Genomic DNA, 104,452 nt, shown 5'->3' with positions numbered 1-104,452 from the left:
AAAAGTGGGCTGACGAATCATAATTGATTCATCAGTCCACTTTATTATAGAGCCTCTTTTTTTTGTTTTTGAAATAGCGTATAACGTACTCACAAAGCATACATCTGAGTCAGTTCTTAGATGTGTGCTTTTTTTGACTTTTCGAAAACAAATGAATATATAAAGCTAAATAAAACACTTAGGTAAAAAGATTTTTTTGTTTTTCTATCAGAATGTTTCAATAAACAAAGTCATAGCATGCTGAAGTTCCGTTCCTATCATATTTTTTCAAGCAGGGAATTTTTTATTTTGTTTTTATATAGAATCTCTTTCCCTTATTTCTCTACTGTAAATTTTTACTATCCCTATTTTTAATGTTATAAATGAGTAATTTTTTCGTGATTTCAAAATAAATGGGTAAGTTTTATGTTAGTAATCACTATACTAGAAATAGACGTTTTGACCGAGCGTAGCCCGGAAAAGCTAACAATCATCTTTCCAATATAGGAGTTAGATCATATACATATGTGGCTTTGAGAACAGTAAAAATATTGATTATAGGAGAAAAATAATGGAGATAGAAGAAACGCTGAAAGATAATAATAAAAATGAATTTAACCAAAAACTGGAGATATTAACTTTAGCACTCTCGCTAAAAGAAAATAATCAACGAATTGCTTCACCAGAGTTTTATAAGGCATTATACTCAACCTATATAAAAATGTTTGAGAATGATAAAGACCAGTTCTTTATTGACAAAGAAAAGCAAGGAAAAGTGATTGAGTCGTTGAAACGATCGATGGCTTTTTATAACACCAATGATTCAAGCTTTCTACAAAAAGCTTTTGATAAAATGACAAATAATGACCCAACAGATTTCATGCTTATCCCAAATTTGAACAGGTTAGATGAACAGGGGGGGATTCCCCCTTATTATAGTGGATTGCTTCTTTATAAAAAAGAGAATGATTTATTTGTCGTCTACGTAGATCGTAAAGATCAGTTTGAGAGAGGGCAGGTATCTTATACTAGGATTCCAGCATCGAAAGTAACAGATTTAAGCAAAGTGATTTCTCATGAGTGGAATGTATTAAATCCGGGCGCATTCTCTCTATTCAAAGATATCGAATTGATGTCAAGTGGATTTAAAGGAATTCCTCCGTTGAATATGCCGAGGCAAGGAATAGATAGTAAAATCAGTGCAGTAGAGGATGCTTTAAAGGTGGCATTATTCCACTGTGGTTCAGATATGTTTTCGTTAGATACTACTGAAAAGATCATACCTCTATGGAACAATAAAGTTACCGACGCATTTATAGAAATGCGTAAGAGGTTTCTTGAAGCAGTAAAAAGTGAGAATAAAGTGTGGAATGAACCGTTTGATTACGTTTTTGACTTCTATTTATATCGTACAGGAAAGAGTAAAATCAATGAATTTTTACCTGATCTTAGTAATCATGAATGGTGGGACAGGACGATTCAGCATGCTTTCGAAAATGATCCTTACATTCATGTATTGGAGAGTAGTAATGGGCAAATCAATACGTTGGATGAAGAGCAACTCCAAAAAACGGTTGAGTTGGCTGTCAAGCCAATGGAAGTACTGTATGGTAAAAAGCTTAAAGACGTGGACACTACTGATTTGATAGATAGTCTTTATCTTGATGGGGTACTGATCACAATGTATGAAGATCGCTTGGCAATGATCAAGAATCCTCAAGTAAAAGAAATGAATCAACGGAGCCTCTTAAGATTAGAAGAACGATACCAAGAGGTAAATAGAGAAATAAAGCAGCGTATCTTACGTGAAAGAAAAAAATTTAATCTAGAAAATAATAGACACTGGCTAATGAAGCGGGTATCGAATATTGCGCCAACAAGTATCAGTAAACTTTTCAAAAAAGAGAGTATAAATCAAAGTGAAATATATGATTTTAAACAAAGGCTGGATATGTTGGCTTTAGTTTTGTCGCTTAAATCAAATAATAATAGTCATTTTTTTCCGGGAATGTATAAATTATTAATTCCGACCTATATTAAAATGCTAGAAAATGATCAAGATAGTTTTTTTATTGATAAAAAAAGACAATCAAATATTGTCCAATCATTAAGACGAACGACAGAGGTTTATGAACTAAAGAAGGTAAAATATTTACAAAACATGTTTGAAAAACTACGAAATAATGATCCTACAGACTTTGTGCTTTTACCAACTAGATTTCAACTATTAGACCCAAAAGAAAGTGGTCATGCGATTGGTTTGGTAGTTTATAAAAGAGACAATGAGTTTGTTGTTTTACAAGTCGATAAACAGCAATTTTTTGGTCGTGGTGCGGTCTCTTATGTGAAGGTTCCAGAGAAAAAAATCAAGGATCTGAGTCAAATACTGCTCTCTACGAAAAATTATTTTGATTTAAAGCCATATGGCATATTAAAAAAAATCGAAGCAATTTCTCATAAATTCAAAGCAATTCCCTCAATAAAACTAGCGCGTCAAACAACTGGTAATTGTACGATTATTGAAATCGAAAGTACTTTGAAGATGATCCTATTCAATTGTAAGCAAGATATTTTTCGTTTGGACCCCTCTGAAATAGTTACGCCTAAATGGAATATGAGGGTACAGGAAATAGCAGCGTTAGAGATGAAGAAACGATTCGTTACTGCAATGAAAGGGCCAAACCAAGACTGGAATAAAAATTATGATCATGTGTTTGCTTATTATCTTCTTCGAAAACAAAAATCGAGGCAATGGGGAGAAGCAGAGGCCCTTACACAGAAAAATACTTGGTATGCAAACATTCGTCATTTATTTCGGAATGATCTTTACATATTAGAAATATTCAATAATGGTGGAAAGATTCCAACTGAATTTGATCAGCGTTTAAAAGAAAAAATCAACAAACTAATAGGACCAACAGGCATCTTGTTGAACAGAGAAATCAGAACTTTCGAGTTATCTGAATTGTATCGAGCATTGCATGCCAATACACTTGAAGTGGAATTGTTACAAGCGAGGCATCCGTATCTCAAAATTCCTATTGCAATCGCAATCGGAGATTATTATATGGCTTGCATAAAAGCAAAGAATGTTGAAATAGAAAGTGAGATCCGCCGACGTATAAGCCTCGAACAAAAGAGATCTAGTCAACAACTACACAATCAATCACTAGCTAAAAAGTCAGTTAATCCTAACACACATAACCCAGCAAGAGAGGGTGCGAAAAGTAACTTTTCTTTAGCGTGTGAGCGAGTGAAACGACTAGCTGTATCTGAAAGGCGAGATGTAGAAAGTAATGTAAGATTAAATAATAAGAATTGTCTTATCAAATAAGGTCACTAGAAAGTTCATTTATGATTACAAAATAGCTATTTTGGAGGGAACATGATTAACGAGGAAAATGCAGAAGTAAGCACCGCACCGGAGAATGATTTCAAACCAAGACTAGACATACTTTCGATGATCCTATCCTTAAAAGCAAATGATCGTGAAATCAAGCATACAGATTTTGAATTGATTTTTTCGCTGTTCAAAAAAATGATCCAAAATGATCAAGATGATTTTTTCATTGATAATAAACGGCAACCGGATATTGTTGCATCATTAGAGCGCTCGGAGCAGCTTTATCAAATGGATAAAGCTGAGGAGATACAAGAATTATTCATCGATTTGAAGACGGACGATCCAACAGATTTTCTTCTATTCCCCGTTTGTTTTTGTGTGAATGAAGAGGAACGACCGCCTCGTCATTTAACTGCTTTGACGTTCTACAAAAAAAATGATCATTTGCTTATGATTCATGTCGATAAGGAAAAATACTTTAAAGAATCGACTGTTTCTTATGTAGAGATACCTATGACGAACATGGAGCTATTAAGTGAACTCCTCTTTTTTTCCCGGGATCGTATCGAATCTGGCGCCTTTAGTGTACTGAAAAAAATCGAAACGATTGCTGGAGAATTCCAACGTCTTCCGATGATCGAAATGAAAGGACAAATGATAGGCAACTGTGTGGTTAGCGAAATCGAAGCAGCTTTGAAAGTCGCCTTGTTCAACTGTAAAGTAGGCTTATTCTCGTTTGAGGCGGATGAAGTAGTGATACCAAAATGGAACTTGTTCCATGACGATTCGACGTTAGAAATGCGTCTAAGATTTTTGGAAGCACTCAAAGTAGCGAATCCAGAATGGAATGCCCAGTTTGACTATATCTTCGATTATTATTTATACCGAAAAGGGCACACTACAGAAACCTCACTCTTACATATCAATCGTTCGACCTATCAGTGGTATAACCTCATTCAGACAGTTTTTGAAATGGATCCGTATATCCATGAAATGAAGAATGGTAATGGAAATCCACCGGTTTTGGATGAAACAAAATTAGTAAAAAGACTCGAAAAAGTAGTTGAACCATTAAGTGAATTGTATCAGGTGGCGCTTAAAGACGTGAATGAGGAGGAACTGACACGAATGCTTAAATTTGATGGCTGTTTGCTTTCGATTGTCGAAGATAGATCAGCCATCATGGAGATCCCAGTGGCAAAAGAAATGAATCAATGGTTACTTTCAGGGCTTGCAGACCGTTTTGAAGAAAACCTTGAAGAATTAAAAAGACGTGCTGAAGTAAGAAAGAATGAATGGCAAATCTCACATGAAGAGAAAGGATTCGCTCAATTTGCCGAGCCGTGGTTACCGACAAGCAACACTCATTTTTCACAACCAGAGCAACTCGAAGTGAAGGAAATAGATGAGTTTGCAAGAAGAATCGACATGTTGGCTTTGACTTTATCACTAAAATCATCTAACAATTTTTGTGTATCACCAGAAAATTACGAGTTGTTGTTTTCAACTTATATCAAAATGATCGAAAATGACCAAGACGATTTTTTTATCGATAAAAAAAGACAACCAAAAATCATTCGTTCGTTGGAGCGAACAATTGATTTGTATCATTTGGCTCAGCCCAATGATCTAAAGATTGTTTTAGAGAATCTGAGAAATAATGATCCAACAGATTTTCTACTTTTTCCGACGAGTTATTTTTTTCCAGATCCTGATGAACTTGGGTACGTCTGTGGTCTGACGGTCTATAAAAGAGGCGGGCAATTTGTTGTGATACAAGTGGATAAAGAAAAAGTGATTGGTGCTGGTTCTGTGTCTTATGTCCAGCTCTCAGCAGCTAAAGTAGAAGAGTTAAGTAAGGTTCTCTTTTCGACACGAGATTTACTAAATTTTCGTCCCTATGAGACACTCATAAAAATCGAAGCTCTTTCTCATCCGTTCCAAAAGATCCCTGCGATTCAATTAGCACGCCCAATGTCTGATAATCATGCGGTGAGTCAAATCGAAACGACTTTAAGAATCATTCTGTTCAATTGCAATCATTCGCTGTTTGATTTGCCTCATCGACCTAAAATCACACCAAAATGGAATCGTCAGCTCCCGTATCCAACGTTAGAGATGAAGAGAAGGTTTGTTCATGCGCTCAAAGGCGATAATCCAGACTGGAACCAACAGTATGAGTATGTTTTTGGCTTTTATCTATATAGGAAATATTCCTATAGCCAAATCAAATATGGGGTTCTCGCTAACCAAAAAGATGAATGGTACCAAAATGTCTATCTATTATATGCAAATGACCCGTATATCAAGGTGATCCTGAACAATGGGGGATATATTCCGAGTGTGTTAAATTCGCATATCAAAGAAGTGATTTTAGAAGTAGTTGATCCAATCGGGCAGTTATATCAAAGTAAGCTAAGGCAAGTTGAGTTAATAGATTTACATGATGCGGATGAGAGAATCAGAAAAGAAATACAATTGACAAGAGAGCGAAAAGCATATATCCAGATACCGATAGCTGAAAAGATCACAAGTTCTTTGATTATAGGTCTCCAGGAAAAAAGAAAGGACATCCAGGAGGAAATCAAGTACCGCGATAAAAAGAAACAGCTTGATATATTTTCTGAGAAATCAACTCAGATCAATCAACAATGGTTTCCATTTTCTTATCATCACAGGAGTACGCAAACCGCGCACCCACTTCCAGCTAATTCTGAACAACTAGCGGTTTGTTCATCACAAAAAAATAAACTCTCTTCGGTGCTTGCTCATGTCAAACAGCATGCACAAGTAATCAGCAAAGATTTAGCGAGAAAGCCAGCAGTCTATGAACTGAAAAGACAATAGAAAATCAAAGGTAAGCACTTCTTATGCTTCCTGTTGCTGAAGTAGGCAATCGCTTATTTTTTACATATACAAAACTTTCTCTTTTTTCTAAAAAGTAACAAAAAAACGAGCGTAAAATCGGTTTATCTGCTATACTTGACTCGTTGCAAGTTCCCGAGAGGATCCGTACGAACGGAGATGCCTTGTAACCGAATTTAACTAGGGGGAATCATATTATGGTAGAAAGACATTTATTTACATCAGAATCTGTTTCAGAAGGACATCCGGATAAGGTCGCTGATCAAATCAGTGATGCGATTTTAGATGCGATTTTAGAACAAGATCCAAATGCAAGAGTAGCTTGCGAGACTTCTGTAACGACAGGACTTGTCTTAGTATTTGGAGAAATCTCTACGACAGCTTACGTAGATATCCAAAAAGTAGTACGTGAAACAGTAAAAGAAATCGGCTATACTCGTGCAAAATTTGGCTTTGACGGTGATACTGTGGCAGTATTGGCAGCAATTGACGAGCAGTCACCAGATATCGCTCAAGGAGTCGATGAAGCACTTGAGATTCGTGACGAAAAAGAAAGAGATTTACTCGATGAGATCGGTGCGGGTGACCAAGGTTTGATGTTTGGTTTTGCGGTAGACGAAACGCCGGAATTAATGCCTTTACCAATTGCATTAAGTCATCGTTTAGTACGTCGTTTAGCTGAACTGCGTAAATCAAAAGAGTTAACTTATTTACGCCCAGATGCGAAGTCACAAGTAACAGTTGAATACAACGATCAAGGGGAACCAGAACGAGTTGATACGATCGTCATTTCGACACAGCATGATGATGCGGTTGATAACGATACGATTCGTCAGGACGTCATTGAAAAAGTGATCAAAGAAGTCATTCCTTCAGAGCTTCTTGATGAGCAAACAAAATATTATATCAATCCTACTGGACGTTTTGTGATCGGCGGACCTCAAGGGGATGCTGGATTGACTGGACGAAAAATCATCGTTGACACATATGGCGGCTATGCTCGTCATGGTGGCGGTGCGTTTTCTGGTAAGGATGCAACAAAAGTGGACCGTTCAGCAAGTTATGCGGCACGCTACATTGCAAAAAATATCGTAGCAGCAGGACTTGCTCGCAAAGTAGAAGTCCAATTAGCCTATGCTATCGGTGTGGCGCAACCCGTTTCCATCTCGATCAATACATTTGGAACTTCAGAAGTGCCGGAAGAAGCATTGATTGCTGCGGTAAGAGAAAACTTCGATCTACGTCCTGCGGGCATCATCGAAATGCTCGATTTGCGTCGTCCAATCTACAAACAAACAGCTGCATATGGACACTTTGGTCGTACAGATGTTGACTTACCATGGGAAAAAACAGATAAAGTAGATGCACTAAAAGCTAGTTTAGCTAAATAATTTATATTTGAATTGAACGCACTCGCTGAGTGTGAGAAGCATCAAATGTAGACCAGTAAGCCGGGATATTCGAAAGTAGCTGATGCTACTTTCAGGATATGTTGGCTTTTTTATTCGAGTCGAAGCTTTCGAGGCAGATGCTACGTTTTGAATGATTTTAGGTACTAAAAGGGAGTGAGCGTAAAAATGGAGAGAAAAACAAACGTGACAGTCGTAACGATTTGCGTATTTATCGCTACGTTTATGACCGCCATTGAAGGAACGATCGTGACAACTGCGATGCCAACGATCGTTGGATCACTGCACGGAATGGAAATGATGAACTGGGTATTCTCGATTTATCTATTAACGAATGCGATGTTGACACCGATCTATGGGAAACTTGCAGATAAAGTTGGTAGAAAACCAATTTTTATTTTTGGTACGCTATTATTTATTATTGGTTCGCTCTTTTGTGGACTTTCCCAATCGATGATCGGTTTGATCATTTCCCGTGCAATCCAAGGAATGGGCGCAGGCGCAATGATGCCAGTCGCATTGACGATCATTGGCGATCTTTATACGATTGAAAAAAGGGCAAAAGTATTAGGGCTAAATAGTTCAGCATGGGGCATTGCCAGCGTGTTTGGTCCTTTAGCTGGTGGCTTTATTGTTGAAGCGTTGAGCTGGCATTGGATTTTCTTTATCAATGTGCCGATCGGTTTGTTACTAATGGCGTTGATCTGGTTCTACCTCAATGAACCAAAAACAACGCGTGAAGCAAAACCAATGGATCTGAAAGGCAGCTTTAGCTTGATGTTCATGTTGGTGTTACTTTTATTAGGGTTTCAATTACTCGGTGATCAGGGGCTGACTCCATTTGTGTTGGCGTTATTAGTTGGTAGTGTTCTTTGCTTTTTCCTATTCTTATCTGTGGAGAAAAAGGCAAAAGATCCGGTCATTATGCTTGATCTATTCCGAAATCCGCTATTTGTCGTCGTGAATGCAGCGGCTGCTTTAGCTAGTGGCTTTTTAATGGGAATCGATGTTTACATCCCCATGTGGATGCAAGGGGTATTAGGACTAAATGCGGCAATCGGTGGGTTAGTCTTAGCACCGCTTTCGCTTGTGTGGATGGTCGGTTCATTCTTAGCAAGTAAGTGGATGACACAGATGACGACTTACAAAGTATTACGCATCGGGTTGCTCATTACGATCATCGGCGGCGCAGGACTTTGGTTGATGCCTTTTCAAAGTAACTTCTTATGGTTTTTCTTGATTTCAACCGTTATTGGTGTTGGATTAGGGATTACGATGACGACATCTACTGTCAGTGCGCAAAACAGTGTGCCTTCAGAACAACTAGGAGTCGCTACCTCATTCAATACGCTAGTGCGTACGATCGGTCAAACAGTGATGGTTGCTGTTTTTGGGTTGTTGATCAATCGAGTCACACAAGCTGAACTAGCTGCCAGCCAATTGACCGACGATCAAGATATCATGAACAAACTAGTCAATCCGCAAACAGCAAAATTGATCGATACAGAAATATTAACGCCGTTACGAGAGATTTTGTATCATGGGCTACATCAAGTCTATCTAGTGGGCTTATTGTTAGTCGTTCTTGCGCTAGGCTTGACATTTTTAATCCGGCAAAAAAATGCTACAATAAGAGAATACAAGTAAATTGACAGATCGTAATCAGAAAAATGATCTGAATAAAGTAAAGAAGGCGACATTCATATGGCATTTATCCAAGCAAATGTTTATTCAAATGTGTTAGAAATGGAAGTAAATCTAAATGTGATCTTACCTCAGACAACGAAAAAAGTGATTGGAAAAAGCTCGTTAGCAAATACGACAGACGTTCCTGTGCTTTATTTGTTACATGGGATGGGGGGCAACCATAGCGTATGGCAACGCCGAACTTCGATTGAGCGATATGCGGCAGATTATGGATTGGCTGTCATCATGCCATCGACTGATTTAGGCTGGTACACGGACACGACTTACGACATGAACTACTGGACCTTCATTTCAGAAGAACTACCAGAGATCTGTCATGAGTTATTCCCACAGTTAACGACGAAGCGCGAAAAAACATATGCAGCTGGGCTTTCTATGGGTGGCTACGGCGCATTGAAACTCGGTTTAGCGAAAGCGGAACAGTTTGCAGCGATCATTTCTCTATCTGGTGCTGTGTCGGTAGGCAATCGAATGGAAGATCTACTAATGATCCGTCAAGCGAAATTCTGGGAAGGGATCTTTGGACCATTAGATCGTATTCAAGGTTCAGTCAATGATCCAGCCTATCTTGTCGAAGCATTAGCAAGTAGTGGCAAAGAAGCGCCACGCATCTATCTCGCTTGTGGAGAATCAGATTTTCTTTATCAAGCGAATCAAGAGATGGCCGAGACATTAAAAGAAAACAACATCGATGTGACATTCGAACATGGGCCCGGTGACCACGATTGGATTTTTTGGGATCAATGGATTCAACGAGCACTCGCATGGTTGTTCAACAAAGAATAGGAAAAAGATTACCGAAGTGACCAAAAATGGTCACTTCTTTTTTTGTGGATTCGAGCAAAATAGGTGCTAAATTTATTGGACATATGGATAATAAAGAGAAATTCGATAACGTACCTTTTATGGTGTCAGAGAGAAAAATCAGGAAGGGAGTAAAGGAGATTTAAAAACAGGTGCTTCAAACTTTCTGTCTATCATAAAAGTAGTTCCAGCGTTTTAAAATTACAGGTTGATTTCTTTTTTTAAACATGGTAAATTGTTAGTCGGTCTAATTTTTACTCATTATAAAATAGGTCGGTTTATTCTAATAAAAGAGAGGTGTAAGTCACAAATATGAAGCTTATTTTAAAACATGCAAAAAACTATCGATTGGCTGTTTTTGTTTCTTTGCTTTCTGTCGCACTGATGGTGACAGCCGCATTATGGCAACCTAAGTTGTTACAACAAGTACTAGAAGCAATCATCACCGAAGACAGCGACGAAATGCGATCAATCGGCATTTCTTTGATTAGTTTAGCACTCCTAGGTTTAGCAGCTGGGGTCACGAATACGATATTTTCTGCTAAGGTCGCTCAAGGTGTCAGTGCAGATATCAGAGAGGAAGCATTCCGTAAGATCCAAACATTTTCGTTTGGGAATATCGAACAGTTTTCTGCTGGAAATCTAGTAGTACGTTTGACGAATGATATTACTCAGATCCAAAACTTAGTCATGATTTCCTTACAATCGTTGTTCCGTATCCCATTTCTGTTTATTGGCGCATTTATTCTTGCGATGACAACGATGCCTCAATTGTGGTGGATCATCGTTCTTTTGATCGTTGCGGTCTTGTTGATCACAGCGCTATCCTTTACACGTATGGGCAAGCATTTTATGATCATCCAAAAGTTGATCGATAAAGTAAATAGTATCGCAAAAGAAAACTTAATGGGTATTCGTGTCGTCAAATCGTTTGTCCAAGAAGAAAATCAACTAAAAGAATTTAGCAAAGTCAGTGAAGATTTAACGAAGCATAACATCATTGTTGGTACATTATTTTCAGTAATGATCCCATCTTTCATGTTAGCCGCGAACTTAGCGGTAGTAGGGGCAATCTTTTTTGTGAGTGATCTTGCAAAAGATGATCCGACTTTGATTGGCGGTATTGCCTCATTTATGAACTATTTGATGCAGATCATGATGGCGATCATCATTGGTGGAATGATGATGATGATGACTTCCAGAGCTGCGGTTTCATTAAAACGGATCAAAGAGATCTTAGATACTGAACCCGACTTAACTTATTTAGATGTACCTGAACAAGAATTAACTGGTTCTGTTCGTTTTGAAAATGTATCTTTCCGTTACCCTGGAGATGATGCAGATACACTCAAAAATATCACTTTTTCGATCGAACCTGGTGAAATGGTTGGTATCGTTGGTGCCACAGGTGCTGGAAAATCAACCTTAGCACAATTGATCCCACGATTGTTCGATCCAACGGAAGGGAAAGTAGAAGTTGGTGGTGTTGATCTACGACAAGTGAATGAACATAGTTTAAGAAAAACCGTCTCGTTTGTTTTACAAAAAGCGATTCTTTTTTCAGGCACGATTGCCCAGAATCTACGTCAAGGGAACAAGAATGCAACAGAAAAGGATATGGAAAATGCTTCTTCTATCGCTCAAGCCAAAGAATTTATCGAGAAATTAGCTGATCGTTATGAAGCACCAGTCGAAGAACGTAGTAGTAACTTTTCTGGTGGACAAAAGCAACGTTTATCTATCACACGTGGTGTGATCGGTCAGCCAAAAATCCTGATTCTAGATGACAGTACCAGTGCATTAGATGCCCGTTCAGAAAAACTGGTTCGCGAAGCCCTTGATCGTGAGTTAAAAGACACGACAACGATCGTTATCGCTCAAAAGATTGCTTCTGTTGTCAAAGCAGACCGCATCTTGGTACTAGATGAAGGAAAACTAGTGGGTGAAGGAACGCATGAAGAACTCGTTGCAAACAATCAGGTATATCAAGAGATTTTTGAAACTCAAAAAGGAACGGAGGAGTAGCCATGACTGATTTGATTAAAGCAAGTAAGTTTTTCTATCATTATTTAAAGCGGTACAAGGTTTCCTTCTTCTTTATCTTTATTACTGTGATTGCAGCAACTTACTTACAAGTAAAAGCACCTCAATATATCGGGGAAGCTTTCCAAGAATTAGCAAATTATATTACTGCTTTGATGCAAGGTGTCGATGATAAAAGCAATTTCCTTTCGATTATTTGGAAGCTTTTGATGTTTTATGTTTTAGCCAGTGCGACAAATTTTATTTACAGTATTTTATTTACACAAGTGGTTGGGAAATCAACGAACCGGATGCGTATTGGTCTATTCAATAAATTAGAAAAATTAACGATCCGCTTTTTTGATTCCCATCAAGATGGGGAGATTCTTAGTCGCTTCACTAGTGATTTGGATAATATCCAAAATAGTTTGAACCAAGCACTTCTTCAAGTGATCACGAATGCGGTTCTATTAGTTGGTATCTTGATCATGATGTTCCGCCAAAATGTCCAACTTGCTTGGGCGACGATTGCTTCTACACCGGTCGCGATTTTGATTGCTGTCCTAGTCATTCAAAAAGCCCGCAAATATGTCGATATCCAACAAGATGAAGTCGGTAAATTGAATGGTTATATGGATGAAAAGATCAGTGGGCAACGCGTGATCATCACGAATGGTCTGCAAGAAGAAACGATCGAAGGTTTCTTAGCTCATAATCAAACTGTTCGTGAAGCAACATTTAAAGGACAAGCATACTCAGGGTTACTTTTCCCAATGATGCAAGGTATGTCTTTAGTCAACACAGCGATCGTGATCTTCTTTGGTGGCTGGTTAGCGTTGAATGGTGATTTGGAACGTTCAGTAGCGCTAGGATTAGTAGTTACTTTCGTCCAATATTCCCAACAATATTATCAACCATTGATGCAAATTTCTTCTGGCTACAGTATGATCCAGTTAGCGATCACTGGAGCGCGAAGACTGAATGAAATGTTTGCTGAAAAAGATGAAGTGAAACCACAAAACGGCAAACCGTTTGCGGGGATCGAAAAGGGCTTATCATTGACGAATGTTGATTTTGGCTATAGTCCAGAGAAATTAGTCTTAAATGATGTTTCCATTGATGTGAATAAAGGCGAGATGGTTGCTTTAGTAGGCCCAACTGGTTCAGGTAAGACAACGATCATGAACTTGTTGAATCGCTTCTATGATGTGAACGGTGGCTCTGTGAGCATTGACGGAACAGATATCCGCGAGTATGATTTAGACGAATTGCGTCGACATGTCGGCATCGTTCTACAAGAATCCGTTCTATTTTCTGGCACGATCCGAGACAATATTGTCTTTGGTAAACCAGATGCAACGGATGAAGAAGTAGTTAGCGCAGCGAAACAAGCAAATATCCATGACTTTATCCAGACGCTCGAACATGGCTATGATACCCACGTCTCTGAAGAAAATAATTTGTTCAGTACGGGGCAAAAGCAATTGATCAGTATCGCGCGAACAATCATCACGAATCCAGACCTATTGATTTTAGATGAAGCAACAAGTAACGTGGATACAGTAACTGAAGCAAGAATCCAAAAAGCAATGGATGAAGCGATTAAAGGTCGAACAAGTTTCGTGATCGCCCATCGCTTGAAAACGATCTTGAACGCTGATCGCATCGTTGTTTTACGTGATGGTAAAGTGATCGAAGAAGGAAACCATCATCAATTATTAGCAGAAGATGGCTTTTATGCAGAGTTGTATCATAATCAGTTTGTGTTTGAATAGGTGGTGGGAGAGAACGAATGTCTCACTCCCGTCATTGTGTAACGAATGTTCAAATGGAAGTCGAAAAACACCAAATCAAGAAGCCCTTGGTTTGGTGTTTTTCATGTCATGCAGTCTGATTGGCGTGTTTGGATGAATCCAAACATGAACCTTGAAAAATTAGCAAGGCTCCCGTACTTATGTAACAAAAGTTATGGCAAATAGTTTTCAGTTATTAGAAAGTGAATCTGTGATTTCTTATTAAGTCAGGTCAATGATTTTAGAAATCATCACTATGCAAAATAAAAAGAACTTAGTCAAGTATTCCTCATGATAATCGTTTGATCAATAGAAGTGACGATGAATTTCTATTCTAAATACACAGACACACTGGAATATTAATTGTATTATAGTATAATTTATTCAACAAAGAACAGGTTCATATTACGACCAAAACCCACTAGCTGGCGGGCTAGTGGGTTTCTTTTACGTTTCAATAGGAATTAACGGGTAGGCTTACTGTCTTTTTTTGGCAATTCTACAATCAAACCATTTGCAGATGTAATGAGCGGTTACTTCTGCCGTGATTACAAAGATAAAATCAAAGAATAGATTCATGAGTACATCTTACTTCCCTTGTCCGAAACAGACCGAAATAATTTTATAGCACATTTGAAATCTCCAATTTTAGATGAGGTGGCTATTCGTTTATTGAGGTGAGGTAGTTTTTTTATAAAAATAAATCAGAGAATATATAGTATGAAATTTTTTTTTAAAGAAAAAAGAAAAATTTCCCGATATTCTAAAGTTGATATAATTAATTATAGAAGAATAACTATTAATACATCATTTAGTTGTATGCCCATGCATAATGAACTCATCCTAACTTCACTTGCATATAAATATGAAGACTGCATGTCATACTTATATAAATATAAAAATGAGGAGGAGGAAACTAAATCTAGTTTGAGCGTTAGTAGGAGTAGTTGGAAATGTTCCATGCAGTAAAAATGAAAAATGTGATAAAGAAAGAAGGGAACTTAAGATGTGGAGAGAAAAGCAATTTAGTAAAGTGATCGATTTGATTAGTGTTATAGCAATCACTCTGATATTGATATTTTTCATGCCAACTAAAATTGTAGAAGCGCAACCGCTAGTAGAAGCAGATGATTCTACCGTTCTTGTAAAAGAAGAAGGAGGTAGTGTAGTAGAATTTGACTTATCAAAAAACATGGTACAGACTAAAGAGATGCATTTGGCAAGTGGTACAATAGCGAAAATTGTTGCTGAACCAGTGTTTGATAACCATTTACGTTTAGGTAATGGAGTATGGAACATCTATTATTATTCAGTAATTTTTAATTGCGGATTTAATATTAGAGTAAGTAGCAATAGTATTAGTAGTGCTTATGATCCTTGGTACTATCATTTGGGGGTTAGTGTAAAATCTAGTTCATTGAAAAGAGATAGCACAAAACAAGCAACTTATTATTTCGAGTTTGGAACTCCGATATGGGATTTTGGCGGATGGAGTGGCTGGTTAAGAGCATCAATTAATAGCTCAAATAATTTGGTCGTAACTGTTAAATAGGATGGGGACTTTAGGAATAATAATGGCCATCATCAGTTTTATTTTGGCAGTAGGCATAACAATATTGATCATTCGTGTGCTAAAACAGTATTTCACCAAATCATAGGTCAAACGTGATTAAGTGAGGGTCATTAAGAAGATAGGATTCTAATTGATAGTTAGGGGCCTGCTAAAAAATGAAAAACCTCTTTATCTTCTCAGTTGTAACATACTGGGAGATAAGGAGGTTTTTATTCGTAGTATAAAGTTAGTTACGTACTTTCTTTTTCTCGATACAATACAAGATCGGTGGATTGTTTTTTTGGTTGATAAATTGATAATTCAAAACGTTGAATTGTTCTTGGGGTAATGCTTGGCAAAAACTTTGGACCATATCTAGTTCTGCTTCGCCACCTTCATGTCCATAATAAACGACAATGATCATGCGACCTTGTGGGACGAGTCGTTTTAAGATCTCATTCATCGCTGTTTTTGTTGTGTCAGGTAGTGTGATGATCGATTTATCACTTTTAGGCAAATAGCCTAAGTTGAAGATGCCGGCTTTGATTAGCTGTTGTTCAGGAATGACCTCAGCGATCGTTTCATGTCCTTGTAAAAACAAGGTTGCTCGTTCCGTCAGATCATTTTCTATCAATTTTTGCTGGGTGGCTTCGAGTGCTTGTTTTTGGATATCAAAACTATACACTTGACCAGTTCGTCCAACTTTTTCCGCAAGAAATACAGTATCGTGTCCATTGCCCATCGTGGCATCAATTACATGATCACCCGGTTGAATGATCTCTTCCAATAGCGTATGACTAAAATGCAGTGCCGTTTTCAACATCCGCTTTTGACTCCTTTTCGAATATCATATTTCCCTTGGTAGCTATTGCGCCGAATCATTTCCTCATCGATCGCATTCAAGACTTCCCACTTCTTCAAACTCCACATTGGACCGACTAATGAATCCCACGGAGCATCACCAGTCAAACGGTGAATGATGATCTCTTGAGGAATCATTTCGAGCTGGTCACAAATGACCGATACATAATCGGCTCGACTCATCAATTGCAGTCTTCCCTCATGATAGTCACGTAACATTTTTGTTTTACGCATCAAGTGCATCAAGTGTAGTTTGATTCCTTGGATATCAGAATCTAAGATCGTTCGTCGGACATTTTCCCGCATCATATCCAATGATTCTCCCGGTAAACCGTTGATTAAATGCGTACATACGCGTATGTTGTGTTTCCGTAGTTTCGCTACACCGTCAAGGTACGTTTGATAATCATGTGCCCGATTGATCAAGACGGAGGTTTCTTCATAAGTCGTTTGTAAGCCCAATTCTACCCATAAGTATAAACGTTGATTCAATTCAGCTAAGTAATCCACGACTTCATCAGGCAAGCAATCTGGTCGGGTACCAATCGATAGCCCAACAACACCAGGCAAGTTGATGACTTGTTCAAAGCGTTCACGGATAACTTCAACAGGTGCATGTGTGTTCGTGAAATTTTGAAAGTAAACGATGTATTGGTCCACTTGTGGCCATTTTTTGTGCATCATATCGATTTCTTTTTGAAATTGGATAGGCAAGGGATCTTCTGGGGCAACGATCATATCACCAGATCCCGAAACACTACAAAACGTACATCCGCCATGAGCCACTGTACCGTCACGATTGGGACAATCAAAACCACCGTCGATCGGTACTTTAAAAATTTTTCCACCAAACTCATGACGTAACGCATAATTCCACGAATGGTATCGTTTATTTCCTTCTGCATAAGGAAAATCCATTAGTAATCCCTCTTTCTGTTTGAATGTAAAAACGGTAAACGTTGTTGGACATACCAAGGATAAGACAAGCATAACCAGAAAAGACTCAAGCTATATCCACCAAGGATATCACTCGGATAATGGACCCCTAGATACACACGACTAGCGCCAATGCTTAAAATCAGTACGCCTAATAATACTTGGATCATCCAAACCCATTCTTTCGTCTTGATCAACGAAGACATCAAAAAAATCAAGGTGCCATATAAGATCATACTTGTGGCGGCATGTCCACTTGGATAACTGTAGGTCGTTTCGACAACTAAATGTTGCAGACTTGGGCGATCACGCATCACCAATAGTTTGATCAGTGGGTTGAAGATCCCGGCAACTAGTACAAAATTGAAGACGAACCAATAGAGTTCTTTTCTTTTTTTCTTGAACCATAGCCAAAAGGCAACTAAAGCGAATACTAAAATCACCGTTGTGGCATTTCCAAATGTCGTGATAAAGCGCTGAAATGGATTCCAGTCAGGATAAGGGATACGTATCCAATGGGTCAACGTCTGATCAAAATCAGATAATCGTTCAACGCGAAATAAGACAAGCAGACTCAAAGCTAAAAAAAGCAAGAAAAAGCTTGCGGCTGAAACTTGGAAGGCTTTTTTATATTTCATTTTATTCCTCCTTCATGCTCCATTATTATAGCATTTATTTAAGAAGGAAAAACAAGAGTTTTCTATTCCTTTGAACCTAGATCGAAGAAGAAAAATGATTTGTTATGCGTCTTGTAATGTAATGGCAACTCTAAAGTAATATAACTGACATATTTAATTTTAAAAATAGATTGACGTATATAATTTAATAACTTCATATCGTTTAAATAAAGGGTTAACAAATGCGCAAAACTGGAAAATTACGAAAGATTACATATAGATTACAAAACATCGTAATAGTCTTAAATAACTTTTAATAAATTTTAAGAGAAGTTATAATTATTGTTAAGAATATATAATAGTAATTAAATACGGAGGATAGTATATGCAAAAGGAATTAGTAGGACGAAAAGAACGCAGACGTCTGGAACAAACAAAGCGTTACCGTAAAGTGAAGCGAAGTGCGGCAATCGTCGGAACCGCAATGGTTGGCTGTTCAGCAGTAGCACCAGTACTACAATCAGTAGCTGTAAACGCTGATGAAACGCCAATTCAAATGAATTCACGTATCAATACCGCAGCATTTATCACAGAAATTGCCACATTTGCACAACCCATCGCTAATGCGAATGATCTATACGCTTCAGTGATGATCGCACAAGCAGTCGTTGAAAGTGGTTGGGGAGGCAGTACATTATCACGTGCGCCGTATCATAATTTATTTGGGATCAAAGGAAGCTACCAAGGACAAACTGTTTATATGGATACGCTTGAATTCTTGAATAACCAATGGGTGACGAAAAAAGAACCATTCCGTCGTTATCCTTCTTTCGCAGAGTCTTTTAGTGACAATGCCTATGTACTTAGAAATACTTCATTTGGTAATGGCTACTACTATGCGGGCGCTTGGAAGAGCAATACACGTTCTTATACGGATGCAACTGCCTACTTAACAGGACGTTATGCGACGGACCCAAGCTATGCGACAAAATTAAACAATTTGATCATGACGTATGGTTTGACGAAATATGATACACCAGCAACTGGAAACGCAGGCGGTGGAGCGACTACTGGCGGCGGCAATACGATCAATCCAGGGAATACAGGAAGTACGAACACAGGAAACACGAACACTGGAAGTACCAACACAGGAAGTACTGGTGGAAGTACAAGTACTGGTTCAACGACGTACACAGTCAAATCTGGTGATTCAGTTTGGGGCATCTCAAATGCACACGGCATCTCAATGGCACAATTGATCGAATGGAATAATATCCAAAATAACTTTATTTATCCAGGACAAAAATTGACGATCAAAGGCGGAACAGCTGGCGGATCTTCAACAACAAATTCAGGAAACAATACGACTTCAGCAGGTAGCAGTTCTGCTGGAACGACAACTAACAATTCATCTGGTACACGTTATACAGTCAAAGCAGGTGACTCTGTTTGGGGCATCTCAAATGCGCATGGTATCTCAATGGCGCAATTGATCCAATGGAACAATATCAAGAATAATTTTGTTTATCCAGGTCAAAGCTTGATCGTTTCAAATGGTGGGGCTTCTGTAAGCACACCTTCGACACCAAGTACAACACCGTCAACGCCGTCAACACCAAGTACAGGTACTCCAGCTTCTGGTGCAAGATATACGGTCAAAGCAGGGGATTCTGTCTGGGGCGTTTCCCATGCACATGGTATCTCAATGGCACAGTTGATCCAATGGAACAACATCAAGAATAACTTTATTTATCCAGGTCAGCAGTTGGTCGTTTCAAACGGCGGTTCTTCAAGTACTGCTTCAACGAATACGACAACTTCAACACCTGCTAACAACACAACTACATCAAATACAGCAAGCCAAGGCTCAGGGACTTATACGGTCAAAGCTGGAGAATCTGTGTGGAGTGTAGCAAATAAAAACGGTATTTCGATGAACCAATTGATCGAATGGAACAATATCAAAAACAACTTTATCTATCCAGGTCAAAAACTGATCGTAAAAGGTGGCAGCACAGCGACACCAGCGGCTACGCCGACGACAACACCGACAGCGACACCAACACCAAGTACACCAAATACGTCAGCAGCGACAAACACATCAACGTCTGGTGATACGATCTATACAGTTAAAGCCGGTGAATCTGTGTGGGGTGTAGCCAATAAACATGGAATCACGATGGATCAATTGATCGAATGGAACAACATCAAAAACAATTTCATTTATCCAGGTCAAAAAGTGATCGTGAAAAAAGGCAATACAACAGTAGCGCCTACTTCTAATGAGGGCAAACGTTATACGGTGAAAGCTGGAGAATCCGTTTGGGGCGTGGCAGATAGCCATGGTATTACAATGGCACAATTGATCGAATGGAATAACATCCAAAATAACTTCATCTACCCAGGTCAAAGCTTGATCGTTGCAAAATAATCGCTTCAACTGAAATAATAGTTGAAGGATTCGCTAATATTTGTTACTATGAAGCTACTAAAAATTTAGTTGTTCAACGTTTGAAAAGGAAGTAGTAAAAAGTCGAAAGTTATAGAGAGCACATGGTTGGTGAAAATGTGTACGGACGCTTTTGAACTCGCCTTTGAGTTGCACCTGCTGAACGATTTCTTCCAGTAAGCAGAGGCGGTGACGACCGTTACAACGTTCAAGGTCTTGTTTAGCAAGGCAAAATTAGGTGGTACCACGTAGATTACGTCCTATAAAAAGAGCAATCTTTTTATAGGATTTTTTTGTTTTTTCGTGGGCAGGGACTACAGGATAGGTCACTACATCAAAACAGGAGGTTCAAGATGAGCTATAATCACAAGGAAATCGAAAAGAAATGGCAAAAATATTGGGCAAAAAACAATACTTTCAATACGCATGATGAACCGGACAAACCAAAATTCTATGCGTTGGATATGTTCCCGTATCCATCAGGACAAGGACTGCATGTCGGACATCCAGAAGGGTATACCGCGACAGATATCCTTGCTCGTTTCAAACGTAGCCAAGGCTTCAACGTACTACATCCAATGGGGTGGGATGCGTTTGGTCTACCCGCAGAACAGTATGCGTTAGATACAGGAAATGACCCAGCGGAATTTACGCAAAAAAATATCGAAACGTTCCGTCGCCAAATCAATTCACTTGGTTTTAGTTACGATTGGAACCGGGAAGTAAATACGACAGATCCAGAATACTACAAGTGGACACAATGGATCTTTACTAAATTATATGAAAAAGGGTTAGCCTATGAAGCAGAAGTAGCAGTGAACTGGGTACCTGAACTAGGTACAGTGATCTCAAACGAAGAAGTGATCGACGGCAAAAGTGAACGTGGTGGCTATGATGTCATCCGCAAACCAATGCGTCAATGGATGCTGAAAATCACCGCTTATGCAGATCGTTTGATCGATGACCTCGAGCTTGTGGATTGGCCCGAAAGCATCAAAGAAATGCAACGTAACTGGATCGGTCGTTCAGTCGGAGCAAATATCACGTTTAAAGTGGCTGGCACAGACAAAGAATATACGGTCTTTACCACACGTCCAGATACGTTATTTGGGGCAACCTACTCTGTGCTAGCACCAGAGCTAGACTTAGTTCGTGAGATCACAACTCCAGAACAAAAAGAAGCAGTCGAAGCGTATATCGCAGAGACAGCGAAAAAATCAGATCTTAAACGAACAGATCTTGCTAAAGAAAAAACCGGCGTATTTACAGGGGCGTATGCGATCAACCCAGTAAATGGTAAGGAAATCCCTATCTGGATCGCTGATTATGTGTTAGCTTCTTATGGCACAGGTGCGATCATGGCAGTACCGGCACATGATGAACGTGATTACGAGTTTGCACAAGCGTTTGATCTAGAAATCTTACCAGTCATCGAAGGTGGCGATACTTCAACAGCTGCCTACACAGAAGATGGTGCGCATATCAATTCTGATTTCTTGAACGGATTGAATAAAAAAGAAGCCATCGATGCGATGAATCAATGGTTGGAAGAACATGGCGTTGGGAAAAAAGAAGTCAGCTATCGCTTGCGTGATTGGTTATTTTCTCGTCAACGTTATTGGGGAGAACCAATCCCAATCATCCATTGGGAAGACGGCACAGTGACAACAGTAGCAGAAGAAGAATTACCACTACGTTTACCAAAAACAAGCAATATCCAACCAAGTGGCACAGGGGAGTCACCATTAGCAAACATTGACGAGTGGGTCAATGTCGTTGATCCTAAAACAGGTAAAAAAGGCCGTCGTGAAACGAATACGATGCCACAATGGGCAGGAAGCTCATGGTATTACCTACGCTATATCGATCCACATAATAAAAAAGAATTAGCTAACTATGAAAAACTAGAACGATGGTTACCAGTAGATATTTATATCGGTGGGGCAGAACATGCGGTACTTCACCTATTGTATGCTCGCTTCTGGCATAAATTCCTTTACGATATTGGCGTGGTACCAACAAAAGAGCCTTTTGAAAAATTGTTCAATCAAGGAATGATCCTTGGAGAAAACAACGAAAAAATGTCTAAATCTCGTGGCAATGTCGTCAATCCTGACGATGTCGTAGAAGCATATGGTGCGGATACGTTACGTCTCTACGAAATGTTCATGGGCCCATTAGACGCATCGATTGCTTGGAGTGAAAATGGATTAGAAGGTAGCCGTAAATTCTTAGATCGTGTTTGGCGCTTGATCGTGGACGAAAACAATAAAATGCGTGATCGGATCACGACACTGAATGACGGTAAACTTGACAAAGTATATCACCAAACAGTTAAAAAAGTCACAGAAGATTACGAAAATCTACATTTCAATACAGCGATTTCTCAATTGATGGTCTTTGTCAATGAAGCATATAAAGTCGATGCCTTACCTTATGAATATATCGAAGGCTTCGTTCAATTGCTAGCACCAATCGCTCCTCATATTGGGGAAGAGCTATGGGCGATCTTAGGCAATGAACAAGATCTTTCTTATGCACCATGGCCAACTTATGATGAAGCTGCTTTGATTGAAGATGAAGTAGAAGTCGTCTTCCAAATCAATGGAAAAGTTCGTGCAAAAGCCAGTGTTGCACGTGACTTATCAAAAGAAGAACTAGAAAAAACAGCGATGGACGATGATAGCATCAAAGAACAATTAGAAGGAAAAACAATCAGAAAAGTGATCGTGGTTCCCAATAAATTAGTCAACATCGTCGCAAATTAATAAGTAAGCATTAATAAAAAAGTATAAAAATGAGATGCCACATTCGCATGAAAATCATTTAGATTTCATGAGAATGTGGTTTTTTATAAATTTCTTTTTGAGGGAAATATTATTGTCAGTGATGCTCGCTCATTTTTACTCTATCTAGTTAACTCCTTTTGTTCAAGAAATAGTAAGCAATCTAGTGAAAATAAGTAAAATATAAAGTCGGAAAACAATAGTTATCAATTAGAGTTAATGTGTGGAGTATTTTTTTACCTTGCTAATGGTAAAAAAAGATTTTATTAGTATTTGGAAATTATAGATAATATCTATAGGACATATATATTTTTTACTTTGTAGAGAGGAGTGGATGATCGATTTCATATACATGATCTTGCTTTTGTGAAGGGACCTGAGCTAACTACATATCTTTTATTTACAGGTGTACTTTGCAGAGAACTGACGATCAAGTAGATTGTTTTAGACGATTATTTATAACGCTCTTTTTATCCATAAAAGATCGATGACGAAATGTATTGTCAAAAAATAAGAGAGAGGAGAGAAGCTTTGAAAGCAAAAAAAATAAGAATTATCGCTGCGTCATTTCTATTGTTTCAACATGTGTTGCTGCCTTCAGTAGTAATGGCCATAGAAAATGAACCGACAACTAGTGCAGAGATTACACAAGAGCAACCAGAAAGCCACTTGTCTGAAGCGACCACCGAAGTGGTCGAAGAACAAGAACAAATGATTCACGAAGAGCAACCAGAAAGCAACTCGTCTGAAACGACCACTGAAGTGGTCGAAGAACAAGAACAAATGATTCACGAAGAACTACCAGAAGTACCGAACATTCCTGAATCACAAGAAGAAGTGGCAGAGGAGATATTGGAGACAGTAGAAACAGTAGAAACACAAGAAGTCCCACCACTTGATGAAAGTCTTTTATCTGCCTATTTGGGACGATTGAATTTATCTACAGAAAATGTCAGACAGTTAACTAATCACGGTAGAAGCTCATATCTAGAAAATATCTTACAAAATGCCATTAATCGAACAATCGATTTAAATACAGCTGCAGGTTCATCCACAACATTCGCAGTCACTGTACCGACACATTCTTTAGTTGAAAGAACGAATGGCAGTAATGGATGGATTTCGTCAATTGCGACAGACAGTCCTGCAGGAATGCCAGACGAATTTTACACGCAGATGTACTATGGCAATCATTCAACTCACCAAAATACTTATAATTTGGGCAATATAGTATCAAGTAATTCGGCTGTTGAGGTTTCTGCAACAGTGACAAAGAATTCTAACTATACCGCAAGCATCAATTTCACAGTTACACGAAAACAAACAGGAAATACAGCGATATCATTAGATATTCGTGGAAATGTCGTGCTAGGTTCAACGGTTGTCGCAACGCAGTATGAAAATATTGCTACACCTAGGAAAGTGAAGGAGCTCAATTATACAGGGGAAACAATTGGACGCTTGACCATCAATCCAGTTGCTTCAGCTGATGTTTATGAAAATGTGACAGTTCAGGCTACGAGAAATCAGAATCTCCCTGAAGCGATCATCAAAAGCTGGTTTCATACATTACCAAGTACAGGTAGTTGGGGTTATTCCACGATTAGTATTGGAAATGGCTGGTATCCTGGTTACAAGGATAAAATACCAGTGTATCTTCATGATAAAAATTCATCCGCAGACCCTCTGCAATTTTGGACAAACGTGACAGTTGTAGATACAGAAGCTCCTATTGGAACAGCAAAAACGGCGTGGACATCCATCCAAGCGAATCGACATCGTGATTTCACTCAAGAAGAGTTCCGATCTGCAATCAATACGCTTAGTGATAATTGGTCATATCCAGAAAATATAAAGGTGAGTTATAAACAGAACTTATCTGAGTTAAGACCTGGTACAGTTTTTGAAGATGGATTTACCATTACGGATGAATCATCAAATAATGGCTATGTTTCATCAATAAAAATCAATATTGTCGATACATTAGCCCCAACAGGAACGGTAAAAACAGAAACGATCGATCTTTCTGAAGTGACAACAGAGATTCCTTCACGAACAGAGCTCATGCAGTTTTTGAATGATGATCTTGATGATAACTGGACCTTACCAAAAAATATCATCATTCAACTCGTTGACGATAATGGCACAGTGATAAACCTACAAAATTTAAAACCATCAGATGCTATTCAGACAGGTTATATTCGTTTAGAAGATGAGCAAGGAAATCAATCAAATTTACAAGAAGTCAAATTTAAACTAGACAACGAAGGACCAACAGGAAATGTCGTTACGACACCTGTTGATTTTCAAGCACGAAGAAGTAATGAATTGACAAGGGAAGAGTTATTGCAGTTCTTTACTGAAGACCCACTAGATAATACGACGGCCACCGATCAAATCGATATTTCTTTACGAAATACGTTCGGAGATGTAGTGAGTGTCGTCAATGTGGCACCTTCGACGACCATCTATGACGCAAATGTTCGTTTGCAAGATATCCGAGGGAATCAAACGGAATATCCAGTCAACTATCGAGTGGTCGATACGCAAGCGCCGACAGGAAATGTCAAAGAAATTTGGACTGTGTTTGAAGCCAGTCGTCATCGAGATTTTACTCAAGAAGAATTGCGTTCCTTGATCACTAATTTAACGGATAATTGGACGGAATTAGAAAATATTCAGTTAGAAAATCAGCGACACTTGTTTAATTTATCTCCGAATTCACCGAGTGAATACCATCCGATGGACATCACAGCAACCGATGAAGCTGGGAATGAATATACCTTTAAAAATACCATGCCAAAGATAGTGGATACCACAGCTCCGGACGGAACATTAAAAGATCCGTTAGTGTTCACAAAAGGACAAACAGTACCAGATGCTCGTGAATTTCTAGATGGGGATCCAACTGATAATTGGTCATTGTCACCAGATATTCAAGTCGAAGTTGCGTATGAAAATAATGCCGTATTTGCAGATTTAGCGGTAGGCGATCATGGTGTAACGATCACCTTAACAGACCAAGCGGGCAATGTTCGGACACTGAACAGTCAAGTCACGATTCTAGAAGATACGTCCGAGTACATTGATGTGACGATTCCTGTGAACGTATCCTTTGCAGAAAGTAAAGAAAGCAATGGTATCGTCTCACCAACATATCAGATCCAAAACAATGCGGAACGAGCAGTCCAAGTGTCAGTGAGTTCGGTCGTTAGTCAATCCGCTACGGAAAAACTAACAGAAATCGATCTTGGGGTAAAAAACAATTTGAATGACAATCAAGTCATGTTGATCTCATCAGGAAAAAACCTCAATAACCGCAGAGAATTAGGAACGATCGAAGGGCATAGTACTTCTTTCTCCTTCTCATTATTTGGCACAGTTGGTGAAAACTTTGATTTTGAAGGCTTGGATGATCCCTTGAATCCAATCTACAGTATGCGTTTGAATTTCCATGCGCAGTAATTGATAAGAAGAAGTTGCACAACTGTGTGACTTCTTTTTTGTATGTAATCTTATAACTATTTTCCTAAACGCTACGGAAAAATCTATTTTGAAAAGAAAGCGATTTCATTTTATAGTGAATGTAAGAAATCCAATTAAAAAATTAGAGGAGTGATCGTAATGAAAAAAGCATTGATTATTTGTGCCGCAGGAATGTCTTCTTCGATGATGGCATCAAAAACAACAGAATATTTTAAAGGAAAAGGGGAAGAAGTATTTGTTGATGCGGTTTCTGCAACTGAAGGGGACAACCAAATCAAGACAAGTGATTTCGATTTGTTCTTGATCAGTCCTCAAACCACAATGTACTTGGATAAATTTGTTAAACTAGGAAAAACAGTAGGGAAACCGGTCGTAAGTATACCATTCCAAGCGTATGTTCCTATCCCTACAGGTATCCAAAAATTAGCGGAGCTGATTGAGGAAAATATATAGACGAATAGGGGAAGATAATAATGAAACAAACAGAAAAAGAGTTATTGCGGCAATTGATTGATCATCAAGGAGAATACCTCACGAGCCAGTACCTCGCTTCTGAATTATTATTATCTGACCGTACGATTCGAAACTATTTAAAAACATTGAATGAAGTGATCGAAAACAATGGCGGAAGACTCATCGCCAAGCAAGGGCAAGGGTATCAACTAGAGATCATCAACAAGCTTGCTTTTGCCCTGTTTTTAAAGCAACGAGAAGTAACTGTCGAATATGGTGATCAGGTGACTGAGTTTTATGGTTCAGAAGATCGAAAAAAGTACATTTTAAATAAACTACTTTTGGAAGATCGCGCAATCGTGATCGATGATTTGGCAGAAGAGTTATATATCAGCCGTTCGAGTTTAGTGAATGATATCCAAGAAATCAAAGAGAAGATCGCCGAATATTCGTTGAAAATTGTGTCGAAACATAAGCAGGGAATGTGGATCGAGGGTCAAGAACAGGACAAGCGACATGTGATCATGGATACCTTTTTTGGAAATAAGTATACCAATTCTTTAAAAGAATATCTCGGTAACAGTCAATTTTTCAAGGAAATCAATTTTGAAGAATTAGTGATCGTCATCTTGGACGAGATTCGTGAATCCAAATTGAAGGTGTCCGATTTTGTGATACAAAATTTAGCGTTACATTTAGCATTGGCAATCAAGCGAATGCGAGCTGGTTTTGAGATACAAGTACCTGAAATCACGGGAAAAGAGATTCATGAAACGGAGTATCAAGCAGCTACGAATATTACGAAACGGATCGAGCTTGTGATGAAGGTTCGTTTTCCTAAAGATGAGATCGCCTATCTAGCGTTACACTTGATGGCAAAGTCAAATCAAAACAGTCAGCGAGAGAATCAGGAACTAGTGACAGAACTAATGACCGTTCTTAATGAATTGGCTCAAGTTTTGGGTCAGTCATTAGTAGAAGATTATCAATTTAGAAACGGTTTATTGAATCATTTAGAACCGATGCTGGTCCGTTTAGAGCGAGGAATCGCTTTGGAAAATCCGTTGACAAAGGAAATCAAGAAAGAAGATCCGGAAGCTTTTGAATTGACGAAACAGTATTTCAGTCGAATGCCTTCCTTGCATCAATATGAAATCAATGAGGATGAGTGGGCCTATTTAGCACTTCATTTAATGGCAGCAATTGAAAAAAATAAGGTGGATTGTAAACTACAGGCATTGATCATCTGTGCGACAGGTTACGGAAGTGCGCAACTGTTAAAAAATCGCGTGTTGAGTGAATTTGGAAAAAATATTGCAGTGACGCAAGTGAAGGGCTATTACGAAATCAATGAAGAAGCATTAGAAAATGTGGATTTGATCATTTCTTCCATTGATTTATCAACAATGTTTTTCAAAGTACCTGTCCTTCATGTCAGTGTTTTCTTGAACGAACAAGATGTTCAAACGATTCGGAAAGTGATCGAGGAATATCGACCAAATTGTTTGATGAAAACACGAGAATCCGTATCACTGAGGGAAGAAAAAATCGCATTTTATGAAGATCAGATTTCTTGTGACTGGTTTAAAGTCTATACTTCCGCGCCAACAAAAGAAGGTGTGATTGCTGACTTATTAGCACTCTTACAAGAAGGTGAAACGGAAAATTATACGTCTGAGATGTATCACCAAATCGAACGTCGTGAGAAAATGGGCCAGATCGTTTTCAGTGAACAAGTGGTTGTCCCACATCCAGCGATCCCAGTTGGTGCGACTGCCAAAATTGCCGTCGGCGTTATACCTGATGGGATGCAGTGGGACGAACAAACAACGATCCATTTTGTCTTTCTGGTTTCTCCTTCTTGTATTGAAAATGAAGGCATCACTGTGGTGACAAAGGCGATTGTTAAATTTATTGACCGCTTGGACTTGCAAGAGCTGATTTTAGCGGAACCAACGTTTGAAAATTTTAATCAACAATTTATGAAAATGATTTACTAAGGAGGAGTCCTGATGACGGAGAAAATGACGAGTGAAGAGCTCCAAGTGACCGCTTTTGATATTATTTTTCACAGTGGCAATGCCCGAACATTGATCCACGAGGCATTTGCTTTGTTACGAGCAGAAAGTTTTACAGAAGCCGCAGATAAGCTAGATGAAGCAAATCAAGAAATTTTAGAAGCCCATAAATCACAAACGCATTTATTGAAAGAATATGCGAGTGGTCAAAAGATTGAAATGGAGATTATTATGGTCCATGCACAAGATCATCTGATGACGACGATGACTTTATTGGAAGTAGCCAAAGAAATGAGTTATTTGTATCAAAAATAAAAGAAGAATGGAGGTGGGAAAATGAGTGAGGCTGAGAAAAAACAACGTGAGTTAGAGAAAAAAGCGTTTAGCTTGAAAGTCTTGTACTTTAATCGTTACTTGATCATCCGCTACTTGACGGCTGGTTTCTTTTTTACCAATCTGTATTGGTTGGTCTCTTTATTACTTGCAAGCAGTATTCTGTTTTGGCTACCATTAGGGCTATTATTCTTTCTTTTACCAGTTGTCGCAGAACAAGTAGCACTTTATCGTACACACAAAAATAACGCTTCGGTTACTAGAAATTATTTTCGCTTGCAAGCGGTGATCAATGTGTTTCTAGCATTAGCTGTCTTTACGCCTGTCTATTCTGAATTATTTCCTTTTATGGCACAAGGTTCGAGTGGACAAGCATTGATCCTTTTTGTCATTGTAAGCGGTCTACTGATCTGTCTATTTTGTCAGCAACGCTTAAATAAGATCCATGCGAATACTGATCGTCACTATCAACGAATCAAAGAGTATGAACGTGTAGTACATTTTGGAAAGGGGAGTAAGTAAATGTTTGATTTTCTACAGAAATATTTGATGGGACCGATGGGGAAAGTGGCACAATTCAAGATCGTACGTGCAGTAATGGCTGCGGGGATGGCGTCGATTCCCTTTACGATCGTAGGTTCAATGTTTTTAGTTTTAAATATTTTGCCGTTACCATTTCCGTTTTTAGAAGGATTTTTCAATGCTACCTTCTTCAAAGTCAGTGATTTGTACATGATCGTCAACACAATGACGATGGGGATACTATCCATTTATTTTGCTATTGTATTTGCTTATGAATTAACTTCGATCGAAAGAGATGAACAAGGATTGAACGTCAATCCACTAACAGGTGCGCTATTATCTGTTTTTGCTTTCTTCATGTGTATTCCTGAGTTGATCATTTCAGATGGAAAAATCAGCTTGATCTCTAGCATGACAGATACAGAAACAGTGGTCAGTGGTGTACGCATGGGGGCATTTGTCGAACGTCTAGGGACTTCAGGTATTTTTACCGCAATCATCATGTCCTACATCGCAGTTGAATTGTACTGTCTATGTGTCAAACGAAACTTCGTCATTAAAATGCCAGATGTAGTCCCTCCTGGGGTTTCACGTTCGTTTACCGCATTGATCCCAACGTTTGTGATTGCTTTTGTGGTCATGATTGTCAATGGAACCTTAGTCGCTTTAGGCACAGATATCTTCAAAATGATTGCGATTCCTTTTGGCTTTGTAACAAATTTGACGAATACGTGGATCGGGATCATGGTCATTTATTTCTTGATCCATGCGTTATGGATCGTGGGGATTCATGGGGCAAACATCATCACCTCCTTCTTGACACCGATCGTGTTAGCCAACATGGCAGCAAATGCTCAAGGCGCCAACTATCCACTAGCCGGTGAGTTCAATAACTCTTACGTAACAGTCGGTGGATCTGGGGCAACATTAGGCTTGATCATTTTTATCGCTTTCATGGCAAAATCGGACCAATTAAAAGTGTTAGGGAAAGCATCATTAGTCCCAGGGATCTTTAATATCAATGAACCAATCATTTTCGGTATGCCGATCGTTTATAACCCTTACTTGGCAGTGCCATTTTTCTTAGCACCAATGGCATCGGCATCGTTAGCCTATTTTGCCATCAAATTAGAAATCGTTCGTCCGATGTTAGCGCAAATGCCGTGGCCTTCACCAGTGGGGATCGGTGCATTTGTCGGTAGTGGTGGTGACTGGAAAGCGGCTGTCTTAGCTGTCTTGTGTGCGATTCTTGGCTTCATCATCTGGTTACCATTCATCAAGTTTTATGACAATAAATTATTAACTGAAGAAAAAGAAAAAGCCGCAGAATTAGCACGAGAAGGTTCATTGGCTTAATTCTAGACTAATAAACTCAGTGACCATTCGTAGAGAGGGTGTCACTGAGTTTTTTTGTGATGTGTTATGAAAGATAAGCGGAGTATATATGTTAAATAACGAGAAAATATGGAGCGTTTAGAAAAAACAACCTTGTATACTGTTAGAGTAGATGTTCATAGCTTCGGCATAAATACAAAGTAATAAATGACTTGATACAGAGGGGACAAGGGTAAATGGAAGAAAAAAGAGTATTACTTTACGGGATGGAACAGTATCGAAGTGCGTTTTTCAGTGCAGTTGTTGAAGGAAAATTTGAATGGCTTCTCACTGAGAGACCAAATACAGGTGAACTCTATCGATATGTAATTGATAGTTATAATGTAACATTGAACAGATTGATCCGTACTTCTCTCGAAAAACTGACCTCATTAGAAGCATGGCAAAATTTTTCTAAGGAATGGCCGAACTACTTGATGAAAGAATCAAAAACGCTTCTTTTATGGGATGAATATTATCAAAGCATGGAAAAAAATCCTAAAAATCAGTTGCTCTCCATTTTTAAAGAAGCGATGAAAGCACCAAAATTGCTAAGAGATGGGTGTGTTATTTGTTACAAAAATGAAGAAAATAAACAGATTAATGTATGGGGTGTCATAAAAAGAGGGTGTAAAAATGGTATCGATATGGCTAAAGATCATCCACATGTGTATATATATTTTATCTTAGATGGCATCGATATGCGTGCGGTATTCAGTAAAGCGAGAGCAAAAAAATATGATGGGAAACATACGAACAGGGAGCTACGAGCGCTTTTTCGAAAGTGGGCAGATATGAAAGATAAAGTCATATTTATTGAAGAAAATAAAGAAGTAGCAGCCCCATGGATCAAAGGGAAATACGTCAGATTATGGAAAAAGTACAATAAGCAAAGAATAAATCGGTTGCTTGCCAAGAAGGCGAATGAAGAGAAATCCAATGAGTTGCAGAATTCGAGTGGAGAGTCACAAGCGAAGCTGGCACCAAACCAGCCCGATGTCTTACCGATTTTGATTGAAGAGCCACAAGTGAAGCTGAGACCGATCCAACCTGATGCCTTACCGATTTTGAGTGAAGAGCCACAAGCGAAGCTGAGACCAAACCAAACCGATGTCTCACCGATTTTGAGTGAAGAGCAACAAGAGAAACGAAAACCGATCCAGTCCGATGTCTCACCGATTCCGAGTGAAAAGCAACAAGAAAACATGAAAACATTTCAGTCCAATGTCTCGCTGACCTCAAGTAAAAATCAACAAGCAAACCTAAAAACATTTCAGTCGATTTGTTCGTTTTCAAAGCAACAAGCGGAAAAGAGCAAACCAAAAAGAAAGAAAATCTTTAGAGGACACTGTATATGCCTTTAGATAGATGCGGCTAAGAAAGTGCTTAAAAAGTAAATAAATCAAGTGAAACTGAGAATCAACCGTTATTTGACACAACGTTGAGCCTCGGTTTTTTTGTATATTTTAGTGAATGAGATAGAAACAGAGGAAGAAACTTGATTTCTTGGTAACTTTTTTAATGACAAATGATCTTTTAAAAAACATGATTTAGTCCGTAGAAAAAGAACAAACGGGTGAGAGCCTTTTCCTGTCTTACTACGCAAGGATACAAGCTATTATAACTTTATATTTGAAATATTTAATCATAATTTTTTCTAAATTCCATTGACAAAAGACACGTTTTACATACCGGAGTGCAAAAGTTGATTTAACCATTCAGAATCAAACATGTTAAATTATCCTTATTCTAAGCAATAAATAAAGAATATTCTTTTTGTCTTTTAAGTTGAAAAGTGAAGCACGTTCAAAGTAGCTAAATGTTTTCACTGATCAATGGATACGAAGAATGTTTTTTTATATAGACAAGAAAGGAAGTGTCAGAATAATCATCTTGCTTCACATAAAGAAAAAAGGAGTTAACTATGAATAAAAAAATGAGTAAAAAAGCAACTGGCTTATTGTTGGTCAGTCAGTTGACCTTATCGATGATGCCGATTACTGCATTAGCAACAGAAGAACATGAACCGGTTTCACCAGAAGTGGCAGAATTGATTCAATCCAATGATTTATTATCTGATTTACCATCTGCTGAAATCGTTGATCCGGATGAAACAAATCAGCCCGACAACGTAGAAGAGGAGCAACTTGTTCCAGAAAGTGAAGAATCACCAGAAGAGCTTGTCGATCCTGTAGAAGCGGAAGAACAAGCGGAGACAGAAGAGCTTCAAGATTCAGAGTCAGAAATCGCTGAAGATCACGAAACAGAAGTCGAAGAGTCTGAAGAAGTAGAAGCAGCTGAGGCTCATTTAGCAAGAAATGTAGTCCAAGTATCTACGAATGCACAATTAAGAACGGCGTTAGCTAATGCGAATGTCACGCAAATCCATTTAGCGAATTCAATCACTATGTCTAGCAGTGTGACATGGACAGGGACAACGAAATCGATTGAAGGAAATGGTCATACTTTGACCTTTGCAAACAATGTTCGCCTATATGGAAATACTGTGAATCAAGGATTGAGTATCAGCAACGTGCGCATCGTGTCTCGCGCGACGGATACGATTTATCAAAATCGAACATCAAGTGTGTCCTTTACCAACGTGATTCATGAAAATAGTCACGCAACGGGACGTTTATTGTATTTAAATGGCAATAATTCCTCTGTGAATTTTTTAGGACAAAATCAAATCAATGCGGGTTCACTGATTTGGGCGAATGCAAATAGCCGAGTGAATGTGGATACTGGCGCATCTGTCCATGCCAACAATAATGGGACTGCTCGTGCGATCCATCTTACTAATGGTGGACAAATCAACTTGGCGTCTAACAGTTTGCTCGACGTGTCACAAAATAATTCAGGAAATAAAGTGAAAGCGGTATTGATTGAAGGAAGTAGTTCTCGAGTAGCGATTGCTTCTGGGGCGACATTTAAAATCGCTAGTGCACCAAATACGCAGAAAACACAAGAAGCATTAGGATTAAGAGGATCATTACACGTTTCGTCTGGTGGAACGTTAGATGTTGTTGGTCGAAGTACTTTTTCTGCCATTAATTTGGGACAATCAAGCACTTTTGAAGAAGGGTCCAATGTTCGCATCCAAAACAATCATAGAAATGGTAGCGCCATCGGTTCTTATCCAGGAACGACAAATTACACGATCCGTTCTTCTAGAGGAATACAAACTTGGGCAAGGGGAGCGAATTTTTCAGGTGATCCAACCTTTAATTATCAGGAGTTCAACCAAGGCTCGTTTTCAGTGAACAGCTATCTTATAAAGCAAATCACTTCTCAGATCCAATCAAATGACGCAAGATTCAATGCGACATTCAATAGTGGAAGAGTTGGGAAAATCGTCACAGGAAACTTTGTTGCTGGCGCAACGATCCAGCAAACAACGATTGATGAATTGACCACAGCCTCTACTCAGATCACTGGACAAGCAGAACCGAATGCTAGCTTGACCATCACGATCGAAGGGCAACCAACATTGACTGGCCGTGTAGGAAGTGATGGCACGTATCAAGTGACTATTCCTGCCAATGTGGCTTTATCAGTCGGCACTAAGGTCAGTGTGACAGCAACTATCAATGGGCTTACTTCTGTAGCAGAAACGATCGTGGGAGATAGTGAAAAAGCCACGCTTGCAGAAACGACGATCTCAGACTTGAATACAGACTCAACGAGCGTCACAGGTACAGCTGAACCGAATGCGGAGATCATTATTAGCGCAGGGGAAATCACTTTAGCTACTGGACGTGTGGGAAGTGATGGGATTTATGCGTTGACGATTGAAAGGCAGGAAGCAGGAACAGTTGTTACGGCACAAGCCACATTGGATGGCGTTTCTTCGAATATTGCAGAAACGATCGTAGTCAGAGCGACGATTGCAGCTACGACATTGAATGAAGTAACAACGACTTCAACGACTGTGACGGGGACAGCCGAGCCAAACGCTCAAATCGAAATCAAGGTGGATGGTGACGTTATCGCGACAGGAACAGTTGATAACGATGGGGAGTTTGAACTAGAAATCGACCCTCAGCCTTTGGGCACAGTGATCCTTGCACAAGCAAGTATTGATGGACTGACATCGAATATCGCTTCAACAGTGGTCGTGATCGATCCAGCAAGTACGGAAGGAACGATTACACCAAATAAATATAACGTTTCTTCGGGTAACCTGTTCCTGACAGGTGGTTATACCGGTCATGTGGTTTCTGCTCGTGTCCATATCAATGGAGTATCTGTCCGTGGGGGGACATTTGCTGATGGGAAATTTGAATTTTTTGTCGGTAATCGCATTCAATCGGTGGATGACGTTGTAGAAATCGAAGCATTGGATCAAAACGGCAGAGTCTTAGATCGACAAAGAGTCGAATTAGAAAGAGATTTAGCTGGGACGATTACACCTGCGCAGTATCGGGTAGGAGAAGCAACGATTACTGGAAGTTTTACTGGCGATGTGAACTTAGCTCGATTGATCATCAATGGAACGTCTACGAATGTGTGGGGCGGAACATTCAACCCAGATGGGACATTCTCTTTCTTCGTAGGGAATCTCAATATCAAAGCAGAAGACAAAGTAGAGATCCAAGCGTTGAATCGACAAGTCAGCGGAAATAGCGAAGCCATCGAAGTATTAGATGTGAAAGAAGTACCAGTGATCGCCCAATTGAGAGGAACACTGACACCGAATCGCTATCGACCGACGGAAACAACAATTACTGGAACGTTCAGTGGCGACATCAATTTTGCCAATCTATTGATTGATGGGGAATCAGTAGGCAACTGGGGCGGCACGTTTGATCAAGAGGCCGGGACGTTTGAATTTTTTGTCCACGCTCGTTATAGAGATCGGGTGAGAGAGGCTGCAAAAGTGGAAATCAAAACCTTCCACCGAGAAAGAACGAATGGACAAACAGTCGATCATCGTCTTGTCCGCCAGCCAGTCGAGGTAGTCAGAGGTGAGGGAACGATTACACCGGAGCCATTTAAAGTAACAGAAAATCTCATCACTGGGTCATTTACTGGCGATATCAATTTAGCTAATTTGATCATTGACGGTCAGTCCGTTTCATGGGGCGGTACCTTCAACACATCGACAAAAACGTTCACGTACTTTGTCAATCAAACGGTTCGTCATATGATACGTGATGCTGAAAAAGTAGAGTTGGTCGGTTACCAACAGAAAATCATCAATGGTCGTCCAGTCGAAACAGAATTAGACCGCAGTATTCTGTCGATCAACCGAGAATTTACCGGCACGATCACCCCTGACGACTACAGATTGGGAAGTCGAGTTATCACAGGGACTTATACGGGAGAAGATATCAATTTTGGTCGTTTGGATATTGATGGATTGACGCTTTGGGTCAGTGCATTTGCTGATGGGAAATTTACAGCTTACTTGAATGCTACTCAGGCAAGCAGTATCACCAAAGAAAGTAAAGTGACGATTTATGGCGTCCATCGATTCCGAAATCAAAGTACAGAGATCATTGCAAAAGCAAACGTAACGATCGTCGAATAAACATTCGATTTTTGGAAGAAATGAAGGGGACCTTGTATTTCAATCCATGCAAGGGACCCTTTCACTATAGAAAGCGAGAGATAAAATGAAACTCAAGTTACTTAGTCTGTTACTTATACTGTTGTTTGTTGCAGGCTGTTCGAATGAAACGGATACGAAAACAGATGCTACCGCTAGTAGCGATGCAGCAAAACAAGTGACACAACCGCAAACGGTTGTTGGCGGTCTAAAGATCAGCATCGATAAACAGGAGATCAACCAGAAGAAAACAGAAGATGGCGATCGTGTCTTGCATACTTTTACGATCACTGGCGAAAATATGGGCTCGGTTTCTGCGGGCTTAGGCTCCATCGATTTTCTTTTACAAACAAAGAACGGTGACTTGGTCGAGTTGGATCATACGATGGCGATGTTTGGAAATGAGATTGCCGTGGGGGAATCACTTACTGGAAATGTTTCCTTTGAACTAGAAGAGGAGCAACAAGCAAGTAAGTTGATCTACCAAACAGGTGAAGATCAATTAGCAGAATGGGATGTTAAAAGCGAATGAAGATAAACGTTATTGGGCTAGGCTATATTGGATTGCCGACAGCAATCACTTTTGCGCATTATGGAGTAGAGGTAGTGGGTGTCGATATTTCTGAATCGGTGATTGATTCTTTACAACGAGGACAAGCCCCGATTGAAGAACCAGAGATTGAGACGTATCTAGCAAAGGCATTAGAAAATCAAAAATTCAAAGCACAACTTGTTCCAGAAAAAGCCGATGCTTTTATTATTGCCGTTCCGACGCCAAATAAAGAAGACCAATATGGCAGCTGTGATCTGATGTACTTGAAGGCGGCAATGCAAGCAGTTTTGCCTTATGTAGAAAAAGGCAATACGGTCATCGTCGAATCCACGATCCAGCCACGTACGATGGAAGACATGGTGGCACCATTTTTTGAAGCAGAGGGATTCGTTATCGGACAAGATCTTTATTTACTTCATTGCCCTGAACGCGTATTGCCAGGGAAAATATTTGAAGAGTTGGTTAGGAATAATCGAATCATTGGTGGGATGACTGCTGCCTGTATCGAGCAAGGAAAGAAAATCTATCAGACGTTCGTACAAGGGGAGATGTTGGGAACTTCTACCGGAATAGCGGAGTTATCAAAATTGATGGAAAATACGTATCGTGATGTGAACATTGCTTTAGCCAACGAACTGGTGCAAATAGGCGATCGTTTAAATATTGATGCGTTGGAAGTGATTAGATTAGCTAATCAGCATCCTCGTGTGAATATTCATCAGCCAGGGCCTGGCGTTGGTGGTCATTGCTTGGCAGTTGATCCATATTTTGTTGTCGCAGCCGCACCGGAAGAAGCAAAGCTGATTCAGTTAGGGCGTGAGATCAATGCAAATATGCCTGAATTTATTATCAAAAAAATAAAAGAAATCGTACCTGATCATAAAGACGGAAAAATCGCTATTTTAGGACTTGCCTATAAAGGCAATATCGATGATGCGAGAGAAAGTCCGGCAATCGATATTGTTGCAAGGTTAAGACAGCAATCAAATTATGAAGTAGTCACTTATGATCCATACGTGCCAACTTCGGATGTATCGCAGTTAGAAGAAGCTCTTTCAGGGAGTGATCTGGCAGTGATTCTCTGTGATCATGATGTATTCAAAGAAATCCCGACAGAAAGTATCGAAGAAATGAATCAAGCGGTCGTTTTTGATACGAAAAATATTTTAACGAACATAAGCAGTTTTGAACAGGCGTATTCGCTTGGGAAGCTACCAGTAACAAAGTAACTTATTTTGTCGGGATTTAATGATACTGAAAGGGAAACGTGATGAAAAAAGAAATAAATATCAAAAAATTAAAGCAAGTCGTACAGCAAAAAAAAGGCTGGATTTTTATGATCATTAGTCTTCCCTTACTAAGCATGTTTATCTATCTTCATTTGTTTGCTGAACCGATCTATCAAAAAAGTGCGCAGCTGTTGGTCAGTCAAGCTGATCATTCGACAGGGCAACGGTTAGAAACGCAGATGATCCAAGCTGATCTTCAACTAATCAATACGTATAGTGCGATCATCTTGAGTCCAAGGATTTTAAATGCGGTCAGTGAAGCACTAAATGAAGACTATAGCATTTCAGAATTAAGTGAACGATTGAGTGTTTCAAATGCAACAAATTCGCAGATCATTGAAATCAATGCTTACCACAGAAGTCCAAAAGTTGCTGCGAGGATCGCGAATACGACTGCCAAGATTTTCAGTGAGGAGATCCCAAGTATTATGAATATCGATAATGTGACGATTTTAGCGGAAGATGAGGTTTTGCCCAATGAAAGACCGACTCGTCCTCATCGATTTCTTCTGCTCACGTTGACTTTTTTCTTTAGCTTACTACTGGCATTCACTTTCGTTTTTGTCTTGCTTGTATTGGAAAGAAGCTTCTCTTCAACGACAGAGATTGAAGAAATCCTGGAGCTGCAAATACTAGGTGAAGTGAGTAAAGAAAAGCAAATACCTACATTTGAGCCGAATCCTCCAAGAAGTACGAGACGAAGGGCGCGTGTGTGATGCGAAGTATGAAAGAAAGTTATTCGATTACGAGAGAGCAATATAAATTGATTAGAGAAAATATCGAGTATTTATGTACGCAACAAGAGGTAAAAACGATTTTAGTGACTTCAGGGGAAAGTGGTACGGGGAAATCTACGGTATCCGCAAATTTGGCGGTCGCTTATGCACAAAAAGGCAGCCGTACTTTGTTGATTGATGCGGATCTACGAAAACCGACGCAACATAAGCGTTTTATGAAAGAGGCGCATGTCGGATTGTCGAATTATATGCGTCGCGATGTTTCAATCGCTAGTTGTATCCAACGAGTGAATTTGGAAAATTTTGAATTTTCAATCATTACGAGTGGACCTATTCTGCCGAATCCGAATGATCTGCTGTCATCACCCAAATTGACCGCTACCTTAGAGCAGCTCAAACAGGAATATGATGTAGTGATCATTGATACGCCTCCAATCAATATCGTTTCAGATGCCTTGATCCTCTCAAAGAAAGTAGACGGTGTGGTCGTTGTCGTTCATGCCGATAAAACAAACAAGCAAGCTGCAAAAAACTCAGTGAAAAAGTTAAGAATGGTAGATGCAAATATCTTAGGTGTTGTATTGAATGGAACAGATAATGCCAAGAATTATTATTACTAAGGAGAAGGAAAGATGGATAGACCAACAATTGACAATGAAGAGTTACGTGTTGCGCCGAATCGCTATATCTATTGGAAAGGTATGATCGAATTTTTTATAAGCTTGTTTCTTCTAGTATTGCTTAGCCCATTGTTGTTCCTAATTTGTGTGAGTATAAAATGTTGCGACTGGCAAGCACCGATCCTCTTTAAACAAGTGCGAGTTGGTAAAAACGAACAGACATTTTTAATGTATAAGTTCCGAACGATGCATCCAGGAGCAGAGAAACGCTTAAATGATTTTTTAGATAAAAATGAAATCGAAGGGCCGATGTTCAAATTAAAAAATGATCCACGTATCACAAAGATCGGTCGTTTTCTGCGAAAGACGAGTTTGGACGAACTTCCACAATTAGTAAATGTTTTACGAGGCGAAATGGCACTGATAGGTCCACGTCCTCCTTTGGAAAGAGAAGTGGCAGAGTATTCTGATACGGACAAAAAAAGACTGACGATCACTCCTGGTTGTACAGGACTTTGGCAAGTGAGTGGCCGGAACGAATTGAGTTTTCATGAAATGGTCGTGTTGGATCTCTACTATATCGAAAATTTGACTGTATGGTTGGACTTGAAAATTTTTGTGAAGACGATCGGGACAGTCTTATTATCTAAAGGAGCTTTTTGATGAATAGACAGCGCCGAATAGAGATTCTTGGAAGTAAGTTAGATCCGTTGACGTTTGTTGAGACTGTTTCTGCAGTCGAAGAAATGATTGAACAAGGTATCCATGCACAACACGTTTCAATAAACGCAGGTAAAATAAATTTGATGCACGCAGATCCCGAGTTACAAAAGATCGTCAATCGTGCAGCGCTGATTACTGCGGATGGCCAATCGATCGTCTGGGCGGCACATTATTTGGGCTATGATGTGCCAGAAAGAGTCACCGGTATCGATCTCTTTCGTGAATTAGTAAAGTTATCTGCGGAAAAAGGTTGGCGTCCTTATTATCTCGGTGCAACAGAAGAAGTCGTGGCTTCTGTCGTCGCACATGATCAAAAAAAATACCCTGATCTTACGATCGCAGGCTACCATCATGGCTATTTTTCACATGAAGAGTCTCCGAAAATCGCTCAAAAAATCGCAAATGCAAAACCGGATCTCCTTTTTGTTGCTTTTTCCAGCCCTCAAAAGGAAATCTGGCTAGAAACTTTTAGAGAAGTGTTGCAAGTTCCCTTTGCAATGGGAGTCGGTGGAAGTTTTGATATCGTCGCAGGTAAGACAAAGCGTGCGCCTCTTTGGATGCAAAAGACAGGTCTAGAATGGTTTTATCGTTTCATTCAAGAGCCAATCAGGATGTTTGATCGCTACATCAAAGGCAATCTCCGCTTTTTAAGAACGGTTTGGCGAGAGAAGCGAACGAACGCATGAATATAAACAATCAGAGAATCCTCACTTTTTTTATGTGGACTGTGGCGATTTTTCCAATCATCGATGTGTTGAATGGCTTGTTTCTAAGTATCGGTGTTCGTTTTCCGATTGGTGTCGCTTATCGCTTGCTCTTTTTTTTATTTCTGATCACTATGATCGTTTTGGGAAGGATCACACGTAGTTATTATACGTATTTGACCTATGGTTTTATCACGACCACACTTGTGATCTTCTTACTACAGTCTGTTTTCTTACAGTATTCCTGGTCGTGGATGATTGCGGATCTGTCGGTGTATGTCAAATATCTTTTGTGGATATTGATTCCTTATTTTGTGTATCAACGGAAGGAACTGATTTCCAAAGTTCGTTATGATCGGTTATTCATCATCATCAGTGTTCTATTTACACTTGGATTACTGATTCCCTATCTCTTAGGGCTAGGCTATCAAACTTATGACAATTCTGATGCTGGCTATAAAGGATATTTCTTTGCAAACAATGATACAAGTTTTGCGTTTATTGTCTCGATTACTTTTACTGTCCAAGCATTGATTGGCTCAATCAAAGAGCAAACACATAGACGCTCCCTTTTTTTAGGTAGTCTATTTGTTGGGAATTTCATTTGTTTAGTACTTGTTGGCACGAAGACGGGCATTTTTTATGGACTAGTCACCTTGTTTTATCTCTTGTGGCGATTAGTCAAAGGAATCAAACGTCAAGCACTGATGCAACAGTTATTTATTTGGTTGTTTAGTTTTTTTGGTATTTTTTGGTTATTCATACAAGGGTTTCCTTTAATGATCCAAGCCGTTGAAGGGACTTATTTACGTTTGGTTTATTTTTATCATCTATTCGATGGCGATTTGGTCCGCTTGATCTCTAGTTCTCGAAGTGATTTTTTGATTGGTGGCATGTCTGCTTTTTTAGAAGATGAGTGGCGTCATTTTACCATGATTTTTGGGCAAGGATTCGAGTATCGTTTAGCGAACTTTGGGCGTTTAGGCTTGATTGAAATGGATTTCTTCGATACGCTCTTTGGTCAAGGTTTTTTAGGAACTAGTTTGTTGCTGATCATGGGTGCTTATTTTCTCTATTTAGCCTTTCAACCAAGTAAACGTTCAGTCTATAGTTTGGCATTGGTCGTTGTCTTTTTTTACAGCTTTTTTGCCGGTCATGTTCTGTATTCTGCATTGTCTTCTACGTTTTTAGGACTGATTTGTGGTGGGATTATTTTAACAGAGAAAGAGTGAGGTGCTTTTTGAAAAAAATACTTATAAGATTGGGCTTTTTCTCGATTGGCTCGTTAGGTTCAGCGGTCTTGAATCTGGTACTTTTACCAGTGACGACGACCTTTTTAAGTCCAGAAGAATACGGAAAAACGAGTATGTTTTTTCTTGCGCAGACGTTTTTGATCTATGTGATCTATCTAGGTTTTGATCAGGCGTTTACCCGAGAATACCATGACTATGAAAATAAGAAGGCGCTGTTGCAGCAAGCGATGATGATTCCCTTGATTGGCGCTATTGTTTTAGCGATGAACTTGGTTCTTTATGCAAAGCACTTTTCACTGATTTTATTTGAAGATCCGAGCTATACTCATGCGATCTATTTGTTAGCTTTATCAGCGATTTTCCTGATTTTTGAGCGTTTTATTTTATTGAATCTTCGTATGCAAAATAAAGCATTTATTTTTTCGGTTTATAGTATCTTGGTCAAGCTCATCATTTTATTGTTCACATTGCTATTTCTTTATTTTGGCAGTCCTACTTTTATTACGGTCGTTTATGGGATGTTAGTAGGCCAAATTTTAGGGGATTGCGTACTGATCATCGGGAATAGTATATTTTTTTATCCACTCGTTACTAAGATCGACAAAACGTTGCTCAAAAATCTGTATCGCTTTGGTCTCCCAACGGTGATAGGTACTTTTCTCTACAGTTTATTGACGATCATCGATAAAGTCATGTTGCGGCATTTTGCTGATTTTGCTTCGTTGGGAATTTATACTGCTGCATTTAAGGTAGCGAGTGCATTGATGGTCTTACAAGTCAGTTTTGCGAATTTTTGGATTCCGACTGCCTATGAATGGTACAAAAAAAAACAAACCGCTATTTTACTATGAGCGTGTCAGTCACTTGATGATGTTCCTGTTATCCTTTTGCTTTTTGTTCATGGTTCTCTTTAAGGAAGGGATCGTGTTATTGCTATCTAGTGAATATAGTGAAGCGCAGTATTTGTTTCCGCTACTCTCCTTTTATCCTTTGATGATGACGATCAGTGAAACGACGAATTTAGGCATCGTTTTTTCCAAAAAAAGCCAGTTGAATATCGCTGCTTCGCTAGTGGCAGTATTGGCCGCAGGGATGACTCACTTATTACTTGTGCCGCTATTAGGTGCGACAGGTGCAGCGATCGCAACAGGTTTTGGCTACTTGCTTTTCTTTTTTTCACGAACCTATTTTTCGATGAAGCATTGGGAAGGTTTTTCAGTCAAACGACAAGTGAGTTTAGCGCTGTTACTTTATGTTTTTGCTCTTTTTACCGCATTTAACCGAATATTCTGGCTAGAAAAAGGACTGGTGTTGCTTTTGATGTGTATCGTGCTCATCGTTTATCGTCACGAACTGAAAATCGTCAAAACATTTGTCCAAGAAAGGAAAATCAGAGAAGTATGAATATTATGATCGTTGGACCTGATCCAGATGCCCAAGGAGGGATCGCTACAGTTATCCAGAATTTTAAAACTGCAAAAGTGCCAGAAGGCTTGCAATTTTTCTTCCATCAAACATGGTCAGAAAAAGGGCGGTTTTGGACACAATGTAAAGCTTTCATGACATTTCGTGCGCATATCAAAAAAGAAAAATGTCATATCCTTCATTTTCATGTTGCACAAAAGGGGAGCTTTTATCGGAAGAGCCTCCTCTTACTATTGACGCCGAGACACTGTCGGACGATCTTCCACATGCACGCTTCGCAGTTTGATCAATTTTATGAAAATGGACATCCTTTGATTAAATGTTGGATACGCTTTATTTTAAAGAGAGTGAATCAGTTAGTAGTATTAAGCAATAGCTGGGCAGCGTATTATCAAACATTGACCCATACAGCAATCGCTATTTTACCAAATGCCGTAGAACTGCCTTCTAAAAATCTGTATGAGCCAAAGGCAAGTTGGATCCTCACTCTTGGTCGAATCGGTAAGAGAAAAGGGAGTTTTGATCTTTTAGAAGTAGCAAAAGCATGTGAGGCAGAGTTTCCAGCGATACATTTCATGCTATATGGCGATGAAGAAAACGAAGAAGTCGCTCAACAAATCAAAAGCGAAAACATCCATAATGTAACTTTGAATGGCTGGGTCGCAAAAGAAGAATTGCCAACTTTGTTTCAACAAACGGTGCTACACTTCTTGCCATCTTACCATGAGGGCTTGCCGATGGCGATTTTAGAAACGATGGCAGCCGGTATCCCAAACATAACCACAAAAGTAGGCGGCATCCCTGAATTGATCGAACAGGACAGAAATGGTTATTTAGTGGACGCGGGAGATACACAAGCAATGCTTGAGGGATTGAGAAAACTGTTACAAGATGAAGACCATCGTTTACAGTTAAGTCGATCAGCTAGAAGCACGATTGCAGAAGACTATGCATTACAACCTTATTTAGCCCAATGGCATGAGATTTATAGAAAGCAATTTTCTTTGTTACAAAAAAATAACAAAAGAGGAGCATTATGAAGAAAATAAAGGTATTATCAATCTTTGGCACTCGACCAGAGGCAATCAAAATGGCGCCGGTAATCAAAGCATTAGAGAAAGATCCCCGTTTTCTTTCTAAGGTGCTCGTCACAGGACAGCATCGGGAAATGCTGGATCAAACCATGGCAGCTTTTCAGCTAGTGTCTGATCACAATTTAGCGATCATGCGTGAAAATCAGACATTGTCTAGTATGACGAGTCGCATCTTGGAAAAATTAGAAGCTGTTTTTCAAGAAGAACGTCCGGATCTCGTGTTAGTACATGGAGATACAACGACGGCATTAGCAGCGGCACTTGCGGCTTTTTATCAGCAGATTTTGATTGGTCATGTGGAAGCCGGCCTACGCACTGGCGATAAGCAAGACCCATTTCCAGAAGAAATGAATCGACGCTTGATCGATCAGTTGTCTGACTTTTTATTCGCTCCGACGGAACAAAGCCAAGAAAATCTTTGGAAAGAAAATCATCCTAAAGAGCGAATACTGGTCACTGGCAACACGTCGATCGATGCCTTATATCAGACGTTGGAGGAAAGAAAGACAAGCCTGCTAAAGCATGAGGAGAAGAATATCCTCTTAGTGACCATGCATCGCCGTGAGAATATTGGCTCGCCGATGGAAAATGTTTTTCGAGCATTGAAAAGAATCGCCGTAGAATACCCAGAGCTAAACGTGGTATTTCCGGTCCATAAAAATCCAAAAGTACGAGAAATCGCGCAACAGTATTTAGAAGAACAGACCAATATCCAACTGATCGAGCCATTGGATACGCCAGAATTTTATCAACTTCTTTCAAAGAGCTACTTGATCCTGACAGATTCCGGTGGCATACAGGAAGAGGCACCTTCACTAGGGGTTCCAGTGTTGATTGCGCGAGAAACGACTGAACGACCAGAAGGTGTGTCAGCAGGCACACTAAAGTTGGTGGGGACGGAAGAAGAACAGGTATATGCGAAAATCACCCATTTATTAACAGATCAACAAGCTTATCAAGAAATGGCACAAGCAAAAAATCCTTATGGGGATGGTCAGGCGAGTAGCCGGATCATTGAACAATTAAAAAGCTATTTTAATTAGGAGAAGGTGAAGTTATGAGACAAATCCAATCATCTTTTGTTACGAATAAAACGACATTGAGATGGTTGCATCTCTTAGAATATATGGAGCATGTTGCGTATACACCGATACGTGAATTGTCGAAAGTAATCAAAAGTTCCAGTCGCACGATCATCGAAGATCTGCAAAATATCAAGGAATACTTCAATGATTCGATCGAAATGAAAACATCCAACATTGGCTATAAACTGAAAATATTGGATATAGAGAAATATTTTGATAAAAAAAAAGCAATGATCAGTAATGAACCGATGTTCAAAATACTCGAAAGTATTTTTTTAGGCGAGATTCTTTCGATCAATGAATGGGCGGATATTTTTTTCCTTTCTCCAGCAACATTGATGCGGTATTTAAGGAAAATCGAACCGATTCTTGCTCGTTACGATCTAAGTATCAATAAAAGCCAGGTGAATCTGATTGGTGAAGAAGTGAATATCCGACATTTTTATTTTAACTTTTACTACGAATCTGATATCACTCCTCATACCGTCTTTCCTCCGTTGATCATCCAGGAGATCGGCTTGGATCTGAAAGGAGAGGAATTCAGTCGAGATTTTTCAAATGTGGCTTTTGAAGAGATTTGTTACATGATCTACATTATCTTAGAGCGAACTTCTCATGGTCATTACGTCAAACTCGATCCTGGAATCGTAAAGTTGTTCCGTAAAGAATACTATCTAGAACTAAAAAAATTAAAAAAACTGTTATCTAATCATTTACAAATGCCCATTTGCGAAAAAGAAATCATTTACTTTTATGCACTGACGCTCAGTAAACGGACCGTTTTTGATGTTGATCTCGAAAAGATATTTTGCGATAAATTAGGAAAAGAGCCTCGAGTCATACATCTTACTGAACGGTACTTAGAGGAAATCGATCCACCACATGGGGCAGTTGAAAGTAGTACCGTGTTTATTCAGTCCTTTTTTTCTAACATGATGTTAAAACATAAAATCTCTCCAGTGTTAAATACGGTGATTCCAGATTTGAATACATTCGTAAAAAAAGAGTTTCCGGAAGAAGTGGAGAAAAATACTCAGTTTTTGAGAAACCAGTTGAAAGGGATTCCTTGTTTTACGTTAGAAACGATTGAAGACGTAAGCACAGTTTTTACGATCTTGATGGATTGCTTAAAGGAATTATATTGGGGGAAGCCCAAAAAAATCGCTTTTTTATTAGAAGGTAATCAGTTTATTTCACAGCGGATCCAAGTCACCGCTCGGAAAAATCTAGGCAGCTATCAAGAACTTTATTTTCCCAATGCATTAGACATCAGTCATGGTTATTTCAAAAACAATCAATTCGATATCATTGTGACAAATTATGCAGAGCATCTGTCTAATTTTTCCGGTGCTGAGACTTGTTTGCTTTTCAATAAAATCCCAAATGATACCGATTGGCAACGATTGATGTCGTTAATAGATGTTAGGATTTAACTCACGTGGATGAACAAAATAAATTTCCAGATGAAAGGAAGAAATCATGATCAAAAAAGTACAGGTGACACCTATTACCTATTTAAAAAATTACGATGAACTTTGTCACTTGCAGGATTTTCCTCTTATTCAACAGGTTTGTGTCGAATTGCATCAACGGTTTATAGGGATTTGTCAGACAACTTACGACAATATTTTAGAACAATTCGCTGAATTATTAGAAATCGATGCGCAATTACAAATGTTTTTAGACTTTTTGCAGCATGATTTTTTTGAAGAAACGGGATTGTCGGAAGAAGAGGTTGTAGAAATGATCTTAAAGGATAAGAACGTTTACTATCGCTTATTGACAGGTATTGCGACGAATCAAAAGGTCCCAAAAGGATTGATCTATCTCAGTGAGAAATAGAAGACGAAAATCCAGATGGGCAAAAAATAAAATCGGAGGAACGTAGATGTCTGGCAGAAAAAAAGTATTTCTTTCTATATTGACTGTACTCGTACTTATGACTCTGGGGGTCGTAGGATACGTGGGGAAAATCTATTTTGACATTCGAGCAACGGTCAATGAGTCTTATGAAGCGAGTGAGCGAATAGAAACAGAGTTGGATTATCTTGCAGGAGATCCATTTTCAATCTTACTACTGGGAACAGATGAAGGTGATCTGGAAAGAGCAGAACATGGAAGAACAGACACGATGATCGTTGCCACGGTCAATCCAAAAAAAGAGCTGACGACATTAGTTAGTCTTCCTAGAGATACCTACACAGAGATCATTGGTCAAGGCTTCCATGACAAAATCAATCATGCGTATGCTTTTGGGGGCATTTCTACCTCGATAGCAACAGTAGAAAATCTATTAGACATCCCAATCGATTATTATGCCCAAATCGATTTAAAAGGAATGAAAGAATTAGTAGATCTTGTAGGCGGAGTTGAAGTCAATAATTCGTTTAGCTTTCATTATGAAGGGGTTGATTTTCCAATTGGGAAATTACAGTTAGATGGCGAAGATGCACGGAAGTATTCGCGCATGCGCTATGAAGATCCAGATGGCGATTATGGGAGACAAAATAGACAACGACAAATTTTGACTGGCTTTTTGGATCAAGCAAGATCAGTCAACACGTTAGCAAACTATAAAGAGATGCTTGATGTTATTGGAGAAAATACCCAAACGAATATTTCATGGGAAACGAGCCAAATGCTTTTTAGGCACTATCGAACGGCACTGAATCATGTGAACTCTGAGCAACTAACGGGTGTTGGCTTTACAGGAGATGGTGTCACAGGCGAACATGGCATCTCTTATCAGATGATCGCCGAAGAAGAATTAACACGCATTCAAAATGAATTGAAAAATCAGTTGAAATAGAAGGAATGAATGATAAATAAGCGCTCTTTTCATTTGAATAGCTAGTAATAGATGTCGACAGCCAATCCCTATGCGAACAATAGGAGTGGCTGTTTTTTGTTTGAAAACCATTGTTGATGACACAAAAAAAAGACACTAAAAACAGGGGAAGTGAAACTTGGTGATTATGTTAAATAACAGAAAAAAAAGGATAAATAAAGGGCTGATTCCACGTATACTAAACACAACTTGAAAAATAAGGCTCTTTGAGAAGGAATGGAGGCATAGATAAATGGAGACGAAAGGAATACAGATTTTTTTATATGGACTAGATGATAGCCGGAAACTTTTTTTTGAAGATGAGAAGAATAATAGAATAGATTTACAGGGAAATCCTCCACTGAAAGAAGTAAGCATAGACTCAGCTGTCATTGATTGGTATAACAACCAACTACATTTTTATCTCGTTAGAAAAGTACTGTGGGAAGAGTTAACAACAATAGAATCTTGGCGGAAATTCGAAAAAAATTTACCTAAGTTATTTAGAATCGATCATAAAAATAAGCCACACTGGCAGAAATATTATCAGTGTATGGCATGGAATATTAAAAATCAGTTATCGAATATTTTTTACAAAGGGATTACCGCAGGACTAAAGACGGAACATTTTTCGTTGTTTTATTGCAATGAGAACAACGAAAAACAATATATCACACAACATATTGATAGAGGATGTAAAAACGGGATCGATATGGCTATTTGCTACCCGAATGTCATGATTTATTTTGTACTGGATGGATTGGATATGCACGATATCGCAGGGAAAAATCGCAAAAAACAATTTGAAAGTGACTACACATGTAAAGAACTACGATATATTTTTCGCCATTGGTATGAGTTAAAAGAAAAAGTAATATTTTTTGAAAATAAAAAAATCGTAAAAGCACCTTGGGTAGATGGGAGCTACGTTCACGCCTGGAAAACGTATCGTGAGAGTAGAAAAGAACAACTATCAAAAAAGCTAAGTAGCATGCGAACTCAGTCAATGGATGATATCCAGCAAACGATTTTCTCTATAGACAAGAAAAAGCAAGGGGAAACATCTTTAAAAAATATATTATCAAAAACAAAAATAAAGAAAGAGAGGCAAGAACTAAAGAAAGCCTGTATAGGTAGACAGCGTACACTATCGTTATAGTTTGGCTGAATGATTTACAAAAGAACGATTAACATGAATCTCAAAGGGAAAGACATAAAGTTTATCCCTGTAAAGAACTATGTCATATCTCTAAGAGCTTTAAAAGAGGGTTTCTAAAAGTAAATGAGAAAAGGAAGAACCCAATAATAGAAAGAACAACCTGTCTCTGGGTCACAAAGGTTTACTCGTTGATTTTTATTAAGTGCATGTTTTATGTCTTTGCTGTTGGCACAAATTTTATACATAGAACTGAATGTGTTGGAAAAATAAGCTTACATATACCTTACATGTTATGTAATAGGAGCGATAAGGATGTTAACAGATGAAATAAAAATTTTATTTTTTGGTCAAGAAGATGAATATAAACGGTTATTTGAGTCAAATAAATTTGAACAGTACCAACCAGGTAAGGACTATCAGGTACAAATGTTTGATGCTTGTAGTAATGAAATTGAGAAATTGATTATTCGACAGGTGAAGGAAGGTAACCTGCTCACGTTACAAAATTGGGAGGATTTTTCTGACAACTTGCCTATGTTGCTATTTCCCCAAAATGAAAAAAAATTAGTTTATTTTTCTGAATATTATGATGCCATGAATCGCTATCCTGAGAATCGCTTATCAACAGTTTTTAGAGGAGCCATTCAAGCAGGCAACCTACATACAGATGGCCAAAAACTATTTTATATCAATGCGGAAGGAAATGAGACCCCAATCGACTTACGCAAAGATCATGGGTATAAAACAGCTTTAGATATGGCAACAGACCATAAGATAAGAATCATATTCTCTTTGAGTGACTTAAAGCACAAGAATATAGACGAAAAAAATTATTTGTTTCGCGAAGATAATGGCGTTCTTCAAGACTCACTCCGTTATGTCCAAGAAAAATGGTCACGAGTAGAAAACATCTACAAAAAGATTCTCTTTATAGAAAATGTAAGGATTGTAGATCCTCCTTGGATCAAAGTTGCTTCTGTAAAGGATCGGCAACCAGATCTTAATCATGTAATAACAAATAAAAAAGCTGAAGGTGAAGGATCAAATACGAATCAGACAAACAAAATAGAAGGAGAAATATTACTTTTTGGACATAAGCGTGCGTGTAAAGAGATGGCTCAATTACCTGAAGTTCAAGAAAAACTTATCAATAAAAACTATAACGACTATAAGTTCGATGCTTGCAGTAAAGCAATTGAAAATTTAATCATTGAATATGTCAAAGAAGGAAAACTGATTACATCGGAAGATTTGGATGATTTTTCAAAAAGATTACCTTCTTTGTTGGAAGTACAAGCAAGGAAGGTAGTACATTTGCCTGAGTATCTTCGTTCAATGGAGTCAAAAGACGGAAATCATTTAACGACTATTTTTTCGAACTTATCAGAAAATGTCAATTTGAAAACAAATGGGACTATGTTATACCACGAATACTGTAGGGGGAAATATTACGAAAAAGTACCTATAAAATATCTTGAAATACAAGCATATAATCTTGCAATCGAAACAGCTATTCGTGGCAATACAGCCATTTACTTTTCACTAGACGGAATCAATATGAAGGGAATACGATACAAGATTCAAGAACACGCATTTGAAACGCTCACTAAGAAATTCTACACGAATGAATTATTCAGCAGTGTACTTCGAAAAATTTACCGAAACTATCCGGAAATAGGAGGAAGAGTCACATTTATTGAAAAGGGGAAACAAGTAGCCCCACCGTGGCTTGAGGGACCATTTGTCGGAGCGTGGCAAGAGTACATCGAGCATAGAGAAAAGAAATTAGAACAAAAACTAGCACAGAAAAAGATTCTCCGCCCAGGTGACAAAGCGGATCGAATGGGGACATTAATGAGGTTCATACGTACAGAGTATATCATACGGACTAACAAACAAAATAGAAAAGGTATAAGTCCAGCATTTCAGGAAAAATTAAACACATTCGAACAATGGGCAAATAAACTAAATGAACAAAAAATCCAACAACCTCAAAAAGCAAGAAGCCTCTCTCTACACTCAGAAAAGAGACCAGAAGGAAGTCAGGAATTACCGAAACAGTTAGCTGCATTTCATCAATGGAAAGGCGATTTAAATCAACAGGGAATTGTACAACAAACTCGAATATTCCAAGAAAAAATTAAAATGTTTGATCAATTGGCAAATACTTTGAATGAACAGAAAAAAGTCCAACAAATTCAAGTAAATCAAAGGAAAGCATTTTTACAAAGAGAAATATAACCAGAAAATCAAATCTTACATTTGCTTGTAAAAGCAGTAAATTTAAGAAAACGGAGTAGAGGGATGAACACAGAAAAAGTATACATTTTATTATTTGGGATGCATAAGCAGAGATATCTTTTTTTTCATGACGTCGTAGCAGGAAAGGTTAATCTTAAAGAGTTTCCTAATCTGACAGAAGCGACTTCATCAGAATATGTCATTGATCGCTACAACAGAGGCATACATGAATTAATCGTTAGCAACGTGATGAAAAAAAAATTAGGAACCATAGAAGAATGGAAAGAATTTGAGAAAAAGTGGCCTAGCTTATTAGCAGAAGAACATAAGTATCGCCCGCATTGGAAAAGATACTGGCAGTGCGTGCAATGGAATCCTAAGAATCAGTTGCTGAATATCTTTAAACAAGTAGTGTCTGAAAAAAATTTATTCGTGGAGAATGAGGTACTCTCCTATCGAAATGAGAATAAAAAGAAAAAAGATTTTTTGAGACATATCGAAAGAGGATGCAAAAATGGTATTGATATAGTCATACATTATCCCAATATTAAGATGTATTTTGTATTGGATAAGTTGAATATGGAGAATATCGCTGATAAAAATCGTAAAAAACAATACAAAGGTGACTTCACGTGTAAAGAACTTCGTTATATCTTTCGCCATTGGTATTTACTAAAAGAAAAAGTCGTATTTTTTGAGAATAAAAAAATCGTGAAAGCACCTTGGATCGAAGGGAAATATGTCAAGGATTGGCAAAAGTATCAAGAAATGAGAAAAAGGCGTCTAACAGGAAATCTAGAGAAGCAAAGGTGTCAATCAATGGAAGAGATCCAAGCAAGTATATCCAGTACAAGTGAGAGGATAGGAGAACAAAAAAACTTGCAATCGTTACTGATAGAAACAGTAGGAAAACAAAAAAATATCCAAGAACAAAAGAAACCTTTTGTCCGTAGGCAACGAGCCATGACGATTTAGTTTTTTGTAGAAAATAATTTTCAGATATATATATAAGAAAAGAGGAATAGCATGGATACACAAGAGGAACCAATGATCTTTCTTTTCGGATTATCCGAGCCACGTAAATTTTTTTACGGTGATCTCTTGGACGGAAAAATCCCAACAGAAAAAGATGTATTTAAAGATAGTCGATGTGTACATGATCATCTGATTGATACATATATCGAAGGATTGAGAGAAACAATGAAGCAGCGGGCAAAGATGCTTATGGACCCAGTGAAAAGAAAGCTTTTTTTTAAAGATTGGATCAATTATTTACTGCCAGAAATCAAGGATTTGCCATTATGGCCACGCTATTTCAAATTTAGTCGGGAAAATGAAAAAAATAGATTAGAAAAGCCCTATGAGCAAGTCGAAGTGGTAGCATATAGCCCAAATATGCATAAATTTCATAAAAATGGAGAAAGGATCGAACCATGCGGACATACAAAAAGAGGCTGTAAAATAGGTATCGATATAGTAAAAACAAGACCAAATACAAAAATTTATTTTACGTTAGATGATCTAGATAAACGAGCTGTAATAGACAAAGAGTACGGTAAGGGCGACTATTTCAGTTTAACATCTTCAGAATTACGTTATATTTATCGGGATTGGAAAGTGTTAAAGAATAAAGTGGTCTTTTTTGAAAATAATAAGAGAACAAGGCCACCATGGAAGGAACCGTTATATAAGTTAAGATGGAAAAATTATGCAGCAGGAAGGCTACATAAGAGAGGAGAAGTGAAGGGAACAGATTCAATGGAAAGCACCTCTACCAATAAAGAAAGGGCATCGGAAGTACAATCACTTGATAGTCTGAAAGCGAATGCTTATAAAAAAATGGATGAAAGTCAAGAAATCGCTAGAAAAAAACATGAATTTCGTTCCTCTTCAAAAAGTGTGGAACGAACCATCTAAAAAGAGTTTGGGATTTTAGGCATCTTGTGTTCTTTAAAATCGACTCAACAGTGTTCCAGTAGCTGACCTTAAACAGTAAGCTAGAAAATTGAATATAGTTTCTCATATTTTATAATTTTTTAGCTTACTGCTCAGATCAAGACGCTTCCGTTACAACCTCTTTTAGCTAAAGTGATATGTCTAAGTTAAGCGTTCTTTTTTAGAAGCCATCATTGTTCGATCAAGCGTTTTGCGATGTCATAGTCACCTTCATAAGGTTTATCGACTCCACCGACTTTTTGATACGCATCGACGCCTTTACCAGCGATGACAACAGAGTCTTCTGGTTGGCTTTCTGCTAACGCTTGTTGGATCGCAGTTGGTCGATCCATTTCATAATGAACTGCAAGCTCCGTATTCGTAATTGCTGCATGGATTTCTTCTGCGATTTTTTGCGGATCTTCAAAGGCAGGATCATCAGCAGTCAAGAAAACGACATCGGCTGTTTCTGACAAGACTTCCCCAAAATCTTTTCTGCGGGAAATCGCTTTGTTTCCTGGGCTTCCTAGAACGACGATCACACGACCGTTGGGATGTTCGCTCTTTGCAAATGCTAATAACGTTTTTAAACTTAAATAGTTATGTGCATAGTCAACATAGACATGCGCACCATTTTTATGAGTCAACTGATCCATTCGACCAGGAACTCTCGCTTCTTTAAGTCCTTGCTGGGCATCGTTGATGGAAGCACCAACTAAGGTTGCCGCAATGATCGCACTGGCTGCATTTTCCTGATTAAAGCCACCAGCTAATTTGATCTCATATTCCGCCTCAACTGGTAGATCGCATTCGTGTGTGATCAATTGAAAGGCTTGTGTTTGATTTTCTAAACTTTTCACTTGGACGTCTGTAGTATCTGCTCGTCCATAAGTGATGGCAGGAATACCATGGACTTGTCCTGTCTCCACTAACAAATCAAAGTAGTCACTTTCACGGTTCAAAATCACTTTTTTAGAATTTAAGATCAACTGACGTTTGCAATAAAAATAATCATCAAACGTAGGGTGTTCGATCGGACTGATATGGTCTGGAGAGATATTCAAGAAAATCCCAACATCCAAGGTTAGACCGTAAACACGTTGCGTTTTATACGCTTGGGAAGAAACTTCCATGACAAGATGAGTCATTCCATTTTCCGCTGCTTCCGCCATCATTCGATAGAGATCCAATGATTCAGGTGTCGTCAAATTAGACTTGAAAAAAGTCTTACCGTCTAATGTCGTATTCATCGTTGAAAACAAAGCAGTCTTGTAGTTAGTCGTATGATCTAAGATTGCTTTTGTAAAGTATGCAGCTGTTGTCTTACCTTTAGTACCAGTAAAACCAATCACTAGCATTTTCTTTTGCGGATAGTCATAAAAAGCCATCGAAAGAATTGCCATTGCTTTACGGATATCGGTAACGATAATCCCACAAGCTTCAGTTTCATAAGGCTCTTCGGCAACGTAATAATTAAGCCCTTGAGCGATTGCAGCGGTTAAATAGTCTTCTTTAAAGTTTAACCCTTTACAAAAAAATAATGTCTCAGCATCGACTTGACGTGAGTCATAACTTAATTTCTTGAATACTCGATTTTCGGGGGCATAAAGATGCCACCCTTGTGGTGATACAAATTCTTTTAACAGATTTTCTTTTAACAATAAGTTGCGGATATCTTCTAAGGAGAAGCTCATTGAATCATCCCTCACTTTGTATTTATTTGGTCTATTATAGCATATTTTTTCAGCTCGTATTTTCGTGAACGGGCGATTTAAGTAAAAATGAAAGAAGGCAAGGTATGGAAAATGAACAGAAACAAGTGATTTTATTTTTTGGATTAACAACCACAAGAAATGACTATTTGAACCGAATAGCTAACGGAGAATTTCATTTAAAAAATGTGACAGTCGATAAAGAGACAACTTGGGTAGATTACTCATTTGATCTCTATCTTAGCCATCTACGTGATGTGTTAAGGACAAAAGGAGCAGAGCTGACAACGCCAGAAAAATGGGAAAAGTTTTCCTATGAATGGCCGGATTATATCAAGTCCGAGTACAGAGATTTACCACTATGGAAAGATTATTACTATCACACACAAGTCACCCTCAAAAATCGGTTCGCTCATCTTTATAAAGGAACTGTTGCCCAGCCTTATTTTTTTGTAAAAGCCTATTCTAAAAATTATATACCAGATGAATTTAGTGTATTGAAACTCCCTGACAGCAAAGAATTAGGGAGGTATATCTACAGTGAATTAGCGAAAGATCCTAACGCAAACTTGGGCGAACATCGATATGGCTTTGCCAAAAAAGGCAAATTATATTCGCCATCATTACATATGATAAGAGGGTCCAAAATCGGTGTAGATATTGCCAAAACAAATCCAAATGTGATGATTTATTTTCTATTAGACGGACTGGATATGAAGCGAGTCTTGACTAAACCGCGCGTAAAAAAGCCGACTAGCAATGTCACCAACCATGAACTTCGTTATGTCTATCGGAATTGGTCGCAACTGGAAGGGAAAATCATTTTCTTTAAAAATGGAAAAGAAGTCAGTCCACCATGGGAGTCATTCGAGTATAAGAAGATGTGGGAAGCTTACAAGCCAAAAAGGTTTCAAAAACACAACTGGATCCGCAGGAAGTGGATGGATTTTCGCAATAAAAAGGGAGTCATTCAACAGGGAAATGCGAATGCGAAATACAATATGAAAAAGGAAGAGCAAATGCGCGCATTTGCTACCCTCCAACAGCAGATAAAGCAAGATAAGCCAATAGTCGGCGAAGACAGTCGGGAAAAAAATCGACCTTGTAAACGAACCTTCTTCGAAAAAACAGTACATAGAGTTGAAAAAATAGCGTATCGGAGAAATGAGGCAGTTACAAGTAAGGGAACACGGCAAAGGGAAAGACGAGAACCGCTGCGTAGCTGATGATTTAGTCGCAGAATGTTTTAAGAATAAATTAACCAATAAAAAGAAAGAAGGAGTAGAAAAATGAATTCTGAAGAAACAAGCGAATTTAAAGGACAGTTATCGAAGGGAAATACCGAATATTTACAGTCAAAACAGCATCTAGAATATCATTCAATGCACAGTATAGAATCTGACTCAATCTATTATAGTCTAGAAGATAGCCGACTTTCTCAACGATCAGAAGAGCAATCAAAAAATACAATAGCAAGCGTTCCAGATTTAGAGAAAACATCTTCACAACTGAAATCAAAACGACGAGGACTTTTTTCATATATACTAAAAAAAATCAGAACACTCAGTCGTAAAATAAAAATAAAAAAATCTAAAACAGCTGTCATTAAGTCAGTAAATCATCCACACATGGTCCAAAATGTAAATCCTTCTACTGTGACTACGAAAGACAGGCCTCGATACTTCACCCGTAAACTAGATTCGGCGAAAAAAGTTGCAAAAACGGCAAATCATTCAATGTCAAAACAAGAAAGAGCTGTGGCTTCAAAAGCACGAGATCGTAGTATGAAAGTGTAAGTAAAACGAAAGAGTAAAAGAGTAGGAGTGACATAGAACTATGTTTATCTGAAATGCGCTATTTAAAATAAAAAGAAAGAAGGAATAGATCAATGAATCGAGAAATTAATGAGTATGATAGATTCGTAAGTCTCAATAAGTATAGGCGAGGTTATGCAAAATATGATAGATATGAATCAATTCAATTAGTACAAGAAGTAGAAACTAACCCTAAGCTACAAGAATTGTTAGCTAAAGATGGAGCGCCGACTAAAGGGCAAGCAGCGTTGGACTATGTGTTTAAAAAGAAAGAGCGTAAAGAAGAAAAACCAGTTCACAGCATTCCACGTATCACTAGGTATCAGCAACAAACAGAAGGTCTGAGTAAAGGAGTAGCAGAGATAGACCAGTTTAATAAGAAAGTTCGTGAATTAGTAAAACCAACATCTAGCATTTTAAATATCCCTAAGTATCAGCAATGGTTGGAAAAGGAGGAAGCTCTAGCAAACGGGAAAGTGGCAGTCAAAAGTACGTTAAAGGGCATAGCTGCTAAATCAACGAATGATGGAAAGACAAGAGACGATACAGTTTTCTCTGATCAAGATAGTAGTGAATTAGGGCTTAAATTCAAAAAAGAAAATTTCCATCTTAAATTCAAAAAAGAAAGTTTTGATAGAAAATATGAATATGCAAAAAAATATGCAGCTGTTGTAAATGGCAACTCACAAAAAAATAAAAAATCCGCGATTTCGAAAGAACAAAGATAAAACACAAGAACTTCCTACGAATGAAAGAAAACGGTTATTATGTAAAGGTTGCGATCGACACTAAATCAAAAAAAGCCAACAAAAAAGATTGCTACTTTGAAGATTTACACTTAAAATATGAGTAATGTTTTGAAGAAAGTTGGAATCTGATCAATGACTAATCAACGAAAACCAGCAGTAGAAAATTTGACAGTCCAAGAGAAAATGGCTAGAGGTTCTGCTTGGATGACTGCAAGCAATATGATTTCAAGATTGCTTGGGGCAGTCTATATTATTCCTTGGTATGCTTGGATGGGCGAAAATGCAAAGGCTGCCAATGGGTTATTCAATATGGGGTACAATATTTATGCGCTATTCTTAATGATTTCAACTGCTGGGATTCCAGCTGCAATTGCGAAACAAACCGCACGATACAATTCATTGAATGAATATGGTACCTCTCGTCGGCTGTTTTTACGAGCAATGCAAATGATGGCTGTGTTAGGTGTGTTTTTTGCAGGATTTATGTACTTTGCTTCTCCTTGGTTAGCTCGTGCCTCTGGTGGTGGCGAAGAGTTGATTCCGATCATGCGCTCATTAAGTGCAGCGCTACTCGTTTTTCCTTGTATGAGTGTCATTAGAGGATACTTCCAAGGGAATCAGGAAATGATGCCTTATGCCCTCTCTCAAATCGTCGAGCAGATTGCACGTGTTTTCTATTTATTACTCTCCACATTCATCATTATGAATGTCCTGTCAGGTAATTACGTGACCGCAGTCACTCAATCGACTTTTGCAGCATTTATTGGCATGGTCATCAGTTTGGCTGTCTTGTTATATTTTTTGAAAAAACATCAAGCGTATACATCAGCTCGTGTGCAATATAGCGAAAATCAAGTGACGATTGCGACGAAAGAATTACTGGTGGATACGATCAAAGAAGCGATTCCTTTTATCATTGTCGGCTCAGGGATCACGATTTTTAAATTGGTCGATCAATTTACATTTATTCAGATCATGTCGAATGCCACCGAGTATTCAAATGCACAATTATTGGATCTTTTTTCGATTTTCAGTGCGAATCCTGATAAGTTGACAATGGTTGTCATTGCTTTAGCAACATCGATTGCTGCGACAGGTCTACCGTTGATCACAGAAGCGGTAACGATTAAAGACCGACGTGGATTAGCAAAATTGACAAGCAGTAACTTACAGTTGTTTTCTTTTATCATGTTTCCTGCAACGTGTGGCGTGATGCTCTTAGCTTATCCGTTGAATACGCTATTTTATACGCCAGATCAACTAGGAAGCCAAGTGTTGGTCCAAGCAAGCTTTGTTGGTCTTTTTCTAGGACTCTACATGCTTGTATCAAATATGCTCCAAGGGATGTTTGAGAATAAAGCAGCTATTTACTATTTACTCATTGGGTTTATCGTAAAATTAGTGTTGCAGTATCCAGCCATCCGTATTTTTGAGGTATATGGCCCATTGCTTGCAACGATGATCGGCTTTATCGTTTCTTGTACGCTGATACTAAAGAAAATCCATCAAGTGGCACGCTTCAATCGGAAATTCGTGTGGCGGCGCACCTTATTGATTTTTATTCTAACGATGTTGATGCTTCTTGCAGCGGGGCTAACGAAAATGATTTTCGGGATGTTCTTGAATCAAGATAGTAAGTTCCAATCGCTCGTATTGATCGTCTTAGTAGCAGGAGTCGGCGGTTTCGTCTATACGTATCTAGCATTGAAGCTCCGTCTCGCAGATAAGCTATTAGGACGTCAAGGGATGATTCGTTTACGACGACGTTTGCGCATCAAATAAGACAGACATTGCTAAAAAAGGAGACAATCGTATGCGTTTAGATAAATTTTTAGCCGATATCGGTCTTGGCAGCCGCAAAGAAGTTAAAGGGCTGATCAAAAAAGGCTTGATCACAGTCAATGGAGTATGTATCAAAAGTGATAAACATCAAGTAAAAGAAATGGAAGATACGGTGATGTATCTGGATGAACATTTACATTATCAAAAAGATTTTTATTATATCTTGAATAAACCGGCTGGCGTAGTTTCAGCAACTCAAGATAATTATGATCAAACCGTTATCGATTTACTTTCTGATGAAGATTTTCGAGAAGACCTATTTCCAGTCGGCCGCTTAGATAAAGACACAGAAGGATTGTTGATCCTGACCAATGATGGACAGTTTTCACATCAGTTGCTCTCGCCAAAAAAACATGTGGAAAAGGAATACTTCGCAGAGATTGCAGGCGTGATGACAAAGGAAGATGTGTCAGCTTTTGCAGAAGGCTTACTTATTGATGGGGATGAACAAACCTTACCTGCGACGCTCATTATCGATTCGGTCGATGAAGAAACTAACACTTCTCGTATTCGCTTGATTCTACATGAAGGAAAATTCCATCAAGTCAAACGTATGGTGAAAGCCGTTGGGAAAGAAGTCACTTACTTGAAAAGGATTCGTATGGGGAATTTCCATCTCCCAGATGATTTGTCCTTAGGAGACTATCGCCAAATGACGGCAGAGGAATTGGCACAAGTTAGAAGTAAATAGATAGTAACAATGGCTTATAGAGTTGGGATGTAGTTTCTCGATTCTGTAAGTTTTTTTGTTTGAGATTGTGAAAGAAGTATCTGCAACAATTGAGAAACCTAAACGTAAACACGAATAGAGAAGGTACTAAAAAATAAATTCCATATACGATTATGATGCTAAATCAAATATTTATGAAAGATGTAATAAAATGATAAGTATATGATGTATGATACTTAGTGTATAAGTCATCTGAATTTTTTATTGTCCAAAAAATCAAGTCATTAAAACTACTCAAATAAAATTTATAGGGAATTTTTAAGTACTAGTATATCCCAAAATGGAAGTACATAATGAACGAAAAAGTTGTTTTTTTACATGTTATTTAGTTTATAGAAATGTTTAATAATCTACTTATGTGAAGGGGAAATATGAAAAAGGATAATTTCATCTTAATGGATAAACTTGGCGTGGAACACAAAGATAATAAGGTGTTAAAAAGCATAAATTTAAAGATTGAACAAGGAGAGTTTGTTTTTCTGATAGGAGCAAGCGGCTCGGGAAAAACAACTTTAATTGAATTAATTCAAGGGAGACGAATGTATAATACCGGTAGCTTGAAAATTTATGATAAAGAATTAAGTCAATATAACTATATGGAATTACAAGATTTAAGGAAAATGATGGGAGTAGTTTTTCAAGATACAAGGTTATTTGAAGAATGGACAGTGTTTGAAAATATAGCATATAAATTGAAATATTTAGGCTATCCACTCTCATTTATACAATCGAGAGTTGAGGAAGTAACAATAGATTTAAAAATAGATAGATATATAAAAAGTTCACCTAAAAATCTATCTGGTGGTGAAAGACAACGTGTGAATATTGCAAGAGCAATCGTTGCGAATCCCAAAATCATTATTGCTGATGAACCGACATCTAATTTAGATAAGGCAAATGCAAAAATTGTCTTTGAGTTATTGAAAAAAATGAATCGACTAGGTTCTACAGTGATTATGTCTACTCATGATCCTAATTTTATAGAAGAATCCCAATTTAGAATAGTTAAGCTAACTAAAGGAGAAAAAGTCTATGATCAATGTGGGGCCAACTATTTTATCTAACTTATACCTTGTTAAGAGAAGCTTTGAGAGCGCACGCAAAACAGGGATTAGATACATTGTTTCGATTATTATTATTGGAATCCTATTTCTTGAATGTGTTTTTTTGCAGCTATATTTACAAAGATTGATTCAAGTCATGGAACAAGAAATAATGAGTGCTGATTTAAAGTTTGTGCAACTAAGTTTAAATGGGAATCAATTTTTAATGATGCAAATTTCTTTTGGGAGGGATATTCTATCCTTCTTAATAGTAATAATTTCTATTTATATACTATTTGATTTTAGAAATAAAATGTCGCTAATAAAAGCAATTGATAGAATAGATGTTGAAACAAAAATATATTTGGGGATCCACCCTAAATATGTGTTGAGAGAATTCCTGCTTAAAAATTTTTTTATATACATGTTTGGTTTAAGTCTTAGTTATGTACTTTCCATTCTTCTTAACATGAAACTGGTCTCTTTGTTCAATTCTATTTTACCTTATGATATTCAGGTCAATCATAGAAACTCCATTTTCCTTTCAATGGGTCTTTTTATACTAATGATTTCTATAGTATTAGCATTTTATATTATTGTATTAGAATTTATCAGTATCCAGAGATTCAAGAGAACTTTTTCACTCTATTAATACTAGGTTAATTATTTGAAGATGTTTATATTGTGTAGTTTTTAGATTACAAGTAGCAAACAAATAGAGTAATTGAGACAAAAACTACTTACAGAATCAAGGGATGTATTTCTCGATTCTGTAAGTAGTTTTTTCTGTCTGATTACTCATTATTGAACACTCCTTTCATCCCCTTCTCTATAATTTGTTTCATTTTACCTATAATTTGTTTATTTATTCTCTTTTTTGAAAGCGCTATAATTACAGTGCGAATGAGGGGAAAGGAGTTTTTATATGCGAAAAAGGAAGGGGTTAAAAGGGTTTATTGGCAATTTATGGCGATACAAAGCGCTTGTTTTGATGGCTGTCCCTGGGATGATCTGGATGATTTTTTTCTTTTACATCCCGGTTCTAGCGAATGTGGTTGCGTTTAAAAATTTCCATATTTCTGCTGATGGCTTTCTTGCAAGTTTAAGGGAGAGTCCTTGGGTAGGATTGGAGAATTTTAAATTTTTATTTTCTTCCGATCAAGCATTTTTGATCACGAAAAATACGATTTTATATAATGTGACATTTATTTTATTGAATCTCTTGATATCTGTCGTCTTTGCAATCATTATGAGTGAGTTGCGAAACAAACGCTTGGTAAAAGTGTATCAAACGATGTCACTGCTGCCGTATTTCCTTTCTTGGGTCATCATCAGTTACTTCGTGTATGCGTTTTTAAGTCCAGATAAAGGGATTTTCAACCAATGGCTGGCAGCAAATGGCAGCGAAACGATCAATTGGTATAATGATCCGAAATATTGGCCATTTATTTTAGTCTTTATTGGAACGTGGAAGGGAATCGGCTATAACAGTATCATTTACTTTGCTTCGGTCATGGGGATCGATCCAACCTATTACGAGGCTGCGATGGTCGACGGCGCAAGCAAATGGCAACAAATCAAGCATGTCACTATCCCGCAGTTGGTTCCATTGATGACGATCTTGACGATATTGGCTGTTGGAAATATTTTCCGAGCCGACTTTGGTTTATTCTATAATATTCCAAGAAATTCCGGCGCACTTTATGAGGTGACTCAAGTATTAGATACGTATATCTACAATGGTCTGACATCCACGGGTGACTTTGGCATGACGGCCGCAGCTGGGCTTTATCAATCTGTCGTTGGCTTTGTCTTATTAATGATCACCAATACGATTGCTCGTCGTTTTGACAGCGAATCGGCATTGTTCTAAGGAGGAGAGAAATGAATAAAAAGAAAGTCCAACGAGTGGAGATCCGCTCGTTCAATAAAACCACCAACTTTTTCTCCAACATCTTGATTGCACTTTTTGCTATTTCCTGTGTGTTACCATTTATTTTTGTGATTGCGATTTCTTTTACAGAAGAATCTGCCTTATCGACGCACGGATACAGTTTCTGGCCTAAAGCATTTAGTACCTTTGGCTATACTTTCTTGTTTGATCAGATGCAAGACAAGATTTTTCAAGCGCTTTTCGTGACCGTTCTCGTGACGGTTTTAGGAACGTTGATCAATAGTACGGCAACGTCTCTGTATGCTTACGCAATTTCTCGTTCTAACTTTCCGTTTCGTCGTTTCTTTACAGTTTTTTGTTTGATTACAATGTTGTTCTCACCAGGTATGGTTGCGAACTACTTAGTGATGACAAACTTACTACAGCTGAAAGATACGATTTGGGCGTTGATTTTACCGATGGCGGTCAGTCCATTCAATATTATCGTGATGCGAACCTTCTTTAAGCGTTCGGTATCTGATTCGATCATCGAATCGGCTAGGATCGATGGGGCAAGTGAACTGCGGATTTTTGTTCAAATCGTCTTGCCTTTAGCGATTCCAGGGATTGCGACAATCAGTTTATTTGCAGCTTTAGGTTATTGGAACGACTGGTTCAATGCCTTGCTATATATCCAAAATGATAAACTAGTACCATTGCAATATTTATTGATGAAGATCCAAAGTAATATCCAATATCTTACTCAAAATGCTGGAGCTGGCAGTCAGTTAGCCGGCGGTCTTGCTTCAGTTCCTGGAGAGTCTGCTCGTATGGCGATCGTTGTTATTTCAACGTTACCGATTGCGATCAGCTATCCATTTTTCCAAAAACATTTTGTTAAAGGGTTAACGATTGGCGGCGTCAAAGAATAAAGCACTAAAAATAGGAGGAGAAAAAATGAAGTTATGGAAGAAATTAGCTTTTACAGGATTCTCAGCACTAACAGCAATCAGTTTAGCAGCTTGTGGCGGTGGTTCAGGTGATCAAGATAACGCAGAAGCCAGTGATACTCCAACATTACAAATGTATCAGATCGGGGATAAACCAGATAACCTTGATCAGTTGATGGAAGTGGCAAATAAACGAATCGAAGAAGAAATCGGTGTGAAAGTCAATATCAATTATATCGGTTGGGGCGACTATGAGAAGAAGATGAACGTCATTATTTCTTCAGGTGAGAATTACGATATCGCTTTTGCCAATAACTATGTATCAAATGCTCAAAAAGGCGCATTTGCAGATTTGACAGAATTAGCCCCTAAATATGGTAAAGAAGCGTATGATTCATTGGATGAAGCCTATATCAAAGGCAATCTAGTCAATGGAAAACTTTATGCGTTCCCAGTAAATGGCAACGTCTTTGCGAAACAAGTTTTGACCTTTAATAAACCATTGTTAGATAAATATGATTTATCGATTGATGGAATCGAAACGTACGAAGATGCTGAAAAGGTATTACAGGAATTCCATAAACAAGAACCGAATACAGCTGCTTTTGCAATCGGCCAAGGATTCAAAGTACAAGGTGACTTTGACTATCCATTAGGAAACACGTTGCCATTTGCGGTTGACTTGAATGGGGATAAAACAAAAATCATCAACCAATATGACAACGAAAGATACATCGAGTTGTTACGTACGATGCACAGTTGGTACGATCAAGGCTTGATCCCTAGTGATGCAGCGACAAGCAACAAAGATTATCCTTTAGAAGGTAACACATGGTTGATGCGTGGAGAAACACAAGGACCTTACGATTACGGCGATACGATCTTAACAAATGCAGCCAACCAAGAATTAGTGTCTAAACCAATCACTGTGCCATTGAAATCGACTGCGCAAGCACAAATGGCAAACTTTGTTGTTTCTAATACGTCAAAAAATAAAGAAAAAGCAGTAGAATTCTTAGCGCTGCTAAACAGTGACCCTGAATTGCTTAATGGCTTAGTTTGGGGAATCGAAGGAGAAGCTTGGGAAAAAGTAGGCGATGACAAGGTAAAACTATTAGATGGGTACCAACCAAAAACGCACATGTCTGCTTGGAATACTGGCAACAATAAAATCCTTTATACACAAGACACGATCACCGATGAAATGATTGCTGAAAGAGATCAATCCATCGCTGAAGCAGAGACTTCTCCGATTTTAGGGTTCAGTTTCAATACTGATACGGTCAAAACAGAATTAAGCAATATTTCTAATGTGATGAATCAATATTTGGATGGCTTGAATACAGGAACGGTCGATCCAGATGAAACACTACCAAAATTAATGGACGCCTTAGACAAAGCTGGCTACGATAAAGTATTGACAGAAATGCAAAAACAATACGATACATTCCGACAAGATAATAAATAATCAAAAGATAACGGCGGACATTTTTTATTGTTCGCTGTTATTTGTATAATAGGATAAGATGAAGAATAAGGGGGGAGACGTGTGTTAGGTAAAGCATTAGAAACATTGTTCATACGTGTATGGGTCATAATGAAATTGACGTTGTATTTCTGGGGATTGACCTTTTGTGGAGGAGTCATTTTAGGGATCGGGCCAGCATGGAAAGTAGTGAATGAACAATTTTATCGCCATGGGTTCGAATATAAGGAAATCACATTCAGCGGTAGTTGGCGGATGTTCAAACAAAACTTTGTTCGAGGAAATCAATTATTTGGTCTTTTTTCTGCGTGTCTCTTTTTACTTAGTTATAATTTGTATTTATCGATACAGATCCAAGGCATTCTTTTTTTAGTCATTGATTTTATTTTACTGTTTAGCATGTTATACGCCTATGCCACTTATCAATATAGCATGATCTTGGATAGTGGTTATCAAATGAGTTTAGGAAATCTATTGAAATTAAGCTTGATCTCCAGCTTTGCTAGCTTTTCAACTTTTCTAAAAATCATCCTTGGCAGTGGAATGATTCTTTGGGTAACGTGGAACTACAAAGGATTGATATTATTTGGACTGATTGGTTTGCTCACCGTCTGGAATGGGCTGATCACTAAGCAATGGCGGGAAAAGCTGGACATACAGCTGGAAACGTATGAATAGGCTGGCTTTTATCTTTTCAAAAGGCACATTGTTGAATCGATTATTACGTAAATATGCAATCGTCATGATTTCTTTGACGATGATTGCTACTTTCATCATCAGTGCGCACACCTTCATCCAAAGACAAATACAAGCCCAACAAGTGACGAATGAGGCGGTCCAAAGTACTTTACGAACCCTTAGTGATAAAACAACTTTAAGCAAAGTCATCAAAGATCAGTTCGTAGGAAATGCAGATAAAATCGAGAACATCACGACGTACTTGACGAAACCGATCGATCAATACCTGATGTATGCTTATGACAAACAGCGAGAAACATCAGATTTTCTTTCTTTTCCTAACTTAGTTCGCGATATGTACGTCGCATACGAAGAAGTGAGTACCGTCTATCTTACATTTAATCAGTTGCCAGAATATTTTGAGTCCACACGAGAAAATAAAGGTGGTACGGTCAAACGTGGCACACCACAATTAAAAAGCGCGTTTTACATCAAGATGACGATCACCCAAGGAGGCGCAGAAGTTGGCAGTATGTTTGTGGGCTTCGATAAAAATGAGTTGGATGCAGCGTTGTCTAATTTAAATACTTTCAGTGGCTTATCGCTTTATATGATATCAGGAACTAGTAACCGATTATATACTTTTCATGATCAAGCATTGGCGAAACGACAAGTGGCTAAACAAGAAAAACTGATCGATCATGGACTACAAGCAGATTCGACGTTACCACTGGAAGCATTAGCGAAATCAAACTTCATCCAAGCACAAGGGTTATCCGATGATTATCGTATCTTAGCTACATTAGACAAACGTGCGGTTCGTCGAGTCACTGTAAGGAGTTTAGCACCTTTGATCGTTGGCGTGATCGTATTAGTCGGGTTGCTGCTTTTGCTATTATACAAGACATTCAAGCGTTACTCTCAACAAATCGAACGAGTCATGGAAGCCATGGATGAAGTAGCGAAAGGCAACTTAGATACACGTGTGGATACAAGCATCACTGAATACGAATTAAAAGATCTCTCTGTAGGCATCAATGACATGTTGAAAAGTATCAATCAATACGTGGAAGATATCTACAAGTTAGAGATCAAGCAGCAAGATGCCCACATGCGCGCACTCCAAGCACAAATCAATCCGCACTTTTTATACAATACCTTAGAGTATATTCGCATGTACGCCATCAGTGAAGGTAGTGAAGAGTTAGCAGATGTCGTTTATGCGTTCTCCGCCTTGTTACGGAATAATACTAATCAGGAAAAGAGTATTCGCTTAAAAGAAGAATTGGACTTTTGTGAGAAGTATGTGTATTTGTATCAAATGCGCTACCCTAATCGTGTGGCTTATCATTTTACGATTGCGCCTTCATTAGAAAATATCGAAGTGCCTAAATTCATCGTGCAACCTTTAGTAGAGAACTACTTTAAGCACGGGATCGATTTTACTCGCTTTGATAATGCGCTAAGTGTAAAAGTATTCGAAGAAAATGGACTTGTCCATCTGTTGATTCGCGACAACGGCAAAGGGATCACTGAGGAACGTTTAGCAGAAATCAAAGCGAGACTCGCTCATCCAAAAGTAGAATTATTTGAATCGATTGGGTTACAGAATGTCAATGAGCGGATGCGTGGTAGTTTTGGCGAAAGTTATCAGATGATGTTGGAGCGAAACAATGAAGGGGGACTAACCATTCATATTACCTTTACGAGGAGGGACGACCGTGTATAACGTCTTACTGATAGATGATGAATATATGATTTTAGCGGGATTGAAAAAAATCATTGATTGGAATTCTTTAGGTTTTGAAGTAGTCGCTACAGCAGAAAATGCGATGGAAGGACTATCGATTCTGGAAAAACAGCCGATTGATTTTGTGTTGACCGACGTGACGATGCCTGAAATGAATGGATTAGAGTTTATTGAAGTTGCTCAAAAGCAATATCCTCATTTTGAATTTATGATTTTATCTGGTTATCAAGAATTTGATTATTTGAAGAGTGGCATCCAACTAGGAGCTGTAAATTACTTGATGAAGCCAGTGAATAAAACAGAACTGATTACTAGCCTGGAAACAGTTAAGAAACGTTTGGACCATCAATACGAACAAAAAAATCAACAAGAAATCTTTCAAGAAATCCTGTTTAGTCAATGGTTGAATGAAGAATTAGATGAGCCAAGTGAAGAAGAATTATTGGAGAAATTGGGGTCGAAACAGCGGCGCATCCTTTTGGTTCAATTGCCTAGAGAAGCAGAAAAAACCGTCAAGGAGTGGCTGGTCAAAACAAAAGAACCCTACTACTATCAAAGAAACTATGGGAAGCTGCTCTTATACGTTCTGTTATTAGAAGAACAGACAGTCGCTAGTTTTTGCCGCTTAGTCGAAACTTGTTTTTCAGAACAAGAGTGGTTGATCAGTATTGGCGAAGAGACAAAGGAAGTTGAGAAAATACCGGAAAGCTTTCACCAAGCGAAGGATAATTTACAACTTCATCAATTCTATGGCGAACAAAAGCAACAGATCATATATGCCGATCAACATGTAGCCAACGAGCAAGTGATTGATTTTTCGAATTTTAATCGCGTACTTCAAAGTGGACAATTGGAAGCTGCACAGAAAATGGTCACTGACTTTTTTGAGCAATTCCAACGTGCCGTGATGACACCGGAAGATATTCGGCACTTGAGTTTTTTGCTATTTATGGATATTCAAAGAGAGTTCGTTCGCTTAGAAGATGATGAATACTTACATGGCATCCAACAAATCAATCAGGCAAAATCAGTCCAAGACTTGCACCACTTGTTGTTAGCATTACTTAAAGAACAGCAAAATCAAAAAAAATACAGCCTGAATGTAGAAAAAGTACTGGGAATATTACATGAACACTATCATGAGCCACTGACACTAAAAGAAGTTTCAGAGGATCTGCACCTAAATGTCATGTATTTAGGCCAGCTTTTTAAAAAAGAAACAAAGAAAAGTTTTTCTTCCTACCTAAACCATTTGCGAATGGAACAAGCAAAATGGTTGTTGCTCCATAGCAATCAAAATATCAATGAGATATCCAATGAGATCGGCTATAACAATACGACCTATTTTTCAAAATTATTCAAAAAAATCGTCGGGCAATCTCCGACGGAATATCGAGAAAATCAAGGGAAAAGTGAAGGCGTGTTGTCTAAATAAAAAAACAGAGGTTGTGAGAATATTTATCTCATGACCTCTGTTTTATATAACTTTTTGAAGGAGTAGCCATTTTGTCTGTTGCTGAAGCACTAGCACGGATGATCCAGTTTGGATCGTTGCTGCTTGCACTTGTTGGCATCATGCTGACAATAAGCAAAAACGATAAAAAATAAACTGTCATAAACTCTTAGCAGAAGTTGACGGGTTTATCTTGACTCAAAAACATGCTACCACAAAACGGCTACATTGGAGCGATGTTGACGCATCGCTTCTTTTTTAGTATAGCATCTTAGTAAGTCATCTGTAAACAAATTTTCACAAATAAAAAAACAGAGGATGTGCGAGCAGGTTTCTCGTGTATTCTTTATTTTATATGATTGTTTGTGGTGAAACAATCATATAAAAAAACGTAAAAATGGAAATTTCTGATAGATTCTATGTTAAAATGGAGCATGTAGATTGTTTATGATGGTAGCTACTCAGGGGGTGATGCGTATGAGCATTTTCCTACTTCAACGGAAGGAGTAGCCATTTTGTCTGTTGCTGAAGCATTAGCATTGATGATCCAGTTTGGATCGTTGCTGCTTGCGCTTGTTGGCATGATGCTGACAATAAGCAGAAACGATAAAAAATAAACCCGTCATAAACTTTTAGCACAAGTTGACGGGTTTTATATACCTAAAAACATGCTACCACAAAACGGCTACATTGGAGCGATGTTCGCGCATCGCTTCTTTTCTTTAGTATAGCATCTTAACGAGGTATTTGTAAACAACGAGTCATGAATGCAATCAATCATTCAATAAAGTTTAACTGAAGTTGCTCCTCCTCTATACTTATTGCTGAAGAAGGTTTCTTGCTTCTACTATTTTCTCATCGAATATCTATTATCACGTTTTGCGACTTAGAGAATAGGGCAAACTTTCCTCTGAATAAGCTTTAGTAGTAGGTACGATTCCTAAATGATAGTTGATCGTTCCTCCTTTTAATAAATCATGATGGGTAAAGTATAGCTTTTCATAAGTTTCTCCGTTTCGACTCACCTGATGAACAAACTGTTGTTGTGGTTGATTAGGTGTAGCTTGAATGGTCAACTGTTTTCCATTTGAAAGTGATACGATCACTTGATCAAATAAGGGTATACCAATCACATATTCACCTGTTCCGGGTGTGACGGGATACATGCCTAAACTGTTAAAGATATACCAAGCAGCCATGCTGCCATTATCTTCATCGCCAGGATAACCAGTGGGTGAGGCATCGAAAAGTTGTGTCAATAATTGTTTGATCAATGGCTGTGCCATCTCAGGTTTCCCAATGTAATGGAAAAGATAAGGGGAATGAAAACTTGGTTGGTTGGAGATGGCTAGTTGACCAAATTCAGTTGCTGCCATTTCACTCATTTCATGGATTTCAAATCCGTACCCACCGACTTCAAACGTAGGCGCTTGATTGCATAATTCAACTAATTTGTTCTCGAACGCTTGTTTTCCGCCATGTATTTCAATCAACCCTGCAAAATCGTGAAACACAGCAAAACTACTCTGCCAAGCGCTGCCTTCTGCATAGTCTGTTCCCCAAGAAGTAGGAGAAAAATCAGGTCGGAATTGTCCAGATAAATCTTTGGAACGCATAAAGCCAGTTTGTGGATCAAAAACGTTACGGTAGTTTTTTGATTGTTGCTGATAATGATGAGCCGTTTCGTCATCAGCGAGTGTTTGAGCGACGCGACTGATACAAAAATCGCTATAAGCATAGTCAAGAGTATGGTTGATCGATTCATGATAATGATTCGGTACATAGCCATACTTCAAATAATCGTCGGTACCTTGACGCCCATAATTTTGCTTTTCACTTTGAATCGTTGCTCCTTTTTTCATCGCTTCTAAAAATTCAGGCATGTTCGGTGTGCCGATGCCTTTGACGGCAGCGTCAGTAATCACTGCATCGATCAATGTTCCAGGCATTAGCCCTCGTTCATCAGGCGAAAGCCATTTAGGTAAGAAGCCAGTTTCTCGATAACTATTTAAAAAGCCTTCCAACATCTCTTCATATTTATCCACTGCAATCAATGAAAAAAGTGGATAAACCGTTTTGTACGTATCCCAGAAACCATTATTTGTATAAAGAACTCCCTCTTTTACCGAACGACTACTAGTATCATAATGCACTTTCTTTCCTTCTTGATCGATTTCATAAAATGTTTGAGGAAACAGAAATGTTCGATACAAATTGTGATAAAACGTTTCCATTTGCTTTTGATCATGATGATTGATTTTGATTCGATCAAAGTAGCTTTGCCATTGCTTGCGACTCTCTAAAAGGTAGTCATTTTCTTGTTTGTTTTGTTCTTGGTTCAAATTGTGATGTGCTTGTTCGATGCTGATGAATGACGTGCCTAGTCGAATCGTTTGGTGCTTGATAGGACCAAAATAAATCGGAACAGCAGCGGCTTGTTCGCTAGTATAATCGAGTGCACGAGTTGTCAAAGGTTGATCGAAGCGTAACACAAAATAAAAAGTGAAGTTCGGGTCTTCTGCTCCGGCAAAATGAGTGACTTGCCCTTCTAGCGTATACGCATCTTTGGCAGTCAGACGGAAACGGCCAGGAAATGACAATAATAAACCGCTATCACTTTTAGTGTAAGTTAGCGAAAGGATACCGCCATACATACTAGGAATCAATGTTGACTGGATACCATAGCGCAATTGTTTGATCGATAAATGTGTCGGACAAAATAGGCTTTCCTCTGGTCGATAAGAGCTTTGGGCATGAAAAATCGTCGGTTCGCTTAATGCTCCGCTGATCGGAGTCATCAAGAAATGACTGAAATCTCCCATCCAAGGGCTAGGTTGATGGGTCAAACGATAGCCTTGAAACGTGCGATCCTCCGGGTGGAACCACCAACTGCCTTTTTGATCGTTTGTCTGTGGTGCAAAATAATTCATGCCGAAAGGAACGCCTGTATAAGGCAGGCAGTTCCCATTTGAAAAAGTTCCTTGATTTGCTGTACCGTGACGTGTGTCAATCTGTTGGATCTTCATTTTTGATCTCCTTTGTTGATTGTCGCTGGATAAATGTGACAGGATATTTGATATCTTTCGGTAATTCTTTTGTTGCGAGCCATTCAATCAAAGCATTTCCGGCAAGTTCGCCTAACTGTTTGAAATCTTGGGCAACCGTCGTGAGTGGTGGATCAACTAAAGCAGCGGCTTGTATATCATCAAAACCAATCACGGAAAAATCATTAGGGATTTGATAGCCTTTTTTCTTTAACTGATTCATTGTTTGGATGGCAACTAAGTCATTCTCACAAACAAAAGCTGTTACTTGTTGTTGGATGTACATATCTAACATATCTTCAGTGAGTTCCTGCGCGTTTAATGTTGTATGAAAAGATAATTTTCCTAGATTCAATGCTTCAAGATAGCCAAGATAACGTTGTCTGACAGACTGTGGATGTGTGGTATCACCAAAAAGATAGGCGATTCTCTTGTGTCCTTCCTTCATCAGCTGTTGTGTTGCTAATGATCCTCCTTGGAAGTTGTCTGACAGAACGGTTGGGAAAGGAAGCTCATAGATTTTCTTATCTAAAATAATAACTGGAAACTCTTGTAAAGATAGTTCAAAGAGTAGATCAAGATGCTGATCGGTTTGAAAGGCATAGTAAATCAGCCCATCGAACTCTTGCATGATGTCGTCCGCTCGTTTCTTTTCAAGAAAATCTAAGGTAGTCATCATGACCTCAAATTGCTTGTCTTGCATGACTGGGTTTAATCCTTGTGTAAAATCGCCTACTGAAAGATCTGACAAGTAAGGCAATAAAAATAAAATTCGTTTTTGGGAAGACGAAATACGTTCGCCGGTTTTCGTCGAAGGGGCTTTAACAAAACTTCCTTTGCCACGAACGCGATAAATCATTCCTAATTGTTCTAATTCGGTCAGTGCGCGCTTTGATGTGATACGGCTGACATTGTATTGCTCAGATAATTCTTTTTCGGTAGGGACTTGACTGTCGACAGGTAAAGTCCCCTCATTGATTGCTTTTTCTAACGCTAGAAAAATTGTTTTATATAATGGCTGCTCCATAATTACACCTCTTAATGATATATCATGATTAAATCATAGCATAAAACAAAGAAAAGTAAATAGATAAAACTTCTTATGAAAGCGTAGACAATCTTTGTGCAAAAGGTTATAATCCTTATGATATATCATTTTGATAGGAGAGAGAATAAAAATGGCTTATAAAAGTATACCAAAATCAGTAGAACAATTTATGGACACGATCATTGAAAAATGTGGTGAGGCGCATGCTGATTGGGCAGAGAATTTTTCGGCTGCATTTGCAAATACATTGCTGACTACTGTGAAAAGACAAGAAGACGGAACGACATTTCTTTTGACTGGCGATATCCCTGCCATGTGGTTGAGAGATTCAACCGCCCAAGTTCGTCCTTACTTAGTCCTTGCAAAAGAAGATACTGACTTAGCAGATATGATCAGCGGACTAGTGAAAAAACAATTTTATTATATCAATATCGATCCTTACGCGAATGCTTTCAATGAAGAAGCAAATGGCGCAGGGCATCAAACGGATCATACAGAAATGAACGACTGGATTTGGGAAAGAAAATATGAAATCGATTCTTTATGTTACCCTGTCCAACTTGCTTATTTACTTTATAAGAATACTGGTCGAGTGGATCAGTTTGATTCCTCTTTTGTGGAAGGCGTCAAAAAAATCTTACATGTTTTCAAGGTGGAACAAAATCATGAGCAATCACCATATACCTTTATGCGCGACACGACAAGAAAAGAAGATACGTTAGTCAATGAAGGGCGAGGAAGTGCGATCGCACCAACCGGTATGACGTGGTCAGGATTTCGTCCAAGTGATGATGCTTGTCAGTTTGGCTATCTTGTCCCATCGAATATGTTTGCGGTAGTCGTACTAGGTTATATTGAAGAAATCTTTTCTTCAATTTTAGCGGAGGCAGAAATTGTTTCCGCGGCTAATCACTTAAAACAAGAAATCAAACAAGGTATTGATACGCATGGTTTGACCAAGAATAGTCGTGGAGAAGCAATTTATGCGTATGAGGTCGATGGCTTAGGAAACGCATCGTTGATGGACGACAGTAATGTACCGAATTTGATCGCAGCACCGTATCTCGGCTACTGTCCACCAACAGAGGAAAGATATTTGCACACGCGTGAAACTTTGCTAAGTAAAGAAAATCCATATTACTATGAAGGGCAATATGCAAAAGGAATCGGCTCTTCTCATACACCAGAAAATTATGTTTGGCCAATCGCTTTAGCGATGGAAGGGATGACGACAGAAGATAAACGAGAAAAAGAGCGGATTCTTGATCTGTTAGTCGCCACAGATGCTGGCACACATTTGATGCACGAAGGATTTGATGTCAATGATCCTGAAAGTTATACAAGAGAGTGGTTCTCATGGGCGAATATGATGTTTTGCGAATTAGTCATGGATTACTTTGATATCCGAGTGGAAAAATAAGGAGGAGAGCAGTGTGAAGAAAAAAGTTTATATCATTTCTCATAGCCATTGGGACCGTGAATGGTACATGGCATATGAACAGCACCATATGCGACTAGTGGAATTAATGGATGATTTACTAGAGCTATTTGAAACAGATCCAGACTTCAACAGCTTCCATTTAGATGGGCAAACCATCATTCTGGATGACTATCTACAAGTCCGCCCAGAAAAACAAGCAGCCATCCAAAAAGCCATTGATGCTGGAAAATTGCGTATCGGCCCTTTCTATATCTTGCAAGATGACTTTTTGATCAGTTCAGAATCAAATGTTCGAAATATGCTGATCGGTATGGAAGAAAGTCGTAAATGGGGGACGCCTGTCATGTTAGGTTATTTCCCAGATACGTTCGGTAACATGGGACAGACACCGCAAATGATGAAACAAGTAGGCTTAGAAGCGGCTGCGTTTGGTCGTGGTGTCAAACCGATCGGCTTTGACAACCAAGTACTAGAAGCCGAAAATTATTCCTCGCAATATTCTGAAATGTGGTGGAAAGGAGCCGATCAATCGGAGATTTTTGGGTTGTTGTTTGCCAACTGGTACAGCAATGGCAACGAGATTCCTGCCGAAAAAGAAGCGGCCATTCGTTTTTGGGATCAGAAGTTAGCAGATGCAGAACAATATGCATCTACGGATCATTTATTGATGATGAATGGTGTGGACCACCAACCTGTACAAAAAGATATATCAAAAGCAATCCGATTGGCAAATGACTTATACCCCGATTATGAATTTATCCATTCGAACTTTACGGACTATCTCAAAGCTGTACAAGAAGATGTCCCGCAGGAACTTGGTGCGGTCGAAGGTGAATTAACCAGTCAAGAAACTGATGGCTGGTACACGTTAGCGAATACAGCTTCTGCAAGAGTTTATCTAAAACAATGGAACACAAAAGTGCAACGTCAACTTGAAAATGTCACAGAACCTTTAGCGGCGATGGCGTATGAAGTCACAGGAAACTATCCACACGACCAATTAGATTATGCCTGGAAAACACTGATGCAAAATCACCCTCATGATAGTATTTGCGGATGTTCAGTTGATTCCGTCCATCGTGAAATGATCCCTCGTTTTGAAAAAGCGAATGAAGTAGGGAAATATTTAACACAAGAAGCGTTGGAACAATTAGCGACAGCTATCGATACCAGTACTTTTTCAAAGGAAAGTTATCCTTTTGTCGTGTTCAATACCGGTGGAATGCCTAAAACAGGGTCTGCAGAGATCACTTTAGAGTTGGAGCGAAAACGATTTGCTGAAGGGAGTCCAGAAGAGCTATATCAAGAACTAGCGGAACAACCTAAAAAGCACTATCATGTGGAAACGGCAGATAAAAAACAAATACCAGCTTTGATTTCTGAAGAAGTTGTTTCATTTGGCTATGACTTACCAAAGGACCGTTTTAGAGTACCGTATATGAAAAAAAGCGTCACGATCGAACTGCCCATTCATGACATGCCTGCTTTTTCTTGGGAAACATTTACTTTAGTTGAAGGAGCTAGTGAAGAAAAACAGGAATCGATGATTGCTCAAGCAGGACGGAGTTTAGAAAATCAACAAGTACATCTAACCATTGAAGAAAATGGCACATTGACTTTGTTGGATAAAACGACCGGACAAACGTTTGAAGAGCTGTTGCTATTTGAAGATGTAGGAGATATCGGGAATGAATATATCTTCAAGCAACCTGAAGGAGAAAAAGCAATTCTTTCAAAAAATCAACAAAGCACTGTTGAAATCATCAAAGATACATCTGAAATTGCTCAAGTCAAAGTAACTGTAACGATCGACATCCCTGTTTCGGCAGATGACAGATTAGAAAAAGAGCAACAAATGGTACGAGAGTTCCGCTTTAGACAAGCTCAACGTTCAAAAGAAACAAAGCCATTAGAAATCACTACGCTGATTACGCTACATGCGCAGAGTAAAAAAATCGATTTTACGACCGTCATTGACAACCAGATGAAAGATCATCGCTTACGTGTCCTGTTTCCAACGAAGTTACAGGTGGAACAACACGAAGCAGATAGTATTTTTGAAGTTGTAACTCGACCAAACCAAGTATCTGCGAATTGGGAAAATCCAACCAATCCGCAACATCAGCATGCCTTTGTTCAATTAGGAGATGAACAGCGAGGGTTGACGATCGGTAACTTTGGTTTGAATGAATATGAAATCGTGGATGGAAAAACAATTGCAGTGACCTTACTGCGTTGTGTCGGCGAGATGGGTGACTGGGGGTATTTCCCAACACCGGAAGCACAGTGCTTAGGTGTTCATCAATTTGATTACAGTTTAGAAGTCCATGCAGGAGAAGATAAATTTGCCACATACAAACATGCTTATGCCGCACAAATTCCGTTTTCAACAAAACAATTGCCGAATCAAGTCGGTAAACTATCATCAAAAAAACAATATTTATCAATAAAAGGGGAAACGTTTGCAATTACTACTTTGAAACGAAGTAAACTTAATGATAAACTAGTAACGAGAGGGTTCAATATGTCTAGTCATTTAGAATCGTTACAGTTAACAAAAAATGACAGTAAAGGCAAACTGTTGAATCTCCTTGAAGAAGAATGTCAGGAGACGATTGACTCGATGTTGCGACCTTACGAGATTCGAACAATCGGCTTTGAGGAGGAATAATTGATGTATGGCGGAATAGAAGCAGGCGGAACAAAATTTATCTGTGCGGTATCAGATCAAGGAGAGATCATTGAAAAAATCAGTGTGCCAACGACGATGCCGGAAGAAACCTTGGCACGTGTGTTTGAATTTTTTGATCAGTTTGAGTTAGAAGCAATTGGAATCGGTTCCTTTGGCCCAATCGGTATTGATCCAACCAACGAACGCTATGGGTACGTCTTAGCTACACCTAAACAAGGATGGCGAGATTTTGATTTCTTGGGAAGTATCAAACAACGATACGACGTTCCTTTGGCATGGACGACCGACGTCAATGCTGCGGCATATGGCGAACTGTTGAAAGGGGCAGCGCAAGGGAAAAATAGCTGTATCTACTTGACTGTCGGCACAGGCATTGGCGGCGGTGTCGTGTTGAATAGCGACATTCTTTCTGGCAGTGCGCATCCAGAAATGGGGCATATCATGGTCAAACGTCACCCAGAAGATGATTATGAAGGAACTTGTCCTTTCCATAAAGACTGTTTAGAAGGATTAGCTGCTGGACCATCGATCGAAGCACGTACAGGAATCAAAGGGCAAGATCTACCGGAAGATCATCCAGTCTGGGATATCCAAGCTTATTATCTTGCACAAGCATTAGTCAATTATTCCTTGACGATCGCTCCAGAAAAAATCATTTTAGGCGGAGGTGTCATGAATCAAGCACACCTGCTGCAAAAAGTGAGAGAACAATTTATGACATTGATGGCAGGTTATATGGAGACGCCACCAGTCGAGGAGTATATCGTTCAATGGGGAATGCCAAATGAAAGTGGGATCATCGGCAGCTTACTGTTGGCGGAAAAGGCGCATCGAGAAGGAAATGAATTTGCATAAATCTAAGAAGAAAATAGCGACTTTTAATTTTAGATGGAAACTTGAATAAAAATAGGTATAGAGAACGACTGTCATTATTGGTAGTCGTTCTTTTTTATTCTATATGTTATGTACTAACGTTGTATTGACAAAAACCGCATCTTTCGTATGATGTAGGTACAACTTAGAGCGGAGGGATAGATTATGGCGCAATCAACAATTACATTTAGAATTCCTGATGACGAAAAAGAATTAGTAGTAGAATACGCTAAAGCACACAACTTGTCATTGACGAAACTTTACAGAACAGCAGTCCTTGAAAAAATAGAAGAGCAAATTGAGTTGGAATTACTAAATGATGCAATAATACTTTCTAAAGAAAAAGAAGAGGAAGGAATATCTCAAATTGACATGGAGCAGTTGTTAGAGGGGGTATATATTTAACTACATACATAAAGCACAAAAAAAAATCGAAATCAGGCAAGAATAATCGTTGCTTGGATTAGAAAAAATTTGGAAGGAACCAGCACCCCTCGACAACACGGTAAAGGATTGACGGGAAATCGAGGTGGTGAGTGGCGGTACCGCATTGGGAATTATCGCATACTAGCAAATATAATTGACTCTGAAATTATAATTGAAATATTTGCTATTGGTCATAGAAGCATTATTTACAAGAAATAATCGTTGCAAATGAGACTAGTTTGGAGCAACATGAATCCGAACTTAATTGATTGGAAAAACAACTTGTGTCAATAATTGGTCTTCCGGTGTGTCAAGCGGATTACTTAGATAGTAATCATAATAAACGCCAGTACTCTCCAATTGATTTTCTTGCAGATAAACCATCAAAGCCCCATAAGTTGACTCAAGTGTTGCGTAAGAACCTTGATGTGTGGAGATAACTGCTTTTCCATCGTACGTTTGGCTCATATAAACTTCATCATTTGCAGAAATTGCAGTGTTGACAGGAATCCCTAATTCGATATCAAAAACGGTAAAGTCTTCATTGCTATTCAGGTAAGCGCAATAGGGCGCACCAATCAATTGGGCACCTTGTTCGCTAACGGCTTGCATCAATTTTTCATAGCCTGTATCTATTGCAGCGGTCATGTTCTCCATGGTAACACCAGTCGCTTTGGTTGCCACGGCAATTTGAGGTGAAAGAGTACTTACTTCAATATTCATATGAATCATCTCCTTGATGTTTTTTATAATGTATATAAAGTAAGTTTAGCATGTATGCGCTTACTGTCAATTCATGTTTTTGACAAGGATAGTGAAAAAACTGACATTCGGTAATGGATCAAGTTACCAAATGTCAGTTTTTTATGGCTAGTTTTTAAATATTTACCATAACCCTGGCAATGCTTTTGCAATGATTTTCTCCTGGGTAAACGGATGGGTCATATGGAGTTCCAACGCGTGAAGCATCAAACGTTTTGCTGACTTCATTTGATAGAGCGGGTCACCAACAATGGGGTGGCCTTGATTTGCTAAATGTACACGGATTTGGTGGGTTCGTCCTGTATCCAAGACACAATAGACCTTTGTTTTATCTGCCGAAACTTCGGCGACTTGGACATGTGTGATGGCTGGTTGTCCATTTCTTGGATCAACCACTCGTTTGCGACGATCATGACGATCTCTGCCGATTTTGTCTGTGATCGTAACATCTTTAGAAAGTTTCCCCCAGACAATGGCTTGGTAACGCCGAAAGATTTTTTTCTGTTCTAACATTCGACCTAAAATAGGCAAAACAAAAGGATTTTTAGCGAATAGAACAGCGCCACTTGTCTCTTTGTCTAAGCGATGGACAACGTACGGGCGTTGTTCTTTTTGAGCCAAGTAAGCTGCTAGATGGTTCAATAAAGTCGCTGTTTCTGTCGGTTCATTTGGGTGTGTTTTCATGCCAACAGGTTTGTCCACGATGATGAGATGTTCATCTTCATATAAGACATTGATGATTTGTGGATTTCCCAATTGTACGGGTTGATAACTGTAATCTGTTTCTTCAAAAAGCAAGGTGATTTGATCACCGGCGGCCGCTTCATAATGGAACAAGGCAGGTTCACCATTGAGCCAGACATTTTTACGTGTACGCAAAAAATGTCGGACTTTTCGAGGAACGAGCCATTCGTTTTCTAATAACTCTCGAATCGTCATCGGTTGATGCGATTCAGGCAAAGTGATCGTGATTTCCACAAGCTCACTCCTTTCGTTAAGATTCAGGTTCATTGTATCATTTTTAACACATATTTAAGAAAAAAATGGAAAATTTCCGACATTTCATATGCTAAACTATCCTCACTATGAATAAATTAACGCGTACACCTACATCTCAAGCAGGACGTAACGCATGCTTAGTTATGTTAAAATAAGAAGAATGAGATCAAGAGACAGGAGAAGAAGTGAATGGATTTTCAGAGCATTCTAGGAAGAATCAAAACTGCGCTTGTCAGTTTTTGGCGATGGATCAAGCCTTATCTTGGACAATTCCATCGTTGGCGAAAGCGAGTATGGAAGAAATATCATATCAATAAACTGATTTTACTGATTGGTTTGATCGTTGTATTGATCACGAGTATTTATCTATTTGTATTAGCCAAACAAGCGAATGTTGAAACCCTGAAATCCGGTTTGAGTCAGTCGACCGTGATCTATGATAAAAACAATGAAGAGGCAGGGACCTTGTATGCGCAAAAAGGGTCTTATGTGGAGTTAGATGCGATTTCTCCACTGATTCAAGATGCGGTCATCTCGACTGAAGACCGGAATTTTTATCAGCATCCGGGTTTTGATATCAAAGGGATTGCCAGAGCAGCGGTAAGAATGATCACATCGGGCGGTACAGGCGGAGGTGGTGGAAGTACCATTACCCAGCAGTTAGCCAAAAATGCGTATCTTACGTTGGATCAAACGTTTGACCGAAAAGCGAAAGAACTGTTTCTAGCGATTGAAATCGAGAAGAAGTACAGCAAAGAAGAAATTTTAACGATGTATCTGAATAACGCCTATTTTGGTAATGGGGTTTGGGGCGTGCAAGATGCATCCAGACGATATTTCGGAGTGGATGCCAACAATGTGACCCTTTCCGAAGCAGCAACTTTAGCGGGCATGTTGAAAGGCCCCGGAATCTATAATCCGATCGATCATCCAGAAAATGCCAATAATCGGAAAAATACGGTGCTAAGCGTAATGGCAGAAAATGGTAAAATCAGTGAGGAACAAGCAACTGCTGAGTCTCAAACGGATATCACGCACTATTTGAATGATACGTATACAGATTCGGAATCTGGTTATCGTTATCCTTACTATTTCGATGCGGTAATCGATGAAGCCGTCAGTGTATATGGTTTAGATGAAGCGGATGTCATGAACAAAGGGTATAAGATCTATACCTCATTGAATCAGAACTATCAGCAACAATTAGAAGCAACTTATCAAAACGATGCGTTATTCCCACCAAATGCAGCGGATGGTGCCATGGTCCAATCAGGTTCAGTTGCACTTGATCCGAAAACAGGCGGAGTCGCAGCACTTGTTGGCCGACGTGGAGAGCACGTCTTTAGAGGATTTAACTTTGCGACGCAGATGAAACGTTCACCAGGTTCATCGATCAAACCGCTCAGCGTGTTTGCGCCTGCGTTAGAAGCTGGCTATACACCGTCAAGTATTCTTGAAGACAAACCACAATCTTATTATGATGCACACAACTTTGATGGGACCTACCAAGGGGAAGTGCCGATGTATCAAGCTGTAGCCCAAAGTTTGAATTTACCAGCTGTGTGGTTGCTTCATGAGATCGGACTTCAAAAAGGGTTTGATAAAACAAAAGAATTTGGCTTGCCTTTAGCTGATTCAGATAAGTATTACGGCTTGGCGTTAGGTGGATTAGAAAATGGGGTTTCGCCAATGACAATGGCGGGCGCATACGGTTCATTCGCCAATAACGGAAAGATGTATACCCCACATTTGATTACTAAAATCGTTGATTCAACTGGAGCAGTCATCGTTGATAATACGAATAGTAAACCGAAACAAGTGATTTCCCAAGAAACGGCTGACCAAATGACCAGCATGTTACTAGGTACGTTCTCTCATGGAACTGGTGTGGCAGCGAATCCTTATGGTTATACAGTTGCTGGGAAAACAGGAACGACGGAAACCAATTTCGATGCAACAAAAGCCAATGACCAATGGATCGTTGGGTACACTCCAGATGTCGTTATCTCTACGTGGTTAGGCTTTGAAGAAGCGAGTGAACTTCATTACTTAGAAGGGACAAGTGGTAATGTGGTAGGGAAAGTCTTCAAATCGGCAGCAGAAGGTATCTTGCCTTATACCGATCAAACACGCTTCAATGTGGCAGATGCTTATGCGACAGGTGGCCAAGTCGTTCCAGCAGATCAAGTGCCAGATGACTCACAATCGAACGAAGAGAACAATAGCAACTGGCAAGACAATTTAGATCGCTACGGGGAACAGGCAAAAGAAGGACTAAGAAACTTTGGCGATATGTTAAGAGACGGCGTACAAGGAATTGGCGATGCCACGAGAGATCTATGGCGTCGATTCCAAGGAGAGTAGGCACTTTGAAAACAAATCGCCCCATGTTACAATAGAGATTAATAAATAGAAGAAAAGAGGCCGTCGTATGTCAAACATTTATGATAGTGCAAATCAAATCGAACGTGAGATTCGTGAATTAAAAGAATTCAAAGAGCTAGAAGAAGCTTATGCAAAAGTAAAAGCGAATGAGGAAGCACATCAACTATTCAAAGATTTCCAAGCAATGCAAATCGAATTACAAGAAAAACAAATGAGCGGACAAGAATTCAGCGATGAAGATGCTGCCAAAGCACAAGAAATGGCAATGAAAATCCAATCAGAAGAAGTCATCAACGACTTGATGCAAAAAGAACAAGGATTCAGCACGATCATCAATGATTTGAACCGTATCATCATGACACCAGTACGTGACTTGTACAGCGAATAAGAATCAGTAAAATAAATCTCTGGTATGGAATCTCCTAATGATTTCATGCCAGTTTTTTTTGTGAAAAGCCATTTTTTTCTTTGATAAGAAAAAGTGATGGGAAGGCAAGGTACATCCTTTGTTATCATTAAGTTGCAGAAATACACCAATAAGCAATTGAAAGGATGTGAATCTATGCGAAAAAAAATGACGATCGACATCACCGCACCTATCAAAGAATTGAATATTACGAAACCTTTTGATTTAGCCATTTTCAATCAATTTATTCTACATAAACGGACAAAAGAATTATTACATATACTCAAAAAAATGAAACACCAACTAGTTGAGGATTCATGGGCCTACGACAAACACTTCCGGTGGGTATCTACAGAAGCGCATTTCGAGCATTATCAAAATTGTTTGATCTGGGCAGAGAAACTGGATCGAGTCATTTATCAGCGATTAACAGAAAGACAAAAGAATCACAGCCCTCTTGCTATTCTTTCATTGATGATCACACATCGCTATATCCACGAATATGCACGTTATACGGTGAAAGACCAACGAATGATCTTTCAAGAAATCCATAAAAGCCCACAAGCAGAAAATCAAGATGTTTTTATGTTTGAAAAATTAAAAGAGGGCGTTAGTTCGGCGATTACGGGCAGAAGAACATCGATAGTGAAAGAACGAAAGAATAACGATCGCACGCAAGCATTTTGATCGTATTGAGGATTTATTTTTATGAATGAGTTTTACATTTTGGATAAAACAAACCGCCGTATCTAAATCGAAAGATACGGCGGTTTGTTTCTGTGGTATTCTCTTGTCATCTTAAAACCGAATAAACCATAGGAAATAAGGAACTTCTGACTATCTATTTCACTTATGGGGGACATTTAGATACTGCACTAATGGAAGATCAGTTTCTTTTAGTAGTTCAACAACAAGTTGAGCCACTAAAGCAGCACCTTCTGGACTGAAATGCGTGTTGTCGCAAAGACCAGAGGGATAATTTCCATGCCTACCGGGTGATAAATGCAAGTAAAATGATTTTGTTTCTTCTTGCGTATACTGCTGAAGCGTAGTTTGTGAACGAGTAAAAACATCTAGGATCGGAAAATTATTTTTTTGTGCAAATTGTTTCATTGCTTGTGGGTATTCGCCTAAGCAGTTTGGATCTAATTGTCCGTTTTTTAAGTAAAGTCTCCTAGTGACAGGAGTCAAGAAAATCGGCTGTACATGTGAAGCTAAGGCTGTCTGGGCATAAGTAGAAAGGGCATCTAGGTAACTACCAAATGGTTCTGTTCCTTTTGCTTCAGTGATTTTTTGGTCGTTGTGGCCAAACTGGATCAGCAAAAAATCCCCCGTTTGAAATTCTTTTTTTAAGCGAGCTAATCGTCCTTCTTCAATGAATGATTTTGAACTACGCCCATTTTTTGCATGATTGTTTATCTGAATCGCTGGTTGGAAGAAGTTACCAAAGGCTTCTCCCCAACCGGTTTCCGGTCGAGCACTCATGTCTTTGATCGAAGCAGTGGAATCGCCTGCAATATGGATCGTTCGCATCGTCACGCTTCCTTCTCAAAAAAACCGAAATAGTGTTGTGCATTTGTATAACAAATATCTTCTACCAAGGTTCCTAAAAGATTGACGTCTTCGGGTGCTTCGCCTCGTTCAACGATTTCACCGATCAATTCACAGAGGACCCTGCGGAAATATTCATGACGTGTATAAGAAAGAAAGCTCCGAGAATCCGTCAACATACCGACGAAATTGCCTAAAACACCGCCATCAGCAAGTTGTGTCATCTGCTCACGCATGCCTGCTCGGGTGTCGTTATACCACCAACCAGAACCGAGTTGAAGTTTGCCAGCCGTTTCCTTTTGAAAGCTACCCATCAACGCAAGAAGTAAGGGATAGTCATTTGGATTGAGCGAGTAAAGAATCGTTTTAGGTAATTGATCGGTTTTATCGGCGTGATCGAGTAGTCGCTGCAAGTGACTGGATAGTGGTTGGTCGTTGATCCCATCATAACCAGTATCTGGACCTAAACGTGTGAAGGCTTGGGTATTACAGTTACGATACGCATGCAGATGCAACTGCATGGTCCAACCACGTGCATGATACAGAGCAATCAGCCGATTGAGTGTTTCGCTTCGGTAAGCATCAATTTCCGTTTGTGTCAGTGTTTCATTTAATAATGCTTTCTGGAAAATCTGTTCAAGTTCTTTTTCAGAAGCGGGGTGATAGGACAGGTGATCTAAGCCATGATCTGATAGTCGACAGCCATGCTGATGAAAATAGTCGATCCGTTGACTTAATGCGCGGATCAAAGAACTGTAATCAGCGATTGGTTGTCCAACTACGCGAGCTAAGTTTGCGACCCACTCAGAAAATGTATCGCGAGTGAGATTCAGGGCAGCATCGGGGCGAAACGCTGGTAATACTTTGAGATCAGGCTCTTCTTTTGCCAGTAATTGATGATAGACCAATTCATCGATCGGATCATCTGTTGTACAAATGACGGTCACGTTCGCATTCTTTGCAATCTCTCTTCGACGAAATGCTGGTTCAGTTAAGCGTTTATTTGCCTGTTCCCAGATTTTAAGGGCATTTTCTTCGTTGATCAGTAGATCGATTTGGAAGAAACGTTTCAGTTCAAGGTGTGTCCAAGTATATAAAGGATTGCCGATGATTTTTGGCACTGTTTGGCACCAGGCATAGAATTTTTCGTAATCGGAGGCGTGACCAGTGATTTTTTCTTCAGGAACGCCGCACGCTCGCATCAAGCGCCATTTGTAATGATCGCCACTCAACCAGGCTTCGGTCAAATTGGTAAAAGCTTTGTTTTCGTAAATTTCTTTTGGCGACAGATGACAGTGGTAGTCGATTATCGGCATTTTTTTTGCATATGAATGGTATAGTTTTTTTGCCCATTGATTGGTTAATAAAAAATCATCAGATAAAAACATTCGATTCACTTCTTTCAAATTCAGAATAGGTAAGGATTGGAAAAATCAGAGTGTGACACCATTTTTAAAAATCGCTAGCTCACGCACATCATTGGCTTCATTTTTTGTTTCTTCGCCGCTGGCAACACGGATGATTTTATCAATAAACAAAGGCAAGATCTCTGACATTGGTTGGGTCAATAAATCGCCAGCATCGAAGTCCATCCAATGTTGTTTTCGCTCGAACAAAGGCGTATTGGTAGAGACTTTCAGTGTGGGAACGTAAGAACCGAACGGGGTACCTCTGCCTGTAGTAAATAAGACAAGTTGACAATCAGCAGAAGCTAATGCAGAAGCTGCGACAAGATCGTTGCCTGGTGCCTCCAGTAAACTTAGTCCAGTTTTGCGTACTTTTTCACCGTAGGCTAACACATCGACTACCGTTGAATTTCCTGCCTTTTGGGTACAGCCGAGCGACTTATCTTCTAAGGTCGAGATGCCGCCTGCTTTATTTCCAGGAGAAGGATTTTCATAGACTGGTTCATTATAAGAGAGAAAATATTGCTTGAAATCATTGATCAAACGAACGATCGATCCAAAAACTTCTTGATTTTCAGCGCGTGCCATCAGTACTTGTTCGGCACCAAACATTTCAGGAACTTCCGTCAAAATCGTGCTGCCACCTTGTGAAATCAAATAGTCAGAAAAAGCACCTAACAACGGATTGGCAGTAATCCCTGATAACCCATCCGAACCTCCGCATTTCAAACCGATCGTGAGTTTATCCAAAGGAACAGGAACACGGTAATCTCTACGTGCGATTTCTGCTAATTCTTCAAGTAAAGATACGCCGTGTGCGATTTCATCCGTGACATCTTGGGCGGTTAGGAATTTTACTCGCTGTTCGTTATATTTGTTTAAACTAGCCTTTAATTCTTGTATCGTATTATTCTCACAACCCAATCCAAATACAAGCACACCTCCAGCATTCGGATGATTTATCGCATCAGCTAAAATCTTTTTCGTATTCTCATGGTCCTTACCGAGTTGGGAACAACCATAAGGATGTTTTAAAATCGTGAGATGATCGAAAGGATTGTCCTCGGCATGACGTTTTTTAAATTCTTGGATGATCAATTCAGCGATTCCATTCACACAGCCAACGGTTGGAACGATAAATAGATCATTGCGAATCCCGGCTTTTCCATTCTCACGAAGATAGCCTTGAAAGGTTCGATTTTCTTGTGGATAGACGATTGGGCGAGATTTAGGTTGGTAGTGGTAACTTTCCTCACCAGAAAGATTCGTTTTGATATTGTGCGTATGTATCCATTGACCTGCTTTGACATCCGTCACGAGGTGGCCGATTGGATAGCCATACTTGATAACATCAGACCCAGCCTTCAAATCGGTCAAAGCGATCTTGTGGCCTAAGGGAATTTCTTCAAAGGTAGTTAGGTGAACATCATTGAAATAAAGTGTTGTATTCGTTGGAATCGTGGTAGTAGCCACGACCACGCTATCCTGTGGATGCAATTGGATGATTCTAGTGGAGAAATCTACATCAGTCATTTTTTTCATCCTTTCAATTCTTGTAAAACATTACGAATGCCTTTTTGATCAATCTGAGTTACATAAGATGAAACTGCCTCTGTTAAATTAGGGAGCACGGATAGATCTTCACCCCAAAGACTTGGATTTTTTAATAGATGAAGAACAGCAGTCTGTGGGTCAGCCCAAGCTTCAGTAAAACGAGAGAGTACTTCTGGCTCATCGTTTACTTGGATGTTTGTATGATCGGAACGATAAAGTAACATCAAAGCAGCCAATGAGACAGTTAAATAAGGAGGGAGATCTTCTTTTTTCTCGATGTATTTTTTTAGAATAGGCAGTAAGCGTGTTTGGAATTTGGCAACGCTATTCAAAGCAATCGACTGTAATTGATGATTGGCAAACGGATTTAAGAAACGCTCATTGATTTGTCTAGCGTATGCCAATAATTCTTCTTCAGGTAATTGCAGCATTGGGATCAATTCGTGAGTCACTAATGTGTCGATAGAAGAAGATAAAAGAGGATCTTTCATCACTTCTTCAACCGTTGTGACACCCGCCAGTAGTCCGAGTGGAACCATTGCAGTATGAGGACCGTTGAGAAGATGGACTTTCCGCTCACGATAAGGCGTCAAATCATCAGTCAAGACAACATTCAATCCTGCTTTTTTCAATGGTAAGCGCTCATTCAATTCTTCTGGTGCTTCAATCACCCATAGCATAAACGGTTCAGCTTTGACTAACAGCTGATCGTCATAACCCAATCGTTGGTGCAGTTCATCGATGTCATCTTTTGGAAATCCAGGAACGATCCGATCCACTAAGCTGCAATAAAAATGATTTTCTTGATGTAACCAATCGACAAATCCCGTTTCAAGTTCCCAACTTTGCGCATACTGTAAGACAAATTTTTTTAAAAGCTCCGCATTGCGATCGATCAATTCGCAGGGGATGATCGTTAATCCCTTTTTATTCATTTTGAATCGATGATACAAGAAGGCGGTCAATTTTGCGGGAAAGCTTGTTGGAGGCGTATCGGTGTGTGCATCGGCATCGTGATAAGTAATGCCAGCTTCTGTCGTATTAGAAAAAACAAAGGCTAATTCATCGATTTCTGCTAATGCGAGGAATTCTTGCCACTGTTCATAGGGATTGATCGTCCGCTCAATAACCGTGATCGGTTCGGTTGTGTCAATGACTTGCCCATCCACTAATCCTTGGAGTAAAACTGTATAAAGCTGGTCTTGCTCGGCTAGTTTTTCGCTTAATCCGTGAGCCAGTGGTTGGACGATTGCAACATTTCCCTGATAGAGTCCTTGATTATTTAGCTGTTGAAGCTGCCAATCCACGAATCCTCTCATGAAATTTCCTTCACCAAATTGTAGACAAGTGATTGCAGCTTGATTTTTAGGGAACTGTTTTTTCGTTAATCTTTCCATCGAGTGATTTCCTTTCTGTGAGACAAAATTTTATAATGAAAATCTCAAAATTAAATAAGATTTTTCATTTTTTCGTTATTTTATATCAGTTATAATCCTCTTTTGCGCTGCTTAGATGTTTTTTATTTATAACTCATGCTATTTCTGTTTTTTACTATCTAGACAAATACTTGTCAGCGCATTCATCGTAATATGAATATAAATCCAAGTCAATATGGCTTGATTTTATTAGGTTTCATCCTATTTAAAAAACTTATGTTTTTAAATAGTAGTATGTTAATCTGAAAGAGTAAAGATACTCATTGCTTTAGAAGATAATCAATTTTACACAAAATGTAAGCCTTTTAATTTGGAGAGGAGAGAAAGTTTCGTGAAGAATAAAATGTTGTTTTATCAAATGTTTTTACCGATTTTTATTATCGGTGTGGTACTAGTCATTGGCTTTAGCTTGTTTATCTATACCAACACGTATGAATCGATTGAAGAGAACTATTTACTAGATAAACAAAATCTATTAAAACAAATCAAAACCAATGTAGAATGGAAGTTTCGAACGATCGAGTACTCTTTTGCCACGTATGGCTCCACGAAAAACTTCTCCGAAATATTTCAATCTCCCTTGAATCATACCGACTACGCCATTTATTCCGAAGTACGAAAAGAACTTAATTTTATTGAAACGATCGCTATGGAGGAGAATGCGTTTAAGTTAGTCAGCCTAAAAGGCGGATGGGGTGTCGTGAATGGCTCATTGAACCAACTTGAACCTCAAAAAGTAACTGAATTAAAAGAACAGTATGTGGATCATGAGAAACAAGTTTTTTGGACAAAGCAAACTGAAGGGATCGAAATGGTCGTTGCATTGCCTAAAGCTGTCACTGAGAAGTATGCGTTAGGATTTGCTTCAATCGATCATCAGGCGCTACAGCGGATCATTGAACGAAACAATGACGATCGTTTAACGATTTATTACGGCGAAGAAATTCTTTTTACTGATACTGAATCATCAGGAGAAGGGCGGATAACGACTAAAAATATGGAAGCGAATATACCTGTAGTGATCCAAAGAAACGGCCGAAATTTTATCTTGCTTCAATCTGATTACAATCAATGGCAGTATCAATTAGAGATCGATCCTGCAACTATCAGAACGACTGTCCAAAATCTGCAAATCGGATTAGCGACTGTATCCTTTACTTTGATTATTTTAGTCGGGGGCTTATCCTATATCTTTTCTGAAAGGTATGTCCGCCCGATCAGTCAGATTCAAGACCGGCTGAATCTCCATTCGGAAGGGTTATCAGGGAAAAAACTAGAGAATGTCGTTCAGTCCGTGAGTCAAGTGATCGGTGAAAATGAACTATTAAGCGCGAACTTGATTACTCAGAAACCTCAATTAGAAACATTATTTGTCTTGAGTCTTTTTAGAAACCGCGTAGAAAAGCGGGAATTGGATCAACGGTTACAGCAGTTCAACTACGACTCGCAAAACGAATGTTACTATACAGCACTCGTTCAAATTGATTTTTTAGAAGATAGCCATGGGGGAGAACGAGATCTATTGCTGTTGGCAATCAACCAAATGATTGCTGAGATCGTTCCTAAAGAAGAACGAATGATTCCTATTGTACTGAATGAAGAAATGCAAGCAACGATTTATCGGAGTCCCAAGGATGAAGCATTTGCAAACAAAAAAGTAATGGCTCATTGTCGTCAGATTCAAAAAATGATCCAAGAGTATCTTAAATTGACTGTCAGTATTGGGATCAGTGATTGTTTTACTACGTTGAATGAAAGCAAACAGTCCGTTGATCAAGCAAAAGAAGCCTTGTATCATCGAGTAAATACTGGACCAAATTCAATCGTGTTCTACCATGAAATCATCTCAGAACAGCAAGAAAAAACATTGATCAAATACCCGATGGAAAAACAAAATCGTTTATTTGAAGCAATCCGTTCAGGAGACGAACAAGTCAGTCAGCTTCTTCATGAATTGATCAGTGAGATTTTCACTCAAAACAAGAATAAGCTGAATCGAGAAGTTGTCGCCATTCGGTTAGTCAATGAATTTGTTCAGTTAGGGCAACTACTGGGGGTGAATATTACCCAGTTTGAAGAGTTGAAACAAATCTATATCAAGGTGTTACACACCTATCATCCTCAAGAACTTGAGCAAGTGCTGCTGTCTCAATTTGTTCAACCAATCACACAACGGTCGCAAGAAATCACGGAACAGGAGTTTAAATCATTATCAGAAAAAATGATCCACATCATCTATAACGAATATGATCGTGATCTGTCACTGGACATGGTAGCAGATCGCTTGCACTATAATCCCAACTATCTGAGTAATGTATTCAAAAAAGAAACCGGCGAGAACTTTGGCGACTTTATTCAAAACTATCGCTTAGAAATCGCGAAGAAATGGCTGACGGAAACAACTCTATCCGTGAAAGAAATTGCAGAAAGACTCAAATACCGCAACTCACAAAACTTTATTCGTTTTTTCAAAAAGAAAGAAGCCATCACACCTGGTGAATACCGCAAGAAAAACCGTTAAGGCTAAACTATTTTGAACCGGAATATCGCTCTTAAACAATTGTGAAAAACAGCACGATCTATGAGAAGATATTTTCTTAGATCGTGCTGGGTAAATGAATCATTATTTTTATGCGTATCTTTAGTTATGAAAGGATCAACCTTTGACAGAGCCGACCAATGCTCCTTTCACAAAGTATTTTTGAACAAATGGATAAGCGATCAACATCGGTACCGTAGCAATGACGATGACAGCCATTTTGATCGTTTGTGCAGGTGGGATGATATCGACCGCACTACTTTCAGCTTGCATCCCGCTCGATACGATCACGATTTGACGTAATAAGATTTGGATCGGCCATTTAGAGGAATCATTGATATATAAGATAGCTGTCATGTAGGTATTCCAATAGGTAACCGCATAAAAAAGTGAAATCGTCGCAATCGAAGGTAGAGCAAGAGGCAACATGATTTTAAAAAAGACCCCAAAATCCGTACAGCCATCCATTTTGGCAGATTCTTCTAAACTATTAGGTAAAGCTTGAAAAAAGTTCCGCATGATGATCATATTCATGGCGTTGACAGTCACAGGTAAAATCATCGACCAATAAGAATTGATCAATCCTAAGGAACGGACGACTAAGAATGTTGGGATCATTCCCCCGCTGAAAAGCATAGAAAAGACGACCATAAAATTGAAGAATCCTCGTCCAAAAAGATATTTACGTGATAACCCATAGGCCATCAATGAAGTGACGCACATGCTGACGATCGTTCCAAGACCAGTAACACCAATGGAAACAGCCAAGGCACGAAAAATCGTTGGTGTAGATAAGATGTAGCGATAGGCATCTAAAGAAAACGTCGTAGGGAAAAGAATGAATTTTTTTGCGACGACTTCTTGAGTAGAGGCAAATGAGGTGGCGATGATATTCAAAAACGGTACGATACAGATCAAAGCTAATAATAGTAGGAAAATAGAATTAAAAATCGTAAAGCTTTTTTCTCCAAGCGAAACTTTTTTTTTCATTTAGAGAGAACCCTCCTTCAAAACATAAGTATTTTGTACCTCCAATCTATCATCTGCCTGAAATTACGTACATAATCATTTTTTAGGGAGTATCGATCGGGCGGTTTACAAAAGATGTAAAAGCCATTTCATTAAAAATCGGACAAATGATGCCAGTAAGCGTTGAAATAAGTGATGATAAGTAATTGCCTATGTCAGTGAAAATGATTATATACGGAATCGCTTTCATTCATTTATGCTGTGGATAGCGATTAAAGTCACACAACGTTTATCAAGGAGGGCTTATGGAAAGTGTAAAAAAAGAGTTAGGTTCATTTACTCTATCAAAAAAGGAAGAACGAACAAAAAGAAGAAAAAAGACGCTTGCTGGAATCAAAACGAATAAATTTTTGTACTTGATGATTCTCCCGGGAATCCTTTATTTCATTGTTTTCAGATATCTACCTATGGGAGGTTTAGTGATTGCCTTTCAAGATTATCAACCTTACCTAGGGATCCTTGGCAGTCCGTGGGTTGGCTTCAAACACTTCATTCGTTTATTTACTGAGCCAACATTTTTTATGCTATTGAGAAATACATTGATTTTGTTTGGTCTGAATATTTTTGTCTTCTTCCCGATGCCGATCATTCTTTCGCTTTTACTGAATGAAGTAACGAACAAGCGATTCAAGAATAGTATCCAAACGATCATTTATATCCCGCATTTTATGTCTTGGGTCATCATCGTATCGATCACCTATGTCTTTTTAAATGTGGATGGCGGAGTCATCAATGAATTTTTAGCAAGTATCGGACTAGACAAAATCAGTTTTTTGACTTCTCCTGATTGGACACGAACAGTCTATATCGGACAGGTGATTTGGAAAGAACTAGGTTGGTCGACGATCATTTATCTTTCTGCGATCACCGCAGTAGATACGCAACTATATGAAGCAGCTGAAATGGATGGGGCAGGACGTTTACGTAAAACATGGCATGTGACATTGCCGGCGATCCGTCCAGTGATCATCACTTTACTGATTTTGAAGATTGGACAAACACTTGATTTAGGATTTGAACATATGTATTTACTCCTCAATTCATTGAACCGTAGTGTAGCAGAAATTTTTGATACGTATATCTATACTGCTGGATTGAAAAACGGACAATTGAGTTTCAGTACCTCAATGGGCTTATTCAAAGGAGTAGTAGGCTTGTTTATGGTCGTGCTTGCGAACAAGCTTGCAAAAAAACTAGGTGAAGATGGTGTGTACTAGAAAAGGAGTAAGAGCATGTTGCAAAAGTTAGAAAGCACAAATAAAAAATTGATCAGACTACTGCAACTCGTTTATTTGAATTTTCTGTGGGGATTATTAGTCGTTTTGGGACTCGGACTATTCACTTTTGGTCCTGCTTCTTATGCAATGGTTGCAGTCATCCGCAAGTGGTTACGCTCATCAGAAGATTTTCCGCTGACACGTACTTACTTTGATTATTTTAAAGAGAATTATAAAGAAACGTTGTTGATCAGTTGGTTATATCTTGCAGTTGCCTTCGTTTTGTACGTGGATCTTGCGTACATCCAAAACTGGTATTTACGGGTAGTGATTTTGGTCATCAGCTTTTTTTACTTACTGTCTGCGCTCTATATTTTTCCAATTATGGCCCATTATCAGTGGCAAGGAATGTTTTATAAAATCAAAATGGCTTTCTTATTCGGTTTTTCTCAGTTACATTATTCACTCGTTTTACTATTGATCATTATTGGCAGCTACGCGGCAATCATTCGCCTAGTACCTGGCATGTTGACGTTCATGGGGAGTAGCTTCTTCTTTTTTGCCATCACTTGGACAGCGGTGCAACTATTTGATCGCCTAAAAAAGAAGGAAGTAACAATAGATAAAAATACATTCAGTGAAGGAGAACAATTATGAAGAAAAAAACGTTAGTAACAGCAGGGATCGGTTTGCTCAGCATACTTGCCTTGTCAGCTTGTGGCAATGACTCTAGTGATACATCCGCAGATACAGAGGATGGGAGAACGCGGATCACGTGGTTGAATATTTTACATACAGCTTCGCCACCGAATGATACGATCGTTAATAAAATCGAAGAGAAGACCAATACAGAATTGACGTTCAACTGGATCCCTGATGCATCAAAAGAAGAACGGTTGACCACTGCATTAGCTTCAAATGAACTAGGTGATATCGTGACCTTACAAATTGCCATGCTAAAGAATTCCTCTGTGCGAAATGCCTTGAAATCTGGAGTATTCTGGGATGTTTCTGAGTATTTAGCTGACTATAAAAATTTAAGTCAAATATCAGAAGATCGAATCGAAGCGGCGAGTATCGATGGGGCGTTGTACGGTGTACCTATGCAAAAAGACTATGCTCGTGCAGGTTTAGTTATCCGTAAAGATTGGCTAGATAATCTAGGTTTGGAAGTGCCAGATACATTGGATGAGCTTTATGAAGTAGCGAAGCAATTCACAGAAAATGATCCAGACGGTAATGGTGTCGATGATACGGTTGGTTTTGGTGATCGTGCCCCAAGTGATATCCGTTATACGAGTTTCAAATTATTTACTTCGTATTACGGTGCCCCAAATGGCTGGAAAGTAGAGAGTAATGGGCAATTCACTCCAGAATTTGATACGGATGAATATATGAAAGCGATGAATTTCTCTAGAGATTTATTTGAAAACGGTTACTTGGCGCAAGACTTTGCTGTGACCCAAAAGACAGACCAACAGGAACAATTTGCTCAAGGGAAAACGGGGATCTATACCGGGATGATCGATATCAAAAACTTAAAAAATATGGGGAAAGATATTCAACCAGATATGGAACTTGTACCAGTAAATAAAATCTCAGATGGCGAAGATGGCGATTATCATGTCTGGTCAGAAGGAAATGGCGTAGGTGGATTGTTGGCGTTCCCTAAATCCTCAGTCAAAGACGAAGCGCAATTGAAGAAGTTGCTTCAGTTTGTGGATGAATTATTAGAAGAAGATATGTATAAGTTGATGACAGGTGGTATCGAAGGAACGCATTACCAATTGCAAGATGATGGCGCAATCGAATATATCGACATGGACCTTTGGCAACAAGAAGTACAACCATTGTCTAGTTCAAGACCAAGTGAAGTCACATTTTCGTTTAAAGATGCGGATCCAGAAAAAGAATTATCGAATCAATTAGTCAAAGAAAATGAACAGTTTGTCGTGTTAGATCCAACAGTTCCATTAGATTCAGAGAAAAATAATGAAGTTGGTTCCGAAATTGAAAAAATCATGATCGATGCGACGGTTCAATATATTATGGGACAAATAGATGAAGATGGCTTTGAACAAGCAATCAGCAACTGGCGTGCCCAAGGTGGCGACCAAATCGCTAAAGAATACGAAGAGGCATATAAAGCTGCACAGTAATAGTAGATGTATCAAAAAATGAAAGAAAAAGGGCTATCATCGTTCGAATCATAGTCCTTTCTTTCTTAAAAAGCATTGATCGGAGGAAGAAGATTGAATTGGTCAGAGAAATTAGCAGAGAGTATCATGGCGCGTACACCCTATTTGTATCAGGATAAAGGATATGATCGGAAATGGTCTTATGATTATGGCGTAGTTTTGAAAGGATTTCAGTTATTATGGCTGAAAACAAAGAAGAAGAAGTATTTAGACTTCATTCAAACAAACATCGACTACTTTGTACAAGATGATGGCACGATCAAAGGCTACGACTGGGAAGAGTTTAATATTGATCATATCAATACTGGAAAACTGTTCTTTATACTTTATAAAGAAACGGGAGATGTGAAATATCGGAAAGCAGCAGAAACTTGCGCCAAACAATTAGTGAGCCATCCAAGAACCTCTGAAGGGGTGTTTTGGCATAAGGCAATCTATCCTTGGCAAATATGGTTAGATGGATTGTACATGGGGGCGCCTTTTTATGCAGAATTTATCCAAACGTTTCCATCGAAAAAAGACTATCAAGATGTGTTACGTCAATTTGAGGTCAGTTATCAGCATTTGTTCGATACAAAGACTAATTTATTGTTCCATGCGTGGGATGAAAAGATGGAGCAGCCTTGGGCGGATGCAGAAACGGGGTTATCCCATCATTTTTGGAGTCGTTCGATTGGTTGGTACTTGATGGCGGCTGTCGATACTTACGAGTTGTTGCATGAAGAAGTAGATTGTCGCTTATTGGTGCAAATTTTGACAACTACATTAGAAGCATTACTCCCTTATCAATCAGAAACGGGGACATGGTATCAAGTAACAACCGAAACGACTCGTAAAGGGAATTATTTAGAAGCTTCAGGTAGTAGTATGTTCGTTTATGCGATGGCAAAAGGGATTCGCTTAGGAATATTGGAAAAAGAAGCGTGGCTTCCTCAGTTGCAGAAATCTCATCAAGGATTATTCGATGAATTTGTTTTAGAAACAAAAGAAGGTTGGTTGAATTTAAACAAAAATTGCCAAGTGGCAGGACTAGGTGGTGCGGATCAACGAGATGGTTCCTATGCCTACTATATCAGCGAGCCAATCGTCTGTAATGATCAGAAAGGTGTCGGCGCCTTTTTACAAGCTTTAGTTGAAGTGGAAGGTGTATCGGAGTGATCAATATTTTAAGCTTAGGTGCATCCGTCGATATCCTCAATACGACAGTGATCCAACAAGCGATCGATCAAGTCGCTGAAACAGGGGGCGGTAGAGTAACCGTTCCAAGTGGGCAGTTCTTAACGGGGCCATTGTGTCTGAAAAGTAATGTAGAGCTATATCTTTCTCCTGGTGCAGTGCTAAAATTTTCGGACGACCCGACACATTATCCAGAGATTTTGTCTAGCTGGGAAGGTGTCCCTAAAAAGGTATACGCTTCATGTATCTATGCGCAACAAGCAGAAAATATTGCCATCACTGGATTTGGGAAATTAGATGGTAACGGACAGAAATGGTGGCACGTTTTTCGAGACGACCATGAATCACTTGAGTATCCTCGACCAAAATTGATTGGTTTTGATCATTGCCGGCGAGTAACGATCCGTGATGTCCAGTTGATCGATTCTCCGAGTTGGACCATCCATCCAAATCATTGCCAAGATGTCACTGTCGATCATGTAGCCATCTGTAATCCTGCTGATTCGCCGAACACAGACGGTATCGATCCGGAATCTTGTAATAATGTGCATATCAGTAATTGTCATATCGATGTTGGTGATGATTGCATTGCCATCAAAGCGGGTACAGAAGATGCTGTTGATCAGGTGCCATGTCAAAATATCACGATCACCAATTGTACAATGGTCCACGGTCATGGTGGCGTAGTTTTAGGAAGTGAAATGAGTGGTGGGATTCGGAATGTAACGATTTCCAACTGCATATTCCAACAAACGGATCGTGGGATTCGATTAAAGACCCGCCGAGGTCGAGGTGGGATCATCGAAGATATTCGAGTAACAAATGTGATCATGGATCAAGTGCTTTGTCCTTTTGTTATCAATCTCTATTATTTTTGTGGACCTCGTGGAAAAGATCCATACGTCTGGGACAAAGAAGTATATCCAATCGATGAGCGGACACCACAAGTTCGGCGCGTTCATTTTTCAGCGGTCACTGCTCGAAATGTTCATGCTTCGGCTGGTTTTATTTATGGGTTAGCAGAACAAGCAGTCCAAGATATTTCGTTCGACCACATCGACATCTCAATGGCAAAAGATGCAAAAGCAGGAGTGCCTGCTATGATGACAGGCTTAGAACCGATGCGCCAACAAGGATTTTATGTGCGGTTTGGTAAACATATTTCTTTCCAACAGATAACGATCGAGCAGCATGAGGGACCAGCATTTATGATTGAAGACTCTGAAGATATCCCAATCAAACGTATGCGGGCGACAGAGGTGGATAAGAAAAATGTATCTATTATAGAAGGAACGCAATGAAATGCCGTTGATCGATTATTTAGGAAGAGACGCTCGTTCCTCCGAGCCAAGTGGTAATTGTTTATCGCAAAGAGTTACCAATGACCAAGTGATTGAGTACTATCAACTAACATTAAATGACCTTGAACCTGTGCCAGCTATTTATGTGTATCCGACAAAAAAGGAAGAACCTTTACCTGTTGTGATCTATCTGCATTCACATGGCGGTGATTTTTCGCTTGGAAAAAGTGAATTACTAAAAGGTGCGTCCTATTTTGTGGAACCTTCGTTTGCGCAGGCTTTGACAAGTATGGGGTATGGTGTGTGGACGATCGATGCTTGGGGATTTGAAGAACGCGGAGGCGTTGCTGAAAGTGAACTTTTTAAGCGGTTCTTATTAACAGGACGAACGCTTTGGGGGATGCGGCTCTTTGATGTGCTTAGTTTGATCGATTACTTGGAAACACGGGAAGATATTGACGCACAACGTATTGCAACGATCGGTTTATCAATGGGCGGATTATTGAGTTGGTGGACAAGTGCATTAGATGAGCGTGTGAAAGTATGTATTGACTTAGCCGGTCAAGTGGAAGTCGAATCTTTATTGAAACACCAGATGTTAGACTGCCACGGGTACTATTATTATGTTCCTGATTTATTGACGGAATATACGACTTTAGCGATCCAGCAGAAAATAGCACCTCGTAAACGATTAACTATAGTAGGAAAAAACGATCGCATGTGTTTAGCAGAAGGTGTCACTCACTTGAATAAACACTTGGCGCTGTATTATCAAAAACTTGGAGTACCGACGAATTTTCAAGGATACGCTTTGAATGGCGGTCATTTTGAAACACTTGAGATGCGGAGCAAATGGCAAGCATTTTTAAAGGAGCAGCTATAGATGAAAACGGAAATCGTGATCGATCCAGTCCCAGGAAAAGCAGATTACCAGAGCATCCAAGCGGGGATCGATTATTTGGGCTCGTTGCCGAACAGCACAAAAAAGACCCTGATCATTCGAGAAGGTCTCTATCGTGAATATATCGAATGCCGATTGTCTAATTTTCAAATGCTTGGGCAAGGAGAAGTACAAATCATTGGTTATCGGTCTGCAAAACAAAAACTTTCATCTGGTGAAGAAAGAGAAACATTTCGGACAGCAACAGTATTTCTTGAAGGAGAAAATGTTCATATCGAAAATCTACAGATCATCAATCAAGCCGGCGCAGGAGATCAGGTGGGGCAAGCAGTCGCACTGTTCAATTACGCGCATCACGTCCGGTTGGTGAATTGTCGCTTATCTGGGCAACAAGACACGCTATGTACGGGGCCGTTGCCTCCGACACAAAAAGATGGTCGCCTCTTTCTTACACCAGTAACGAAGGAACGCAAGTATTGCCGACAATATTATGAAAGATGTTGGATCGAAGGAACGATTGATTTTATTTTTGGTGGAGCAGATGCGGTATTTGACCATTGTATTATCAATAGTTTGCCTTGTTCTTCTAATGGCTATATCACAGCCGCTTCAACGACAAAGGAACAAGAACAAGGGTTTTATTTTTATGCCTGTGCCATTGTCGCAGATGTTGACGTATCTGCTGTCTATTTAGGACGTCCATGGCGTTCTTATGCACAGGTTACATTTGAAAAGTGTGAGATAGGCGCACACGTCCATCAACATGGCTGGCATGATTGGGATGAAGAGAAAAATAGACATACCGCTCGTTTTTATGAAAGAAATAATAGGTATCAAGGCTGGGTCTGCCGAGACGCATGGCTGACTATCGAAAAGGGAGAGAATAGATGACAAAAAAATGGGAAATTAGTTTTGGCTTGATCGGTGGTTCTACCGCTTTGTTGTTTTTTGGTGGAATCGCTGTGACGATCAATCAAATGTCACTTTCGAATTTTCGGGAAACATATCATGCTCTTGCTCTAGAAACCTTTGGTAGTGCAGAGGAAACGTTTGAGCTATTACGTAAGATGACAGGTTTGTTTAGTGTAAGTCTCTTCCTCTCGTTGGTTGGATTATGTCTGGCTCTTTATATTTCGTTAAAGGGAAAAGCAAGTCTCGTGGCGGCAAGTATTTATTTAGTGTCAGGAATCCTTCTATTGATTGGTACGCAATTAATTGCTTTCCCATTTGTCTTTTTCTATCTATTAGCAGCAGGTTCAAGTATGTATCGTCAAAAAAAAGAGCAGAGGTGGGAAGCTGATGTTTCAAAGTAAAGTAGTCAATCCAATCATTCGAGGATTCAATCCTGATCCGAATATTTTGAAAGTAGGTGAACATTATTATGTGATCGTTTCTTCTTTTGAATGGTTACCAGGTATTCGTGTCTATGAGTCGACGGATCTAATCAATTGGGAACATAAAACAGATATTTTAACGGATCAAGTATCCTTAAAAGGGAATCCAATCAACGGAAGTATTTGGGCGCCGCAAATCAGTTACTCAGATGGACGATTTTATCTTGTTTATACAGATGTTAAAAGCGTAGCACGTCCCTTTAAAGATGCGCACAATTATATGATGAGCGCAACGAACATCGAGGGGCCTTGGGAAAATCCAATTTATTTAAATAGTAGCGGCTTTGATCCATCGCTTTTTCATGATCCACGCACAGGTAAAAAATGGCTATTGAATGAAAGATGGGACTTTCGACTAGCTACACCAAATAAATCGGCAGGGATCATCATCCAAGAATATGATCCAAAGCAAAAACAAATGATTGGACCAGTTCATATGATTTTTCCAGGTACGGAACTCGCAAAAACGGAAGCTCCGCATCTTTACTATATCAACGACTACTATTACTTATTGACTGCTGAGGGAGGAACTGGAAGTGGTCATGCTGTAACTGTTTGTCGCAGTCGTGATTTATTAGGCCCATATGAGGTCGATCCCCAAAATCCTATGTTGACAGCTAGGGGCTATCCAACATCAACCTTACAATGTGCGGGACATGCAAGTTTAGTCCAGACAGAGTTCAACAGCTGGTATATGGTCCATCTTTGCACTCGACCAATCGAAGGATCTGCTATTTTAGGTAGAGAAACAGCGATCCAAGAAGTGTATTGGACTGAAGACGGATGGTTACGGATAAAAGAGGGTGGGAATCAACCAAAAGAAATAGTAGTTATTCCAACAAAAGAAAAAGTGATCCAAAAAATCATTCCGCGATTTTTCGACGATTTTAAAGGGGCGATGAATAAAAGATGGAATGCTCGACGTTGCATGCCAGATAGAACTTGGTGCGATTTGACTAGCCGAGATGGCTATCTAAGGATGATTGCAGGTGAATCACCACAGTCGACGTTTGATCAACATTTATTAGCGATCCGACAAACCGCTTTTTCATTTGTTGCCCAAACACAGTTAGAATATCAGCCTAGTCACTTCAACCAGATGGCAGGATTACTTCTTTTTCTAAATGAAGAAAATTATTATTACTGTTGTGTGACGTGGGATGAAGAGGTAGGTAAATGTCTTCGTGTACTCAGTGCAGTGGAAGGTCATGTCACGATTAGCGCTGACACTTATCCGCTAACAGAAAAAGAAACAATACTTAAAGTAGTTGTTGAAGGAACGAGTGGACAATTTTATGTGAAAGGTTCGCAATCATGGGAAAAGGTTGGTGCAAGGATCGATGTGCAGACCCTATCAGGTGGCTTTACGGGAAACTTTGTTGGCATAGGTGTTCATGATCTGGCACTAAAGGGCGGAAGCTATGCTGATTTTGCTTATTTCGATTATCAGGAAAACGAAATAAAAGAAAGGTGAGTAATAAAAAAAGATTAGGTGAAGTGAAAGTGAAATTTTACCTTGACCAATCTTTTTTTTAATGATAGTATAGTCAACGTTGCTAAAACATGAAAACAATCATGAAATTTGTTTAAAAGTTTTATTGACAATCATATTTTAGTATGATAATATAACGAAGTTGGTTAATTGGTGACTATTTATAGATGTTGATTTCGTAAAGAAAAAAACAAAAAAAGTTGTTGACAAATAACAAACAACGAGTTATGATAAGTGAGTTGCTAAAACGACCTCGTGAAAAACGAGTTCGAAAAACTTTTAAAAATTAGTTGACAATCGTTCGAGAATTTGCTAAGATATAAAAGTTGCTACGGCAATCACAAATGATGAATTGAAGCAGTTGTGTTTCATTTATCAGGTAGACCTTTGAAAACTGAACAAAGTAAGACAAACCAAATGTGTAGGGCGTCTTGATTCAATTCAAGACAACAAACATTTTTAACAAGCAAGCAATATGCTAGCAAACAAATTGAGCTTAACAAATGAACTATTATGATGTTCGAAAGTAAATTTCGAACTACAGTTCCACATCAGCTATTGCTGTGAGGAACTAGCATATTATGAGAGTTTGATCCT

General features: G+C 38.9%; 81 protein-coding genes, 1 pseudogene, 1 riboswitch and 1 other annotated feature. Of the genes and pseudogenes, 69 read left to right on the top strand and 13 right to left on the bottom strand.

Annotation, left to right across the window (positions count from 1 at the left end; translation table 11 throughout):
• Positions 1–550 precede the first annotated feature (550 nt).
• From JZO83_RS04230 to JZO83_RS04195, 8 genes are all read left to right on the top strand, one after another.
• The gene (locus JZO83_RS04230) at positions 551–3,313 is read left to right on the top strand and encodes a hypothetical protein (RefSeq protein WP_207115067.1); all 2,763 of its coding nucleotides are present in this window, start codon (positions 551–553) and stop codon (positions 3,311–3,313) included.
• Between the two features lie 51 nt (positions 3,314–3,364).
• Positions 3,365–6,169 (top strand): hypothetical protein, encoded by a 2,805-nt coding sequence (locus JZO83_RS04225; RefSeq protein ID WP_207115066.1) that lies wholly within the window; start codon positions 3,365–3,367, stop codon positions 6,167–6,169.
• 138 nt (positions 6,170–6,307) lie between these two features.
• Positions 6,308–6,387, top strand: a riboswitch (SMK box riboswitch).
• Entirely contained in the window at positions 6,385–7,578 is a 1,194-nt protein-coding gene (gene metK / locus JZO83_RS04220; RefSeq protein ID WP_206853789.1) for a methionine adenosyltransferase, read from the top strand. (Overlaps the previous riboswitch by 3 nt.)
• A gap of 186 nt (positions 7,579–7,764) precedes the next feature.
• The gene (locus JZO83_RS04215) at positions 7,765–9,243 is read left to right on the top strand and encodes an MDR family MFS transporter (protein ID WP_207115065.1); all 1,479 of its coding nucleotides are present in this window, start codon (positions 7,765–7,767) and stop codon (positions 9,241–9,243) included.
• Between the two features lie 57 nt (positions 9,244–9,300).
• On the top strand, positions 9,301–10,089 hold the full coding sequence (locus tag JZO83_RS04210; RefSeq protein ID WP_207115064.1) for an alpha/beta hydrolase family protein: 789 nt from the start codon (positions 9,301–9,303) through the stop codon (positions 10,087–10,089).
• A 330-nt stretch (positions 10,090–10,419) separates the two neighbouring features.
• Positions 10,420–12,132: an ABC transporter ATP-binding protein gene (locus JZO83_RS04205; protein ID WP_207115063.1), complete on the top strand. Its 1,713-nt coding sequence runs from the start codon at positions 10,420–10,422 to the stop codon at positions 12,130–12,132.
• Between the two features lie 2 nt (positions 12,133–12,134).
• The gene (locus JZO83_RS04200) at positions 12,135–13,904 is read left to right on the top strand and encodes an ABC transporter ATP-binding protein (RefSeq protein WP_207115062.1); all 1,770 of its coding nucleotides are present in this window, start codon (positions 12,135–12,137) and stop codon (positions 13,902–13,904) included.
• Positions 13,905–14,928: 1,024 nt separating this feature from the next.
• Positions 14,929–15,474, top strand: coding sequence for a DUF5626 family protein (locus JZO83_RS04195; protein ID WP_207115061.1), 546 nt, complete (start codon positions 14,929–14,931; stop codon positions 15,472–15,474).
• Between the two features lie 247 nt (positions 15,475–15,721).
• Here the strand turns inward: JZO83_RS04195 and JZO83_RS04190 are convergent, their stop codons facing one another.
• From JZO83_RS04190 to JZO83_RS04180, 3 genes are read right to left on the bottom strand one after another with little or no spacing between them, the layout of a single operon-like run.
• Positions 15,722–16,297, bottom strand: coding sequence for a class I SAM-dependent methyltransferase (locus JZO83_RS04190; protein WP_207115060.1), 576 nt, complete (start codon positions 16,295–16,297; stop codon positions 15,722–15,724).
• Positions 16,291–17,253 carry a TIGR01212 family radical SAM protein gene (locus JZO83_RS04185; protein WP_207115059.1) on the bottom strand — a complete coding sequence of 321 codons (963 nt, stop codon included), beginning with the start codon at positions 17,251–17,253 and terminating at the stop codon, positions 16,291–16,293. The genes JZO83_RS04190 and JZO83_RS04185 overlap by 7 nt, the downstream gene beginning before the upstream one ends.
• Positions 17,253–17,909: a phosphatase PAP2 family protein gene (locus JZO83_RS04180; RefSeq protein WP_207115058.1), complete on the bottom strand. Its 657-nt coding sequence runs from the start codon at positions 17,907–17,909 to the stop codon at positions 17,253–17,255. The genes JZO83_RS04185 and JZO83_RS04180 overlap by 1 nt, the downstream gene beginning before the upstream one ends.
• Before the next feature lie 364 nt (positions 17,910–18,273).
• Here JZO83_RS04180 and JZO83_RS04175 point away from each other — a divergent pair, with 364 nt between their 5' ends.
• From JZO83_RS04175 to JZO83_RS04045, 28 genes are all read left to right on the top strand, one after another.
• On the top strand, positions 18,274–20,319 hold the full coding sequence (locus JZO83_RS04175; RefSeq protein ID WP_207115057.1) for a LysM peptidoglycan-binding domain-containing protein: 2,046 nt from the start codon (positions 18,274–18,276) through the stop codon (positions 20,317–20,319).
• 72 nt (positions 20,320–20,391) lie between these two features.
• Positions 20,392–20,603, top strand: a binding site (T-box leader).
• Between the two features lie 87 nt (positions 20,604–20,690).
• Positions 20,691–23,105, top strand: coding sequence for a leucine--tRNA ligase (gene leuS / locus JZO83_RS04170; RefSeq protein WP_034689778.1), 2,415 nt, complete (start codon positions 20,691–20,693; stop codon positions 23,103–23,105).
• A 549-nt stretch (positions 23,106–23,654) separates the two neighbouring features.
• The gene (locus tag JZO83_RS04165) at positions 23,655–26,588 is read left to right on the top strand and encodes a hypothetical protein (RefSeq protein ID WP_207115056.1); all 2,934 of its coding nucleotides are present in this window, start codon (positions 23,655–23,657) and stop codon (positions 26,586–26,588) included.
• A gap of 159 nt (positions 26,589–26,747) precedes the next feature.
• Positions 26,748–27,062 carry a PTS cellobiose transporter subunit IIB gene (locus tag JZO83_RS04160; RefSeq protein ID WP_010734143.1) on the top strand — a complete coding sequence of 105 codons (315 nt, stop codon included), beginning with the start codon at positions 26,748–26,750 and terminating at the stop codon, positions 27,060–27,062.
• 20 nt (positions 27,063–27,082) lie between these two features.
• Positions 27,083–29,062 carry a BglG family transcription antiterminator gene (locus JZO83_RS04155; protein WP_207115055.1) on the top strand — a complete coding sequence of 660 codons (1,980 nt, stop codon included), beginning with the start codon at positions 27,083–27,085 and terminating at the stop codon, positions 29,060–29,062.
• Positions 29,063–29,074: 12 nt separating this feature from the next.
• The gene (locus tag JZO83_RS04150) at positions 29,075–29,395 is read left to right on the top strand and encodes a PTS cellobiose transporter subunit IIA (protein ID WP_206853942.1); all 321 of its coding nucleotides are present in this window, start codon (positions 29,075–29,077) and stop codon (positions 29,393–29,395) included.
• A gap of 21 nt (positions 29,396–29,416) precedes the next feature.
• Positions 29,417–29,935 carry a hypothetical protein gene (locus JZO83_RS04145; protein ID WP_206853939.1) on the top strand — a complete coding sequence of 173 codons (519 nt, stop codon included), beginning with the start codon at positions 29,417–29,419 and terminating at the stop codon, positions 29,933–29,935.
• Positions 29,936–31,291: a PTS cellobiose transporter subunit IIC gene (gene celB / locus JZO83_RS04140; protein ID WP_206853936.1), complete on the top strand. Its 1,356-nt coding sequence runs from the start codon at positions 29,936–29,938 to the stop codon at positions 31,289–31,291.
• Between the two features lie 215 nt (positions 31,292–31,506).
• Entirely contained in the window at positions 31,507–32,673 is a 1,167-nt protein-coding gene (locus JZO83_RS04135; protein ID WP_207115054.1) for a hypothetical protein, read from the top strand.
• A 560-nt stretch (positions 32,674–33,233) separates the two neighbouring features.
• Entirely contained in the window at positions 33,234–36,842 is a 3,609-nt protein-coding gene (locus tag JZO83_RS04130) for an immunoglobulin-like domain-containing protein (protein WP_207115053.1), read from the top strand.
• Between the two features lie 85 nt (positions 36,843–36,927).
• Positions 36,928–37,392 (top strand): DUF4352 domain-containing protein, encoded by a 465-nt coding sequence (locus JZO83_RS04125; protein ID WP_207115052.1) that lies wholly within the window; start codon positions 36,928–36,930, stop codon positions 37,390–37,392.
• The gene (locus JZO83_RS04120) at positions 37,389–38,642 is read left to right on the top strand and encodes a nucleotide sugar dehydrogenase (protein WP_207115051.1); all 1,254 of its coding nucleotides are present in this window, start codon (positions 37,389–37,391) and stop codon (positions 38,640–38,642) included. The genes JZO83_RS04125 and JZO83_RS04120 overlap by 4 nt, the downstream gene beginning before the upstream one ends.
• A 41-nt stretch (positions 38,643–38,683) precedes the next feature.
• Complete coding sequence (locus JZO83_RS04115) at positions 38,684–39,418, top strand: Wzz/FepE/Etk N-terminal domain-containing protein (protein ID WP_207115049.1); 735 nt, start codon at positions 38,684–38,686, stop codon at positions 39,416–39,418.
• Positions 39,418–40,059 (top strand): CpsD/CapB family tyrosine-protein kinase, encoded by a 642-nt coding sequence (locus JZO83_RS04110; protein ID WP_206853925.1) that lies wholly within the window; start codon positions 39,418–39,420, stop codon positions 40,057–40,059. Before JZO83_RS04115 ends, JZO83_RS04110 begins: the two co-directional genes overlap by 1 nt.
• A gap of 12 nt (positions 40,060–40,071) precedes the next feature.
• On the top strand, positions 40,072–40,722 hold the full coding sequence (locus JZO83_RS04105) for a sugar transferase (protein WP_206853923.1): 651 nt from the start codon (positions 40,072–40,074) through the stop codon (positions 40,720–40,722).
• Positions 40,722–41,468 carry a WecB/TagA/CpsF family glycosyltransferase gene (locus tag JZO83_RS04100; protein ID WP_206853922.1) on the top strand — a complete coding sequence of 249 codons (747 nt, stop codon included), beginning with the start codon at positions 40,722–40,724 and terminating at the stop codon, positions 41,466–41,468. Before JZO83_RS04105 ends, JZO83_RS04100 begins: the two co-directional genes overlap by 1 nt.
• Positions 41,465–42,718: an O-antigen ligase family protein gene (locus JZO83_RS04095; protein WP_207115048.1), complete on the top strand. Its 1,254-nt coding sequence runs from the start codon at positions 41,465–41,467 to the stop codon at positions 42,716–42,718. The genes JZO83_RS04100 and JZO83_RS04095 overlap by 4 nt, the downstream gene beginning before the upstream one ends.
• An 8-nt stretch (positions 42,719–42,726) precedes the next feature.
• Positions 42,727–43,590 carry an oligosaccharide flippase family protein gene (locus tag JZO83_RS14355; RefSeq protein ID WP_242542396.1) on the top strand — a complete coding sequence of 288 codons (864 nt, stop codon included), beginning with the start codon at positions 42,727–42,729 and terminating at the stop codon, positions 43,588–43,590.
• Positions 43,550–44,143 carry a hypothetical protein gene (locus JZO83_RS14350; protein ID WP_242542395.1) on the top strand — a complete coding sequence of 198 codons (594 nt, stop codon included), beginning with the start codon at positions 43,550–43,552 and terminating at the stop codon, positions 44,141–44,143. The genes JZO83_RS14355 and JZO83_RS14350 overlap by 41 nt, the downstream gene beginning before the upstream one ends.
• Positions 44,140–45,204, top strand: coding sequence for a glycosyltransferase family 4 protein (locus JZO83_RS04085; RefSeq protein WP_207115047.1), 1,065 nt, complete (start codon positions 44,140–44,142; stop codon positions 45,202–45,204). The genes JZO83_RS14350 and JZO83_RS04085 overlap by 4 nt, the downstream gene beginning before the upstream one ends.
• Positions 45,201–46,301, top strand: a complete 1,101-nt coding sequence (gene wecB / locus JZO83_RS04080; RefSeq protein WP_206853907.1) for a UDP-N-acetylglucosamine 2-epimerase (non-hydrolyzing) — start codon at positions 45,201–45,203, stop codon at positions 46,299–46,301. Before JZO83_RS04085 ends, wecB begins: the two co-directional genes overlap by 4 nt.
• A 14-nt stretch (positions 46,302–46,315) precedes the next feature.
• Positions 46,316–47,776 (top strand): helix-turn-helix domain-containing protein, encoded by a 1,461-nt coding sequence (locus JZO83_RS04075; protein ID WP_207115046.1) that lies wholly within the window; start codon positions 46,316–46,318, stop codon positions 47,774–47,776.
• 46 nt (positions 47,777–47,822) lie between these two features.
• Positions 47,823–48,185 (top strand): hypothetical protein, encoded by a 363-nt coding sequence (locus tag JZO83_RS04070; protein WP_207115045.1) that lies wholly within the window; start codon positions 47,823–47,825, stop codon positions 48,183–48,185.
• Positions 48,186–48,231: 46 nt separating this feature from the next.
• The gene (locus JZO83_RS04065) at positions 48,232–49,152 is read left to right on the top strand and encodes an LCP family protein (RefSeq protein WP_207115044.1); all 921 of its coding nucleotides are present in this window, start codon (positions 48,232–48,234) and stop codon (positions 49,150–49,152) included.
• 271 nt (positions 49,153–49,423) lie between these two features.
• Complete coding sequence (locus tag JZO83_RS04060; RefSeq protein WP_207115043.1) at positions 49,424–50,329, top strand: hypothetical protein; 906 nt, start codon at positions 49,424–49,426, stop codon at positions 50,327–50,329.
• 312 nt (positions 50,330–50,641) lie between these two features.
• Positions 50,642–52,570, top strand: a complete 1,929-nt coding sequence (locus JZO83_RS04055; RefSeq protein ID WP_207115042.1) for a hypothetical protein — start codon at positions 50,642–50,644, stop codon at positions 52,568–52,570.
• A 63-nt stretch (positions 52,571–52,633) separates the two neighbouring features.
• Positions 52,634–53,545 carry a hypothetical protein gene (locus JZO83_RS04050; RefSeq protein WP_207115041.1) on the top strand — a complete coding sequence of 304 codons (912 nt, stop codon included), beginning with the start codon at positions 52,634–52,636 and terminating at the stop codon, positions 53,543–53,545.
• Between the two features lie 51 nt (positions 53,546–53,596).
• On the top strand, positions 53,597–54,487 hold the full coding sequence (locus JZO83_RS04045; RefSeq protein WP_207115040.1) for a hypothetical protein: 891 nt from the start codon (positions 53,597–53,599) through the stop codon (positions 54,485–54,487).
• Positions 54,488–54,696: 209 nt separating this feature from the next.
• On the opposite strand, the gene JZO83_RS04040 is transcribed toward JZO83_RS04045, so the two are convergent.
• A complete protein-coding gene (locus tag JZO83_RS04040; RefSeq protein WP_207115039.1) occupies positions 54,697–56,199 on the bottom strand; it encodes a UDP-N-acetylmuramoyl-L-alanyl-D-glutamate--L-lysine ligase in 1,503 nt (500 codons plus the stop codon).
• A gap of 104 nt (positions 56,200–56,303) precedes the next feature.
• Here JZO83_RS04040 and JZO83_RS04035 point away from each other — a divergent pair, with 104 nt between their 5' ends.
• The 15 genes from JZO83_RS04035 to JZO83_RS14340 all read left to right on the top strand — a co-directional run bounded on the left by JZO83_RS04035 (position 56,304) and on the right by JZO83_RS14340 (position 71,202).
• Positions 56,304–57,443: a hypothetical protein gene (locus tag JZO83_RS04035; RefSeq protein ID WP_207115038.1), complete on the top strand. Its 1,140-nt coding sequence runs from the start codon at positions 56,304–56,306 to the stop codon at positions 57,441–57,443.
• Between the two features lie 63 nt (positions 57,444–57,506).
• Positions 57,507–58,013 (top strand): hypothetical protein, encoded by a 507-nt coding sequence (locus tag JZO83_RS04030; protein WP_207115037.1) that lies wholly within the window; start codon positions 57,507–57,509, stop codon positions 58,011–58,013.
• A 92-nt stretch (positions 58,014–58,105) separates the two neighbouring features.
• A complete protein-coding gene (locus JZO83_RS04025) occupies positions 58,106–58,759 on the top strand; it encodes a hypothetical protein (RefSeq protein ID WP_207115036.1) in 654 nt (217 codons plus the stop codon).
• A gap of 153 nt (positions 58,760–58,912) precedes the next feature.
• On the top strand, positions 58,913–60,562 hold the full coding sequence (locus tag JZO83_RS04020; protein WP_207115035.1) for a polysaccharide biosynthesis protein: 1,650 nt from the start codon (positions 58,913–58,915) through the stop codon (positions 60,560–60,562).
• Positions 60,563–60,593: 31 nt separating this feature from the next.
• Complete coding sequence (locus tag JZO83_RS04015) at positions 60,594–61,313, top strand: pseudouridine synthase (protein WP_207115034.1); 720 nt, start codon at positions 60,594–60,596, stop codon at positions 61,311–61,313.
• Between the two features lie 410 nt (positions 61,314–61,723).
• Positions 61,724–62,416 carry an ATP-binding cassette domain-containing protein gene (locus JZO83_RS04010; protein WP_207115033.1) on the top strand — a complete coding sequence of 231 codons (693 nt, stop codon included), beginning with the start codon at positions 61,724–61,726 and terminating at the stop codon, positions 62,414–62,416.
• Positions 62,385–63,047 carry a hypothetical protein gene (locus JZO83_RS04005; RefSeq protein WP_207115032.1) on the top strand — a complete coding sequence of 221 codons (663 nt, stop codon included), beginning with the start codon at positions 62,385–62,387 and terminating at the stop codon, positions 63,045–63,047. Before JZO83_RS04010 ends, JZO83_RS04005 begins: the two co-directional genes overlap by 32 nt.
• A gap of 273 nt (positions 63,048–63,320) precedes the next feature.
• The gene (locus JZO83_RS04000; protein WP_206853872.1) at positions 63,321–64,268 is read left to right on the top strand and encodes a sugar ABC transporter permease; all 948 of its coding nucleotides are present in this window, start codon (positions 63,321–63,323) and stop codon (positions 64,266–64,268) included.
• A gap of 11 nt (positions 64,269–64,279) precedes the next feature.
• Positions 64,280–65,200, top strand: coding sequence for a carbohydrate ABC transporter permease (locus JZO83_RS03995; RefSeq protein ID WP_206853869.1), 921 nt, complete (start codon positions 64,280–64,282; stop codon positions 65,198–65,200).
• 25 nt (positions 65,201–65,225) lie between these two features.
• Entirely contained in the window at positions 65,226–66,686 is a 1,461-nt protein-coding gene (locus JZO83_RS03990) for an ABC transporter substrate-binding protein (RefSeq protein WP_206853867.1), read from the top strand.
• Between the two features lie 81 nt (positions 66,687–66,767).
• Positions 66,768–67,382, top strand: a complete 615-nt coding sequence (locus JZO83_RS03985) for a DUF624 domain-containing protein (RefSeq protein WP_207115031.1) — start codon at positions 66,768–66,770, stop codon at positions 67,380–67,382.
• Positions 67,375–69,111: a sensor histidine kinase gene (locus JZO83_RS03980; protein WP_207115030.1), complete on the top strand. Its 1,737-nt coding sequence runs from the start codon at positions 67,375–67,377 to the stop codon at positions 69,109–69,111. The genes JZO83_RS03985 and JZO83_RS03980 overlap by 8 nt, the downstream gene beginning before the upstream one ends.
• Complete coding sequence (locus tag JZO83_RS03975; RefSeq protein ID WP_207115029.1) at positions 69,104–70,567, top strand: response regulator transcription factor; 1,464 nt, start codon at positions 69,104–69,106, stop codon at positions 70,565–70,567. Before JZO83_RS03980 ends, JZO83_RS03975 begins: the two co-directional genes overlap by 8 nt.
• 68 nt (positions 70,568–70,635) lie before the next feature.
• Positions 70,636–70,740 (top strand): putative holin-like toxin, encoded by a 105-nt coding sequence (locus JZO83_RS14345; RefSeq protein ID WP_347401504.1) that lies wholly within the window; start codon positions 70,636–70,638, stop codon positions 70,738–70,740.
• Between the two features lie 357 nt (positions 70,741–71,097).
• The gene (locus JZO83_RS14340) at positions 71,098–71,202 is read left to right on the top strand and encodes a putative holin-like toxin (protein ID WP_347401503.1); all 105 of its coding nucleotides are present in this window, start codon (positions 71,098–71,100) and stop codon (positions 71,200–71,202) included.
• A 255-nt stretch (positions 71,203–71,457) separates the two neighbouring features.
• Here the strand turns inward: JZO83_RS14340 and JZO83_RS03970 are convergent, their stop codons facing one another.
• Positions 71,458–73,611 (bottom strand): GH92 family glycosyl hydrolase, encoded by a 2,154-nt coding sequence (locus JZO83_RS03970; protein ID WP_242542389.1) that lies wholly within the window; start codon positions 73,609–73,611, stop codon positions 71,458–71,460.
• The gene (locus JZO83_RS03965; RefSeq protein ID WP_207115028.1) at positions 73,592–74,656 is read right to left on the bottom strand and encodes a LacI family DNA-binding transcriptional regulator; all 1,065 of its coding nucleotides are present in this window, start codon (positions 74,654–74,656) and stop codon (positions 73,592–73,594) included. The genes JZO83_RS03970 and JZO83_RS03965 overlap by 20 nt, the downstream gene beginning before the upstream one ends.
• Positions 74,657–74,807: 151 nt before the next feature.
• Between JZO83_RS03965 and JZO83_RS03960 the strand changes: the two genes are divergently transcribed.
• From JZO83_RS03960 to JZO83_RS03940, 5 genes and pseudogenes are all read left to right on the top strand, one after another.
• On the top strand, positions 74,808–76,097 hold the full coding sequence (locus tag JZO83_RS03960) for a glycoside hydrolase family 125 protein (RefSeq protein WP_207115027.1): 1,290 nt from the start codon (positions 74,808–74,810) through the stop codon (positions 76,095–76,097).
• A 13-nt stretch (positions 76,098–76,110) separates the two neighbouring features.
• Complete coding sequence (locus JZO83_RS03955; RefSeq protein ID WP_207115026.1) at positions 76,111–78,789, top strand: alpha-mannosidase; 2,679 nt, start codon at positions 76,111–76,113, stop codon at positions 78,787–78,789.
• Positions 78,790–78,792: 3 nt separating this feature from the next.
• Positions 78,793–79,665 carry an ROK family protein gene (locus tag JZO83_RS03950; protein WP_207115025.1) on the top strand — a complete coding sequence of 291 codons (873 nt, stop codon included), beginning with the start codon at positions 78,793–78,795 and terminating at the stop codon, positions 79,663–79,665.
• Between the two features lie 183 nt (positions 79,666–79,848).
• On the top strand, positions 79,849–80,088 hold the full coding sequence (locus JZO83_RS03945; protein WP_207115024.1) for a DUF6290 family protein: 240 nt from the start codon (positions 79,849–79,851) through the stop codon (positions 80,086–80,088).
• 18 nt (positions 80,089–80,106) lie between these two features.
• Positions 80,107–80,328 (top strand): annotated as a pseudogene (locus JZO83_RS03940) (type II toxin-antitoxin system RelE/ParE family toxin); the annotation flags it as partial.
• Positions 80,329–80,370: 42 nt separating this feature from the next.
• Here the strand turns inward: JZO83_RS03940 and JZO83_RS03935 are convergent.
• Together JZO83_RS03935 and JZO83_RS03930 are read right to left on the bottom strand one after the other, a co-directional pair.
• Complete coding sequence (locus JZO83_RS03935) at positions 80,371–80,832, bottom strand: GyrI-like domain-containing protein (RefSeq protein ID WP_207115023.1); 462 nt, start codon at positions 80,830–80,832, stop codon at positions 80,371–80,373.
• A 162-nt stretch (positions 80,833–80,994) separates the two neighbouring features.
• A complete protein-coding gene (locus JZO83_RS03930; protein WP_207115022.1) occupies positions 80,995–81,849 on the bottom strand; it encodes an RluA family pseudouridine synthase in 855 nt (284 codons plus the stop codon).
• 210 nt (positions 81,850–82,059) lie between these two features.
• On the opposite strand from JZO83_RS03930, the gene JZO83_RS03925 reads away from it, so the two are divergent.
• The 3 genes from JZO83_RS03925 (at position 82,060) to JZO83_RS03915 (ending at position 85,348) form a co-directional block, all read left to right on the top strand.
• Positions 82,060–84,234, top strand: a complete 2,175-nt coding sequence (locus JZO83_RS03925; RefSeq protein WP_207115021.1) for a PBP1A family penicillin-binding protein — start codon at positions 82,060–82,062, stop codon at positions 84,232–84,234.
• A 67-nt stretch (positions 84,235–84,301) separates the two neighbouring features.
• Complete coding sequence (locus JZO83_RS03920) at positions 84,302–84,643, top strand: YlbF family regulator (RefSeq protein ID WP_206853845.1); 342 nt, start codon at positions 84,302–84,304, stop codon at positions 84,641–84,643.
• 174 nt (positions 84,644–84,817) lie between these two features.
• Entirely contained in the window at positions 84,818–85,348 is a 531-nt protein-coding gene (locus JZO83_RS03915) for a hypothetical protein (protein ID WP_207115020.1), read from the top strand.
• 159 nt (positions 85,349–85,507) lie between these two features.
• Here the strand turns inward: JZO83_RS03915 and JZO83_RS03910 are convergent, their stop codons facing one another.
• Genes JZO83_RS03910 through JZO83_RS03895 form a run of 4 tightly spaced genes read right to left on the bottom strand, consistent with a single transcriptional unit; the run spans position 85,508 to position 90,569 of the window.
• Positions 85,508–86,194, bottom strand: a complete 687-nt coding sequence (locus JZO83_RS03910) for a rhamnogalacturonan acetylesterase (protein WP_207115019.1) — start codon at positions 86,192–86,194, stop codon at positions 85,508–85,510.
• A 2-nt stretch (positions 86,195–86,196) separates the two neighbouring features.
• Positions 86,197–87,600, bottom strand: a complete 1,404-nt coding sequence (gene uxaC, locus JZO83_RS03905; RefSeq protein ID WP_206853840.1) for a glucuronate isomerase — start codon at positions 87,598–87,600, stop codon at positions 86,197–86,199.
• Between the two features lie 45 nt (positions 87,601–87,645).
• Positions 87,646–89,151 (bottom strand): altronate dehydratase family protein, encoded by a 1,506-nt coding sequence (locus JZO83_RS03900; RefSeq protein ID WP_206853829.1) that lies wholly within the window; start codon positions 89,149–89,151, stop codon positions 87,646–87,648.
• Between the two features lie 5 nt (positions 89,152–89,156).
• Positions 89,157–90,569 carry a tagaturonate reductase gene (locus JZO83_RS03895; protein WP_207115018.1) on the bottom strand — a complete coding sequence of 471 codons (1,413 nt, stop codon included), beginning with the start codon at positions 90,567–90,569 and terminating at the stop codon, positions 89,157–89,159.
• A gap of 370 nt (positions 90,570–90,939) precedes the next feature.
• Here JZO83_RS03895 and JZO83_RS03890 point away from each other — a divergent pair, with 370 nt between their 5' ends.
• Positions 90,940–93,129, top strand: coding sequence for a helix-turn-helix domain-containing protein (locus JZO83_RS03890; protein WP_206853824.1), 2,190 nt, complete (start codon positions 90,940–90,942; stop codon positions 93,127–93,129).
• A gap of 135 nt (positions 93,130–93,264) precedes the next feature.
• On the opposite strand, the gene JZO83_RS03885 is transcribed toward JZO83_RS03890, so the two are convergent.
• Complete coding sequence (locus tag JZO83_RS03885; RefSeq protein WP_206853821.1) at positions 93,265–94,137, bottom strand: carbohydrate ABC transporter permease; 873 nt, start codon at positions 94,135–94,137, stop codon at positions 93,265–93,267.
• A 284-nt stretch (positions 94,138–94,421) separates the two neighbouring features.
• Between JZO83_RS03885 and JZO83_RS03880 the strand changes: the two genes are divergently transcribed.
• The 9 genes from JZO83_RS03880 (at position 94,422) to JZO83_RS03840 (ending at position 103,837) form a co-directional block, all read left to right on the top strand.
• The gene (locus JZO83_RS03880; protein WP_206853819.1) at positions 94,422–95,393 is read left to right on the top strand and encodes a sugar ABC transporter permease; all 972 of its coding nucleotides are present in this window, start codon (positions 94,422–94,424) and stop codon (positions 95,391–95,393) included.
• 15 nt (positions 95,394–95,408) lie between these two features.
• Entirely contained in the window at positions 95,409–96,050 is a 642-nt protein-coding gene (locus tag JZO83_RS03875; protein WP_206853816.1) for a DUF624 domain-containing protein, read from the top strand.
• Positions 96,047–97,552: an extracellular solute-binding protein gene (locus tag JZO83_RS03870; RefSeq protein ID WP_206853813.1), complete on the top strand. Its 1,506-nt coding sequence runs from the start codon at positions 96,047–96,049 to the stop codon at positions 97,550–97,552. The genes JZO83_RS03875 and JZO83_RS03870 overlap by 4 nt, the downstream gene beginning before the upstream one ends.
• 93 nt (positions 97,553–97,645) lie before the next feature.
• A complete protein-coding gene (locus JZO83_RS03865) occupies positions 97,646–98,749 on the top strand; it encodes a glycoside hydrolase family 88 protein (protein ID WP_207115017.1) in 1,104 nt (367 codons plus the stop codon).
• Positions 98,746–100,068, top strand: coding sequence for a glycoside hydrolase family 28 protein (locus tag JZO83_RS03860; RefSeq protein ID WP_207115016.1), 1,323 nt, complete (start codon positions 98,746–98,748; stop codon positions 100,066–100,068). The genes JZO83_RS03865 and JZO83_RS03860 overlap by 4 nt, the downstream gene beginning before the upstream one ends.
• Position 100,069: 1 nt before the next feature.
• Complete coding sequence (locus JZO83_RS03855; RefSeq protein WP_207115015.1) at positions 100,070–100,951, top strand: prolyl oligopeptidase family serine peptidase; 882 nt, start codon at positions 100,070–100,072, stop codon at positions 100,949–100,951.
• Positions 100,952–101,860: a pectinesterase family protein gene (locus JZO83_RS03850; RefSeq protein WP_206853804.1), complete on the top strand. Its 909-nt coding sequence runs from the start codon at positions 100,952–100,954 to the stop codon at positions 101,858–101,860. It abuts the gene before it with no gap.
• Positions 101,857–102,282: a DUF4064 domain-containing protein gene (locus JZO83_RS03845; RefSeq protein WP_206853802.1), complete on the top strand. Its 426-nt coding sequence runs from the start codon at positions 101,857–101,859 to the stop codon at positions 102,280–102,282. Before JZO83_RS03850 ends, JZO83_RS03845 begins: the two co-directional genes overlap by 4 nt.
• The gene (locus tag JZO83_RS03840; protein WP_207115014.1) at positions 102,269–103,837 is read left to right on the top strand and encodes a glycoside hydrolase family 43 protein; all 1,569 of its coding nucleotides are present in this window, start codon (positions 102,269–102,271) and stop codon (positions 103,835–103,837) included. Before JZO83_RS03845 ends, JZO83_RS03840 begins: the two co-directional genes overlap by 14 nt.
• Positions 103,838–104,452 lie beyond the last annotated feature (615 nt).

The organism is Enterococcus sp. DIV1298c, assembly GCF_017316315.1.
Classification (GTDB): Bacteria; Bacillota; Bacilli; order Lactobacillales; family Enterococcaceae; genus Enterococcus_B; species Enterococcus_B mangumiae.
The sequence above is the reverse complement of the archived record's forward strand: the minus strand, read 5'-3'. Positions and strand labels throughout refer to the sequence as shown.

What these genes read in the sequence shown, in the direction of transcription:
- JZO83_RS04230 (WP_207115067.1), top strand. Translation starts at nt 551, where the DNA reads ATGGAGATAGAAGAAACGCTGAAAGATAATAATAAAAATGAATTTAAC.
- JZO83_RS04225 (WP_207115066.1), top strand. Translation starts at nt 3,365, where the DNA reads ATGATTAACGAGGAAAATGCAGAAGTAAGCACCGCACCGGAGAATGAT.
- metK (WP_206853789.1), top strand. Translation starts at nt 6,385, where the DNA reads ATGGTAGAAAGACATTTATTTACATCAGAATCTGTTTCAGAAGGACAT.
- JZO83_RS04215 (WP_207115065.1), top strand. Translation starts at nt 7,765, where the DNA reads ATGGAGAGAAAAACAAACGTGACAGTCGTAACGATTTGCGTATTTATC.
- JZO83_RS04210 (WP_207115064.1), top strand. Translation starts at nt 9,301, where the DNA reads ATGGCATTTATCCAAGCAAATGTTTATTCAAATGTGTTAGAAATGGAA.
- JZO83_RS04205 (WP_207115063.1), top strand. Translation starts at nt 10,420, where the DNA reads ATGAAGCTTATTTTAAAACATGCAAAAAACTATCGATTGGCTGTTTTT.
- JZO83_RS04200 (WP_207115062.1), top strand. Translation starts at nt 12,135, where the DNA reads ATGACTGATTTGATTAAAGCAAGTAAGTTTTTCTATCATTATTTAAAG.
- JZO83_RS04195 (WP_207115061.1), top strand. Translation starts at nt 14,929, where the DNA reads ATGTGGAGAGAAAAGCAATTTAGTAAAGTGATCGATTTGATTAGTGTT.
- JZO83_RS04190 (WP_207115060.1), bottom strand. Translation starts at nt 16,297, where the DNA reads ATGTTGAAAACGGCACTGCATTTTAGTCATACGCTATTGGAAGAGATC.
- JZO83_RS04185 (WP_207115059.1), bottom strand. Translation starts at nt 17,253, where the DNA reads ATGGATTTTCCTTATGCAGAAGGAAATAAACGATACCATTCGTGGAAT.
- JZO83_RS04180 (WP_207115058.1), bottom strand. Translation starts at nt 17,909, where the DNA reads ATGAAATATAAAAAAGCCTTCCAAGTTTCAGCCGCAAGCTTTTTCTTG.
- JZO83_RS04175 (WP_207115057.1), top strand. Translation starts at nt 18,274, where the DNA reads ATGCAAAAGGAATTAGTAGGACGAAAAGAACGCAGACGTCTGGAACAA.
- leuS (WP_034689778.1), top strand. Translation starts at nt 20,691, where the DNA reads ATGAGCTATAATCACAAGGAAATCGAAAAGAAATGGCAAAAATATTGG.
- JZO83_RS04160 (WP_010734143.1), top strand. Translation starts at nt 26,748, where the DNA reads ATGAAAAAAGCATTGATTATTTGTGCCGCAGGAATGTCTTCTTCGATG.
- JZO83_RS04155 (WP_207115055.1), top strand. Translation starts at nt 27,083, where the DNA reads ATGAAACAAACAGAAAAAGAGTTATTGCGGCAATTGATTGATCATCAA.
- JZO83_RS04150 (WP_206853942.1), top strand. Translation starts at nt 29,075, where the DNA reads ATGACGGAGAAAATGACGAGTGAAGAGCTCCAAGTGACCGCTTTTGAT.
- JZO83_RS04145 (WP_206853939.1), top strand. Translation starts at nt 29,417, where the DNA reads ATGAGTGAGGCTGAGAAAAAACAACGTGAGTTAGAGAAAAAAGCGTTT.
- celB (WP_206853936.1), top strand. Translation starts at nt 29,936, where the DNA reads ATGTTTGATTTTCTACAGAAATATTTGATGGGACCGATGGGGAAAGTG.
- JZO83_RS04135 (WP_207115054.1), top strand. Translation starts at nt 31,507, where the DNA reads ATGGAAGAAAAAAGAGTATTACTTTACGGGATGGAACAGTATCGAAGT.
- JZO83_RS04130 (WP_207115053.1), top strand. Translation starts at nt 33,234, where the DNA reads ATGAATAAAAAAATGAGTAAAAAAGCAACTGGCTTATTGTTGGTCAGT.
- JZO83_RS04125 (WP_207115052.1), top strand. Translation starts at nt 36,928, where the DNA reads ATGAAACTCAAGTTACTTAGTCTGTTACTTATACTGTTGTTTGTTGCA.
- JZO83_RS04120 (WP_207115051.1), top strand. Translation starts at nt 37,389, where the DNA reads ATGAAGATAAACGTTATTGGGCTAGGCTATATTGGATTGCCGACAGCA.
- JZO83_RS04115 (WP_207115049.1), top strand. Translation starts at nt 38,684, where the DNA reads ATGAAAAAAGAAATAAATATCAAAAAATTAAAGCAAGTCGTACAGCAA.
- JZO83_RS04110 (WP_206853925.1), top strand. Translation starts at nt 39,418, where the DNA reads ATGCGAAGTATGAAAGAAAGTTATTCGATTACGAGAGAGCAATATAAA.
- JZO83_RS04105 (WP_206853923.1), top strand. Translation starts at nt 40,072, where the DNA reads ATGGATAGACCAACAATTGACAATGAAGAGTTACGTGTTGCGCCGAAT.
- JZO83_RS04100 (WP_206853922.1), top strand. Translation starts at nt 40,722, where the DNA reads ATGAATAGACAGCGCCGAATAGAGATTCTTGGAAGTAAGTTAGATCCG.
- JZO83_RS04095 (WP_207115048.1), top strand. Translation starts at nt 41,465, where the DNA reads ATGAATATAAACAATCAGAGAATCCTCACTTTTTTTATGTGGACTGTG.
- JZO83_RS14350 (WP_242542395.1), top strand. Translation starts at nt 43,550, where the DNA reads ATGAATGGTACAAAAAAAAACAAACCGCTATTTTACTATGAGCGTGTC.
- JZO83_RS04085 (WP_207115047.1), top strand. Translation starts at nt 44,140, where the DNA reads ATGAATATTATGATCGTTGGACCTGATCCAGATGCCCAAGGAGGGATC.
- wecB (WP_206853907.1), top strand. Translation starts at nt 45,201, where the DNA reads ATGAAGAAAATAAAGGTATTATCAATCTTTGGCACTCGACCAGAGGCA.
- JZO83_RS04075 (WP_207115046.1), top strand. Translation starts at nt 46,316, where the DNA reads ATGAGACAAATCCAATCATCTTTTGTTACGAATAAAACGACATTGAGA.
- JZO83_RS04070 (WP_207115045.1), top strand. Translation starts at nt 47,823, where the DNA reads ATGATCAAAAAAGTACAGGTGACACCTATTACCTATTTAAAAAATTAC.
- JZO83_RS04065 (WP_207115044.1), top strand. Translation starts at nt 48,232, where the DNA reads ATGTCTGGCAGAAAAAAAGTATTTCTTTCTATATTGACTGTACTCGTA.
- JZO83_RS04060 (WP_207115043.1), top strand. Translation starts at nt 49,424, where the DNA reads ATGGAGACGAAAGGAATACAGATTTTTTTATATGGACTAGATGATAGC.
- JZO83_RS04055 (WP_207115042.1), top strand. Translation starts at nt 50,642, where the DNA reads ATGTTAACAGATGAAATAAAAATTTTATTTTTTGGTCAAGAAGATGAA.
- JZO83_RS04050 (WP_207115041.1), top strand. Translation starts at nt 52,634, where the DNA reads ATGAACACAGAAAAAGTATACATTTTATTATTTGGGATGCATAAGCAG.
- JZO83_RS04045 (WP_207115040.1), top strand. Translation starts at nt 53,597, where the DNA reads ATGGATACACAAGAGGAACCAATGATCTTTCTTTTCGGATTATCCGAG.
- JZO83_RS04040 (WP_207115039.1), bottom strand. Translation starts at nt 56,199, where the DNA reads ATGAGCTTCTCCTTAGAAGATATCCGCAACTTATTGTTAAAAGAAAAT.
- JZO83_RS04035 (WP_207115038.1), top strand. Translation starts at nt 56,304, where the DNA reads ATGGAAAATGAACAGAAACAAGTGATTTTATTTTTTGGATTAACAACC.
- JZO83_RS04030 (WP_207115037.1), top strand. Translation starts at nt 57,507, where the DNA reads ATGAATTCTGAAGAAACAAGCGAATTTAAAGGACAGTTATCGAAGGGA.
- JZO83_RS04025 (WP_207115036.1), top strand. Translation starts at nt 58,106, where the DNA reads ATGAATCGAGAAATTAATGAGTATGATAGATTCGTAAGTCTCAATAAG.
- JZO83_RS04020 (WP_207115035.1), top strand. Translation starts at nt 58,913, where the DNA reads ATGACTAATCAACGAAAACCAGCAGTAGAAAATTTGACAGTCCAAGAG.
- JZO83_RS04015 (WP_207115034.1), top strand. Translation starts at nt 60,594, where the DNA reads ATGCGTTTAGATAAATTTTTAGCCGATATCGGTCTTGGCAGCCGCAAA.
- JZO83_RS04010 (WP_207115033.1), top strand. Translation starts at nt 61,724, where the DNA reads ATGAAAAAGGATAATTTCATCTTAATGGATAAACTTGGCGTGGAACAC.
- JZO83_RS04005 (WP_207115032.1), top strand. Translation starts at nt 62,385, where the DNA reads ATGATCAATGTGGGGCCAACTATTTTATCTAACTTATACCTTGTTAAG.
- JZO83_RS04000 (WP_206853872.1), top strand. Translation starts at nt 63,321, where the DNA reads ATGCGAAAAAGGAAGGGGTTAAAAGGGTTTATTGGCAATTTATGGCGA.
- JZO83_RS03995 (WP_206853869.1), top strand. Translation starts at nt 64,280, where the DNA reads ATGAATAAAAAGAAAGTCCAACGAGTGGAGATCCGCTCGTTCAATAAA.
- JZO83_RS03990 (WP_206853867.1), top strand. Translation starts at nt 65,226, where the DNA reads ATGAAGTTATGGAAGAAATTAGCTTTTACAGGATTCTCAGCACTAACA.
- JZO83_RS03980 (WP_207115030.1), top strand. Translation starts at nt 67,375, where the DNA reads ATGAATAGGCTGGCTTTTATCTTTTCAAAAGGCACATTGTTGAATCGA.
- JZO83_RS03970 (WP_242542389.1), bottom strand. Translation starts at nt 73,611, where the DNA reads ATGAAGATCCAACAGATTGACACACGTCACGGTACAGCAAATCAAGGA.
- JZO83_RS03965 (WP_207115028.1), bottom strand. Translation starts at nt 74,656, where the DNA reads ATGGAGCAGCCATTATATAAAACAATTTTTCTAGCGTTAGAAAAAGCA.
- JZO83_RS03960 (WP_207115027.1), top strand. Translation starts at nt 74,808, where the DNA reads ATGGCTTATAAAAGTATACCAAAATCAGTAGAACAATTTATGGACACG.
- JZO83_RS03950 (WP_207115025.1), top strand. Translation starts at nt 78,793, where the DNA reads ATGTATGGCGGAATAGAAGCAGGCGGAACAAAATTTATCTGTGCGGTA.
- JZO83_RS03945 (WP_207115024.1), top strand. Translation starts at nt 79,849, where the DNA reads ATGGCGCAATCAACAATTACATTTAGAATTCCTGATGACGAAAAAGAA.
- JZO83_RS03935 (WP_207115023.1), bottom strand. Translation starts at nt 80,832, where the DNA reads ATGAATATTGAAGTAAGTACTCTTTCACCTCAAATTGCCGTGGCAACC.
- JZO83_RS03925 (WP_207115021.1), top strand. Translation starts at nt 82,060, where the DNA reads ATGGATTTTCAGAGCATTCTAGGAAGAATCAAAACTGCGCTTGTCAGT.
- JZO83_RS03920 (WP_206853845.1), top strand. Translation starts at nt 84,302, where the DNA reads ATGTCAAACATTTATGATAGTGCAAATCAAATCGAACGTGAGATTCGT.
- JZO83_RS03915 (WP_207115020.1), top strand. Translation starts at nt 84,818, where the DNA reads ATGCGAAAAAAAATGACGATCGACATCACCGCACCTATCAAAGAATTG.
- JZO83_RS03910 (WP_207115019.1), bottom strand. Translation starts at nt 86,194, where the DNA reads ATGCGAACGATCCATATTGCAGGCGATTCCACTGCTTCGATCAAAGAC.
- uxaC (WP_206853840.1), bottom strand. Translation starts at nt 87,600, where the DNA reads ATGTTTTTATCTGATGATTTTTTATTAACCAATCAATGGGCAAAAAAA.
- JZO83_RS03900 (WP_206853829.1), bottom strand. Translation starts at nt 89,151, where the DNA reads ATGACTGATGTAGATTTCTCCACTAGAATCATCCAATTGCATCCACAG.
- JZO83_RS03895 (WP_207115018.1), bottom strand. Translation starts at nt 90,569, where the DNA reads ATGGAAAGATTAACGAAAAAACAGTTCCCTAAAAATCAAGCTGCAATC.
- JZO83_RS03885 (WP_206853821.1), bottom strand. Translation starts at nt 94,137, where the DNA reads ATGAAAAAAAAAGTTTCGCTTGGAGAAAAAAGCTTTACGATTTTTAAT.
- JZO83_RS03880 (WP_206853819.1), top strand. Translation starts at nt 94,422, where the DNA reads ATGGAAAGTGTAAAAAAAGAGTTAGGTTCATTTACTCTATCAAAAAAG.
- JZO83_RS03875 (WP_206853816.1), top strand. Translation starts at nt 95,409, where the DNA reads ATGTTGCAAAAGTTAGAAAGCACAAATAAAAAATTGATCAGACTACTG.
- JZO83_RS03870 (WP_206853813.1), top strand. Translation starts at nt 96,047, where the DNA reads ATGAAGAAAAAAACGTTAGTAACAGCAGGGATCGGTTTGCTCAGCATA.
- JZO83_RS03855 (WP_207115015.1), top strand. Translation starts at nt 100,070, where the DNA reads ATGCCGTTGATCGATTATTTAGGAAGAGACGCTCGTTCCTCCGAGCCA.
- JZO83_RS03850 (WP_206853804.1), top strand. Translation starts at nt 100,952, where the DNA reads ATGAAAACGGAAATCGTGATCGATCCAGTCCCAGGAAAAGCAGATTAC.
- JZO83_RS03845 (WP_206853802.1), top strand. Translation starts at nt 101,857, where the DNA reads ATGACAAAAAAATGGGAAATTAGTTTTGGCTTGATCGGTGGTTCTACC.
- JZO83_RS03840 (WP_207115014.1), top strand. Translation starts at nt 102,269, where the DNA reads ATGTTTCAAAGTAAAGTAGTCAATCCAATCATTCGAGGATTCAATCCT.